Raw genomic sequence first — 90,677 nt, forward strand, 5'->3', positions numbered from 1 at the left:
TGGCTTTACAAGCACCCTGTTGAGTTCTCAAAGAACAACCACACACCGACCAGAAGCCCCACACTCAGTGGAACCCCAACTCGGGGCTTTTCCAGCTCGCGTCCCCGGCGCTTTCAGCGCCAGGCACTTTTACTACGTTACCCGCCGGTTTCCGCCGTGTCAAACCGGTGTTTCGCGGTTCGTCGTGCTTCATTCCGTATTGCGGGCACCATGTCTCGACCGGCTTGCGCCGCTCTCGTCACGGATTCGGCAGGCCGGCCGCTGCGGTTTCCCGCTAGCTCGCCCGGTGCCCTGCCGGTCGTTAACCTTACCCGGTCGGTTTCGCCGCACCAAATCCGCCTCGCGGGGATTTCGGGGCACCACCCGGTCCGGGATCCGGTAGGCATGCCTGCCCGACCCCGAGGCCTTCGCCGCGCTCCGGCCGCTTCAGGCTTTCGCCTGCTTCGTCCGTTCCGCGCTGGCAGAGAGAAAGTTACGCGTCCGGCGGAGTGATCGTCAAATCCGCCGGACGCGTCCCCTGTCACACCGTTGACGAGTGGCTATCCGCCCAGCTCAACGCCCGCAAACGAGCGCTTGCCGCGCCGCAGCACCAGGTATCGCCCGTGCAGTAGGTCGGTCGGCGACACGGCGGCGTCCACCTCGGTCACCCGGTTGTTGTTGACGTAGGCGCCGCCCTCGGCGATCACCCGGCGGGCCTCCTTGTGGCTGGAGACCAGTCCGGATTCCCGCAGCAGACCCGCGACATCCGGCAATTCGCCGGTGAGCTGCACCAGGCCGGCCTCGGTCAGCGCCGCGCGCAGCGTCTCGGGGGCCAGGTCGTCCAGCGATCCCCGGCCGAACAGTGCCTGACTGGCGGCGATGGCCTGCCGGGTCTCCTCGGCGCCGTGCACCAGGGTGGTCAACTCCTCGGCGAGCGCCCGCTGCGCCAGCCGGGCCGCCGGCCGTTCGGCGGTCTCCTTCGCCAACTCCTCCAGCTCGTCGCGGGAACGGAAGCTGAAGTACCGCAGGTAGCGGTCGACTTCCCGGTCCTCGACGTTGAGCCAGAACTGGTAGAACGCGTACGGGCTGGTCATCGTCGGGTCGAGCCAGACCGCGCCACCCTCGCTCTTGCCGAACTTCGTGCCGTCGGACTTGGTGACCAGTGGCGTGGTGAACGCCTGCACCGGCCCGGCACCACGCCGTCGCACATAGTCGACGCCGGCGGTGATGTTGCCCCACTGGTCGGAGCCGCCGAACTGGAGTTGGCAGCCATGCCGGCGGTGCAGTTCGAAGAAGTCGTTGGCCTGCAACAGTTGGTAGCTGAACTCGGTGAAGCTGATGCCGGTCTCCAGTCGGGCCCGCACCACCTCCCGAGCCAGCATCTTGTTCACCGGGAAGTGCTTGCCCACGTCGCGGAGGAACTCGACCACCGACATCTCGCCGGTCCACTCCAGGTTGTTGACCAGTTGCGCCGCGTTCTCCCCGGTGTACGACACGAACGGGGCCAGCTGGTCGTGGATCCGTTCGACCCAGCCGGCGATCACCTCGGGGGGGTTGAGCGTCCGCTCGGCGCTCTCCTTCGGGTCACCGATCTGCCCGGTCGCCCCGCCGACCAGCAGCAACGGGCGGTGGCCGGCGAGTTGCAACCGGCGGGCCATGGAGACCTGCATGAGATTGCCGACGTGCAGGCTCGGCGCGGTCGGGTCGAAGCCCACGTAGTAGGTGGCGCCGCCCCCGCCGTCGAGCAGCTCGCGCAGCTCGTCGAGGCCGGTCGAGTCCTGAATCAGGCCACGCCAGAGCAGGTCGTCGGTCAGGGAGTCCCGCCCGGACGGCGGGGGGCTACTGTCGGTCACGGTCACCGATTCTCCCCCATCGTCGGCACCGACCCGTACCGGGTTTGCCGCAACACGGCCCCCGATAGGCTGCTCCCCGTTGATCGAGGAGGGGTTGCCGTGGAGATGCCGGATCTGACGGGTGGCTTCGTCGCCCTGCTCGGGCTGAAGTTCGAGGAGGCGTCCGCCGACCGGGTGGTCATCAGCTGGCAGGTCCGCCCGGAGCTGCACCAGCCGTTCGGCATCCAGCACGGCGGGGTGTACTGCTCGGTGGTGGAGACCGCGGCCAGCGTGGGCGGCTCGCTCTGGCTGGCTGACCGGGGCACCGTGGTCGGCGTCGCCAACCAGACGGATTTCCTGCGGGCGGTCCGGGAGGGCGAGCTGCGGGCGGTGGGCACTCCGGTGCACCGGGGGCGTAGCCAGCAGCTCTGGCAGGTGGAGATCACCGACGCCGACGAGCGGCTGGTCGCCCGGGGCCAGGTCCGGTTGCAGAACCTCTCCCCCTCCTGATCCTGGGGGCGCGGCCCGCGCAGGATTCAGCCGCGTGCCTCGTCCAGCACCGGCTCGGCTTCGGCTTCGGCTTCGGCTTCGTCGAGCACCTGGCTGAGGCGTACCTCGGTGATGGCCCGGTGGTCGATGCTGGCCACCGTCAGCGTCCAGCCGTCCAACGTGACGTCCTCCCCCGCGATGGTGGGGATGTGCCCGAGGCGGGCCAGCACCAGCCCGGCGACGGTGGTGTAGTCGCCGGGCGGCCGCGACGGCAGCTCGACGCCGACGTCCGGCAGGTCGTGCACCGGGAACGTGCCGGGCAGCACCAGCGTGCCGTCCGCCTCGCGGCGCACCGCGTACCCGTCCCGGTCGGTCTCGTCGTAGATCTCGCCGACGATCTCCTCCAGGATGTCCTCCAGCGTCACGATGCCGTCGACGGCACCGCGCTCGTCCACGACCAGCGCGATGTGCTGGCGTTCGGCCTTGAACTGGCGCAGCGCGTCGACCACCGGCAGTGAGTCGGGCAGCAGCATCGGGGGGCGGGCGATCTCGTCGACCGGCCGGTCGTCGGGCACCCCCACCAGGTCGCGCAGGTGGATCACGCCGACCGTGTCGTCCAGGCCGCCGTGACGCACGACCGGCGCGCGGGAGTGGCCGGTGGCGGCCAGCACGAGCCGCGCGGCCTCCGCGGTGGTCCCGCTGTCGAGCGTGAAGACCCGCAACCGGGGTACGAGGACCGCCCGCAGCCGCCGGTCGGCGATCTCCACAGCGCCGGCGATGATCGTGCGCTGTTCCTTGGTGAAGCCGTGGTTGCCGGCGACGATGTCGCGCAGCTCGTCCGGGCCGATCTCCTCCGGCTCGTGCTTCGGGTTCAACCCGGCGAGACGGACCACCAGGTCACTGGTGGCGCCGAGCGCCCAGACGGCCGGGCGGGTGAGACTGGCGAGCAGGTCGAGCGGGCGGGCCACCAGCAGCGCCCAGCGCTCGGCGGACTGCATGGCGATCCGTTTGGGGGCGAGCTCGCCGAAGACCAGGGTGACGAAGGTGAGCGCGAGGGTGACCACCACGATCGCGACGGTGTCGGCGGCGCCCCCGAAGACCCCGAGCAGCGGTACGAGGGGCTTGGCCAGTGAGACGGCCGCGGCGGCGGAGGCCAGGAACCCGGCCAGCGTGATGCCGATCTGGATGGTGGCCAGGAAGCGGTTCGGATCCTTGGCCAGCCGGGCCAGCACCCGTCCGGCGCGGCTGGTGCGCTCCAGCCGTTGGATCTGGCTGTCCCGTAACGAGACCAGCGCCATCTCGCTGCCGGCGAAGAGGGCGTTGACGATGACCAGGACTCCGACCAGGGCCAGTTGGCTTCCGTAGCTCTGCACGCCTGGTTCGCTCCCTCGTGGGTGGTGGCACCGGCCGGTCCGCGCGGCGCCCGCCGGGCGGACAACCCGCTCGGCGTACGCGTGTCTGTGCCCCCTACGGCGTCGGCCGAACCCTGCCCGGGCGAGGCTACGCCGAGGTGGCGGGCAGATCGAGGACGTACGAGTCGCCCTCCGGGCGGAAGCCGAGCCGGTGGTAGTACGGGGCGACCATGCCGGGTGGGCTGACCACCCGGTTGAAGCCTCGTTCGGTGAACAGGCGGCTGCGCCGGTAGACGAACTCGCCCGGGGTGAAGTCGCGGAACTTCGGTGTCACGTAGTCCAGGTCGATCTGTGCGACGCCGCGCGCCTCGGCGTGCGACAGCACCACCCCGACCACCTCGTCGGCCTTGACCACCAGGAAGGCGGAGCGTCCCGCGGCGTCCGGCTCCCAACGGAAGGCGGGATTGAACCGGGCGATGTCGGTGGCGTGCACCCGCAGCGTGTGCGCCAGGAACTGGTCCTCGACTCCGACCTCCACCACCTGGTAGGTCTGCTCGTCGTGTCGGGTGGCGAGCATTCCCCGCAGGTACCAGATGTTGATCACCGCGAGCACGATGTTGAGCCCGACCATGGGCCAGACCTCGATCGCGGCGTTGAAGCCGATCAGCACGACGCAGCCGATGAGGTTGAGCGCGCGCAGCCGTAGGATGCGCGACTGCAGCAGCGACCAGACCAGCACCGCGGAGCCGGCCCAGCCGACCAGATCCAACCAGTTCACCCCGCGAGACTAGTGCCCGCCCAGGTCAGAGCCATCGGCGGGCAGCTCCAGCAGCCACTCCTCGACCTCGGTGCCGCGGCCGTTGGCGTACCCCGAGTCCTCGCCGACCACCGTGAAGCCGCACTTGCGCAGCACCGCGAGGGAGGCGGCGTTGTCCTTGGCGGCGCGGGCGTGCACCGGCCGGGGCAGCTCGCGCAGCAGGGCGGCGAGGGCGGCGGTGGCGTGGCCCCGACCCCAGCGTGCCGGGTCGATCCAGTAGCTGACCTCGGTCTGGTCATCGACCGGGAAGGCGCTCACGTAGCCGACCACGTCGCCGTCGGCCTCGATGGTGCGGACCATGTTCGCCGGGTTGGTGAGCACCCGCGCCCAGTGCCGGGCGAACTCGCGGTGGTCGGTCGGGTCCTCGGGGCCGAAGGCGGCCATCCGGTTGGCCTCCGGGTCCTGCTGGTGCAGGAAGAACTCCACGAGATCGTCCTCGCGGACCGGGCGCAGCTGTACGTCGGGGGTCATCCGACGAGGGTACGCAGCGCCCCCGACAGTGTGGCGCCCGTTCATGATCGCGCCTCGTGCACAGGCTCGCCGCCCGCCCCGGGCGGGGGCGGGCGGCGAGTGGTGGATCAGGAGTCGGTGCGGCCGAGCAGTTGCTCGAAGCTGGTGGTGAGGGCGAAGGGGTCGACCGGGCCGGCCGCCGCCGGTCGCCGCCGGACCAGCTCGGCGAGTTCGCCGCCGGCCCGCTCGATCCGGGCCCGCAACGCGCCGTCCGCGCTGCCACCGGACCAGTCCTCCGGGGCGGCGAAGACCGCGGTGGGGGCCACCACCGCCCGCAGGTAGCTGAACATCGGCCGTACGGCGTGCTCCAGGGCCAGCGAGTGCCGGGCGGTCCCGCCGGTGGCGCCGATCAGCACCGGCCGGCCGGCCAGCGAGTCGGCTTCCAGCACGTCGAAGAAGGACTTGAACAGCCCGTTGTAGGAGGCGCTGAAGATTGGGGTGACGGCGATGATCCCGTCCGCCCCGGTCACCGCGTCGGTGGCCGCGCGCAGCGCCGTCGGCGCGAACCCGGTGAGCATGTTGTTCACCACGTCGTGGGCGTACTCCCGCAGGTCGACGACGTGCAGTTCCACCTCGTCGCCGCCCCGGACCAGGTCGTCGCGGGTGGCCGCGGCGAGCTGGTCGGCGAGCAGCCTGGTGGCCGAGGGCTGGCTCAGCCCCGCCGAGACCACGGCCAGGGTCCGACGGGTCATCGGGACACCTCCGGCGCCTTGCCCGTGACGTCGTCGACGGCGTGCACGGTGCTGTCCTTGGCGCCACCGGCCGCGGCGACCAGCGAGGCGTGCGTCGGCGCCTCCGGGACGTGCACCGGACGCAGGGCGGCGAACTCCTTGCGCAGCACCGGCACGACCTCCTCGCCGAGCAGGTCGAGCTGCTCCAGCACGGTCTTGAGCGGCAGGCCGGCGTGGTCCATCAGGAACAGCTGTCGCTGGTAGTCACCGACGTAGTCCCGGAAGCCCAGCGTGCGGTCGATCACCTGCTGCGGACTGCCCACGGTCAGCGGGGTCTCCCTGCTGAACTCCTCCAACGACGGCCCGTGCCCGTAGACCGGGGCGTTGTCGAAGTACGGGCGGAACTCCCGGACGGCGTCCTGCGAGTTGCGGCGCATGAACACCTGACCGCCGAGGCCGACGATGGCCTGGTCGGCGGAGCCGTGGCCGTAGTGCGCGTAGCGCTCGCGGTAGAGCCCGACCATCCGCTCGGTGTGCTCCTTGGGCCAGAAGATGTGGTTGGCGAAGAAGCCGTCGCCGTAGTAGGCGGCCTGCTCGGCGATCTCCGGGCTGCGGATCGAGCCGTGCCAGACGAACGGGGGTACGCCGTCGAGCGGGCGCGGCGTCGAGGTGAACGACTGCAGGGGGGTGCGGTAGCGGCCCTTCCAGTCGACCACGTCCTCGCGCCACAGCCGGTGCAGCAGGTCGTAGTTCTCGATGGCGAGCGGGATGCCGGCGCGGATGTCCTTGCCGAACCACGGGTAGACCGGGCCGGTGTTGCCACGGCCCATCATGAGGTCGACCCGGCCGCCGGCCAGGTGCTGCAGCATCGCGTAGTCCTCGGCGATCTTCACCGGGTCGTTGGTGGTGATCAGCGTGGTGGCGGTGGACAGCAGGAGGCGCTCGGTACGCGCCGCGATGTGGCCGAGCATGGTGGTCGGCGACGAGGGCACGAAAGGCGGGTTGTGGTGCTCGCCCATGGCGAAGACGTCCAGGCCGACCTCTTCGGCCTTGAGCGCGATGGCGACCATCGCCTTGATCCGCTCATGCTCGGTCGGCTCCCGACCGGTGGTCGGGTCGACCGTGACGTCGCCGACGGTGAAGACTCCGAACTGCATGACGAGCTCCTCGCGTGTCGAACCGGGTCCCGCCGTGGTACCCGTACGAAGCGCTCAACTTATTTGACGTGTCAAATATTTCGCGGGCGACGGCTTGCCGAGTGGCACCGGTCACTCCGCTGCTCAGCCACCCGCGACCGAGGGCAGCACCTGCACCTCGGCACCGTCGCCAACCGGCGTGGCAAGCCCACCGGAGTGCCGGCAGTCTTCCCCGTCGACGTAGACGTTGACGTAGCGGCGCAGCTCACCACGCTCGTCGCGGATGCGGCGAGCCAGCCGGGGATGATCAGCGGACAGCTCGTCGAGCACCGCCCGCAGCGTCCCGGCGGCGGTGACGCTCAGCTGGCTGGCGCCCCCGGCCTCGCCGCGCAACGGGCCGGGCAGCAGCACGGTCACCACGTCACACCGCCGCGGCCCGGACGCAGAGCACGTCGGGCAGGTGCGCGGCCACCAACGACCAGGAGTCACCCTCGTCGCGGCTGGCGTAGACCTCGCCGGAGCGGGTGCCGAAGTAGACCCCGCCCGGGGTGGCGTCGTCGGCGCACATGGCGTCACGCAGCACCGCCGGGTAGAACGGCCCCTCGGGCAGCCCCACCGACAGCGGCTCCCACTTGCCGCCGGCGTCGGCGGAGCGGAACACCCGACAGCGGTGGTCGGTCGGGAACCGCTCGCTGTCGGCCACCAGCGGGAACGTCCACACCATGCCGGCCCGAGCCGGGTGGGTCACCACCGGGAAGCCGAAGTCGCTGGGCAGCCCGTCGGCGATCGAGGACCAGGTGCGACCGTCGTCGTCGGAGCGGTAGACGCCGTGGTGGTTCTGCGCGTAGAGCCGCTCGGGGTTGCTGGCGTCCCGGGCGACCTTGTGCACGCACTGACCGAACTCCGGCCACTCGTCGGGCAGGAAGTAGGCGCGGATGCCGGTGTTGCCCGGCGACCAGGTGGCCCCGGCGTCCTCCGAGCGGTAGACCCCGCCGGTGGACATGGCGACCAGCAACCGGGACGGATCGCGCGGGTGCGGAAGCACGGTGTGCACGGCCTGGCCACCGAACCCGGCACCCCACTGCGTGCGGTGCGGGTGGTCCCAGAGCGACCGGACCAACTCGAAGCTGTGGCCGCCGTCGGTGGACCGGAACAGCGCCGAGGGCTCGGTGCCGGCCCAGACCACGTCGGGCTCGTCGGGGCCGGCCGGCATCAGCTGCCAGACCCGCCCGAGGGTCGCCCCGGTGTCGGCCGGGAAGGCGACCGGGGCCTGGTCGGGCTCGGTCCAGGACGCGCCGAGGTCGTCGCTGGTGGCGACGCTGGGCCCGAAGTGTGAGCTGGACACGCTGGCCAGCAGCCGGGGGGCGGGGCGGCGGGTGTCGACCGCGACCGCGTAGACGCCGGTCATCGGGAAGTGCGGGCCGGTGATCTCCCAGCTGCGCCGGTCATCGGCGCTGGTGGCGAGGAACAGACCCTTGGCCGTGCCGATCGCGAGCAGCGTTGGCATGACAGTCTCCGAACGTGGACGGACAGGTGCGGTGATTATGGCCACACCCCCCGACAGGTTCGCCAGGCTCCACGCCGGGCCGCCGCCGGGTCAGGGCCGGATGCGGGGCACGTGCCGTCGGTACGCGCTGACCGTCGGGTCGTCGGCGAGCCAGAACCGCCACGGCAGGTCGTGCGCGCCGGTCACACCGACCCGTGGTCCGGCGGCCACCGCCGCCGTCGGCACCGGCCGCACCGGGGGGCGCAACCGGACCGGACCGTCGCCGAGCAGATAGCCGCCGTACGCCGTGCGGTCGATGCCGAGCGCCGAGCAGAGCCGAGCCGGCCCACGGGCCAGGTCCACGTCCCGGCGTACGGCCGGTCGGCGGGCTCGCGCCACAGCCAGCCCGTCGACCACCTCGCCGGCGCGCAGCAGCACCGCCGAGGCCTCGCCCTCGGCACCGGTGACCACGTTCATGCACCAGTGCATTCCGTAGGTGAAGTAGACGTAGGTGTACCCGGCCGGCCCGAACATCACCGCGTTGCGCGGGGTACGCCCCCGGTGCGCGTGCGAGGCCGGATCCCCGGCCATGCCGGCGTACGCCTCGACCTCGGTGATCCGGACGGTGACCCCGCCGGCGTGCAGCGAGCAGCCCAGCAGGCCGCGCGCGGCCGGCAGCAGCGGGCCGCCGAGCAGCTCCGCCAGCTCGGCGACGGCGGCGTGGTCACCCGGCACAAGCCCCATGACCCGACGGTACCCAGCCTTCCGCTCGACCATCCCGCCGACGAATCCCACCGACACCGGGAGGTCCTCCAGGGTTCACCCGTTGGACATTCCCGAAGCGAAACCCGCGCCGTGGCCTACAGGTGTAACCGGTGTCGTCGCACGGCGCGGCGGCACAGTTGAAGAGGAGTCCCTATGACCATACGTAGCATCCGGCGGCCCCTGGCCACCATCGGTCTGATCGCGGCCGGCGCCACGCTCGCCTTCGCCTCGTCCGCCAGCGCCAACGTGCCGCTGCGGGCGGCTGCGCTGACCGACGGCGCCCCGTTGACCGCTGTCACGCTCGGCGGCACCGGCAAGATCGACGCCAGTGGGGCCGCGGTCTTCGTTCCGGTCAGCCTGACCTGCTCACAGCCGACGCAGGTCGACCTGACCGTCAAGGTCGCCCAGGCGATCGGGGACACGATGCGGACCGGCACGACCACCCGGAAGGTGGCCTGCGACGCGACCACTCAGAAGGTGCGGATCGCGGTGACCGCCACCGAGCGTCCGTTCGCGCCAGGCGTGGCGTTCGGCGTGGTGACCGGCAACTCCTGCGACGCGCTGTGCAACTCGATCACCGACGAGCACCGGTTCGAGTTGGCGCTCTGAAGCGTGGCGTGGCGGCACGGCACGACCGTGCCGCCACGCTTCAACAACCTGTTGACAATTTCTCGTTGATGGCGTCTGCTTCAGACATGACGACGGACGATCCATTCACCGCACCCGACCCGGGTCGCGCCCGCGCCCACCGCACCCACGAGGCGCTGCTGCGCATCAGCGAGCGGCACGCCGGCAGCCCCGCGCAGCGCGGACGCTGGGCCCACCCGTACGTGCTGGATCCGTGGGAGGCGGTGGCCCTGGTCACCGCGTTGGCCGCCGGCGGCGCCGAGCGGGAAGCCGGGGAGGAGGCGGTCGACGCCTCCGACCTCACCGCCGCGCTGACCCTGCTGCCGCACGTCCGCGCCGAGCTGGACGCGTTGGAGGCCGGGCTGTTGACGCTGGCCCGCGACCGAGGGCTGACCTGGCAGGCCATCGCGTACGGGCTGGGGCTGGGCAGCGCGCAGGCGGCCCGGCAGCGCTACGAGCGGGTCGCCGCCCGCTCCGCCGACCAGACCGACTGATCCGCCGCCCCGGCGCGCGACCGGCGGATCGGCACACCGCGCGCGGGCCGGGGGACGGACGGGCAGACTGAGCGCACGACGAGGCCGGGAGGCACCCATGGAGCGCGCGGACATGCTGGCGTACTGCCTGGCCAAGCCGGGAGCGTGGCTGGACCGGCCGTGGGAGGGCGACGAGGTGGTCAAGGTCGGCAGCCGGATCTTCGCCTTCCTCGGCGACGGCGAGGGCAAGCCGACGGTCGGCATCAAGTGCGGCCCGACGCGGGAGGTGGCCGACGAGTGGTTGCACCGGTACCCCGACGACGCCCGGGTGATGGCCTACATCGGCCGGTCCGGGTGGAACACGCTGCGCCTGGACGGCGGAATCGACTCCGAGGAGTTGATCGAGGCGGTCGACGGATCGTACGACATGGTGGTGGCCAAGCTCCCGAAGCGGGAGCGCCCGACGGCCTGAACCGGCCGCGGCGCCGGCGGCGAGCGCCGGCGCCACGGCGAGGTCAGCGCGGGACGACCCGCTCGGTGGCCCACTCCCGCCAGCCGGCCAGCCGGTCCGCGGCGGTGGCGAGCTGGTCGGCGACCGGGCCGGGGCCGGTGGAGCCGGGGGTGATCCGGGCCGCGAGGGCCGAACGGACCGAGAGCACGTCGCGCACCGACGGGTCAAGGTGCTCGCTGACCGCGGCCAGGTCGGCGTCGGAGACCTCGTCCAACGCGCAGTCCCGGGCCACGCAGAGCGCCACCAGCCGACCGGTGATCTCGTGCGCGTCGCGGAACGGCACGTTGCGTCGGACCAGCCAGTCGGCCACCTCGGTGGCCAGCGAGAAACCGACCGGCGCGGCGGCGACCAGGCGGTCCACCCGGACGGTCATCGTGGAGATCATCCCGGCCAGGGCCGGTAGCAGCAGCTCCAGCGTGTCGACCGCGTCGAAGGCCGGCTCCTTGTCCTCCTGCATGTCCCGGTCGTACGTCATCGGCAGACCCTTGAGCATGGTCAGCACCGTCATCAGGCCGCCGACCAGTCGGCCGGACTTGCCCCGGGCCAGCTCGGCGATGTCCGCGTTCTTCTTCTGCGGCATGATCGACGAGCCGGTGGCGAAGGAGTCGTCCAGCTCCACCCAGCCGAACTCGTGGGAGGTCCAGAGCACCACCTCCTCGCCGAGGCGGGACAGGTGCACCCCGATCAGGGCGGTGGTGAAGAGGAACTCGGCCACGAAGTCCCGGTCGGCGACGGCGTCCATCGAGTTGGCGAACGACGTGCGGAAACCCAACTCCTTGGCCACGGCCACCGGGTCCAGCGGCAGCCCCGAGCCGGCCAGCGCGCCCGCGCCGAGCGGGCTGATCGCCGCCCGGTGGTCCCAGTCGCGCAGCCGCTCCAGGTCACGCAGCAGCGGCTGCACGTGGGCGAGCAGCCAGTGCCCGAAGGTGACCGGCTGGGCGTGCTGGAGGTGGGTCATGCCCGGCGCGGCGGTGTCCACGTGCCGCTCGGCCTGCTCGACCAGCGCTTCGGCCAGCTCGACCAGACGGCTGGCCACGCCCCGGGCGTGGTCGCGCAGGTAGAGCCGCAGATCCGTGGCGACCTGGTCGTTGCGGGACCGACCGGCGCGCAACTTGCCGCCGAGGCTGCCCAGCCGCTCCAGCAGCCCGCGCTCCAACGCGGTGTGCACGTCCTCGTCGTCGATGGTGGGGCGGAACGACCCGGAGGCGCAGGCGGCCTCCAGGTCGTCCAGGGCGGCCAGGATCCGGCCCAGTTCCTCCGGGTCGAGCAACCCGGCGCCGGCCAGCACCCGGGCGTGCGCCCGGGAACCGGCGATGTCGTACGGGGCCAGACGCCAGTCGAACTGCACACTCACCGACAGACGGGCGAGCGCCTCGGCGGGGCCGCCGGCGAACCGACCACCCCACAGGCTCGTCCGGTTGGTGGCGGCGCTGTTCTCGGTGAGGCTCTTGTCGTCCACCCCGCCCATTGTGGTACCCACTATCGTCAGCCGCCGACCCGGGCGTCCCGCGCCGCGGCCATCCGGCTCGGCAGACCCCAGAGCTGCACGAACCCCTTGGCCAGGGACTGGTCGAAGGTGTCGCCGGTGTCGTAGGTGGCCATCCCGAAGTCGTAGAGGCTCGCCTCGGAACGCCGGCCGGTGACGGTGGCCCGGCCGCCGTGCAGGGTCAGCCGCACCTCACCGCTCACGTGCCGCTGCGCGTCGTCGATGAACGCGTCCAGCGAGTCCTTCAGCGGCGAGAACCACAGGCCGTCGTAGACCAGCTCGCCCCAGCGCTGGTCGACGCCCTTCTTGAACCGGGCCAGGTCCCGCTCCACGGTGACCGCCTCCAGCTCCTGGTGGGCGGTGATCAGCGCGATCGCGCCGGGCGCCTCGTACACCTCGCGGCTCTTGATGCCGACCAGCCGGTCCTCGACCATGTCGAGCCGGCCGATGCCCTGCGCGCCCGCGCGCCGGTTCAGCTCCAGGATCGCCTGGTACGGGGTGACCGTCTCACCGTCGATGGCCACCGGCACGCCGGCGTCGAAGGTGATCACGACCTCGTCGGCGTCGCGGTCCTGCGCCGGGTCCGAGGTGTACGAGTAGAGATCCTCGATCGGGGCGTTCCAGATGTCCTCCAGGAAGCCGGTCTCCACCGCGCGGCCCCACAGGTTCTGGTCGATGGAGTACGGCGACTTGGCCGACACGTCGATCGGCAGGCCCTTCTCCTCGGCGAAGGCGATCGCCTTGTCCCGGGTCCAGGCGAAGTCCCGGGCCGGCGCGATGATCTTCAGGTCGGGGGCGAGCGCGTTCAGGCCAACCTCGAACCGGACCTGGTCGTTGCCCTTGCCGGTGCAGCCGTGCGACACGATCGTGCCGCCGTGCTTGCGTGCCGCGGCCACCAGGTGCTTGACGATCAGCGGCCGGGACAGCGCCGAGACCAGCGGGTAGCGGTCCATGTAGAGGGCGTTGGCCCGGATGGCGGGCAGGCAGTAGTCGGCGGCGAACTCGTCGCGCGCGTCGACCACCTCGGACTCGGCGGCGCCGCAGTCCAGGGCGCGCTGCCGGATGGCGTCGAGATCCTCGCCGCCCTGCCCGACGTCGACCGCGACCGCGATCACCTCGGCGCCGGTCTGCTCGGCCAGATACGGAATGGCGACGGAGGTGTCCAGACCTCCGGAGTACGCCAGAACGACCCGCTCGGTCATGATGCTGTGTTCCCTTCAACGGTGTCTTCCCGGCGGGCCCAGCCGGCGAGCTTGTCGCCGAGTGCGGCCCCGCCGACGGCCTCGCGGGCCACGACGAGGATGGTGTCGTCGCCGGCGATGGTGCCGACGATCTCTGGCAGGCCCGCTCGGTCCAACGCGCTGGCCAGGTATTGGGCTGCGCCCGGCGGGGTACGCAGCACGGCGATGTTGCCGCTGGAGTCGACCCCGTTGAGCAGCTCGCGCAGCAGCCGTACCAGCCGGGCGGGGGCCGACTCGGCGTCGCGCAGCGGCCGGTGGCCGTCCTCCGGGATCAGGTAGACGGCCGGCCCGACGCCGCCGCGGACCTTGACCGCGCCCAGCTCCTCCAGGTCCCGGGAGAGGGTGGCCTGGGTGACCCCGACGCCGTCACCGGCGAGCAGGTCGGCCAGTTCGGTCTGCGAACGGATCGCCTTGTCGCGGATCAGCTCGACGATCCGGGCGTGCCGCGCGGCCCGGGTCAGCGGGGCGGTCATCGTGTCCCCCCGGTCGCCGTCTCGGCGTCGAGCAGGAACGCCAGCAGCGCCTTCTGGGCGTGCAGCCGGTTCTCGGCCTGGTCGAAGACCGCGCTCTGCGGGCCGTCGAGCACCTCGTCGGTGATCTCCTCGCCGCGGTGCGCGGGCAGGCAGTGCAGCACGATCGCGTCCGGGGCGGCCTGACCGAGCAGCTCCTTGTTGACCTGGTAGGGCAGGAACGGGGTGATCCGGTCCAGCCCGTCGGCCTCCTGCCCCATCGAGGTCCAGGTGTCGGTGGCCAGCACGTCGGCGTCGCGTACCGCCTGGACCGGGTCGGTCAGCACCCGTACCGAACCACCGGTGCCGGCCGCGATCTGGGCGGCCCGGGCCACCACGACCGGGTCCGGTGCGAAACCCTCCGGCCCGGCGACCCGCACGTGCATGCCGGCCATCGCCCCGGCCAGCAGGTACGACTGCGCCATGTTGTTCGCGCTGTCCCCCACGTACGCCAGGGTGCGCCCGGTCGTGCCGCCGCACCGCTCGCGGACGGTGAGCAGGTCGGCCAGCAACTGGCAGGGGTGGAAGCCGTCGGTCAGCGCGTTGACCACCGGCACGCTCGCGCCCTGGGCCACCTCGGCGATCCGGTCGTCGCCGTGGGTACGCAGCACGATGGCCACGACGTAACGGGACAGCACCCGCCCGGCGTCGGCCAGCGCCTCGCCCCGACCGAAGTGCGTGACCTGGTTGTCCACGACGAGCGGGTGGCCGCCCAACTCGGCGATCCCGACGTCGAACGAGATCCGGGTCCGCAGGCTCTGCTTGTCGAACAGCACCGCCACCGAACGCGGCCCGGTCAGCGGCCGGTAACCGAACCGGTCCGCCTTCATCCGCGCCGCCAGGTCGAGCACCGTGGACTGCTCGGCCGGCGAGAGGTCGTCGTCGCGCAGGAAGTGCCGGGTCATGGGGTCGTTCCCGTCGTGGTCCGCGCGGAGATCTTGGCGGCTGCCGGCCCCTGGGAGGGCAGTTTCCCTCCAAGATCTGCGGCGGTCGTGACCGCGTCCAGGGCGGCGGGCAGCGCGGCGAGGAAGGCGTCCGCCTGGGCGGCGGTGAGGATCAGCGGCGGCGCGAGCCGGACCACGCCCGGCTGCACCGGGTTGACCAGGAAACCGGCCTCGCGCAGCGAGTCGGCCAGCACCGACGCCACCGGCGCGGCGAGCGTCACGCCGAGCAGCAGCCCAGCGCCGCGCACCCCGTCGACCAGCGGGTGACCCAACGCCTCGATCCCCTGCCGCAGCCGCTCACCGACCCGCTTGACGTGATCGAGCAGCCCCTCGTTGGCGATGGTCGCCACCACGGCGAGCGCGGCGGCGCAGCTGACCGGGTTGCCACCGAACGTGGTGCCGTGCGAACCGGGACCGAGCAGGTCGGCGGCCGGTCCGAAGGCCAGGCAGGCCCCGATGGGCAGCCCGCCGCCGAGGCCCTTGGCCAGGGTCACCACGTCCGGCTCCACGCCCTCGGCCTGGTGGGCGAACCAGTGTCCGGTACGCCCGACGCCGGTCTGCACCTCGTCGAGCACCAGCAGCGCGCCGTGCCGGGAGGTGATCCGCCGGGCCGCGGCGAGATAGCCTGCCGGCGGTACGACCACGCCGTTCTCACCCTGGATCGGTTCCAGGATCACCATCGCGGTGGCGTCGGTGACCGCCGCCTCGAGCGCGGCCACGTCGCCGTAGTCGACGTGCGTCACCTCGCCGGGGAGCGGGCGGAACGGATCGGCCTTGGCCGGCTGACCGGTCAGCGCGAGGGCGCCCATGGTGCGGCCGTGAAAGCCACCCCGGGTGGCGACCACCTGGGTGCGGCCGGTACGCCGGGAGAGTTTGAACGCCGCCTCGTTCGCCTCCGCGCCGGAGTTGGCGAAGAAGACCCGACCGGGCCGGCCGGCGAGCGCCAGCAGCAGCTCGGCCAACGCGACCGGCGGCTCGGCGACGTAGAGGTTGGAGACGTGACCGAGGGTGGCGACCTGCTTCGACACGGCGGCCACCACGGCCGGGTGGGCGTGCCCGAGGGCGTTCACCGCGATCCCGCCGACCAGGTCGAGGTATTCCCGGCCGGCGTCGTCGACCACGACCGCTCCGGCGCCGGAGACCAGCGCCAGCGGCGGTGTGCCGTAGTTGTCCATCATCGACTGCGTCCAGCGCTGCGCCAACGTGCTCATGACTCAACCACCATCGTGCCGAACCCTTCCGAGGTGAACACCTCGAGCAACGTTGAGTGCGCCACCCGACCGTCGACGACGTGCGCGGCGGGCACTCCCCCACGCACCGCCCGCAGGCAGGCCTCCATCTTCGGCACCATCCCCGATTCGAGGGTGGGCAGCAGCTTCGCCAGGTCGTCCGCGACGATCTCGGAGATCAGGCTTCCGGTGTCCGGCCAGTCGGCGTACAGGCCGGGCACGTCGGTGAGCACGACCAGCTTGCGGGCCCCCAGCGCGATCGCCAGCGCCGCGGCGGCGGTGTCCGCGTTGAGGTTGTGCAGCACACCGTCGACGTCCGGCGCGACCGTGGAGATCACCGGGATCCGGCCGGCCGCGATCAGGTCGGTCACCGCCGACACGTCGACCGACTCGACGTCACCGACCTGCCCCACGTCGACCGGCAGCCCGTCCACGTACGCCGGGCGGCGCACCGCGGTGAACAGCCGCGCGTCCTCACCCGAGAGGCCCACGGCGTACGGGCCGTGCGCGTTGATCGACCCGACCAGCTCGCGGCCGACCTGCCCGACGAGCACCATCCGGACCACGTCCATCGCCTCGGCGGTGGTCACCCGCAGGCCGCCCCGGAACTCGCTGGCGATGCCGAGCCGGCCCAGCATGGCGGAGATCTGCGGGCCGCCGCCGTGCACCACCACGGGCTTGAGGCCCGCGTACCGCAGGAAGACCATGTCGGCGGCGAACGCCCGCTGCAACTCGGGGTTGATCATGGCGTTGCCGCCGTACTTGACCACCACGGTGGCGCCGGCGAACCGGGTGAGCCAGGGCAACGCCTCGATCAGCGCCTCCGCCTTGGCCTGGGCGCGGGTGAGGTCGGTGTCGAGGCTCATGTCGAGTACGCCGAGTTCTCGTGCACGTACGCGTGGGACAGGTCGTTGGTCCAGATCGTCGCGGCCGACGTGCCGGCGTGCAGGTCGATCTCGATCGTCACGTCGCGTCCGGTCAGGTCGACCTTCGAGCGGTCCTCGGCGGCGGCGCCGGACCGGCACACCCACACCCCGTTGACCGCCACGTCCACGCCGTCCGGTTCGAAGGCGGCGGCGGTGGTGCCGACGGCGGCGAGGATCCGGCCCCAGTTCGGGTCGTTGCCGAACAGCGCGGTCTTGACCAGGTTGTTGCGGGCCACCGTACGGCCCACCTCGACCGCGTCGTCCTCGTCGGCCGCGCCGACCACGTCGATGGCGATCTGCTTGGTGGCGCCCTCGGCGTCGGCGACCAACTGCTGGGCCAGGTCGTGGCAGGCGGCGGTGACCGCGGCGGTCAACTCGGCCGCGGTCGGCTCGATGCCGCTCGCGCCGCTGGCCAGCAGCAGCACGGTGTCGTTGGTGGACATGCAGCCGTCCGAGTCGACCCGGTCGAAGCTGACCCGGGTGGCGGCGCGCAGCGCCTCGTCCAGCAGCGCCGGCCCGGCCACCGCGTCGGTGGTCAGCACGCAGAGCATGGTGGCCATCCCCGGCGCGAGCATCCCGGCGCCCTTGGCCATACCGCCGACCGTCCAGCCACTGCCCTGGGCGACCGTGGTCTTCGGCCGGGTGTCCGTGGTCATGATCGCCTCGGCGGCGGCCGGGCCGCCGTCGCGGGCCAGCCCCCGGATCGCCGAGCGGACGCCGGGCAGCAGCTTCGCCATCGGCAGCCGCTCACCGATCAGCCCGGTGGAGCAGACCGCCACCTCCCCGGCACCGAGGATCAACCGCGGGCTGACCGAGGTCAACGCGGCGGCGGTGTGCTCGGCGGTGGCGTGGGTGTCCTGGAAGCCGGCCGGGCCGGTGCAGGCGTTGGCGCCACCGGAGTTGAGGACCACCGCGCGGACCACGCCGCCCTGCACGACCTGCTGGGTCCAGATCACCGGCGCGGCCTTGACCCGGTTGGTGGTGAAGACCCCGGCGATGCCGGCGTCCGGGCCGTCGTTGACCACCAGCGCGACATCGGTGCCACTGGTCTTCAGCCCGGCGGCCACGCCGGCCGCCCGGAACCCCCGCGGAGTGGTGACGCTCACGGCGCCACCCCCCACACCGACAGGCCCGTCGTCTCCGGCAGGCCGAGCATCAGATTCGCGTTCTGTACGGCCTGACCGGCCGCGCCCTTGCCCAGGTTGTCCAACGCGCTGAGCACGATCAGTCGACCGGAGTCCACGTCGACGGTGGCCTGCAGGTGGCAGGAGTTCGAGCCCAGCGTGGCGGCGGTGTGTGGCCAGCGACCCTCGGGCAGCACGTGCACGAACGGCGCGTGGGCGTACGCCTGCGCCAGCACCTGCTGCGGGTCGACGCCACGGGCCGGCACCGCGGTCACCGTGGCCAGGATGCCGCGCGGCATCGGGGCGAGGACCGGGGTGAACGACAGGCCGGTCGCCCCGGTGGCCTGCTTGATCTCCGGGACATGCTGGTGGGTGCCGACCCGGTACGGCGACAGGTCGCCCAGCACCTCGCTGGCCAGCAGGTGCGGCTTGGCCGCCCGCCCGGCGCCGGAGGTGCCGGAGGCGGCGACCACCACCACGTCGGCGGGGCTGGCCGCGCCGTCGGCGATCAGCGGCGCGAGCGCCAGGGTGATCGCGGCGGCGTAGCAGCCGGTGTTCGCGACCCGGGTGGAATCGGCGATCAACTCCCGCTGGCCGGGCAGCTCGGGCAGGCCGTAGGTCCACGAGCCGGCGTGCGTGCCGCCGTAGTACTGGGCCCAGGCGTACGGGTCGGCGAGCCGGTGGTCGGCGCCCAGGTCGACGACCCGCACCTCGGCGGGGAGCTGGGCGGCCAGCGCCGCCGACTCACCGTGCGGCAGGGCCAGGAAGACCAGGTCCGCGTCGGCCAGGGTCGCCGGATCGGTCTCGCCGAGCACCAGATCCAGGCCGGTCAGCTGCGGGTGCACCACGTCGACGCGGTGCCCGGCCTGGCGGTGCGCGGTTGCGGCGACCACCTCGAACTCCGGGTGCCCGGCGACCAGGCGCAGCAACTCGCCCCCGGCGTAACCGCTCGCGCCAGCGACCGCGACTCGGATTCCCATGCTAACCCCCGTATGACTATGCAGTGGAAGATTAACAACGAAGGCTGCCGGCTGCAACTTAATACGGTGTGATGCAAGAAACCACGCCACCCTTGTCCGCCCGAGCGCCCGGTGCGGCATTTCCTCCGTGCGGTGCCCGGTGCGCAACGACGGCGGCCCCCGTACCCAACCGGGTACGGGGGCCGCCGTTCGTGGTGCGTCAGGCGCCGCGCAGGGTGGCACCGAAGCGCTGCGCGGCGACGGCGACCGCCGCGTCCCGGGCGGCCACCGCCTCCTCGACGGTCAGCGTCCGGTCCGGCGCGCGGAAGGTGAGCTTGTACGCCAGCGACCGGCGCCCCTCGCCGAGCTGCGCACCGGCGTACACGTCGAACAGCCGCACGTCCTCCAGCAGCTCGCCGGCGCCCGCCTCCAGGGCACGGCGCACCTGCTCCGCCGGCACCGACTCGTCGACCACCAGGGCCACGTCGATCAACGCCGGCGGGAAGCCGGAGACACCCGGGGCCGGCGTCACCGGCGCGGGCGGCAGCGCGTTCAGGTCCAGTTCCATGGCGCTGGTACGCCGGGGCAGCTCCAGCGCGGCCACCACCGCCGGGTGCAGCTCGCCGGCGTGCCCGACGACCGTGCCGTCGACCCGCACCTCGGCGCAGCGGCCGGGGTGCCACGGGGCGTACTGGGCGGCCCGCAGCTCGACCCGCTCGGCGGGAACACCGGCGGCGTCCAGCACGTCCCGGGCCGCCTCGATCGCGTCCGCCCAGCCGGCCGCCCGACCCGGACCCCACCAGCCGGCCGGGTCGATGTCGCCGGTCAGCACCGCCGCGACGTGCACCGGCTGCGCCGGCACCACCGCGTCGGCCGCGGCGAACTCCGCGTCGGTGGGCCGCCGGTCCACGCCCATCGCCGGCGGGCTGCCGGCGTCGACGCGCGGGTGGAAGACCGCCCCGATCTCGTAGAGCGCGAGGTCGCGGTGTCCCCGGCCGAGGTTGCGCTTGAGGATGCCCAGCAGCGGGCCGAGCAGCATGGTGCGCAGCAGCGGCTCCTCCTCGGACAGCGGATTGGCCAGCCGTACCGCCGGGCGACGCGGGTCGTCGGCCGGCAGGCCGAGCAGATCCGCCAGCTCGGGCGACACGAACGGGTGCGCGAGCACCTCCACGTACCCCCGCTCGGCCAGCGACCCGGCGACCGCCCGGCGCCGACGCTGCGACGCGGTCAGACCCCGCCCCGGGGGCGCGGTCGGCAGCACCGACGGCACCCGGTCGTACCCGTCGAGGCGGACCACCTCCTCGACCAGGTCGGCCGGGTCGGTCAGGTCGGGCCGCCAGCTCGGCGGGGTGACGCTGAGCGCGACGCCCGCGCCGCTGGCCACGCCGACCGCGCCCGGCTCCTCGGCCAACCGGTCCGCGCCCTGGGCGACCGTGCAGCCGACCCGCTCCAGCAGGGCGACCACCCGCGCCGGCGGGTAGTCGACCCCGATGCGCCGGGTCGGCAGGTCCGCCGGCAGCGTGATCGGGGTACGCGGACGGACGTGGTCGAGATCCAGGATCTCGGCGCTCGGCGCGCCGCCACCGTGCTCGGTAAGCAGCCGTGCGGCCCGCTCCAACGCGACCAGCGGCAGGGCCGGGTCGACGCCCCGCTCCCAGCGCTTGGCGGCCTCGCTGAACAACTTGTGCCGACGGGCGGTACGCCCGACCATCGCCGCGTCCCAGTGCGCGGCCTCGAAGAGCACGTTGGTGGTGCCGGCGACGACCTCGCTGGTCTCGCCGCCCATCACCGCGGCCAGCGAGATCGGACCGGTCTCGTCGCAGATGACCATGTCGTCGGCCGTGAGCACCCGGTTGATTCCGTCCAGGGTGGTCAGCTTCTCCCCCGCCTCGGCGCGGCGGACCACCAGCGGCCCGGCGATCCGGTCGGCGTCGAAGGCGTGCATCGGCTGGCCCAGTTCGAGCATCACGTAGTTGGTGATGTCGACCGGCAGCGAGATGCTGCGGATGCCGGCGGTGGTGAGCCGCTGCTGCATCCAGGACGGCGACGCCGCGGTCGGGTCGACGCCGCGGACCAGGCGGGCGGCGAACCGGTCGCAGCCGACCGTGTCGCGCACGTCCACCGGGTACGCCGGTTCGGCCGTACCGCCCGGAGCGGGCACCTGGGCCGGGTCGCGGAACGGCAGGTCGAACGCGTGCGACAGCTCCCGGGCCAGGCCGCGCAGGCTCAGCGCGTACCCCCGGTCCGGGGTGATCTCCAGCTCGAGCACCACGTCGTCCAGGCCGACCACGGCCCGCGCGTCGTCGCCCGGCTTGGCCGCCAGGTCGGAGGGCAGCACGATGATGCCGGAGTGGTCGTCGCCCAGGCCCAGCTCCTTGGCCGAGCAGATCATGCCGGCGGAGTTGTGCCCGTACGTCTTGCGGGCGCCGATGGCGAAGCCGCCGGGCAGCACACCGCCGGGCAGGATCACCACCACCCGGTCACCGGGCGCGAAGTTGCGCGCACCGCAGACGATCTCCTGCGGCTCGCCGGTGCCGTTGGCGTCGCCCACGTCGACCCGGCAGAACCGGATCGGCTTCTTGAACCCGGTCAGCTCCTCGATCTCGCGCACCTCGCCGACGACCAACTGGCCGGTGACGGTCTCCCGCAGATCCACCACGGACTCGACCTCGATACCGAGGTCGACCAGGGCCTGCTCCAGGTCACCGGTGGGCAGGTCGGCGGGGAGGTCGACGTACTCGCGTAGCCAACTGACAGAAACTCGCATGACTTCAGACCACCGTTCCCGTGTCTCGTACCCGCATCGCCTACGCCCCGGTCCCGAGCGCGCGGCTGAACCGCACGTCGCCCTCGAAGAGATGGCGGATGTCGCTGACTCCGTGCCGGATCATCAGGGTCCGGTCGATGCCCATGCCGAAGGCGAAGCCGGAGTAGACCTCCGGGTCCACGCCGCAGGCGCGCAGCACCCGCGGGTTGACCATGCCGCAGCCGCCCCACTCGACCCACTGCGGACCGTCGCGGTGCTCCGGGAACCAGACGTCGAACTCCGCCGACGGCTCGGTGAACGGGAAGTAGTGCGGCCGCCACCGGGTCTTCGCCTCCGGGCCGAAGATCGCCCGGGCGAAGTGGTCGAGGGTGCCGCGCAGGTGCGCCATCGTGATGCCCTTGTCCACGACGAGGCCCTCGGCCTGGTGGAAGACCGGACTGTGGGTGGCGTCCACCTCGTCGGTGCGGTAGACCCGGCCCGGGCAGATCACGTAGATCGGCGGCTTGCGGCTGAGCATGGTGCGGGTCTGCACGGTGGACGTGTGCGTCCGCAGCACCAGGCCGGAGCCCTCGGGTGCGATGTGGAAGGTGTCCATCAGCCCGCGCGCCGGGTGGTCGACGGGAATGTTCAGCGCGTCGAAGTTGACCCACTCCAGGTCGACCTCGGGGCCCTCGGCCACCTCGTAGCCCATCCCGATGAACAGGTCGCTGATCGTCTCCATCAGCGTGCTCAGCGGGTGCCGGGCACCGCGCGGACGCCGGTCGTAGGGCAGGGTGACGTCCACCCGCTCCTCGATCAGCACCCGCTCGGCCTGCGCGCGCTCCAGGATCTCGGCGCGGTCGGCGTACGCGGTCTCGATCGCCCGGCGGGCCTCGTTGACCCGCTTGCCGGCATCGGACTTGGCGGCCGGCGGCAGCGCGCCGATCTCCCGGCGGGCCAGCGAGACCGGCGACCGGTCACCGAGGTGCCCGGGGCGCAGCGCGGTCAGCGCGTCCGGGTCGGCGGCGGCGGCGAAGGCCGTCGCGGCGTCGGCGACGGCCTCGGCCAGTGCGGCCGGGTCGAGCAGGGCGACCTGCTTCGGGTCGTACGGATCGTTGCGGTAGCTCATGGCGTACGGGCACTCCCTCACGGCGGCGCCAGCCCTCACCGGGGCGGCTAGGCGAGTCTACGGACGCGCGGCTGTGCCGCAGCCCGCCGGTAGGAGTTGTGCAGGGAGCAGGTCAGGCCCGCCGCCCGCCGACACCGGCGGGCTGGCTAAACGAACGCCGTGGCGCGTTCATGGACGGACGGTCTCCCCTGCTGTCGGTCGCGCCGGGTGCGGACACCGTCAGCGCTGTGCTCTCGCTGAAGCGTACAGGCAGACCGCCGCGGCGGCAGCCAGGTTAAGGCTCTCCGCGCGCCCGTGCAGCGGCACCCGGACCCGGGCGTCGGCGGCGGCGGCCAACTCCTCGGGCAGCCCGTGCGCCTCGGAGCCGAACAGCCAGGCGGTGGGCTCGGCGAGCCGCCCGGCGTCGGCCAGGTCGTCCAGGTCGCTGTCGCCGTAACCGGTGGTGGCGAGCACGGTCAGCCCCGCCGCGCGCAGCGCCTCGACCACCTCGACCGGGTCGGCGGCGCGGACCACGTCGACGTGGAAGAGACTGCCGGCCGAGGCCCGTACGCACTTGCCGTTGTACGGGTCGACGGCGTCGCCGGCGAAGACCACCGCGCCGGCCCCAGCGGCGTCGGCGGTACGCAGCACGGTGCCGGCGTTGCCCGGGTCACGGATCTCGGCGAGCACCGCCACCAGCCGGGGCGCACCGGCGAGGGCCTGCTCCAGCGGGACGTCCAGGTGCCGGCAGACGGCGACCAGCCCCTGCGGGGCGACGGTCTCGGCCAGCGCGGCGAGCCCGTCGTCGGTCACCTCGGAGACCGGCACGTCGGCTCGGGCCGCCGTGGCGGCCAGGTCCGCGTACCGGTCGAGGGCGGTGGGCGTACCGAAAAGCTCGGTGACCACCCCGGGCCGCGTCAGGGCCTCGCGGACCGCCTGCGGGCCCTCGGCCAGGAAACGGCCGGCGGCCTCGCGGTCCCGACGGCGCTGGAGGCGGCGGGCGGCGACCACCCTGGGGGTACGCGGGGTGAAGGCCATGGTGTGTGGTCCTCCGGCACGATCGAGGCGCCCCCCGGACGGCGGTGCCGACACGGGAGACGCCTCGCTCAGGTGCGCGGGGATCAGGCGGCCTGGGCCGCCGCGCCGCCGGTGCCCTCGGCCGCGACCGCGGCCCGGGCCAGCTCGACGATCGCCGCGAAGGCGGCGGCGTCGTTGACGGCCAGGTCGGCGAGGATCTTGCGGTCCACCTCGATGCCGGCCAGACGCAGGCCCTGGATCAGACGGTTGTAGGTCATCCCGTTGGCCCGGGCGCCCGCGTTGATCCGCTGGATCCACAGCTGCCGGAAGTCGCCCTTGCGGTCACGACGGTCCCGGTAGGCGTACTGCATCGAGTGCAGCACCTGCTCCTTGGCCTTGCGGTACAGCCGGGAGCGCTGACCGCGGTAACCGCTCGCGGTCTCCAGCAGGGTACGACGCTTCTTCTGGGCGTTTACAGCCCGCTTGACGCGTGCCATCTCAACTCCTTCTTAGGTAAAGGTGGCGCGCGTCAGCGGCCGAGCAGCTTCTTGATGCGCTTGACGTCGGCCTTGGCCAGCACGACCGTGCCGGTCAGCCGGCGGGTCTGGGTGGAGGGCTTCTTCTCCAGGTTGTGGCGGAGGCCGGCCTGCTGGGCAACGATCTTGCCCTTGCCGGTCACCTTGACCCGCTTACCCATACCCGTGTGGCTCTTCATCTTCGGCATGTGGAACGTCTTCTCCCCTGTTACTCGCCGCTGGTGTCGGCGGCGACGCCGGTCTCACCGGCTACTGCGGTCTCGCCGGCCGCCGCGGTCTCATCGGCTGCCGGGGCGGACTCGTCCCCCCGGTCCCGAGGTGCACCGCGGGACGCCGTAGCGGCGACCGCGGAGGCCTTGACGGCCCGATGCGGAGCGAGAACCATGATCATGTTTCGGCCGTCCTGCTTCGGGGCGGCTTCCACGTATCCCAGGTCCGTGATCTCGGATTCGAGCCGACGCAGGAGCCGGTAGCCCAGCTCCGGGCGGCTCTGTTCGCGACCGCGGAACATGATCGTCACCTTGACCTTGTCGCCCGCCTTGAGGAACCGCACCACGTGACCCTTCTTGGTCTCGTAGTCGTGCGGGTCGATCTTCGGCCGAAGCTTCATTTCCTTGATGACGGTCTGCTGCTGGTTACGCCGCGCTTCGCGCGCCTTGAGTGCGCTCTCGTACTTGAACTTGCCGAAGTCCATGAGCTTGCACACCGGCGGGCGCGCCATCGGCGCAACCTCGACCAGGTCCAGATCGACGTCCGCGGCCAGCTGAAGGGCGCGCTCCAGCGGGACGATGCCCACCTGCTCACCCTCGGGGCCGACCAGTCGGACCTCACGTGCCCGGATCTGCTCGTTCACGCGTGGTTCGACGCTGATGGGGCCTCCTCGAGTCGTTTCTGCTTTCGTGTCGACCCTGCGGCTCCCGGGTGGGAACCGACCTGGAAAGCAGAAGGCCCCGGCGCATGCCAGGGCCCGCTCGACCGGTCGGCACGATCACAGGATCGCGCATCCGGAACCGGGACGTGCCCGGAACCGGGGACCGGACCCGGCCACCGTGGCGGCGACTCGGGTGGGAGCAGGCGCTCCGCTTTCGTGGCTGCCTGCTCGCACGCGGAGACAGCCTGGTCGACTCCACAACCCTACACCCGCACCCCGCGCGCCCCCCAACCGCCCCACCACCCCACTCGCGCCGCGGCGCTCCGCACGCGCGACGCGCGGGGCCAGGGCGGGCCGGCCGGCCTGGCCGCAAGATCCGCACAGTTTCCACGAGAGAGTGGTCTCCGGCGGGCGGGAGGCCACTCTCTCGGCGCTAGGTGGAAGGTCAGTGGCCGGGGGCGCGGGCGGCGAGGGTGTCCAGGTGCGCCTGGTGCAGCCGGCGCAGGGCGCGGACGCCGTCGACGGCCAACTCCTTGTCGGCGGCCTGGAGGGCGACCAGCGGCAGCAGGTCGTCGTCGTACAGCTCCAGGCTGGCCCAGGGCGCGCCCCGGTCGAAGCGGATGCCGCGGACGACCTCCCAGGGCAGGTCGTACGAGCCGATGATGTTGCGCACCCGCACGCCGCGCGCGTCGGCCTCCACCCGGGGACGGGTGAACAGCAGGAAGCCCAGCGCCCCGAAGATGCCGAGGCCGATCATGGCGATCTGGTCGCCGCGTTGGAAGCTGCCGTAGCCGTCGCCGGTCGGGCCGCTCAGCGAGGTGGCCACCAGCCCGAACACCACCACCAGCGCGATCGCGGCGGACCAGCAGACCACCCGGATGCGGCGGGGCTTCAGGCGGATCGGCTCGGTGTCACTCACCCCACCAGTCTGCCACCCGACCCCGGCCGGCGGTCGCGCCACCCGCCGAACGCGAGCGGCGTGGCGCGCCGCCGTCGCGCCGAAGGAGATCAACTCCAGGTCGACACGGTGGGGATGCCCGCAGACGCAAGCGCTCAGAGGCGGCAGGCGTGGATGTTGGTGACCAGGATGGCGCGGGCGCCCAACTCGTACAGCTCGTCCATGATCCGGTGCACGTCGTCGCGGAGCACCATCGCCTGCACCGCCACCCAGCCCTCGCGGTGCAGCGGCGACACCGTCGGCGACTCGATGCCCGGTGTGAGCGAGCTGGCCCGGTCCAGCAGGCCGGCCGGCACGTCGTAGGCGAGCATCACGTAGCGGCGGGCCACCAGCACGCCGTGCAGCCGGCGCAGCAGCTGATCGGCCTGCGGGTGCGCCGGTGCGCCGGCCCGACGGACCAGCACGGCCGACGAGCGCAACAGCGGCTCGCCGAAGACCACCAGGCCGGCCTGGCGCAGGGTCGCCCCGGTCTCCACCACGTCGGCGACCACGTCGGCGACGCCGAGCCGTACGGCGTTCTCCACCGCGCCGTCGAGGCGGATCACGTCGGCCTTGAGACCCAGCTCGCTGAGGTGCCGGTCGACCAGTCCCGGGTACGCGGTGGCGATCCGGTGCCCGCCCAACTCCCGTACCGAGGCGATGTCGTCGGGGCGGGCGGCGAAGCGGAAGGTGGCCTGGCCGAACGCGAGGTCCACCACCTCCTCGGCCGGCGCGGCCGAGTCGATCAGCAGGTCCCGGCCGGTGATCCCGAGGTCGAGGTCACCGGAGCCGACGTAGGTGGCGATGTCCTTGGGGCGCAGGTAGAAGAATTCGACGTCGTTGGAGTCGTCCCGGCAGACGAGGTCCTTGGGGTCGGTGCGCTGGCGGTAGCCCGCCTCGCGCAGCATCTGGGCGGCCGGTTCGGCCAGGGTGCCCTTGTTGGGAATGGCGACACGCAGCATGACGGAGTGCTCCTTCGATCCGGATGGCGATCAACGGGTGGGGGCACTCACAGATGTCGGTAGACGTCCTTGAGCTCGAGACCACTGGCGAGCATCAGCACCTGGACCTGGTAGAGCAGCTGGGAGATCTCCTCGGCGGTACGCTCCGGTCCCTCGTGCTCGGCGGCCATCCACGACTCGGCCGCCTCCTCGACGACCTTCTTGCCGATGAAGTGCACGCCCTTGTCCAGCGCGGCGACGGTGCCCGAGCCCGGGGTGCCGGCGGCGGCCTTGGCCTGCAGCTCGGCGAACAACTCCTCGAACGTCTTCACGACGGACGATTCTTCCAGCCGCCCGGCCGGCACCCCGCCCCCGGGTCCACCGGCATCCAGCCAGCGGACACCGAGCCACAATTCCCTATCAACCCGGTGGGACACTCTCGGATCGACGCCGATGGAGCTCTACGCTGTCCGCCATGGCCAGCCGCTCAGGACTTCTCGCGCTCAGCCTCGCCGGTGCCGTCCTCGCCGCCACCGCCGGATGCGCGCCGCAGGACGAGGAACCGACCCCCTCCGTCACCGCATCGCCGTCCTGCCGCAAGGACAGCCTGCCCACCCGCACGCCGGGCAAGCTCACCATCGCCACCGACCAGCCCGCCTACGAGCCCTGGTTCTCGGACGACAAGCCGGACAGCGGTGAGGGTTTCGAGGCCGCCGTGGCGTACGCGGTGGCCGAGAAGCTCGGCTACTCCCGTGCCGACGTCACCTGGACCCGGGTCAAGTTCGACAGCGCCATCGCGCCCGGCCCCAAGACCTTCGACTTCGACATCAACCAGTTCTCCATCACCGACGAGCGCAAGCAGGCGGTCGACTTCTCCGCGCCGTACTACCTGGTGCGGCAGACCGTCATCGCGCTGAAGTCCTCGAAGATCGCCGGTAAGACCTCGCTGGCCGACCTGCGGGACGCCCGGCTCGGCGCCCAGGTCGGGACCACCAGCTACCAGGCGATCACCGACGTGATCAAGCCGGCCACCAAGCCGCAGGTCTACAACAGCAACGACGACGCCAAGAAGGCCCTGCAGAACGGGCAGCTCGACGGGCTGGTGGTGGACCTGCCGACCGCCTTCTACATCACCGGCGCGGAGATCACCGACGCCACGATCGTCGGGCAGGTGCCGCAGGTCGGTACGCCCGAGGCGTTCGGGCTGCTGCTGGACCGGAACTCCCCACTGACCTCCTGCGTCAGCGGCGCGGTGGGTCAGCTCAGCGAGGCGGGCACGCTGCGGCAGCTGGAACAGAAGTGGCTCGCGCAGGTGGCGGGGGCGGCCGAGCTGCGGTGACCCTGCTGGAGCACCACCCCTCCGAGGCACAGCTGCGGCGGGCCGCGTACCGGCGTCGGCAGACCGTCTACAGCGTGCTGGTCGCGGCCTCCTCCACGGCGGCGCTCGGCACGCTGCTGGTCGTCGCGGTGACCGGCGCGCCGGGCTGGGACCGGGTCCGGCAGTCGTTCCTGGACCCCCAGATCGCCCGGGACGCGCTACCGGCGGTGCTCAGCGGGCTCTGGCTCAACGTCCGGCTGCTGGTCTGCTGTGCGGTCGGCGCGCTGGCGCTCGGGCTGGTGATCGCCGTCCTGCGGACGCTGCGCGGCCCGATCTTCTTCCCGGTCCGGGCGCTGGCCGCCGGCTACACCTACACCTTCCGCGGCCTGCCGCTGATCATCGTGCTGTACCTGCTCACCCTCGGCGTACCCGGGCTGCGTCTGCAGGGGATGCCGCCGGTGCTGGTGCTCGGCGGGCTCGCGCTGGTCCTCACCTACGGCGGCTACCTCGCCGAGGTGTTCCGGGCCGGCATCGAGTCGGTGCACCCCAGCCAACTCGCGGCGGCCCGCTCGCTGGGCCTGACCTACCGGCAGACGATGCGGCACGTGGTCCTGCCACAGGCCGTCCGCCGCGTCGCGCCACCCCTGCTCAACGATGTGGTGGCGCTGCAGAAGGACGTCGGGCTGGTCTCGCTCGCCGGGCCGATCGACGCGGTCCGCGCCGCCCAGATCGCCACCGCACAGTCGTTCAACTACACCCCGTACGTCGTGGCCGGGGTGCTCTTCGTGCTGCTCGCGATCCCGCTGATCGCGGTCACCGACTGGGTGACGCTGCGCTCGGCCCGTCGACAGTCGGGAGGCTGAGGATGGCTCTGCTGCGCTGCCGGGGACTGCGCAAGGAGTTCGCCGGCCACGTCGTGCTCGACCAACTGGACCTGACGGTCTCCGAGCATCGGGTGGTGGCCCTGATCGGCGCCTCGGGCTCGGGCAAGTCGACCCTGCTGCGCTGCGTCAATCTCCTGGACGACCTCGACGACGGCACCATCGAGCTGGACGGCGAGGACATCTCCGACCCTCGGGTGGACCCCGACCAGGTCCGTCGGCGGATCGGCATGGTGTTCCAGGCGTACAACCTGTTTCCGCACCTGAGCGTGCTGGACAACATCACCCTCGCGCCCCGCCGGGTGCACCGGCGGGCCCGGGCCGACGCCGAGGCGCAGGCCCGGGACCTGCTCGACCGGGTGGGGCTGGGGGCCAAGGCGGACGCCTACCCGGACCGGCTCTCCGGCGGGCAGCAGCAGCGGGTGGCGATCGTCCGGGCGCTGGCCAACTCTCCCCGACTGATGCTGCTGGACGAGGTCACCTCGGCGCTGGACCCGGAACTCGTCGGTGAGGTGCTGTCGATGATCCGGGACCTGAAGGCCGACGGGATGACCATGGTGCTGGCCACCCACGAGATGGGCTTCGCCCGGGAGGTCGCCGACGAGGTCTGCTTCCTCGACGCGGGACGGGTCGTCGAGAGCGGCCCGCCCGAGCAGGTGCTCGGCGAGCCGACGCACCCCCGTACCCGCCAGTTCCTGCACCGGATCATCGAGGCCGGTCGCCTCTGACGCCGGCCCCGACGCGGCCGGGTCAGCCGCCGAAGCCGACCCGCTGCCCGTTGCGGGCCAACGCCCGGACGGCCAACGCGGCGTCGAGCGCGGCGACGGTGGCCGACCAGCCCTTGTCCTCAGCCGAGCCGGGCAGCCCGGCCCGGTCCCGGGCCTGCTCGATGGTCTCCACGGTGAGCACCCCGTGCGCGACCGGCTTGCCCTCGTCCAGCGCCACCCGGGTCAGCCCGTCGGTGACCGAACGGCAGACGTAGTCGAAGTGCGCGGTGGCGCCACGGACCACCACGCCGAGCGCGACGACCACGTCGCAGTGGCGGGCGAGGGCCTGGGCGACCACCGGCAGCTCCACCGAGCCGGCCACCCGGGCCACCACGGCCCGCGCCCCGGACGCCTCGGCGGCGGCGACGGCCCGCTCCAACATGTGGTCGGTCAGCTCACCGTGCCACCGGGCGGCCACCACGCCGACCGTCATCCCGGCGGCGTCGACCGCGTCCACGCCCGGTTCCCCGAAACCCGCCATGTCTATGCTCCGATCTCGTCGCTGGCCACCGCACGCCCCGCCGGGGCCTCGGTCACCTCGTCCAACTCGTCCAGCAGGTGACCCATCCGGTCCCGCTTGGTCCGCAGGTATCGCAGGTTCTCCGGGTGCGCGCCGACCGGCAGCCCCTCCCGCCCGGTGATGGTCAGGCCGTACCCCTCCAGCCCGGCCCGCTTGGCCGGGTTGTTGGTCAGCAGCCGCATCGAGCGCACGCCCAGGTCGTAGAGAATCTGCGCGCCGGTGCCGTAGTCCCGGGCGTCGGCCGGCAGGCCCAGGTCGAGGTTGGCGTCGACGGTGTCCCGGCCCAGATCCTGCAACTGGTACGCCTGCAGCTTGTGCAGCAGGCCGATGCCGCGCCCCTCGTGCCCGCGTACGTAGAGCACCACGCCCCGGCCCTCCTGCCCGACCCGGGCCAGCGCGGCGTCCAACTGCGGCCCGCAGTCGCAGCGCAGCGAGCCGAACACGTCCCCGGTCAGGCACTCCGAGTGCACCCGGACCAGCACGTCCTGGCCGTCGCCGAGGTCGCCCAGCACCATCGCGACGTGCTCGGCCGGGTCGTGCGCGGCGCGGTAGCCGAGCGCCCGGAACACCCCGTGCCGGGTCGGCATCCGCGCGTCGGCGACCATCTCGACCTGCTTCTCGGTCCGCCGACGGTAGGCGATCAGGTCGGCGATGGTGATCAGCGTGAGGCCGTGCTCGGCGGAGAACTTCTCCAGGTCCGGCAGCCGCATCATGGTGCCGTCGTCGTTGATCAGCTCACAGAGCACGCCCGCCGGGCGCAGTCCGGCCAGCCGGGTCAGGTCCACCGCGGCCTCGGTGTGCCCCGACCGACGCAGGACCCCGCCCTCGCGGGCCCGCAGCGGCACCACGTGCCCGGGCCGGGCCAGATCGGTCGGGTCGGTGGACGCGTCGGCGAGCAGCCGGATGGTGTGCGCGCGGTCGGCCGCCGAGATGCCGGTGCTGATGCCCTCCCGGGCGTCCACGGTCACCGTGTAGGCCGTGCCGCGCCGGTCCTGGTTGGTGTGGTGCATCGGCGGCAGATCGAGCCGGTCGCACTCGCTCTCGGTGAGCGGCACACAGACGTAGCCGGAGGTGTAGCGCACCATGAACGCCAGCAGCTCCGGCGTGGCCAGCTCGGCCGCGAAGATCAGGTCGCCCTCGTTCTCCCGATCGGCGTCGTCGACCACGACGACCGGCCGACCGGCCGCGATGTCGGCGACCGCCTGCTCGATACTTCCGAAGCTGCTCATGCCAGCACTCCACTGCGCTCGCTCATGCGACGGCCTCCGTGTAGGTGGGCGAGATCGGGGCGGCCGGCCGGGCGACGCGCGAGGTGCGCCACCAGGCGGCGAAGCCCCAGACGCAGAATGCGCCGTAGACCAGGTACATGGCCGCCGACGGGTAGAACCCGCCGCGCAGCAGCAACGGCACGCCGACGGCGTCCACCGCGATCCAGACCAGCCAGAACTCCACCCAGCCGCGGGCCATCCCGTAGGTGGCCAGCAGGCTGCCGATGAGGATCCAGGCGTCCGGCAGCGGGCCCCAGGAGCCCAGCGCGGCGAGCACCGGGTACGCCGCGGCGGTGCCCACGGCGGCGGCCAGCAGCAGGGCCAGCCGCTCCCGCCCGGTGGCCCAGCGCGGAAGCACCGCCGCGTGCCCGCCGTTGGCGCGGCGGTTGCGCTGCCAGCGCCACCAGCCGTAGACGCTGACCGCGAAGAAGAACACCTGCCGGCCGGCCTGCCCGTACAGGTCGTGCGCCTGTGGCGTGGTGAACACCCCGCCCAGGAAGACGGTGAGGAGCAGTACGTTGCCGATCATGCCGACCGGCCAGGCCCAGACCAGCCGGCGTAGCCCGAACAGCGCGGAGACCAGCCCGAACACGTTGCCGACGATCTCCCGGACCAGTACCGGCGAGCCGGCCACCTGCACCTGGGCGTCCAACAGCCAACCGAGCGCGCCCATCAGGCCACCCCGCCCGTGCCGCTGGTGTCGGCCAGCCGGGAGCCCAGCAGCCGCTCGACGTATTTGGCCAGCACGTCGACCTCCAGGTTGACCGGGTCGCCGACGCCCCTCGTGCCGAGCGTGGTCAGCGCGAGGGTGGTCGGGATCAGGCCGACGGCGAACTCGTCCGCGCCGACCTCGGCGACGGTCAACGAGATGCCGTCGATGGTGATCGAGCCCTTCTCCACCACGTACCGGGACAGGGCGGCGGGCAGCCGGAACCGGACCGTCTCCCACTGCTCGGCCGGCTCCCGGGAGATCAGCTCACCGACCCCGTCCACGTGCCCCTGCACCAGATGCCCGCCGAGCCGGCTGCCCAGCGCGGCGGCCCGCTCCAGGTTGACCGGATCGCCGGGGCGCAGCGCGCCCAGCGCGGAGCGGCGCAGCGTCTCGCCCATCACGTCGGCGGTGAAGACACCGTCCGCCACCTCGACCACGGTCAGGCAGACGCCGTTGACCGCGATCGAATCTCCGTGCCGGGCGTCGGAGGTGACCAACGGGCCGCGTACGGCGACCAACGCCGAATCGCCCGCCGTCGGCGCAACCCGGACGACCTCGCCCAATTCCTCGACAATGCCGGTGAACATGTCAGCCCTCCCTCTTACGGGGCAAAGCGGTGATCCGAAGATCCGGACCGATCTGCGTAACGTCGACGAGCTCCAGATCGATGGCCTCGGCGATGGTGCTCACTCCCGCGTCGACCAGGGCGGTCGGTCCGGCGCCGAGCAGCCGGGGCGCGACGTACCCGACGATCTTGTCGACGAGGCCGGCGGCCAGGAACGCGCCGGCCAGCCGAGGGCCGCCCTCCAGCAGCACCGCGCGGATCCCGCGCTGGTGCAGCGCCGCGAGCAGCGCCGACAGGTCGACCCGACCGTCCGGACCCGCGCCCACCTCGGCGGCGGTCGCGATCCACGTCCGTGCGGCGCCGTCGCGGACCTGGGCGTCGGCCGGGGTACGCCCCGAGCTGTCCACCACCACCCGCAGCGGCTGCCGGATGGCCAGGCTGCCGTCGCGCAGGTTGCGTGCGGTGAGTCGGGGATCGTCGGCGAGCACGGTGCCGACCCCCGCCAGCACCGCGTCGACCGTGCCGCGCAACGCGTGCACGTCCATCCGGGCGGCCTCGGAGGTGATCCACATGCTGGTGCCGTCCTGTGCCGCGGACCGGCCGTCGAGCGTGGCGGCGTACTTCCAGATCACGTACGGCCAGCCCCGGCGCATCGAGGTCAACCAGGCGATGTTGCCGGTCTCGGCCTCGTCCCGGCGTACCCCCAGATCCACCCGGACCCCGGCGGAGCGCAGCGTGGCGGCGCCGCCGGTGGCCAGCGGGTTCGGGTCGGGTACGGCGATCACCACGCGGGCCACCCCGGCCTGCACCAGCGCGGTGCTGCAGGGGCCGGTGCGGCCGGTGTGGTCACAGGGCTCCAGGGTGACCACCGCGGTTCCGCCCTTGGCCCGCTGCCCGGCCTGCGCCAGCGCGACGATCTCGGCGTGCGGCCCGCCGGCGTAGGCGTGGAAGCCCTCCCCGACGACCTGGCCGTCCGCGTCGAGCAGCACGCAGCCGACCACCGGATTGGGGCTGGTCGTGCCGAGCCCGCGCGCGGCGATCTCGATCGCTCGACGCATCGCCTCATCGACGGAGACGCTGGCCATCGCCCTGCCCTGCCCTCTCACTCGCCTGTTCGCGCGGGCGGTCAGGGAGGCGGCATCGGACCGCGGGCAGGCGGTGGCGGATTCCGGGTACGGCTACGCCGACCCGGGGGTCGGCACGGCACGCTGAAGCCAGCGGCCGGCTCGGACCCGTCCGTCCCGCGCGCTGTCTCCCATCCGGACTTTCTGGGAGCGGACGAACCGCCCCCAACCGTCGGCCCCGGAATTTCACCAGGTCCACCGGACAGCAGAGCCGTCCGGGTCGCGGGCTGACCACGGTTGGACCGTGGATCACCGCCGGTTCGGAATTTCACCGAGTCCCGCCAGCGCGTGGTGGGTACAACGGCAGTCTTACACGCCGAACGGGGTGCGTCGCCACTCAGGCGAGCTAGTTCACAGCGGGAATCACACGCCTACGTGACACCGCGACGCCGGTCCACCGCCACATACGAGCCCGGCTGGCTCTTGGCCACCGTCTTCATCTCCGAGGCCACCGCGATCGCTTCGAGGGGGTCGGTGAACCGCTTGCCGTCGTCGGAGATGGAGACCCCGATGGAGAGGGTGACCAGGGCCGCACGGCGGATGTTGCCCCGCCGGTCCTTCAGCTCGACGAAGCCGCGCTCACGGTCGGTCGGGTCGTAGAGCGTGTCGGCGGCCTTCTCGAAGTCGACCACCGCCCGGGAGGTCAGCGGGCGGACCTGGTCCGGGGCGCAGACGATGACGAAGTCGTCGCCGCCGACGTGGCCCAGGAAGGCCGGCGGCAGACCCACCGCCACCACCGCCCGGTGCAGGCTGCGGGCCAGCGCCGAGATGAAGTCGTCGCCACGGACGAAGCCGTACCGGTCGTTGACGCTCTTGAACCGGTCGATGTCGATGTAGCCGACCGCGTAGTCCACGCCCTGCCGGACCCGGTCGCTGATCTCCCGACGGATCCGGCTGTTGCCGGGCAGCCCGGTCAGCGGGGAGACCTCGCGGAACTCCTTGTTGCGCCGCAGCGTCGAGCTGACCCGGGCCACCAACTCGGCCGTGTCGAACGGCTTGACAAGGTAGTCGTCGGCGCCGGCGCTGAGGCCGTGCACCTTGTCCACCGTCATCCCCTTGGCGGTCAACATGATCACCGGCAGGGCGGAGGTCAACGGGTTGGCGCGCAGCCGCCGGGTCAGCTCCAAGCCATCGACGCGGGGCATCATGAGGTCGACCACAGCCAGGTCCGGCCGCTGCCGCTCGATGACCTCCAGCGCCTCCTGGCCGTCGCTGGCGTGGATCACGTCGAAGCCGTGCAGCCGCAGGTTGAACTCGACGAAACGGGCGATATCCTCGTCGTCGTCCACGACGAGGATGACGTCCTTGCGGTCCTCGTCGGCGTCCACCTCAGGCCCCGGGAGCCGCGCGCTCCGCCAGCGCCCGCAGGTGCCGGACCGCCTGGGCCGGGTCGGCCGCACCGTAGACGGCGGTCCCGGCCACGAACGCGTCGGCGCCCGCGGCGGACGCCTGCTCGATGGTGTCGGCGGCGATCCCGCCATCCACCTCGATACGCAGCTCCAGGTGGCCGGTGTCGACGTGCCGGCGGGCGGCGCGGACCTTGTCCAGCAGCTGCGGGATGAACCGCTGGCCGCCGAAGCCGGCCTTGATCGTCATGATCAGCAGGGTGTCGAAGCTGGGCAGCAGGTCGAGGTACGGCTCGATCGGGGTGTCCCGGTCGATGGCCAGCCCCGCCTTCGCGCCGGCCGAGCGCAGGTCCTTGGCCAACGCCACCGGGTCATCGCAGGCCTCGGCGTGGAAGGTGACGTTGTACGCCCCGGCGTCGGCGTAGCCGGGGGCCCACCGGCGCGGGTCGTCGATCATCAGATGCACGTCGAACGGCAGCGCGGTGACGGCCCGCAGGCTCTGCACCACGGGCAGCCCGATGGTCAGGTTCGGCACGAAGTGGTTGTCCATCACGTCGACGTGCAACCAGTCCGCGGCGTCCTCGACGACACGGACCTCTTCGGCGAGGCGGGCGAAATCGGCGGCCAGAATGCTCGGCGCGACGATCGGCGGCGGTACGGTCACGGGGCCAGTGTACGAACGCGGCAACCCGCCGCCCGCATCGCGGCACCATCCGGGACGCGCTGTGATCCAGCGGTGACCAGTGGTGCAGAATTAGCCGGTCCGGAGCGCCGAATCCGGACGAACAGACGTCAATGGCTGGCCGAACGATCGAAACGCGACGACACTCCAACCGGGATGGTGCCGAGGCAGCACGCCTGCCGGGGTCTTCGCCGCGGGTCGCGGTGACCGGCCGCCAGCTCCCGGAGAGGGCGGACGATGCGACGGTGGCTCGGAGCGCTGGCGCTGGCCGGCGTGGCGACGGTGCTACTGGCCGGCTGTGGTCCGGCACGCGGCGCGGACGGTGACCTCACCGACGACTGGCCGGCACTGCGGGCCCCGGAGCCGTTCACCCCGGCCACCGACACCTGCCTGCCCCGGATCACCTCGATCGTGCAGGCCAGCACGTACGAGACGGTGGACTGCGCGCGCAGCCACCTGGCCGAGGCGATCCACGTCGGCACCTTCGCCGGCCCCGCCGCGCTGAGCGACGCCCGCCCGGAGCCGGGCTCGTCGGCGCTGCGCGAAGCCCGCGCCGAGTGCGACCAGCGGGCCCGGGAGGTGCTCGGCGGCGACTGGCACACGGCCCGGCTCACCCTGTCCGTCGCGCTGCCCACGGCACCGGCCTGGCGCGGCGGCGCGCGCTGGTTCCGCTGCGACCTCAGCCAGACCGACAGCATCGACAACACCCGGCCGGTCAACCGCACCGGCAGCCTGCGCGGCGCGCTGATCGGCGACACCCCGCTGACCCACCGCTGCTTCGACCCGAAGCTGATCGGCGACAACCTCAACTACATGGCCCCGGTGCTCTGCACCGAGCCGCACCGCGCCGAGTTCGTCGGCGTCTACACCGAACGGGACATGAGCTGGGCGGAGTTCAGCCGCTCCGCCGACCAGGCGCACCGGCGCTGCATGGCCCTGATCGCCGTGTACGCCGCGGTGCCCAACAACAGCGACCTGCCGTACCGGGCCGGGTCCATCTACTACCCACCGTCGCAGCGGGAATGGGAGGAGGGTGACCGCGGGGTGCGCTGTTTCCTGTGGAGCGACGACCGCAAACTCACCCGCTCGATGCGCGGCGCCGGGCCGGAGGGACTACCCGCGATCTGAGCTCCGGTGCCGTATGCTCCTGCGCCGTGGCGCTACCGACGGCTGGGGGCCGGACGGAGACCACCAGCGGCGGGAGGTCGGCGAATGCGACGGTGGTTGGCGGCGGTCGCCGCAGGTGCGACGGTGGCCCTGACGTTGGGCGGGTGCGGCGCACCGGGCGGCGTCGACCGGAACCTGACCGACGACTGGCCCGCGCCCGTCGCGGCGCAGCAGTTCGTGCCCGCCGCCGAGGTCTGCCACCACACCACCCAGCAGGTCGGCTACCTGACCGGCTACAACCCGGTGGCCTGCACCGAGTCGCACCGGGTGGAGACCCTGTTCGTCGGCACCCTCAGCGGCGCCGGCACCGAGCGCAGCACGCCCCCGCCGGCCGGCTCGGCAGGTATGCGGGCCGCACAGGCCGGCTGCGACAAGGAGGTCAGCAAGGCCGTCGGCGCCGACTGGCGCTCCGGGCGCCTCGGCCTGACCGTCGTGCTGCCGTCGCCGCTCGCCTGGGCCGGCGGTGCCCGGTGGTACCGCTGTGACGTCACCGAACTCGCCAGCATCGACGACACCTCCGTGGGCCTGCGCAGCGGCAGCCTCCGGGGTGCGTTGACCGGCCCCGCGCAGTTGGCGTACCGCTGCTTCAACCCGAAGCTGGTCAAGGACGACATCGACGAGATGGTGCCGGCCTCCTGCACCAGCAAGCACCACGCCGAGTTCGTCGGGGTGTGGCAGGCCCCGGACATCAGCTACGACGAGTTCAACCGCGCCACCAAGCGGACCCACCGGGCCTGCCAGACGGTGATCGCCCGCTACGCCAAGGTCCCGGACGACTCCCAGCTCGACTTCCGCGCCGGAACGATCTACTACCAGCCGTACGAGCAGGAGTGGAAGAACGGCAACCGCGGCGTGCAGTGCTTCCTCTGGATCAGCGACCGGAACCTGACCCGCTCGATGAAGAGCGCGGGCACCAAGGGCCTCCCCGTCACCTGAGGTTGAAGGAAGGGCCCCCTGTTAACGCCTAGCGTTGTACAGGGGGCCCTTCCTAACACTCAGCGCCGCGGCACGCGCTAACACTCAACTCCGCGGCACGCGCTAACACTCAACTCCGCGGCACGCGCTAACACTCAAACGCGCGGTACGCGGCATCAGCCCCGGCGCAGCACGGCGAGGAACATCGCGTCGGTGCCGTGCCGGTGCGGCCAGAGCTGCACGGTCGGCCCGTCGCCCAGGCCGGGCATGCCGGCCGGCAGCAGCGGCCGGGCGTCGACGAAGTCCACCGGCACCCCGCTGCGGCGGGCCGCCTCGGTCACCGTCACGTGCGTCTCCACCGTGTGCGGCGAGCAGGTGACGTAGGCGACCAGCCCGCCCGGACGGACCGCCCGCAGCGCCGCGCCGAGCAACTCCCGTTGCAGGCGGGTCAGCGGCGGCAGGTCGGAGGGCTGGCGACGCCAGCGGGACTCGGGCCGGCGGCGCAGCGACCCCAGGCCGGTGCACGGGGCGTCCACCAGCACCCGGTCGAAGTGCTCCTCCGGGAGTTTCGGGTCCGCGCCGACCTCACGCCCATCGGTGGCCAACACGGTCACCGGCAGATCCCGGGTCGCCTGGGAGACCAGCCGGGCTCGGTGCTCGGCCACCTCCACCGCGGTCACCCGGGCGCCGCGCTGCGCGGCCAGCGCGCCGAGCAAGCCCGCCTTGCCGCCCGGCCCGGCGCACAGATCCAGCCAACGCCCGTCCGGACCGTCCAACGGCGCGTTGACGAGCGCGCTCGCCACGAGCTGCGAACCCTCGTCCTGGACGTGGGCCCGGCCGTCGGCCACCGCCGGCAGGTCGCCGGGCGCGCCGCCGGGCAGATAGACGGCGTACGGCGAGAAGGCGCCGGGCGCCCCGCCGGCCTGGTCGGCCAACTCGACCGGGTCGATCAGGCCGGGGCGGGCGCACAGGTGCACCGGCGGACGCTCGTTGTCCTCGATCAGCAGTCGGGCCGTCTCGCCCAGGTCGCCACCGAGCGACTCGGCGAAGGCCCGCACGATCCACTGCGGATGGCTGTACGCCAGCGCCAGATGCCCGACCGGGTCGGTCTCCATCGGCGGGGCCAGCTTCGCCACCCACCCGTCGATGTCACGGGTGGACACCTCACGCAGCACCGCGTTGGCGAACCCGGTGGCACCCGGCCCGACCGAGCGGACCAGGTCCACGGTCGACGACACGGCGGCGTGTGCCGGCACCCGGGTGTGCAGCAGCTGGTACGCCCCGAGTCGCAGCGCGTCGCGTACCGGCGGGTCGATCCGGGCCACGTCGCGCCCGGCCGCGTCGGTCAGGATCGCGTCCAGGGTGCCCAGGTGCCGCAGGGTGCCGTAGGTCAGCTCGGTGGCGAAGGCCGCGTCCCGGCCGAACAGCCCCTCCTCGCGCAGGATGATCGGCAGCACCAGATTGGCGAACGCGTCGTCGCGGTGCACCGCGGCCACCGCCTCGTACGCGGCACGCCGGGGTCGGTCCAGCGGTGGCCGGACCGGCCGACGGTCCCCACCACGGCCGCCTGCCGGGCCGCCGCGCATCGGGCGGGTCCCCTCCGGGGCCGTCACGCGAAGTCCTCGCCGGTGCTGACCCGGACGCCGCGCGCCCAGTCGGTCGCCGGCATGGCCCGCTTGCCCGCGGCCCGCACCTCGCCGAGGCGCACCGGCACGGTGGCCGTGCCGGCCAGCACCCGGGACTTCTCCACCAGCAGCTCCCCCGGCTTCAGCTCCGGGCCGTCGGGGGTCGGTACGACGGGTCCGAGCTTCACCCGCTCACCCCGGAAGGTGGTCCAGGCGCCCGGTGCCGGGGTGCAGGCCCGGATCCGCCGGTCCACCGCGAAGGCGGGGTCGGTCCAGCGCACCTTGGCGTCCTCCACGGTCAATTTGGGTGCCAGCGACACCCCGTCGGCCGGCTGCGGCTCGGCGCGGGCGGTGCCGTCCTCGATCGCGTCGAGCACCGCCACCAGCAGCCCCGCACCGGATTCGGCGAGCCGGTCCAGCAGGTCACCGGAGGTGTCGCCGGGACGGATCTCGTCGGTCAGGGTGCCGAAGACCGGGCCGGTGTCCAGACCCTGCTCCAGCTGGAAGACGCTGGCCCCGGTCAGCTCGTCGCCGTGCAGCACCGCGTGCTGCACGGGCGCGGCGCCGCGCCAGGCGGGCAGCAGCGAGAAGTGCAGGTTGATCCAGCCGTGGCCGGGGATCTCCAGCGCCGCCGGCGGCACCAGCGCGCCGTACGCGACGACCGGCACGCAGTCCGGTGCCAGCTCGCGCAGCCGGTCGAGGAACTCCGGCTCCCGGGGCCGGGCCGGGGTGAGCACCTCGACACTGTGCTCGTCGGCCCAGGTGCCGACCGGGGAGCGGGACAGGCCGCGCCCACGACCGGCGGGCGCGTCGGGCCGGGTGACCACGGCGACCAGCTCGTGCCGGGAGGCGGCCACGGCGGCCAGGGCCGGTACGGCGACAGCCGGCGTGCCGGCGAAGATCACGCGCATCCGGGTCACCGACCCAGACCGAAGGGGTCGGTGATGTGCGGGCTGAGCTTGACCGTCGGCGGGGCTGCCGCGTCGTACCACTCGGCCTGGCGGATCGCCTTCATCGCTTCCTTGCGCCCCTGGAGATCCAGCCGGTCGAGGAAGAGCACCCCGTCGAGGTGGTCGGTCTCGTGCTGCAGGCAGCGCGACATCAGGCCGGTGCCGACGATCTGCATCGGGTCGCCGAACGAGCTGAACCCCTTGGCGATCACGTTCTGCCGACGCTTGGTGTCGAAGTAGAGCCCGGGGATGGACAGGCAGCCCTCGGGGCCGTCCTGCTCCTCCTCGTCGGGGAATTCGAGCACCGGGTTGATCAGGTGCCCGAGCACGTCGTCGACGTCGAAGGTGAACACCCGCAGGCTCACTCCGAGCTGCGGCGCGGCCAGGCCTGCGCCGTTTTGCTCACGCATCGTGTCGGTGAGGTCGGCGACGAGGCGACGCAGCTCGGCGTCGAAGTCGACCACCGGATCGGCCGGCGTGCGCAGCACCGGATCCCCAAACAGACGGATGGGCTGGACGGTCACGCGGGACGGCTCCTTCATGGGTGGGACGAGCGGCGCGTACCAGTCTACGGAGTGCTCAGGTCGGCCCCGGCCGGCGTACCTCGATCGGCCACCGCCGGTGTGCCGAGCGTCACCGGGAGGCTCTCGTACCCGCGCAGGGTCAGCCGGTGCCGGTGCCGGGGTGCTCCGGCCAGGGCCAGCTCCGGCAGCCGACGCAGCAGCATCGGAAAGGCCAGCTGGGCCTCCAGCCGGGCCAGGCCGGCACCCAGGCAGTAGTGCGGGCCGGCGCCGAAGGAGAGCGGGTGCGCCTGGTCGCGCGTCGGGTCGAAGCGCTGCGGGTCGGGGAACCGGCGTGGGTCCCGGTTCGCCGCGCCGAGCAGCAGCAGCGCGGTGCTGCCGGCCGGCAGGTCGAACCCGCCGCAGCGCACCGGCGCGGTGCTGGTCCGGGTGGTCAGCTGCACCGGTGAGTCGAAGCGCAGCAGCTCCTCGACGTACGCCGGAGCGAGCCCCGGGTCGGCGCGTAGCGCGGCGGCGGCCTCGGGGTGCCGCAGCAGCACCACCAGGCCGTTGCCGAGCAGGTTGGTGGTGGTCTCGAACCCGGCGACCAGCAGCACGACCAGGTTGGCCAACAGCTCGGCGCCGGTGAGCCGTTCGCCGTCGGCGTCGTGCACCTGCACCAGCGCCGTGGTCAGGTCGTCGGCCGGTGCCCGCCGCCCGGCGACGACCAGCTCGACGAAGTAGTCGCGCAACTCGGCGGCGCCGGCGTCGGCGGCGGCCAGCTCCTCGGCAGTGATCTCCGGCTCGAGTACGCCTGTGAGGTCACCGGCCCAGCGGCGGAACAGCGGCCGGTCGGCCGGCGGTACGCCGAGCAGCGCGCAGATCACGCCCACCGGAAGCGGGTACGCGAAGTCGGCCAGCACGTCGACCGGCTCGCCGTCCTCGGCCCGGTGCACCATCGAGTCGAGCAGTTCCTCGGCCTGGGCGCGCACCACGTCGCGCATCCCGGCGATCCGGCGCGGACTGAACGCGCCGGAGGCGAGACGACGCATCCGGCTGTGGTCGGGCGGGTTGGTGCGCAGCATGGACCGGGCGATCGACGAGATCGCGGGGCTCTCCCGCCAGTTCGGCCAGACCTGGTCGCGCAGCGTGTCATCGAGCACACCGAGTCGGGAGTCCCGTAGCAGCTCGTCGACCTCCGGGTAGCCGGTCACCACGTACAGGCCGGGCGCGGCCTGCACGATCGGCCCGTGCTCGCGCAGCCGCTCGTACGTCGGGTACGGATCGACCCGCCCGTGCGGCGACATGAGCAGTGCGAGCGCGTCGGCAGCATCCATGGCCGGCCTCCCCCGTCGATGCGTCGGAGGCTCCATCATCGTCGCGCCGCCCGCGTCCGGCATCCCCCCGGGACGAAACGAACCGCCCGGTGGGCTCAGCCGCCGACGCTCGGATCCCCGGCGAGCACCGCGTCGCCGCCGAGCAGCGCGGGTTCCGGCAGCGGCAGCTGGATCTTGTGGGCGGCCTCCCAGTCGTAGACCACACCCGGGCGCACCTGCGCGGCGAAGTAGTCGATCGCGCTCATTCCGCCCACCACCGGCTCGTCGACCTCCGCGACGAGCTGGGCGGGGACCAGGGAGAAGCCGTTCTGCAGGGCGGCGCTGAGGCGGCGGTGGCCGTCGACGACGAAGAAGTACTCGCCGGTGAACCCGATCTTCAGCGGCTCCAGGGCCTCGTCGCCGGATTCGGCCACGTCGTCGACGAACTCGCTGTCCCACAGGCCGCGCAGGGTGGCGATGTCCTCGGTCGGGTAGACCCGGGCCGGGTCCAGCAGCAGCAGCGGCGGGGCGTCGCGCAGCACCTCCGCGCCGAGCGTGCCCTCGTACGCGGCGATGATGTGCTCGATCACCTCGGCGGCGGAGGCCCGGGTGGTGTCACAGATCAGGTCGTAGTTGCGCAGTCGGGCCTTGTCCACCCCGTAACGGACGATGAACCGGCTCCGCTCACTGGCGCTGCGCTCACGCAGCTTGGCCTTGGCCTCCTCCTGCGAGGCGTAGCTCTCGGCCGGCCCGGAGGGGCGGGCCAGCACCCGACGGGCGGCCTCACCCGGCTCGGTGATCATGTGCACCTTGAGCGCGTCGGTGAAGAAGTGCCAGGCCAGCCGGGAGTCCATGACGAGGCGCTCGCCGGAGGCGGCGATGTCCCGCTGGAGCTGGTCGACGTAGCCGTCGACGGCCTGGTCGAGCTCGGCGTGCAGGTTGAGCTGCAGGGCGGTCATCTGGCGCTGCTGCGCCATCTCCCGGTAGAGGTCACCCACGCTGACCCGGCGCATCCCGAGGCGCTTGGCGATCTCCACCGACACGGTGCTCTTGCCGCTGCCGAGGTCGCCGTTGAAGACGATCGATTGTCGAACGGTCACGACTGGTCCACCCCTGATCACCGGCTGTTTGACATCATCGACATAGCGTCCGACCGACGCGTTCGGGCCATCGTCGCGCCATCCTGCGGCTGCTCCAGCTCGGCGCGGCGGCCGTCGGACCTGGAGCTGTCGTACGGCCGGGCATGACGGGCGATGCTACCACCCTGACGTCAGCCCCCTGCCGGACGCGGTGTGCGAAGGCCACCGTCGCGGACCAGGTCCGACGGCCGTTCACCTCGGCCGACACGGCTCAGAACAGGCTCAGCGGATCGACCTGGAGGCGGACCGGATCGACGGCCTTGCGAGCCGCTCGCGCCCCGGCGGCCGAGTGCAGAGCCTCGGCGAGCGCGGCGGCCCGGGCCCGGGGCACCCGTACCAGCATCCGCTCCCGGCCCTCCTCGGCCGGCACCGGCCCGAGCACCTCGGCGTCGTCCGGCAGCCGAGCCGCGGCCAGCAGGTCGGCGACCGCCTCGGCCGGGCCGGTGAGGCTGGCCATCCGTACCGCCGGGGGAAAGCCCAACTCACGGCGCTCGGCCAACTCACGGCCGGCGAACCAGCCGGCGTCCCAGCGCAGCAGCGCCTGCACCGGGGCGAGCGCGCCGTCGGCGACCACCACCACCCGGCCGGTCGGGGCCGGGCGGGCCAGGGCCGCCGCGGCGAGCCAGCGACGCAGCGCCTCCTCGCCGGCACGCAGGTCGGCCCGGGTCAGCAGGGCCCACGAGTCGAGCAGCAAAACCGCGCCGTAGCCGCCCTCGGCGACCGGCTCGGCGCCCGGGGTCGCGACCACCAGGGCCGCGCCGCCGGGCACGTCGGTCAGCACCTCCTCCCGCCCGGAGGTACGCACCGGCACGCCGGGAAACGCCCGGCCCAGCTCCTCGGCGGTACGCCGGGCGCCGGTCACCGCGGCCCGCAGGCGCCGCCCACCGCACTGCGGGCAGGCGTACGCGGCGGCCACCCGACCGCACCAGCGGCAGGCCGGGGTGCCGCCCGCCGACGGCAGAGCGAGCGGCCCGGCGCAGTGCGCGCAACGGGCCGGGGTACGGCAGTCCGCGCAGGAGATCGAGGGCAGGTAACCGCGCCGGGGCACCTGCACCAGCACCGGCAGGTCGGCCCGGACGGCGTCGCGGGCGGCCGTCCAGGCCAGGCTGGGCAGCCGGGCGGTGGCCGCCCCGGGGTCGCGGGCCAGCTGCGGGTCGTCGCCGGTCGGCGCGATGGCCGGGGTACGCGCCCGCACGGTCGCCCGGTCGGCGACCACCTCACGGGCCCAGCCGGTCTCCACCAGCAGCTGCGCCTCGGCGGTCCGGGCGTACCCGCCGACCAGCGCGCCGGCCTCGGCGAGCCGGGCACGGGTGAGCAGCACGTCCCGGGCGTGCGGATAGGGGGCACGCGGCTCGGAGTGCAGGTCGTCGCCGTCGTCCCAGACGGCGACCAGGCCGAGCCGGTCCACCGGGGCGAACATCGCCGCCCGGGTACCGATCACCACCGGCACCTCGCCGCGTCGGGCGGCGAGGAACGCACGGTAGCGCCGGGCCGGCCCGAGCGCGGCGGACAGGGTGGCGTGCCGGCCCGTGCCGAGCACGCCGGTCAGCGCGGCGTCCAGCCGGTCGAGGTCACGGGCGTCGGCCACCACGACGACCGCGCCGCGCCCCCCGGCGACGGTCGCGGCGACCGCGTCGGCGTAGCGGGCCGCCCAGTCCTCGCCGGGCAGCGCCGACCAGACCGCGCGCGGCGGCCGGCCGTCGGTGAGGGCGCGCAGCAGGGCTGGCCCGGTCGGGTAGTCCCGCCACCCGCGCGGTTCGACAAGGAAGGGCTCCTTGTTAACGCCTCCGGTAGGTGAAGGGCCCCCTTCTAACACCGCCTCCGCACCGGCGGGGGTGGGAGCGGTGCGCGGCTCCTTCTCGACCCGGGCGTGCCGGGGTGGCACGGCGAGCCGGAGCACGTCGGCGAGGCTGCCCGCGTACCGGTCGGCGACCGCTCGGGCCAACTGGGCGATCTCGGGCGACAACACCGGCTCCGGCGACACCACCTTCTCCAGGTAGGCGAGGCGGCCGGTGTGCCCGGAGTCGTCCGCGCGGGCCAGCAGCCAGCCGTCGACGAGCTGGCCGGCGAAGCGCACCTTCACCCGGGTGCCGGGTACCGCCACGTCGTCCAGCTCGGCCGGCACCAGATAGTCGAAGGGCCGGTCCAGGTGCGCCAGCGGGACATCCACGCAGACGCGCGCGACCGGCGACCCATCCGCGGGTCGCCGGTCGCTGCGCTTGGTGCCGGTCAGGCTCCCGCGGCCGACTTGAGGTCGGCGGCCTTGTCGGTGCTCTCCCAGGTCAGGTCCGGCAACTCACGGCCGAAGTGGCCGTACGCGGCGGTCTGCTGGTAGATCGGGCGGAGCAGGTTGAGGTCCCGGATGATCGCGGCCGGGCGCAGGTCGAACACCTCGCCCACGGCCTTCTCGATCGAGCTGACCGGCACGGTCTCGGTGCCGAACGTCTCGATGAAGAGGCTCACCGGGTGCGCCTTGCCGATGGCGTACGCGACCTGGGCCTCGCACCGCTCGGCGAGGCCGGCGGCGACCACGTTCTTGGCGACCCAACGCATCGCGTACGCGGCCGACCGGTCCACCTTCGACGGGTCCTTGCCGGAGAACGCGCCGCCACCGTGCCGGGCGTACCCGCCGTAGGTGTCGACGATGATCTTGCGGCCGGTCAGCCCGGCGTCACCCATCGGGCCGCCGATCTCGAACCGCCCGGTCGGGTTGACCAGCAGCCGGTAGCCGTCGGTGTCCAGGCCGAGGCTCTCCAGCTCCGGCGCGATGACGTGGTCGCGCACGTCCGGGGTGAGCAGCGAGTCCAGCGAGATGTCCGCGGCGTGCTGGCTGGACACGACCACGGTGTTCAGCCGGACCGGGCGCAGCCCCTCGTACTCGATGGTGACCTGGGTCTTGCCGTCCGGACGCAGGTACGGGATGGTGCCGTCCTTGCGGACCGCGGCCAGCCGGCGGGCCAGCCGGTGCGCCAGCGCGATGGGCAGCGGCATCAGCTCGGGCGTCTCCGAGCAGGCGAAGCCGAACATCATGCCCTGGTCCCCGGCGCCCTGCGCGTCCAGCGCGCTCTCCGACGCCCCGGTACGCAGCTCGAAGGCGTTGTCCACGCCCTGAGCGATGTCCTCGGACTGGGCACCGATCGAGACGCTGACGCCACAGGAGGCGCCGTCGAAGCCCTTCTTCGACGAGTCGTAGCCGATGTCGAGGATCGTCCGGCGGACGATCGTCGGGATGTCGGCGTACGCCTTGGTGGTGACCTCACCGGCGATGTGCACCTGGCCGGTGGTGATCATGGTCTCCACCGCGACCCGGCTGTGCGGATCCTCGGCGAGCAAGGCGTCGAGGATCCCGTCGCTGATCTGGTCGGCGATCTTGTCCGGGTGGCCTTCCGTGACCGATTCGGACGTGAAGAGGCGGCGTGTCACGGCACTCCTAAGCGTGTGAAGTCGTTCCGCGGCAGTCTAGTCACCACTGCGGCCGATGTCGGGATAGGTCGCGCCGTTCCACCCCTCAGGAGGAGGGACCGACCAACCGGGCCACGACGAGGTCCCAGACGGCGTCGGCCACATCCTCCTTGGCCTGCTCGGGCAACCGGTTGACCGAGCCGTCCGCGCCGATGACCGTCGCCGTGTTGGTGTCGGCGCCGAAGACCTTGTCCGGGCCGACCTCGTTGACCACGATCAGGTCGGCCCGCTTGCGGGCGAGCTTTGCCCTTCCGTTGGCCTCGGCGTCACCGGTCTCGGCGGCGAACACCACCAGCACCTGCTCCGGTCGTTTGCGCTGGCCGAGCTCCGCCGCGATGTCCGGGTTCGTGACGAGCTCGATGGTGGGCGCGACGCCGTCGTCCGACTTCTTGATTTTGCCAGCCGCGTACGTCGCGGGCCGGAAATCGGCCGGAGCCGCCGCCATCACCACCGCGTCGGCCTCGACGGCGGCCTTCAGCGTCGCCTCCCGCAGCTCGCCGGTCGTGCCGACCCGGACCAGGTCGACCCCGGCGGGATCGGCGAGGGAGACGTTGGCCGCGATGAGGGTGACCCGAGCGCCCCGGGCGACCGCCGACCGGGCGAAGGCGTAGCCCTGCTTGCCGGAGGAGCGGTTGCCCAGGAATCGGACCGGGTCCAGCGGCTCGCGGGTGCCACCGGCGGTGACCACCACCCGGCGGCCGGCCAGGTCGGCGGGAGCACGTCCGCCGCGGGCCAGGGCCCGGCGGGCGACCGCGAAGATCTCCGCCGGGTCGGGCAGCCGCCCCTTGCCGGTGTCGACGCCGGTGAGCCGCCCGACGGCGGGCTCGATGACCCGTACGCCCCGGGCGCGCAGCGTGGCGACGTTGGCCACGGTGGCCGGGTGCTCCCACATCTCGGTGTGCATGGCCGGGGCCAGCACCACCGGGCACCGGGCGGTCAGCAGCGTGTTGGTCAGCAGGTCGTCGGCGAGCCCGTGGGCGGCCTTGGCGAGCAGATCGGCCGTGGTCGGCGCGACCACCACCAGGTCGGCCTCCTGGCCGAGCCGGACGTGCGGCACCTCGTGGACGTCGGACCAGACCTCGTCGGCGACCGGCTGGCCGGAGAGGGCCGCCCAGGTCGGCGCCCCGATGAAGCGGAGCGCCGACGCGGTCGGCACGACGCGAACCCGGTGACCTGATTCGGTGAAAAGTCGCAGCAGCTCACAGGCCTTGTAGGCGGCGATGCCGCCGCCGACCCCGAGGACGATCCCGGCGGACATCGACGTGCGGGGGCTTACGGCTGGTCGGTCGGCTCGGCGGTGAGCAGGCCCGCGTTGATCTCGCGCATGGCGATCGAGAGGGGCTTCTCCTGCGGGGTGGTCTCCACGAGCGGGCCGACGTACTCCAGGAGGCCCTCACCGAGCTGGCTGTAGTAGGCGTTGACCTGGCGCGCACGCTTGGCCGCGAAGATGACCAGCGCGTACTTCGACGTCGTCTTCTCGAGGAGCTCGTCGATCGGCGGGTTGGTGATGCCTTCGGGGTTGGCGATGGATCCCACGAATTAACCTCTGCGTCTTTCGAGCCGCGCGGACGCGGTGCTGAGTCTCAACGGCGCCGGCCGTCAGCCGCGCTGACGCGACCAGGCCGGACCCGGATAAGAAGAACCGAGTAAGCCTACCAGCTCGGTAACCACCCGATCGGTGTGGTCGTGGGTCAGCGTGTGCCCGAAGGCCGCCGCCACGGCCGCGTCGGGCCGGTACCCGGGTGGGCTCAGCAGCACCAGCCGGGCGTCGGGCAGCCGCGCGCGGACCAGCACGGCACCGGGCACGTCGAGCGGGAGCAGCACCGGCGCTCCGGCGGCGAGCCGGGCGCGCAGCGGCGGTTCCGGGATGCCCCGACAGTGCGGGCCGAACCGGAACCACTCCAGCATCTCCCCGGCGGCCACCCGGCGGTCGAACTCGGCGGGGGCCAGGAAGACCCGGTCGACCCCGTCGATCTCGCCGTCCCGGCGCGGGCGAGTGGTCGCCGGCACCGGGATCCAGACGGACGGAGAACGCGCCCGGACAAGCTCGACGACACTCTCCCTGCCGGTACCCGAAGGTCCAGCCAGGACAGTGAGCCGAGCCGCCGGGCGCGCCTCGTCATCCGTGCTCACTGCTTGTTTCTACACGCTGCCAGGTTCAGTTGGCGGCGAACTCTCCAAGCAGTGCCTTGCGCTGCTGCTCGCCCAGGCCGCGCAGGCGACGGCTGTCGGCGATCTTGAGCTTCTCCATGATCTGGGTAGCCCGGATCTTGCCGATGCCCGGCATGGCCTGCAGGACGGCCGAAACCTTGAGCTTGCCCACGACGTCGTCGCTCTCGGCCCGCTCGAGGACGGCACCGAGGGTGGTCTTGCCCTGCTTGAGCTGCTCCTTCAGCTCGGCACGGGCCTTGCGGATCTCCGCGGCCTTCTCGAGCGCGGCAGCGCGCTGTTCGGGGGTCAGTGACGGGAGCGGCACCAGTTCTCCTCAGGTCCCTATCGCGACGGGCGGGGCGCACCGCCGCATCTGTGAAACGTGGTGTCGCTGTGAACCAAGGGGTCCGTGGTTCCCAGCGCGGGGAAAACTAGCGGTCAACGGAGCTTTCGGCAACGTGGACGCGCGGCGATGACCGCAAAGTGACCGAGCCGTCAGTCAGTCACCGGGCAGCCAGAACGGCCCGACACTCGTCCAGCACCCGGTCCGCGGCGGCCCGCAGGGAGGCGGCGTCCGGGCCTGCGGACAGCACCTCCCGGGAGTACGACGGGAGCACCGCGGCCAGGCTCGGACCGAAGACGGTACGCAGATCCGACGCACCGGCACCCTGTGCGCCGAGCCCCGGCGCGAGCAGCGGACCCCCCACCCCGGAGAGGTCGTGCCCGGTGTCGCCGATGGTCGCGCCGACCACCAGACCGAAGCTACCGAGCGGGGTCGCACCCGCGTTGAGCTGGGAAATCTCGTCGATCACGGTCTGCGCCACGGTGCGCCCGTCGGCCGTACGGGCGCGCTGCACGGCGGCGCCCTCGGGGTTGGACGTGAGGGCCAGCACGAAAACGCCGCCGCCGTGTTCGGCCGCCAGCTCGAACATCGGCGCCAGCGAACCGACCCCCAGGTAGGGACTCGCGGTCACCGCATCGACATACAGCGGGCTGGATGGATCAAGGTACGCGGAGGCGTACGCGCTGACCGTCGAGCCGATGTCGCCGCGCTTGACGTCCAGCAGAACGAGCGAGCCGGCATCGCGTAACTGTCGGATAGTTGACTCAAGGATCGCGACGCCGCGAGAGCCGAACCGCTCGAAAAAGGCCGACTGGGGCTTGACCACCGCAACCCGGTCACCGAGCGCCTCGACGACCGTCCGGCTGAACCGTTCGAGCCCCGCAAGGTCGTCGGCGAGGCCCCAGCGGGCCAACAGACCGGGATGCGGATCAATGCCCACGCAGAGCGGACCACGCTCGCTGACGGCCCGGTGCAAACGGGTGCCGAAGCTCTCCATCCGGTACTTCCCCTCTCCTCGTCCGGACGGCGATCCGCCCGGGTACCCCTGGACCGGGCTCAGCCGGCCTGCACCGCCGCCGCCACCCCGCCGGCGATCCGGGCCAGGTCGGCGTCGTCGGTGACGTACGGCGGCATCGTGTAGATCAGGTCGCGGAACGGCCGCAGCCACACCCCCCGGTCGGCCGCCGCCGCGGTGGCCGCGCCGAGATCGACCTCGTGGTCGAGCTGCACCACGCCGATCGCGCCGAGCACCCGTACATCGGTCACGCCCGGTTCGTGGCGCAGCGGCTCCAGACCGGCGCGCAGGCCTGCGCCGACCCTGGCCACCTGCGCCGCCCAGTCCCCGGCCCGCAGCAGCCCGATGGAGGCGTTGGCCACCGCGCAGGCCAACGGGTTGCCCATGAAGGTGGGCCCGTGCGCCAGTACGCCGGCGGCGGAGATGCCCCGGGCGATCTCCGCGGTGCAGAGGGTCGCCGCCAGGGTCAGGTAGCCGCCGGTGAGCGCCTTGCCCACGCACATCACGTCCGGGCTCACCCCGGCGTGTTCGGCGGCGAACATGGTGCCGGTACGGCCGAAGCCGGTGGCGATCTCGTCGAAGATCAGCAGCACCCCGTGGGCCCGGGTCACCTCGCGCAGCACCCGCAGGTACCCCGGATGGTGAAAGCGCATCCCACCCGCGCCCTGCACCACCGGCTCGACGATCACCGCGGCCAGTTCGTCGGCGTGCCGCTCGACCGTGTCCACCAACGCGGCCACGTACGCCTCGTCCGGCGGGTCCGCGAATCCGCCCGGCGGGACCGGGGCGAAGACCTGTCGGGGCAGCACGTCGCCCCAGAGGTGGTGCATCCCGCCCTCGGGGTCACAGACGCTCATCGGGTGGAACGTGTCGCCGTGGTAGCCGCCCCGCCAGGTGGCCAGGCGACGCCGCTGCGGCCGGCCGATGGCCCGCTGGTACTGCAGGCACATCTTCACCGCCACCTCGACGCTGACCGAGCCGGAGTCGGCCAGGAAGACGTGTTCCAGTCCCTCCGGGGCCAACTCGACCAGCGTCTCGGCGAGCCGGACCGCGGGCTCGTGGGTGAGCCCACCGAACATCACGTGGCTCATCCGGCCAAGCTGGTCGGTCACCGCCGCGTCCAACGTCGGGTGCCGGTAGCCGTGGATGGCCGCCCACCAGGACGACATCCCGTCCACCAGATCCCGCCCGTCGGCGAGCCGCAGCCGTACGCCCTGCGCACTGCGCACCACAAAGGGCGGTCCCGAGGCCGGCATCGCGGCATACGGATGCCAAACGTGCGCCCGGTCCCGCGCCAATATCTCCTCAGGCGTCACGCCCAAACCCGTCCTCTCCCGATCCGCCCGCTCCCCGCCACACCGCTCCCCGCGACCCCTCTCCCCGCCACATCGAGCGCGGCGACCCCTCTCCCCGTCGATCTAGGGCAAGTTGTCGTCACTCGATCTCCGATCACGACGATTCTCCCTAGATCGACGCGTCGTGGGGCGGCGCGGACGCGTCGTGGGGCGGCGCGGACGCGGCGTGGGGCGGCGCGGACGGCGGCGCGGTGTGGGCTGCGGCGCGGATCAGGGCTGGGCCTCGGTAGATGAAGCCGGTGTAGAGCTGTACCAGGGCGGCGCCGGCGTCGAACATCCGCGCCGCGTCGTCCGGATCCAGTACCCCGCCGACTCCGATGATCGGCAGTCGGCCGCCGGTCTCGCGGTGGACGAAGGCGACCACGTCGCGGGCCCGGCCGGTGAGCGGCCGGCCGGAGAGCCCGCCGGCCTGCGCGCCGCGTTCGGCGTCGACGCTGGCGAGCCCGTCCCGGGCCAGGGTGGTGTTGGTGGCGATCACCCCGGCCGCGCCGCGCGCCAGGCAGACCTCCAGCAGCTCGGCGATCGCCGCCTCGGTCAGATCAGGCGCGATCTTGACCAGCACCGGCTTCTCCCCGACCAGCGCGGCGAGCAGCGCGTCCAGGTGCGCCCGGTCCTGCAAGGACCGCAGACCCGGGGTGTTCGGTGAGGAGACGTTCACCGCGAAGTAGTCGCCGTGCCCGCGCAGCGCCCGGTACGAGGCGAGGTAGTCCTGCACCGCCTCGTCCAGCGGCGTGACCTTGGACTTGCCCAGCGAGATGCCCAACGGCACGCCGATCGGGCGCGGCAACGCCGCCAGCCGGGCGGCCAGTGCGGCGGCGCCGGCGTTGTTGAAGCCCATCCGGTTGACCACCGCCTCGCTGGCCGGCAGCCGGAACAACCGCGGCCGGGGGTTGCCCGGCTGGGCGTGCGCGGTGACCGTACCGACCTCGACGAAGCCGAAGCCGAGCGCCGGCCAGGCCGGCAACGCCGCCCCGTCCTTGTCCATCCCGGCCGCCAACCCGACCGGGTTGGGGAACCGTACGCCGAACACCGTGCGCGGCGCGTGGACCGCGTACCGGGCCCGCAGCGCCGCGAGCGCCGCCGGCCGCCGGGACAGCGCGGTCAACCGCCGCAGCGTCCACTCGTGTGCCGTCTCCGCGTCCCCGCCGCCGATCCGGAACAGCTGCGGCCGTACCACCCGCTCGAACAGGGTCACTGGGCGGCCCGCAGGGTGGCGTGCAGGTCCTGCAGCGGGCGGACCTGCATGTCGCCCCGGATACGCGCCTCGATACCCATCACGGCCGCGGCGGCGCCGGGGACCGTGGTGATGCAGGGGATGTCCCCGGTGACCGCGGCGCTGCGGATCTCGTAGCCGTCCGAACGGGCGCTGGCACCCGAACCCTGCGGCGTGTTGATCACCAGTGCCACGTCGCCGCCGAGGATCAGCGACACCGCGTCGTCCCCCTCGCCCGCCTGGTAGTGCTTGCGGATCTGCTCGCAGGCGATGCCGTGCCGACGCAGCACCTCGGCGGTGCCGGTGGTCGCCACGATCTCGAAGCCCAGGTCGGCCAGCCGCTTGATCGGGAAGATCATGCCGCGCTTGTCCCGGTTGGCCACCGAGACGAAGATCTTCCCGGCGGTCGGCAGCGAGCCGTACGCGGCCGACTGGCTCTTGGCGAAGGCGTGCCCGAAGTTGGTGTCGATGCCCATCACCTCGCCGGTGGACTTCATCTCCGGCCCAAGCAGCGAGTCGATCCCCTTGCCGGAGCGGGTACGGAAGCGCTTGAACGGCAGCACCGCCTCCTTGACCGCGATCGGCGCGTCGGCGGGCATCGTCCCGCCGTCCCCGGTCGCCGGCAGCAGGCCCTCGGCACGCAGCTCGGCGATGCTCGCGCCGAGCGCGATCCGGGCCGCCGCCTTGGCCAGCGGCACCGCGGTCGCCTTGGAGACGAACGGAACGGTCCGCGACGCCCGCGGATTGGCCTCCAGTACGTAGAGCACGTCGTCCTTGAGCGCGTACTGCACGTTGAGCAGACCGCGGACGCCGACGCCCCGGGCGATCGCCTCGGTGTAGCGGCGTACCTCGGCCAGGTGCGAGCCCGCGAGGGTGATCGGCGGCAGGGCGCAGGACGAGTCGCCGGAGTGGATGCCGGCCTCCTCGATGTGCTCCATCACCCCGCCCAGGTAGACCTCGCCGTCGGCGTCGCACAACGCGTCCACGTCGATCTCGATGGCGTCGTCCAGGAACCGGTCCACCAACACCGGGTGGTCCGGGGAGATGTCGGTGGCCCGACCGATGTAGTCCCGCAGCGTCGGGTCGTCGTAGACGATCTCCATGCCGCGCCCGCCCAGCACGTACGACGGCCGGACCAGCACCGGGTAGCCGATCTCGTCGGCGATCGCCTTGGCCTCGTCGTATGACGTCGCCATGCCGTGCGCCGGCGCGCGCAGCCCGGCCCGGGCCAGCACCGAACCGAACGCGCCGCGCTCCTCGGCCAGGTGGATCGACTCCGGCGAGGTGCCGACCACCGGTACGCCAGCGTTCTTGAGCCGCTGCGCCAGCCCCAGCGGGGTCTGCCCGCCGAGCTGCACGACCACCCCGACGACGCCCGGTCCGCCGGCCGCCCGGCCGGAGGTGTCCTCCGCGTGCCAGACCTCCAGCACGTCCTCGAAGGTCAGCGGCTCGAAGTAGAGCCGGTCGGCGGTGTCGTAGTCGGTGGAGACGGTCTCCGGGTTGCAGTTGACCATCACGGTCTCGAAGCCGGCGCCGCGCAGCGCCTGCACCGCGTGCACGCAGGAGTAGTCGAACTCGATGCCCTGCCCGATCCGGTTCGGGCCGGAGCCCAGGATCAGCACCTTCGGCCGGTCCGACGGCACGACCTCGGTCTCCGAGTCGTACGTCGAGTAGTGGTAAGGGGTGGTCGCCTCGAACTCGGCCGCGCAGGTGTCCACGGTCTTGTAGACCGGGCGCACGTCCAGCCGGTGCCGCAGGGTCCGTACGCCGTCCTCGGCGGCCAGCTCCGGACGCAGCGCGGCGAGCTGCCGGTCGGACAGGCCGGCCCGCTTGGCGTGCCGCAGCAGGTCGGCGTCGAGCACCGGGGCGTCCACGATCTCCGCCCGCAGCTCGACCAGCGCGGCGATCTGGTCCACGAACCACGGGTCGATCCCGCCGGACGCCGCGGTGACGTCCGCGATCGACGCGCCGAGGCGCAGCGCCCGCTCGACGGTGTAGAGCCGCCCGTCGTGCGGGATCCGCAGGGCGGCCAGGGTGTTCTCCAGGGTCGCGCCGCGTGGGTCCGGCACGGTCCAGAAGCCGGCCTCTTTGGTTTCCATCGAGCGCATCGCCTTGTTCAGCGCCTCGGCGAAGTTGCGCCCGAGGCTCATCGCCTCGCCCACCGACTTCATCGTGGTGGTCAGTTCCGGGTCCGCGCCGGGGAACTTCTCGAACGCGAACCGGGGGATCTTCACCACCACGTAGTCCAGGCTCGGCTCGAAGGCGGCCGGGGTCTTCAACGTGATGTCGTTGGGGATCTCGTCGAGGGTGTAGCCGATGGCCAGCTTCGCGGCGATCTTGGCAATCGGGAAGCCGGTCGCCTTGGAGGCCAGCGCGGAGGACCGGGACACCCGGGGGTTCATCTCGATCACGACGATGCGCCCGTCGGCCGGGTTGACCGCGAACTGGATGTTGCAGCCGCCGGTGTCCACCCCGACCTCGCGCAGCACCGCGATGCCCAGGTCGCGCAGGCGCTGGTACTCCCGGTCGGTGAGCGTCATGGCCGGGGCCACGGTGACGCTGTCGCCGGTGTGCACGCCCATCGGGTCGACGTTCTCGATCGAGCAGACCACCACCACGTTGTCGTGCCGGTCGCGCATCAGTTCGAGCTCGTACTCCTTCCAGCCGAGCACGCTCTCCTCGATGAGCACCTCGTGCACCGGGCTGGCGGTCAGGCCGTCACCGGCGATGCGGGCCAGGTCCTCCGGGGTGTGCGCCATGCCGGAGCCGAGACCGCCCATGGTGAACGACGGTCGGATCACGACCGGCAGGCCCAGCTCGGCGGCGGTCGCCTCGACCTCGTCCATCGAGTGGCAGACCCGCGAGCGCGGCACCAGGCCGGTCGGGTCCTGGACACCGAGGCGGACGCCGGCCTTGGCCACGATCTCCTTGAACAGCTGGCGGTCCTCGCCCCGGTTGATCGCGTCGATGTTCGCGCCGATCAGCTCCACGCCGTACTTCTCCAGCACGCCGGCCTCGTGCAGGGCGACCGCGGTGTTCAGCGCGGTCTGCCCGCCGAGGGTGGGCAGGATCGCGTCCGGGCGCTCCTTGGCGATGACCAGTTCCACGAACTCGGGCGTGATCGGCTCGACGTAGGTGGCGTCGGCGAACTCCGGGTCCGTCATGATCGTCGCCGGGTTGGAGTTGACCAGGCTGACCCGGATCCCCTCGCTGCGCAGCACCCGGCACGCCTGGGTGCCGGAGTAGTCGAACTCGCAGGCCTGCCCGATGACGATCGGCCCGGAGCCGATCACCAGGATGTGCTTGAGATCATTGCGCTTAGGCATTCTTGCCGCCCTCGATGAGTTCCGCGAAGCGGTCGAAGAGGTAGTCCGCGTCGTGCGGGCCGGCCGCCGCCTCCGGGTGGTACTGGACGGTGAAGGCGGGCACGTCCACGGCCCGCAGCCCCTCGACCACGTTGTCGTTGAGGCAGACGTGCGAGACCTGGACCCCGCCGAAGTCGGTGTCGATCACCTGGTCGGGGACCACCGCGCCGGGCACCTGGCCCGACACGTCGACCGCGAAGCCATGGTTGTGGCTGGTCACCTCGACCTTGCCGGTGGCCCGGTCGAGCACCGGCTGGTTGATCCCCCGGTGGCCGTAGCCGAGCTTGTAGGTGCCGAAGCCGAGCGCACGGCCGAGGATCTGGCTGCCGAAGCAGATGCCGAACAGCGGCACCTGCCGCCGCAGGGCCTCCCGGGCCAGCGCCACCGGCCCGTCGGCGGTCGCCGGGTCGCCCGGGCCGGGCGAGAGGAAGATCGCGTCGGCGCCGGTGGCGAGCAGGTCCTCGATGCTCGACGAGGCCGGCAGCACGTGCGTGGTCACTCCGCGCGCGGCGAGTCGGCGCGGCACGTTGCGCTTGATGCCCAGGTCCAACGCGGCCACGGTGAACCGGTGCTCACCGACGGCCTCGACGACGTACGGCTGCGGGGTGGTCACCTCGGCGGACAGGTCCGCGCCGACCATCTGCGGCGCCTGGCGGACCCGGGCCAGCAGGCCACGCGGGTCGTCGTCGACGCTGGAGATGCCCACCCGCATCGCGCCCCGCTCGCGCAGGTGCCGGGTCAGTGCCCGGGTGTCCACGCCGCTGATGCCGACCACACCCTCGGTGGCGAGCCGGTCTTCGAGACTGCCGGTGGCCCGCCAGTTCGAGCCGATCCGGGCCGGGTCGCGGACCACGTACCCGGCCACCCAGATGCGGCCGGACTCGTCGTCCTCACCGTTGACGCCGGTGTTACCGATGTGCGGGGCGGTCTGCACCACGACCTGTCGGTGGTAGGACGGGTCGGTGAGGGTCTCCTGGTAGCCGGTCATGCCGGTGTTGAAGACCGCCTCGCCGAAGGTCTCCCCGACGCTGCCGTACGCCTCGCCGGGGAACGTGCGCCCGTCCTCGAGGACGAGGATCGCGGGCCTGCGCTTGACCATTAGTTGACAGCCTTTCCGTCCAGGACCGTCGGCTCGCCACGCAGGAAGGTCGCCACGATGCGACCCGGCAGCGTCATGCGGGCGTACGGGGTGTTGCGACTGCGACTGGCCAGCTCGGTCGGCTCGATGGTGCGGCGAGCCGACGGGTCGACCAGGGTCAGGTTGGCCGGCACACCGGGTGCCGGGTCGATGCCGTGCCCGGTCAGTCCGGCGATCCGGGCCGGGGTACGCGACATCCGCTCGGCGATCAGGTCCCACCGGGGGCCGAGCACCTCCAGCGCGATGGACAGGGCCGTCTCCAGGCCGAGCATGCCCGGCCGGGCGTACGCCCACTCGCACTCCTTGTCCTCCACGGCGTGCGGGGCGTGGTCGGTGGCGATCACGTCGAGCACCCCGTCGGCGAGGGCGGCGCGCAGCGCGGCGATGTCCGCGGCCGTACGAAGCGGCGGGTTGACCTTGAAGACCGGGTCGTAGCTCTCCGCCCGCTCGTCGGTGAGCAGCAGGTGGTGCGGGGTGACCTCGGCGGTGACCCGTACGCCCCGCGCCTTGGCCTGGCGCAGCACCTCGACGCTGCCGGCGGTGGAGACGTGGCAGACGTGCAGCCGGCTGCCCACGTGCTCGGCGAGCAGCACGTCCCGGGCGATGATGGCCTCCTCGGCGACCGCCGGCCAGCCGATCAGGCCGAGCCGGGTGGAGACCTCGCCCTCGTGCATCTGCGCGCCCTCGGTGAGCCGGGGCTCCTCGGCGTGCTGGGCGATGATCCCGTCGAACGCCTTGACGTACTCCAGGGCACGGCGCATCAGCTTCGGGTCGGCGACGCAGTGCCCGTCGTCGGAGAAGATCCGCACCCGGGCCGCGGAGTCGGCCATCGCGCCCAGCTCGGCGAGGCGTTCGCCGGCCAGCCCGACGGTGACCGCGCCGATCGGCTGCACGTCGACCAGCCCGGCCTCGCGGCCGAGCCGCCAGACCTGCTCGACGACGCCGGCGGTGTCCGCGACCGGCGAGGTGTTGGCCATCGCGCAGACCGCGGTGTAACCGCCCAGCGCCGCCGCGCGGGAGCCGGACTCGACGGTCTCGGCGTCCTCCCGGCCGGGCTCGCGCAGGTGGGTGTGCAGGTCGACGAGGCCGGGCAGGGCGACCAGCCCGGTGCCGTCGATGACGGTGGCGTCCGGCGCGGACAGCCCCGGGCCGACCTCGGCCACCACGCCGTCGCGGATCAGCAGGTCGGTCGGTGCGGCGCCGACGACGCTCACGCTGGTGATCAGGTACGCGGTCACCGGTTGTTCCCTCCGAGCAGCAGGTAGAGGACGGCCATCCGTACGGAGACCCCGTTGGTGACCTGTTCGACGATGGTGGAGCGGGGTGAGTCGGCCACCTCGGGGGTGATCTCCATCCCCCGGTTCATCGGGCCGGGGTGCATGACGATCGCGTGCTCGGGCAGCCGGCGCATCCGCGGCCCGTCCAGCCCGTAACGGCGGGCGTACTCGCGCGCGGAGGGGAAGTAGGAGTCGTTCATCCGCTCCCGCTGCACCCGCAGCATCATCACCACGTCCGAGCTGGGCAGCACCGAGTCCAGGTCGTAGGAGACGTTGGTGCCCGGCGCCAGCGCGCCCGCGATGTCGACCGGGATCAGCGTGGGTGGGCCGACCAGGGTGACCTTGGCGCCGAGGGTGGAGAGCAGCAGCACGTTCGACCGGGCCACCCGGGAGTGCAGCACGTCCCCGACCACCGCGACCGACAGGCCGGCCAGCCGGCCCAACCGGGCCCGCATGGTGTACGCGTCCAGCAGCGCCTGGGTGGGGTGCTCGTGGGTGCCGTCGCCGGCGTTCACCACCGAGCCGTCCACCCAGTTCGCCAGCCGGTGCGGCGCACCGGAGGCGGGGTGCCGGACGACCACCGCGTCGGCGCCCATGGCCTGCAGGGTCAGCGCGGTGTCCTTCAGGCTCTCGCCCTTGGCGACGCTGGACCCCTTGGCGGAAAAGTTGATCACGTCGGCGCTGAGCCGCTTCGCCGCCGCCTCGAAGGAGATCCGGGTGCGGGTGGAGTCCTCGTAGAAGAGGTTCACCACGGTCCGGCCGCGCAGCGCGGGCAGCTTCTTGATCTCCCGGCCGGCGACGGTGGCCATCTCGCCGGCGGTGTCCAGGATCTCGGTGGCGGTGTCGGCGTCGAGGTCCCCGCCGGAGAGCAGATGCTTGATCATGAAGGGTTCCCCCCGTACAGCTTGACCTCGTCCGTTCCGTCGGTCTCGGCGAGCGTCACCTTCACGCTCTCGGCGAGCGAGGTCGGGATGTTCTTGCCGACGTAGTCGGCTCGGATCGGCAGCTCCCGGTGGCCGCGGTCGACCAGGACCGCGAGCTGCACGGACGCCGGACGGCCCACGTCGTTGAGCGCGTCCAGCGCGGCCCGGACGGTACGGCCGGAGAAGAGCACGTCGTCGACGAGGATGACCCGCTTACCGTCGATGCCCCCGGCCGGCAGTTCGGTAGGGCCGACCGCGCGGGTGGCGTGCCGGCGCAGGTCGTCACGGTAGAGAGTGATGTCCAGCACACCGACCGGGACGGCGACGTCCTCGAAGGTGCTGATCCGGGCGGCGAGCCGCCGCGCGAGGGGGGTGCCCCGGGTGGGAATCCCCAACAGCACGGTGTCGGCGGCGCCCTGGGTCTTCTCCAGGATCTGGTGTGCGATGCGGTCGACCACGCGTTGCACGTCGGCGCTGGCGAGGATCACCTTCACCGAGGGTTGTCGCGGTGGTGACGAGCGGGCAGCCGGTGGGTATGCCACGGCGGACCTCCTTCCCCGCCTCACGGGACGGGTCGTTAAAGGATGTCGGGCACCTCCGGCCGGACCGTGGACGGACTCGGGCCGGGGCTTCACGCCACGTTACCAGTGGTCACCGGGCCGATGACCGGCACCCACTGACCACCGGATCAGGCTCACGAAATGGGGATAACTCCCTCGGTGCTCCTCAACGGTAATGTCACGACCACTTGACCACGTGTCGCATTCCCCGTACCGTCACGCTCCGTAGCGATCGACGGGAGAACCCCGAGCAGCACTGGGAGTGTCCGAATGCCCTCTGAATACGCCAAGTCTCTGGGCGCCCGCCTGCGCTCCATCCGCCAACAGCAGGGTCTCTCCCTGCAGGGTGTGGAGGAGAAGTCGAACGGGCGGTGGAAGGCCGTGGTGGTCGGCTCGTACGAGCGTGGCGACCGCGCCGTGACCGTGTCTCGTCTGGCCGAGCTGGCCGAGTTCTACCGCGTCCCCGTCTCGGAACTGCTGCCCGACGGCAGCGGGGTCCGGCACGAGCCCACCAGCAAGATCGTCCTGGACCTGGAGCGGCTCTACGACGAGGCCTCCGAGGACCTGGCCTACGTCGCCCGCTACGCCCGCGCCATCCAGCAGCAGCGCGGTGACTACAACGGCCGGGTGCTCTCCATCCGCGCCGACGACCTGCGGGCGCTCGCGATCGTCTACGACGCCTCGCCGTCGGGTCTGATCGAGCGGCTCACCGAGCACGGTGTGCTGGTCGCCGACCCGCGGGCGTTCTTCGCCTCCTGAGCAGTCGATCCACCAGAAAGGGCCCGTGCCGGACGGCACGGGCCCTTTCTGTCGTACGGGTGCTGGGCGGGCGCGCTCAGCGGGTGGCGTACTCGGCGATCCGGCCGAGCACCCCGTTGAGGAAGCGCGGCGAGTCGTCGGTCGACATCTGGCGGGCCAGCTCGACGGCCTCGCTGATCGCGACCGCGTCGTCGATCTCGTCGACGTAGAGCAGTTCGTAGACCGCGATCCGGGCCAGGTTGCGGTCGACGACCGGCATCCGCTCCAGCGTCCAGCCCTCGGCGTAGCTGGCGATCAGCTCGTCGATCCGGTCCAGGTGCTCGGCGACCCCCTCGACGAGGCCCACCGCGTACCCGAGGTGTTCCGGCCGGGGCTGCTCGATCCGCTGCAGGTAGCCGGCCAGCACCTCGACCGGGGGGCGGTCCCGCAGGTCGGCCTCGTAGAGGACATCCAGCGCCCGCTTACGCGCCTTGCGGCGCGCCGGCATCTGCTGTTTGGGACCCTCAGCCATCAGGCGCGGCCGAGGTAACGGCCGTCGCGGGTGTCGACCTTGATCTTCTCACCGGTGGTGATGAACAGTGGCACCGGCACGGTGGCGCCGGTCTCCACGGTCGCCGGCTTGTTGCCGCCGGTCGAGCGGTCGCCCTGCAGACCGGGCTCGGTGTAGGTGACCTCCAGCACGACGCTGGTGGGCAGCTCGATGTAGAGCGGAACACCCTCGTGGGTGGCGACGGTCGCCTCGGCCTCGGGCAGCAGGTAGTTGGCTGCCTCGCCGACGGTGCCGCCGGGGACGGTGATCTGGTCGAAGGTCTCCAGATCCATGAAGACGAAGTCCTCGCCGTCGGCGTAGAGGTATTGCATCGTGCGCTTGTCCACGGTCGCGGTCTCGACCTTGGTGCCCGCGTTGAAGGTCTTGTCGACCACCTTCCCGGACAGCACGTTCTTCAGCGTGGTGCGCACGAAGGCACCACCCTTACCGGGCTTGACGTGCTGGAACTCGACGACGGCCCAGAGCTCGCCGTCAAGGTTGAGTACCAGGCCGTTTTTGAGGTCGTTGGTGGAGGCCATTTCCTGCCTTGATCATCAATTGGCGGACAGACCCTACGAGTCTACTAGCTGCGTCGAATCGCCCGGCCCCCCGCTCGGGGCGCTCAACCGTCGGCCGGCGCGAGGCCGGCCAGATGGTGCAGAGCAAGACGATACCCGCCGATGCCGAGCCCGCAGATCACCCCGGTCGCCACCGCGGAGACCACCGAGTGGTGCCGGAACTCCTCGCGGGCGTGGATGTTGGAGATGTGCACCTCCACCAGCGGCCCCCGCAGCATGGCGCAGGCGTCCCGCACCGCGTACGAGTAGTGCGACCAGGCGGCCGGGTTGAGCACCACGGCGGCGCCCTCGTCGGCGGCCCCGTGCAGCCAGCCGAGCAGTTCGTGCTCGGCGTCGGTCTGCCGGACCGTCACGTCGAGCCCCAGCTCCTTGCCGGTGTGCTCGCAGAGGGCCACCAGGTCGGCGTAGGTCGTCGCGCCGTACAGCGTGGGCTCGCGGGTGCCGAGCCGGCCCAGGTTCGGCCCGTTCAGGACGTACACCTTCACGCCGTCGCCACCTCGTCGTAGGCGGCGGCCAGCAACGCGTCGGTCGGGCCCTCCAGCATCGCCGGGCGGGCCAGCCCGTCCAGCACCACGAAGCGCAGCCGGCTGCCCCGGGCCTTCTTGTCCACCCGCATCGCGGCCAGTAGCTGCGGCCAGGCGTCGGCCGGATAGCTCACCGGCAGACCCAGTGCCGCCAGCACGGTGCGGTGCCGCTCGGCGGTCGGGGCGTCCAGCCGGCCGGCGAGCCGGGCGAGCGCGGCCGCGTACACCAGACCGACCGAGACGGCGTGGCCGTGCCGCCAGCGGTAGCCCTCGACCTGCTCGATCGCGTGGGCCAGCGTGTGGCCGTAGTTCAGCACCTCGCGCAGGCCCGACTCGCGCAGGTCGCCGCTGACCACGTCGGACTTGACGCGGATCGCCCGCTCGATCAGCTCCCGGGTCACCGGCCCACGCGGGTCGGTGGCCGCCGCCGGGTCGCGCTCGACGAGGTCCAGGATCGCCGGATCGGCGATGAGGCCACACTTGACCACCTCGGCCAACCCGGCAGCCAGATCGGTGCCGGGCAGGCTGTCCAGGGTGGCCAGGTCGGCCAGCACGCCGGCCGGCGGGTGGAACGCGCCCACCAGGTTCTTGCCGGCCGCCGTGTTGATCCCGGTCTTGCCGCCCACCGCGGCGTCCACCATGCCGAGCAGCGAGGTGGCCACCGGAACCCAGCGCACCCCACGCAGCCAGCAGGCCGCGACGAAACCGGCCAGGTCGGTCACCGCGCCGCCGCCGACCCCGACCACCACGTCGGTACGGGTGAAACCCGCCGAGCCGAGCCGGTCCCAGCAGGCGGCGGCCACGTCGATCTGCTTGCCCGCCTCGGCGTCGGGCACCTCGACCAGCAGCGGCTCGACGCCGGCCGCGCGGAGCCGTTCACCGAGCGCGTCCGCGAGGGCCTTGAGCGGGGGCGCGTGCAGCACCGCCGCCCGGCTCGCGCCGGGCAGCAGGCCGGGCAGCGCGTTCAGCAGGTCGCGTCCGACCAGCACGTCGTACGGCCGCTCGCCGCCGACCGGGATCCGGGTCACCTCGTCCATCGCCGGCAGCCTAGTCCAGCGGACGCCGCGGCCGTGGCGGTTGCCCACCTGCTGGCCGGGTGGCCCAGTCCGCGAGCAGGCGGGCATGCTCGGCCACCGCGGCGCGCAGAGCGTCCGGATGCCGCACGGGCCACTCCTTCAAACCGGGCGAATTCTGTCCGGATTCGGTCGTACGGTCTGTCGGTAACCGAGAGAAGGAGCGACAGGTGGCGACGTTCGTACTGGTTCCGGGTTTCTGGCTGGGTGCGTGGGCGTGGCGGGAGGTGACCGGGGCGCTGCGGGCGCAGGGGCACGAGGTGTACCCGATGACGCTGACCGGGCTGGCCGAGCGGGCTCACCTGGCCGGGCCCGAGGTGACCCTGGAGACCCACACCACCGACATCGTCCGGCTGATCGAGGTCGAGGATCTGCGCAACGTCCTGCTGGTCGGGCACTCCGGCGGCGGGATGCCGGTCGCCCAGGCGGCGGACCGGATCCCGGACCGCATCGCCCGGGTGGTCTACGTGGAGAGTGGGCCGCTGCCCGACGGCACGGCACAGTTCGACACGGTGCCGCCCGAGGAGCAGCAGCGGCTGCGGGCCGCGATCGGCGACGGACACCTGCTGCCGCCACCGGCCTGGGACCCGGCGGCCGACCCGACCAACCTGGCGGGGCTGGACGAGTCGACGTTGGCTCTGCTGCGGGCACGGGCCACCCCGGAGCCGCTGCGGGCGGCGACCGATCCGGTGCGGCGTACCGGCGGCCGTCCGGTGCCGACGGCGCTGGTCGCCAGCACCTTCCCGCTCACCGTGGTCGAGGAGATGATCGCCCAGAAGCATCCGCTTTTCGCCGGGCTGACCGGCGGCCGGTTGTTCGAGGTGCCCACCGGGCACTGGCCGATGCTCAGCGAGCCGAAGGCCCTGGCCGACGTGCTGGACTCGGTCGCCCGAGGCTGAGCCAGCAGCCGCGTCAGCGGGGCAGCAGTGCGGCGATCTCGGCGACGATGTCCCGTGGCGTCCGGCCGTCGGTGGTCACCGTGGTGGTGGCCACCTCGGCGTAGAGCGGCCGGCGCTGGTCCATCAGGTGTTTCAGGGTGGCCCGCGGGTTGATCGCCAGCAGCGGCCGCCCGGCGCCGAGCCCGACCCGCTTGACCGCGTCGGGCAGCTCGACCGAGAGGTGCACCACCCGGTGCCCGACCAGGGCGGCCCGGTTCTCCTCGGCCAGCACCGCGCCGCCGCCGAGGGCGAGCACCCCCGGGCTGGCAGCCAGCGCCGCGGCCACCGCGGCCCGTTCGAGGGTACGGAAGTGCGCCTCGCCCTCGTCGATGAAGATCTCCGGGATGGGCTTTCCGGCCATCTTCTCGATGTCGACGTCGGTGTCGCGGAACTCCACCCCGAGGACGTCGGCGAGCGCCTGCCCCACGGTGGTCTTGCCGCACCCCGGGGCGCCGACCAGTACGACGACCGGAGCCATCAGCGGATCACCAGCGCATCGAGGTAGCCGGCCAGGTTGCGGCGGATCTCGGCGACCGAGTCCCCGCCGAACTTCTCGGTGGCCGCCTCGGCCAGCACCAGTGCGACCATCGCCTCGGCGACCACCGCCGCGGCGGGCACCGCGCAGACGTCCGAGCGCTGGTTGATCGCGGTGGCCGGCTCGCCGGTGGTGACGTCCACGGTGGCCAGCGCGCGGTTCAGCGACGAGATCGGCTTCATCGCGGCGCGGACCCGCAGCGGCTCACCGGTGGTGATGCCGCCCTCCAGCCCACCGGCCCGGTCGGTGACCCGGCGGACGCCGGTGGCCGACGGGATGATCTCGTCGTGCGCCTCGGAGCCCCGGGACCGGGCCTGGTGCCAGCCGTCGCCGATCTCCACTCCCTTGATCGCCTGAATCGACATCAGCGCGGTGGCCAGCCGGGCGTCGAGCTTGCGGTCCCACTGCACGTGACTGCCCAGCCCCGGCGGCACCCCGTACGCCAGCACCTCGACCACACCACCCAGGGTGTCGGCGGCCTTCTTCGCGGCGTCCACCTCGGCGACCATCAGGGCACTGGCCTGCGGGTCCAGGCAGCGCAGCGGGTCGGCGTCGATCCGGGTGGCGTCCTCCGGGCGCGGACGCAGCCCGGCCTTCACGGCCACCGGACCCAGTTCGACGACGTGCGAGACGATCTCGATGCCGAGCGCCTGGCGGACCAGCGCCTTGGCCACCGCGCCGACGGCGACCCGGGCCGCGGTCTCCCGGGCGCTCGCGCGCTCCAGGATCGGTCGGGCGTCGGTGTGGCCGTACTTCTGCATGCCGGCCAGGTCGGCGTGGCCCGGCCGGGGCCGGGTCAGCGGGGCGTTGCGGGCCTGCCGGGCCAGCTCGTCGGGGTCCACCGGGTCGGCGGCCATGACCGTCTGCCACTTGGGCCACTCGGAGTTGCCCACCCGGATCGCCACCGGGCTGCCCAGGGTGCGGCCGTGCCGCAGGCCGCCGATCACCTCGACCTCGTCCCGCTCGAACGACATCCGGGCACCACGGCCATAGCCCAGCCGGCGGCGGGCCAGCTCGTCGGCGATCTCGGTGGTGCTCACCTCGATGCCGGCGGGCACCCCCTCCAACAGCGCGACGAGGGCGGGACCGTGCGATTCACCTGCAGTCAACCAGCGCAACACAGCGGTCAGTCTGTCACGGCGAGCCACCGGCACGTTGCGCTGCCCGCCGCGTCCCGCCCTGCGGACGCGAAACCCATTTCAGGCAAATTCGATCTGCACTTGTTCCGCGTGTCGTACCGAGCCTGGCGGCGAACGTTCGCTCAGTGCTTTCGAATCGCGATGATCGACTTCGTCAGACCCAACAGATGCTCGTTGCGGATGACGGCGTCCGGAAACAGATAACGGAGTTCGGCGCGACCGATGAGTTCGGTCGTCAGGACCTGTTTCATGGCCGCCTCGTACGTTTTTCCCGGGGTATAGGCGAGCGGCCACCGACGCGCCATCAGGACCCGGGCCGACACCGGCAGGAACTGCATTCCGGGCGCCACCCAGTGCGGCTCGACCGGGAAGTACCGGTACGGCGTCTGGACCCAGTACGCGCTCCCCAGCTCGCGGACCGCCTCCGCCATCCGCCGACGGCGCTCGTGGCCACCCACGTGCTCCAGAACGCTGTTGCTGAAGACGAGGTCGTACCGGCGGCTCAGGATGCTCTTCGGCAACTCGCAGGCATCGGCGTGGTCGGCCTCGGCCCAGTCGGGCAACTCGGTGGGCAGCGGCTCCAGGTTGACCACGTGGACGCGCGCCGGTCGGACGGGGACCCGCGCCCAACTCTCCACCCGGCCACCCAGGTCGAGCACGGTCATGTCGGCCAGGTTCGGGAAGGTGTCCGACAGCCAGGCCGCGCGCCGCGCCCGCCGTTTCGCGCCGAGTGAGGTCGGCGAGTCGACGAGACGGAACCTGAGCGAGTGGAGTCCCATGGGTGAGCATCCTTCGATGTGCTGGTGGTGCCCGATAAGGATGGTGTTGCGTCTCCGAGTGGGTCAGATGCCCCGGCCACGCTTGTGCAGCGTGCGCAGCACCGCGTCGGCACGGACCACCCTCCCGGCCACCGCGAGCGCCAGGTAGGCACGGGGCTCGCGCGGGTTGCGCCGCAGGGCGTGCCGGGCCCAGCGCAGCGCCCCCCGACGGTCGCCGGTCGCGGCGCGGGCAAAGGCGATCTGCCCCGAGACCCGCGCCTCGCCGGCCGGCTGGGTGCCGAACTCCGGGTAGCGCTGCAGCAGCCACTGCAATGCCTCGGAGATGGTGTCCCAGCGCTGCGCGAAGTAGGACCGCTTGTGCCAGCGCACCAGCACATACGGCGTACACAGGTTGACCAGTGGCGCGCTGCGCGCGGCGCGCAGCAGGAACTCGTAGTCCTCCGCGTAGCTGCCGGGGATCTCCTCGTCGACCAGCCCGAACCCGGCGCGCAGCGCAACGGCGCGGATCAGGAACGTGGACGGGTGCAGCTCGGTCATCCGGTCGCGCAGCAGATCGGCGAGGGTGACCGAGTCCCGGGCCAGCACCCGGTCGACGGCGTTCCCGTCGTAGCTGACCCGGATGCCGCAGCTGACCAACTCCGCGTCGGGGGCCTCGGCCAGCGCCTCGACCTGGGCCCGTAGCTTGCCGGGCAGCCACTCGTCGTCGTCGTCGCAGAACGCGACGAGTTCCCCGGTCGCGGCGAGGGTCCCGGAGTTGCGCGCGCCCGCCAGACCGGGGGTGCGCTCGTTGCGGATCACCCGGACCTGGCGGTCCAGGCGGGACAGCTCGGTCAGCGAAGGGTCCGGTTCGGACTGGTCGTGGACCACCACCACCTCGACCGGGCCGGGGTAGTCCTGATCGAGGATGGCGCGCACCGCGGCCCGCAGCAGCTCCGGACGGTCCCGGGTGGGCACCACCGCGCTCACGCTCGGGTGGTCGGTCATCGCCGCTCTCCGATCCGGTCCGGCCGTGCCCACGGCCGCCACCGCACCCGCTGCCGCTGCCCGGTCGATGCGGCCACCAGGTCCTCCACGATCCGCCCCACCTGCTCGACCGCCGCCCGGCGGGCCTCGGACGCGTCCGGGTCGGCCGCGACGGCGAACCGGGACGGGTCGGCGAGCCCGGCGGTGAGCGCCTCGAACAGCGCCTCCCGGGTCTCCACCAAAGCCACCAGGCCGGCCGCGCCCAAGCGACGGGCGAACAACTGCTGGTGGTCGTCGACGTGCTCGCCCCCGGCCGGGTCCCGGGGCATGACGATCGGCAGGTGACCCTGCCGGCGGGCCTCCAGGATGGTGGCCGGGCCGCCGTGGCAGAGCACCAGGTCCGCCTCGGCCATCGCGGTCTGAAGCTCGTCGTGGCCGAGGAAGGTCACCGCCCCGGGGACCACCGGCGCCCGGGTGTGGCCGTGCTGCACGGTCATCTCGACGTCCTCGCCGACCGCGCGGTGCCACTCCTCCAGCCAGCGGACCAGGCGGTCGAACGGGTGCTTGTCGGTGCCGACGGCGACCAGCAGGCGTGCCGAGGCGAGGTCGCCGGCGCGGCGTGGTCGGGGTGGCCCGGCTACCGGCGCCGGTCGGGGCCGGCCCGGTGCGACCCGGTGGGCGGGGACGTTTCCGGTGCTCTCGGCGTTCACAGCAGAGTTCCCACGACGGTGGCCTCCGGGTACTGCCGGCGCTGCTCGTCCCACTGCACGAGCATCGCGGAGAGGAACGGTCGACAGAGTCGGGCGGTCAGGGTCGGGGTGTCGATGCGGTCGTACACCTCGATGTAGACGGTGGGAACGCGCTGGAGCCAGGCCAGCACCACGAACGGGACGGCCACCCCGGCACCCGTGGTCACCACCGCGGCGACCCGGCGCGACCGCAGCACCCGCCAGGCCAGGACGGCGTTGCGCAGCAGGTTCGGCAGGTTGCGGGTGGTCGGGTGGTACGCCCGGATCAGGTCCTCGCCCGCCAGCAGCGAGACCGCCTCGGGCGTGTCGAAGGTGATCCAGCACCGTCGCCAGCGTTCGTACCACGGGCGCAGGGCGAGCAGTTGGGCCAGATGGCCGCCACTGGAGCTCACCAGGAGCAGCACGCCGGATTCGTTGGCATCCTCGGTTGTCGTTTCCACGCGACTCCCCACAAGTTCGCTTGGATTTTCGGTGGCCGCCACGCGACAGCAGATCACACGTCCCGAGCCGGTGAAATAGAGCGATCGGGCGACGTGTCGATCTCGACGCGGGCGGGCTGGGCAGCCACCGACGATCTCCTCCATCGACGGTCGTCACGACCTGGAGTTTCTGGTTCACCGTCCGCAGTCGATGGTCGACAACGGGCCCCCCTGATTTCGGCGGATCAGCCGCTATGTCGTTTCTCGATGACGTCCAGCAGGGCGGGATGCAGCGCGGCGTTCCAGCCCGCGTCGGCGTCGGCCAGCCGCCAGGTGCGCAGCCACATCTCCAGCAGGTATGCCTCGGCCACCAGCCCTCGGGCCGCCCGCCCGAGCCCCAGCCCGGCGCCGTACCGGTCCAGGTGGGTGTCGACGGCCCGGGCCGCCGCGGCGGCCGGCTCGCCGCGCAGCACCAGGGCACGCTGGAACGCGTCGTGCGCCAGATCGAAGCCGACCGGTACGTCCGATCCGCTGTGCTCCCAGTCCCAGGCCACCAGGCGGCCGGCGTGCACCCCGAGGTTCCAGGGCACCCAGTCACCGTGCCAGTGCCCGAACTCGACGGCCGTGCCGCCGTGCCGGACGGTCAGCGCCGCCACCGCGGCGACCGCCCGGGCCCCGTCCGGCGTACCGGCGGCAGCTCGCTCGGCCTCGGCGGCGAGCCGGCCCAGGAACGCGGACCCGGCCAGCGGGCGTGCCGGCGTCGGCGGGCCACCCCGTCGGGCCACCGCCAGCAGCGCGGCGACCTGCGGCGGGGCACCGACCGGCATCCCTCGCACGGCCGACGGCAGCGGCTCGACCAGCGCGACCACCTGCCCGTCGGCGGCCGTCTGGGCGAGCAGCCGGGGCGCCGCCGGATGGTCCGGCGCGCCGGTCACCGCGGGCAGGTCGCGCAGGGCCGCCGCCTCGGCGCTCACCAGCGCCCGGGTGGCCGCGTTCCAGCCGATCTTCGCGTAGCCGAGGGCACGACCGTCCGAGGCGAACAGTTGCAGGGTGGGCTTGTGGTTCGGGTCCGGCGGGCGGACCCCGCAGGCCGCGAACACCCCGGGCCCGTCGAGCGTGGCCCCCAGCCGCCCGGCCAGCAGCGCCTCGTCGGCCGCGACCCCGTCGGGCAGCGACACGACGAGCCGGGGAAACGGAGCCAGGTCGATCGCGCCGACCCGGGCGAGCCCACCGAGCACGGCCCGCACGGCCCGCACTCTCGGCGGGCGCAGCGCGTTGTACGCCAGCAGGGAGGCCGCCGTGGCCCGGGGCGCGCCGAGCGGCAGCAGGAACCGGGCCCGGGCGAGCGACGGGACGACCGCGTACCGGGCGACGGCGCGGTGCCCCGGTGGCGGGGGCCCGTCCACGGTCAGGGCGATGCGCTCGTCGCCGAAGACCGCCCGGGTGACCCAGCCCAGCCCGTCGGTCCGCGCCCGAAGGTCGCCGGAGACGGTGGCCCCCGTCGTCACGGCGCCCGGTCCGGCCAGTCGAGGTCCAACCCCAGCCGCTGGCGCAACGCCTCGTTGTGGGGTCGGTAGTACTCGGTCAGCTCCGCCCGTACCTCCGGTGCCAGGGGTGCCGAGCGGCGGTCGTTGTAGACCTTGAAGTCGGGCAGGTCGTGCGGGGGCAACCCGAGGAAGTCGAGCGTCCTGCGGTAGGTGCCGCGGGCGTCGCGGTAGAGGTCCTCGCTGGGAAGAAAGAGGATCCGCTCCCGGTCGAACCGGTCCAGCCACGGCTCCAGGTGCTCCAGGTAGCGCCCCCGGGCACGGTAGGTGTACCAGTCGTACGGCTCGCTGAAGGATTCCGGCTCGGCGATCAGCCGTTCCCGCTCCCCCGCCGTCCGCTCCTGCTCGGCGGCCAGCGCGTCGACGAAGTCCAGCGGCTCGATGCCGTGCGTCCGCCGTTCCTTCCAGTGCGAGTACGCCCGCTCGACCGGATCGCGCAGCAACACGATCAGCCGCACCGACGGCAGCAGCGCGGCGACCCGCTGTGCGGCCAGCGGGTGGAACATGTAGAGCGGAGCGGCCTCACCGACCCGTACCGGCCCGCCGTGCCGGCGCCGCAGTGCGGCCCGCTGCCGCTGGGTGGGAAAGTGCGAGCGGTACCAGGCCTCGCCCCGGTGCCAGTTCTCCTCGAAGTAGTGCGAGGACTTGGTGTTCCAGGCCGGGAAGAGGCGCGGCACCAGCGGGTGCTGGATCAGGTAGTTCCACAGCGAGGTGGTGCCGCCCCGCTTGGTGCCGATGATGAGGAAGTCCGGCAACGGCCGCCGATCGCTGGTGCGCACCGCGTAGTCGACCAGGGAATCCTTGACCCGATCGGTCACCTGGGCCGGCACGAGCTGCTTCACCCGGTCTCGGATGGACGACACGGTGTCCTCACCTGCCCTTCGTCGACGTCGCGGCGGCACCGGCGGCGACCGACGCCGCCCCCTCCCCGCCACGGAGATGTCTCATGGTCACCCGGATACCCCGTCGTACCTGGGGAACCGTCAACAAGCCGACGCAGCCGGTGGCCAGGACGCTCAGCGCCACCACCAGACCGGTGATCCCCCGACCCCCGGCGAGTACGCCGACCAGGGCCGCGATCCCCACCCCGACGATCACCCCGGCCGCCGCGCGCAGCAGTGTCGCGTCGACCAGAGGTTGGCCGATCACCGCCCGGGCGCAGCCGAACGCGATCAGGTTCTCGGTCGCGATACCGGCCGCCCAGGCGAGCGCGGCGCCCGTCACGCCGTGCTCCGGGATCAGCCAGAGCCCGAGGCAGACGGTGACCAGCAACCCGGCGACCGTCGCGACCAGGTGCAGGCCACTGCGCCCGCCCATCAGCAGCAGGCTCTGTACGTTTCCCACCCCGGTGTTGACCAGCATCGCCAGGGCGAGCACGGTCATCGCGGTGGCACCGGCGGTGAACTCGGGCCCGAAGAGCTCAAGGAACGCCAGCCCGAACACCGCGAGCAGCAGGTAGACCGGCCACGAGAGCACCAGCGCCCAGGTGGTCAACTGCCGGTGCACCGCAGCGGCGGCGGCCCGCTCGCCACGCCCGAGCAGCCGGGACAGCTGCGGCGACACCGCCACCCGCAGCCCCTGCATGGCCAGTTGCCCGGCCAGGATGTAGCGGCCGACCGCTCCGAACACGCCTGCGTCGGCCTGCCCGGCGAGCACGGAGGTGAGCAGCACGCCCACCCACACGGCGCTGGCGTCGATGGCGGCGGACGCCGCGCGGGGCAACGCGAAACGCCAGAAGGTCGACCAGTCGGCCCGGTCCGGGCGCAACGTCGCACCCCGGCCGACGCCGAGCGGACCGGCCACCAGCGCCAGGCAGATCAGCACCGCGAACGCCGCCGGAACCAGCCAGCCGGTCATGCCGAGCAGCACGCCACCACTGGCGACGGCCGCCGCGCCGACCAGTACCGGCCGGGCGATCGGCACCAGGACGGACTGCACGCCGACGTACACCCGGATGGGACGGACGCAGCGCAGCACGGCGAGCAGCAGCGTCATCGCGACCACCAGCGGCACCGCGGCGAAGCTGGCCGCGATGAGGGCGGTACCGCTGGCGCCCGGCCCGTCCAGCAGCCGGGGTGCGAGCGTGTCCGCGGCGAACACCCCGACGAGGCCGACCACGACCGCGGCCGCCAGCGGCGGCAGCAGCGCCACCGGGAGCACCCGGGCCGCGTCACCGTCAGCGCCGGCGCGCCGGCGGGGCAGCGTCCAGATCAGTCCGGTCTCCGCGCCCAGGGCGCAGATGGCGGCCGTGACGGTGACGACGCCGATCGCGGCGAAGAACGCGCCCGAGCCGACGGTGCCGTAGCCGCGGGTGATGACGACCGCGAGCAGGAAGCCGAAGAGACCGTTGGTGGCGGCCCCGGCCAGGCCCGCGAGGCCGGTGCGGGCGCTGCGTCGGGCCTCGGTCGTACCGTCGACGGAGGGTTCGCCGGGACCAGAGTCGACGGCCGGGCGCGCGCCCGCGGTCATACGACGACGGCCTTCGGGATGCGGGTGGGGCGGGACCGATCACCACGCCCGGCGCCCGCCTCCCGCTCGACGAGCGCCATCGCGGCGGCGGCGGCGACGTACGCGATGGTGATGGTGGGATCGGCCATGCCGTAGAACGGAATCTGCACCAGGCAGATCACCGGCACCACCGCCAGCCACTGCCCGGGCGCTGAGCGGGCCCGGGCGCTCTTCAGCCCGATGATCACGAACCAGCCCAGGAAGCAGACCAACGCCGGTACGCCGTGACTGAACAGCACCGTCCAGAGTTGCCCCTGGGTGCCGACCGGCACCTCCGCCGTGACCGTGTCCACGCTGACGGGCGCGCCGTACCCGAGCCACGGCGAGTCCACGATGCGACGGATGACCTCCGCGTAGAGGGAGAACCGGTCCGTGTTGGTGTCGCTCGACTCGACCCGACTGTTGATCAGATCGGCGACCGGGATCAGCAGGGTGGTGAGCCCGCCGATGAGCAGCACCCCGACGACGGACGCGCCCACCCGGACGTTTCCGCGCAGCGCCGCCCGCACGCCGAGCACGGCCAGGCCCACGCCGAGGCTCGCGAACATCGTCCGGTTCAGGGTGAGGAAGGCCGGCGCCAGGGACAGCGGCAGCGACACGAGCAGTGCCCAGCGGAGGATCCCCCGACCCCGCAGCATGGTGTACGCCACCACGCAGGGCAGTGCCATCGCGTACGTGCTGCCGTAGTTGTTGGTGTACGGGAACGGCGCCGCCGGACGGTAGATCGGGATGAGTGCCTGTTTGCTGTACTCGGTGGCGCTGATGTGCACCAGGTCCTGCATGTACGGATGGTTGGCGATGCCGCCGGGCAGCAGCACCTCCACCGGGGTGGTCAGCGCGAAGCGCGGTGCCAGCACCCCCAACCAACCCAGTGCCACCAGACCGAACCAGAACAGGCAGACCGGCACCAGCGCCGCCGCCACGTCGCCTCGTTCCCGCGCGTAGACATAGACGTACACGCCGGCCACGAGTGCGGTGACGTAGTAGCCCAGCCGAAGGCCGAAGAAGGGCAGCGAGACCGGCGACGGTAGTTGGGTGGCGCTGAGCAGCACCAGGGCAACGAACAGCAGCCAGATGCCGGTGGCCGGTGGCAGCGGCACCCGCCCCCGGACGATCAGCAACGCCAACAGCACCGCACCGAACAGGGGCCAGATCAGGTAGAACGCGCCGGCCAGCCACCACACCGGGATCAGGCCGAACATGATCAGCAGCGGCCAGCGGGGCAACCGGGGCGGCGGTGGTGGCGGCGGCGGTGGCGGGAGGATGGCCCGCGGCCCGCCCCGCTCCGGTCCTCCGCTCGCCACGGTGACGGTGACCGGCACCCTCAGCCCCGTCCGCTGCGGGTGAGCACGAAACCCAACGGGGTGACGCCGGCCGCGCGCAGCCGCTCGGCGAGCCGACGCAGGTCGCCCTGGCGGGTCCTGTCCTGCTCGACCACCACCACCGCGGTGCCCTGGCGGGCCGCCGCGACGCCGCGCTCGTCGGCCTCCGAGGGCGGCGCGTTGAAGAGCACGACCCCGGTCGCGGCGCGCTGCCGCCACGTGCCGAAACGCACCCCGCCAGCGCCGACGGGCACCTCTTCGGCGTTGTCCAGGACCGTGCTCACACCGCTCGCGGTCGCGCTCAGGCTCGCCCGGGGCAGCATGATGGTGGCGTCCGGGTCCAGCGACGGAAATTTGCCGACCGGGTACGGGGACGGGCGGCGGACGGGGATCTGCTCGGTGACGTCGGTGCCGCTGACCGAATCGGCGACGCGAGGGGCCGGGACGAGCGGACGGGCCGGGTTGGCGGTCGCGGGCAGCCGGTCCCGGTCCGCCAGCACCACCGTACGCAGGTGTTCGAGCCGACCGCTGTCGTCGGCCACGTAGACGTCCCGGCCGGTCGCGGCGAGCGCTACCGCCAGACCCGCGGTGATGACGGTCTGGTCCTCGCGGGTGGTCAGCAACGCCACCCGGGCCGGCTCGCGAACCCGCTCGGCGATCGCCATCGCCACGTAGCGGATGTCGGCGTCCACCGCCTTGCGTCGGCCCCGGAACAGCCGGCCGCGCACGGTGCCGAGCAGCGGCAGACCGGTGACGTCCCATCCGTCGTGGACCGACCGGACCCGGCGGTCGGCGGACTCCCAGGCGTACGCCAGGACCACACCGACCAGTGCCCCGCCGAGCAGCCCGGCCAGCACGTAGAGCAGCGTGTGCGAGTCGGAGGAGACCAGGGAATTCTCGGCACTCTGCGTGATCCAGCCCGGGTTGACATCGACCGCCGCGATCTCGGTCCGGGACGACTTCAACTGGGTCAACTGGTTGTTGGTGCCGCCGAGTTCGGCGATGGCGGCGTCCAGCGCGCCGTTCTTCGCGCCCGCGATCCGCCGCTGCAACGCCTCCCGCTGCTTGTCCACCTCGGCGATGCTCTCGTCGTACCGCCGCAGCATCTCGGCCCGCTGTTTCTCGTACATCGTCCGGCGTACGTCGAGGTAGCTCTGTGCGGCCAGGTTGACGTTGCGGGCCGCCACGTCGGCGGTGCGTCCGGTGTACGAGAAGCGGAGGATCTGCCCGCCGGTCGGCACCTCCACCTCAAGGGCGTCCCGCACGTCACCCTGGTCGTAGCCACCCGACGCCGCGAGCCGTTGCACCACCTCCGTTCCGGTGGCGATGCCGCTCTCCACGTTCATGTTCACCGCGCGGTCGGCGGCGGCGCCGCTCGGGGTGAACGCGTCGGTGACGACCGGGCGGACCGCCACCACCGCGCTCGCGGTGACCGCGCCCGGCATGAGCAGGACGTACCCCAGGGCGGCGAGCAGGCCGAACGCGGCGACCGCCCCCACCAACCGGATCCGATGCAGGGGAACGCGGAGCAGGTCCGTCAGCGTGACCGTCCGCGCCGGCGTGCCCCCACCGCCGAGCGCGTCGGCGGACCAGGAACCGGGAGGTGCATCAGCCATGAACTTCACCGTCTGTTCTGAACTGCCCGGACGGAACGACGCCCGCGGCAGGCGCCGGACATTCCCTTGTGACACATCGGGCCAGCGACGTGTCCGCCGCCGACCCGACGTGGTTCATCGATTCTCCGTGACGAACGGGTGAACCGTCACTGCACGGAGAAGAAAATCCGCGGCGTGGACCAGGTCAGTCCGTCGCCCGCCGGCGCGATCACGGTGCTGGTCGCCCCGTCGACGGCCAGGTCGGCCGTCGGGTCGAACGACACACCGCGCAGCGTGCCGTCGCTGCCGCCGTACACGATCCGATCGGCGACCCAGGCCATACCCCGCACCGACGACCAGCTGACGCCGGTCGTGGGGAGGGTGAACTCGGTGCCGCCCAGATAGTTGCCGTCGATCTCGAAGTAGCGGTAATAGAGCGCGTTGGCGCCGCTGCGGGTGTAGTACAACCGGCCGTTGAGGTAGAACGCGCCGGTCATGCCCGCGGGGTTGAACCAGTCGTTGAAGCCCGACGACTCCCAGGGGACGCCGATGGCGCCACCGTTGAACATGGAGATGTCGAGCCGGCTGCCGGTGGGTGTGCCGGCCAGAGTGTGCGACCAGTAGATGCGATCGCTCACCCGCCAGGTCGCCCCGGCGTTGGTGTAGTTGGGCTGGCTGACCGTGGTCGGCGTGCCGACACTCGCGCCGGTGAACGGCACCTTGGCCAGTTGCCCCTCGCCGGTGCCGAGGTAGAGGTTGCCGGTGGTCGCGGTCGGCGGGTTCTTCGGCGCGAAGGTGCGACCGCCGGCGAGCGGGAACATGCCGAGTCGCCCGTGGTACTCGCTACCCATGCCGTCCGAGTTGTGCCCGAAGTAGAGACCATCGCTGCCCCGCCAGAGCACCGGCACCTGTGAGCCCCAGTTGCTGGTGCCGGCCGGCATGGAGGCGCTGCCGCGGCGGCCGGGGTTCCAGTTGACCGGTAGGCCGGTGGCCGGGGTGACAGCGGCGATACCGAGCCGGTCGATCGCGCCGTTGCCGGCCGCGTCGCTGGCGTTCGGGTTGTTCAGCCAGCGGAAGTGCCCGCCCAGGTAGATGATGTTGTCGGCCACCTCGACGGAGGTGATGGTGTCGTTGCCGGTGTAGTCGACCCAGGTGCCGAGCTGGCCGCTGCCCCGGTTCGCGGTCTCGAACCTGATCAGCGCGTCGCAGTACGCGGTCGGCCAGCCGGCGCCGCCGTTGGTGCCGGCCACGAACCAGCTGCCGTCCGCACTGAACTTCACGTCCTGCACGTAGTGCACGAAGGTCTCCGGCGCCGCGCACGGCGGGACGAACTTCTCGGTGCTCCAGTCCAGCAGCGCTGGCGTACCCGAGAGGTCGATCAACGCCATCTGGTTCCGGGACACGCCGTTCACCAGGGTGAAGTTGCCGGCGGCGACCATCGTCTGCCCGTCCGGGGTGACGTCGATCGACCAGCCGTACGAACCGGTGCCGTGCCGCCCGACGGTGGCGTTGATGTTGAAGGTCGAGTCGATCGCGCCGGTGGTGGCGTTGAGCCGGCCCAGCCCGTTGTGCCCGACGCCGTTCAACCAGTTGAAGGCGCCGGCGACGTAGAGCCAGTTACCGCGCAGCACCATGTCCCGGATCATGCCGCCGTCGGAGCGGCCGACCCAGCTGTCGATGGTCGCCCCGGTCGCCGGGTCCAGCGCCACCAGGTTCTTCCGGGAGACACCGTTGACGGTCTTGAACCCGCCGCCGACGATGAGCGTGCCGTTCGGGCCGGCCAGCAGGGTGTTGACCGCGCCGTCGAGCACCGGCAGGAAGGTGGTCGAGATGGTTCCGCTGGTGCGGTCGTAGGCGAACAGGTAGCTCTGCGTGATCCACGCCGAGCTGGCGTTCTGTCGGATCTGGGTGAAGCTGCCCCCCACGTACACCTGCGAGCCGACCTGCGCGAACGCGCGGGTCTCGCCGTCGCGGCCGTGCGGGGTGTTGTCGGTGGGGTTGGTCGACACCAGGGTCGCCGTCTCGGGAGCCGGCACCACGGCGGCAGAGGTAGCGGAGGGGGCGGTCAACACCGCGGCGACGGTCAGCAGACCGACTGCGGCCGCACGGATACGGGATCCGGTGGATTGCCGAGAGAGCGAAACTTTAGGCACGCTGGCCTCCAAGTTGGACGAGAACCCCGGTAGCGTGCCTCGCCGTTCCTGATCCGCGATATCCACCGATTGGGCTGTCGCCACCTAGCCCCACGCGCCGACGGCCGAGCCCCTGTCGGATGTCGGACTCGCCGCTGGCGGCCCGCCGTCGCGCGGTCGTCCCGGCGTCAGTTTCCCGCCCTCTGCCGGTGCAGACGCGCCTCGCGTCCGGCGGCCTCCGGCTCGGTCGCGTCGAGGTCGCCGGCGGGCTCGGTCACGGACCGGATGGGTGGACGGACCCGACCCACCGCCACGAACACCGTCAGTGCCAGCACCCCCAACAGCATGGGGCCAAAGATCCAGCCACCGATGACGTCCGTGAACCAGTGCTTCTCGGCGTAGATCCGGCTGTAGCCCTCCATGGAGACCAGCAGGGCCACGGCGGTCAACATGGCGATTCGGCCACGTCGCGGGATGTTCCAGGTCAGTCCCGCCAGCACCGCGATGGTGCCGAAGGTGAGCATGATCCGGGCACAGCCACCGGAGGGGTAGGTGCCGACGTCGGTGGGCGGGTGCCCGCGGTCGACGGTCAGCGCCAGGATCTGCTGGGTGTACTGCTCGACGACGAACTGCAACGGCATCACGACCAGCGGAATCCACCAGCGGCGGCGTCGCCAGGCAATGGCGAAGAAGATCGCCGCGACCACGGTGACCCACTTGAGCGGGTATCGGTCGCCCAGCGGGGTGTAGAACGAGTTGATGTCGGCCCACACGTCGACACGGCGGGCGTGCACGTGTTCAAAGATCGGGTGGTCGATGGACCGCTCCAGCCTGGACAACGCCTCGCCGAGCGGCCAGCAGACCGCCACCACCGCCGCGCACCCCGTGAGCAGGACGACGAGTGCGGCCCCGATCCGGCCGAAGGCGTCGGTGAGCCCGGCCACCGCGACGCGCAGTCGGTCCGCCGCCCGGCTCTGCCGCACGGCCGGCACGAAGCGGGTGGCCAGCACGGGGATCAGGACGATCGGCACCAGCACCGACAACGCACCCAGCACGTAGATCAGAGCCACGGCCGGACACCCCCGTCCAGTGCACCGACGGACGACCCCGCCTTGTCCATGGCACGCAGCCACCTACTGTCCGCCGACGTCATCGGTCCTCCTCTACCCGGCCGCCGAGCAACTCCCAGTTCAGAGACCAGCGGACAGCTTCCTGGACAGGATCAACCACGCCGGCACCACCACGTGGCAATCGATGGGTGACACGGTAAGGGAACCGGGACACTCTGCGATAGCCGCCGCACTGTCCGCTCTTCGTTCACAAACCGAAGGTCGTAAAGTCGACAATCGCGGGTTGCCGTGCCATCGGCTGAACTTCGCCGTCACCGGCGAGTCGCCAACACGACAGGACCGTCAGCGGCTCCCCCCGGTGGGCTGCCGCAGGTACGTGTCCTTTCCGGCCTGCGTGAAGCCGGCGACCGACGAGGCGTCGTGGTTCATCGTCATGTCGCAGGTCGCCGTGCGGTTGGTCATCCCGGGCGAGTTGAAGTAGATCGCGGCCTTGATCTTCGGGTGGGCCTTGAGCGCTGCCGGGAAGTCCTGGAACCACCGCTGCTTGGCACCGGGGTCCGCCGAGTTGAAGTTGGTGCCGAACTCGGCGAGCATCCGCGGCTTGCCGGCCCCGATGCCGTTGGCGTCCAGCCAGTCGTAGAAGCCGGCGACCGTGGTGTTCGGGCTCTTCCACACCGTGCTGCCGTTGCAGACGTGGAAGTTGTACGGGTCGTACGCCACCCAGTCGACGTAACGGTCGCCGGGGTAGAGGCCGGCGTACCGGGAGTAGTGGCCGGACCAGCCCATCATCGTCCAGACCCAGACGGCGTTGGTCGTGCCGGCCTTGGCGAACCGCTCGTACACGTACCGCCAGGCCCGGACGAAGTCCGCGTCGCTGCCCTTGTTCGGCTCGTCCTCCGGTTCGTGGTCGAAGCCCAGGAAGACCGGCACGCCGGCGGCGCGGATCCGACCGGCGACCGCGTCGATGGTCGCGTCGTGTCGGCCACTGTAGACGTCGGCCCACTTGAAAGTGGTGCCGGCGGAGAAGTTGCGGGTCTCCCAGGCGAAGAACAGCAGCCGGCCCTCGCGCATCTGCTGCTGCTCGTACGCGTCGGGGAAGGCGCCGTTCCCGCCGGCGTTGGAGAAGTCGTGGTAGCGGTGCACGATGTCGAACTTGCGGCCGACCTGCGCCTCCACATTGGTGATCGCCTTGCCGTAGTCCCAGCCGCCGGCCGCACCGGCAGGTGAGTACATGCCCCACCAGGCACCGCAGGAGGGTACGAGCTTGTCCGACACCGCTCCACACTTGCCGGGCGGGAGCGCCGGGCCAGTCGGGGTGGAGGTCCGGGTGGGTGCGATCGTGGGCGACGGCTTCGGCGCGGCGGTGGTCGGCGGAGCGCTCGGCGACGGCGGCGGCGCCGAGCGGGTGGTCGGCACCGGCGCCGGCCGGGCACCGATGTCGTAGCTGATCACCAGGCCCGGCCGCAGCTCCGGGTCCCGGTTCTCGGCGGACGCCCAGTAGATCCGGGTCTCCAGCCCGGTCTGTGCCAGCGACACCGTCCAGGTGCCGTTGCCGGTGACCAGAGCGGAGACGTCCCACTCGTTGAAGCCCTTGGACACCCCGGCCACCGTGTCCAGCGCCGCGCTGGTCGGCGCCGGGGCCGGACGCGCCTCGCGGGCGCTCAGCGGTGAGGCGTGCGCCGTCACGGTGGCGGCGAACTGTTGCCAGGCATGCACCCGCAGGGTCGCCCGGACGTTGACCGCGGCGGCCGGCACGGTGGTCACCGCGAACTCGATCACAGCCTCCCGGCCACCGCGCGGGTTGCCGTCGCAGCGCGTCGCGCAGGTCGCGAGGGTCGGCTTGGCGGCATTGTCGCCGTCCTGGATCACCGCGGTGGCCGTCGTGTCCGCCGCCGCCCGGATCGACAGGTCGTCGCTCGCCAACAACGGCATCATGGTCGCCACGATGCCGGCCACCACCGAGCCGCCGACCACGCCGAGGGCGATCGCCTTGCGTCGGGGGCCATTGCGGAACCGGGTAATGCGGTGCAGTCCGTGCCTGGTCAAGGAGAACTCCCTGTGTCTGCTGCGGTAACTCTCGGCAGCGTATCGACGGCACCAGCAGGTCGCGTGGAGGACAGTTTCCCGTAAGCGCGTCTTAACCGTCAGCTAAGACAAGCGCCCGTCATCCCCGCGGGACGACGGGAATAGCAGCTCAGGCGTTGTCGTCGGAGGTAGGGAAGGGCAGGGCCGCACGCATCGCCTCGACCGGGGCGGCCACGCCGGTGAACTGCTCGAACTGGCCGACGGCCTGGGCCAGCAGCAGGTCCAGTCCGGACACCACCCGCAGGCCGGCCGCCACGGCGGAGGCGGCCAGCGGCGTCGGCCACGGATCGTAGAGCGCGTCGAAGAAGACCGCGCCCGGTCGCCCGGTCACCGCGCCGGCCAGCGGATCGGCGACGCCCTTCGGCACGGTGGAGACGACCACGTCGGCGGAGAGGTGCCGGGGCGCGTCCGCCCAGTCGCCGGCCGTCAGCACGACACCCAACGTGTCGGCCACCGGCCGCAGCTCGTCGATCGCCTCCGACCGGCGGGCCACCACGGTGACCGAGGAGCAGGACAAGCGCGCGGCGGCGGCCAGCGCGGCGCGGGCGGTGCCGCCCGCACCGAGCACCGTCATCGTCGCGCCGGTCACCACCCCGGCAGCGGTGAGCACGTCGACCATGCCGGCGACGTCGGTGTTGTCCGCGTACCAGGAGCCGTCCGGACGTCGTACCAACGTGTTGGCGGCGCCCACGGCGGCGGCGACCGGCGCGGCGGCGTCGGCCACCGCGAGCGCCGCCTCCTTGCCCGGCATGGTCACCGACAACCCGGCCCACTCCGGGCCCAGGCCGGCGACCAGGTCCGGCAGCTCCGCGGCCGCGCACTCGATCCGGGTGTACGACCAGCCGGTCAGCCCGGCGGCAACGTAACCGGCGTTGTGGATCACCGGGGAGAGCGAGTGCGCGATCGGCTTACCGAGCACCGCCGCCCGCCGTCGGAGCGCCATCAGATGATCCCGGCCTCCCTGGCCCTGGCCTCGTTGCGCTGGTGCTGCTCGTAGGTGTCGGCGAAGGCGGAGTGGCCCTGCTTGTCGATCGCCACGAAATAGAGCCACTTGCCTGGCGGCGGAGCCATCGCGCCTGCCAGGGCCTGCTTGCCGGGATTGTCGATCGGGGTCGGAACCAGGCCGCGAAGCTTGCGGTTGTACGGGTTCTTCGGGTCGTCCAGCTCCGACTGCGTCATCTGCGCGGAGGTCTTGGTCGGTTTGCCGATCGACTCCAGGTAGTAGTTGACCGTGACGTCCATCTCCAGGCAGTTGCAGTTGAACTCGCCGTACACCCGGTTGTAGGCCACCCGGGCGACCTTGCCCAGGTCGTCCTTGTTGCCCGCCTCGGCCTGAGCCAGCGATGCCACGATCAGCGCCTCGTACGGGCTGACGCCGCCCCGCTCCCGCTGCACCCGGTCGGCGAAGTTCATCTCCTCGGTCACCGAGAGGAACCTGGTCACCATCAGCTTCAGGATGCTCTCGGCGGTGGCCTTGGGCGGGATCTCGTAGGTGTCCGGGAAGAGGAAGCCCTCGATGGACCTGGCCACCTTCTTCTTGTCCCCGCGGGTGAACCACCAGTCCGGGACGCCGAGCCCCTCCGGGTCCTTCGCCGCGGCCTCGAAGTCCTTGACCGGGATCTTGGTCTTCTCCGAGAGCAGCTTGTAGATGTTCTTGCTGGTACGCCCCTCGGGAATGGTCAACCCGTTGACGATCTTGTTCTTCAGGTCGAGCATCGCGGTGACCGCGTTGGCCCCGCTCATCTGCTTGCGCAGCTTGTACGTGCCCGGCTGGATGTTCTTGCTGCGCGAGTTGGCGTCGGCGGCCTCGATGAACGCCTTGTGGCTCTTGACCACGTCGGCGGCGACCAGCGCGTCGGCCATGTCGGCCAGCAGAGCGCCATTCTTGATCTCGACGGTGACGTCACCGGTGCCCGCACCGTCGTAGTCCGGGGTGACGAAGTAGTTCTGGATCCGGTCGAAGCCGTAGTAGGCCCCGCCGCCGATGCCGCCGAGCAGGAGCAACGCGAGCAGCAGTGCCAGGTATGTCTTGCCCCGGCCGCCGGACCCGCCCTTGCGTTTACGGACGGCGCCGTGCCGGTGGCGACCCTTCTCCCCCCGCTCCGGCTCGTCGAACCCCAGGTCCAGATCGTCGATCATTACGTCCGCCTCCGCTGCGCGTCCAGCCAGCTCTGCAGAATCTCCACCGCGGCCGCCTGGTCGACAACCGCACGTTGACGTTTGCCCCGGACGCCACGCTCAGCAAGCCTACGAGAAGCCACCACCGTCGACATCCTCTCGTCGGTGAGCGTTACCGGGACGGGCGCTATCACATCGACCAGTCGGTCAGCGTACGCCTTCACATGGATGGCAGCGGGGCCGAGCTTCCCGGCGAGATTGACCGGAAGGCCGACGACAACCTCCACGGCCTCGTGCTCGGCGATGAGCGCGGCCAGCTCGGCGATGTCGCTCGGCACCGCGTCCGGCGCCGCCGTGAGGTCACGGGCCAGGGTGACCAGCGGAGTGGCCAGCACGCCGTGCGGATCCGAACGGGACACCCCGACCCGAACCTGACCGACATCCACCCCGAGCCGGACCCCACGCGAAAACTCAGTCACCGGCGGTCACCCCCCGGCACTGGACAAACCAGGGCGGGCCGACCGGCCCGCCCTGGTTCACGATCGTCGTCCATCACGCCTCGGTGATCGCCTTCTCGACGGTGAGCAGCAGCTTTGGCGCCTCGGCGGCGGGCAGGCCGCCACCCTGGGCCAGGTCGGGGCTGCCGCCGCCGCGCCCGGAGAACGCCGCCTTCACCAGGGCCGAGGCGGCCAGGCCCCGACCACGGGCGGCCGCGTTGACCGCGACCACCAGGGAGGCCTTCCCGTTGGACCGGGCCGCCACCGCGACCACCGCCGGCCGCGCCGGGTCGATCGCGTCGATCTTGCCCCGGATCTCCTGGGCCAGCGTCCGCACGTCGTTGCCGGCCGCGCCCTCCGGCGCCTCGGTGCCGACGTACGCCACTCCGTGCACGTCCTTGGCCTGCGCGGCGAGCGCCGCCGCCCCGCCGAGCACCAGCTGGGCGCGCAGCTTCTCCAGCTCCTTTTCCGCGTCCCGGAGCTGGGTGACGGTCTGCTCCACCCGGTCGGCGACCTGCTCGCTGGGCACCCGGTACAGCTCGGCCAACCGGGAGACCAGCAGGTGTTCACGGGCCAGGAAGCCGAAGGCGTCCATGCCGACCAGCGCCTCGACCCGGCGGACGCCGGAACCGATCGACGACTCGGAGAGGATCTTCACCAGGCCGAGCTGGGCCGAGCGGGCCACGTGCGTACCGCCGCACAGCTCCCGCGCGTAGTCACCCACCTCGACGACCCGGACCTCCTCGCCGTACTTCTCGCCGAAGAGCGCCATCGCACCGATCCGCCGCGCCTCGTCCAGCGAGGTGATGAAGGCGTGCACCTCCAGGTCGGCCAGGAGCACCTCGTTGACCTGCTGCTCCACGTCGCGCAGGACGGTCGGCGACACCCCGGTGGGGGTGTTGAAGTCGAACCGCAGCCGGCCGGGCGCGTTCAACGAACCCGCCTGGGTCGCCGACTCGCCGAGGAAGTTCCGCATCGTCTGGTGCACCAGGTGGGTCGCGGTGTGCGACCGGGAGATCGCCCGACGCCGGGTGGTGTCGATCTCGGCGTAGCCGGTCTCACCGGCGCGCACCTCGCCCCGGATCACCCGGGCCCGGTGCACGATCAGGCCCGGCAGCGGCTGCTGCACGTCGAGCACCTCGACCTGACCGCCACCCACGGTGATCATGCCCTGGTCGGGCTGCTGGCCACCGCCCTCGGCATAGAACGGGGTCGTGTCGAGCACCAGTTCGATGGTGTCGCCCTCGGTCGCCGCCGAGCGCGGGCCCTCGACGCCGAGCAGCGCCCGCACCGTCGACTCCCGGGCCACCTCGCTGTACCCGGTGAACGTCACCGGGCCACCCTTGTCGAGCACCGACCGGTACGCCGACAGGTCGGTGTGCCCGGTCTTGCGGGCCTGCGCGTCCGCCTTCGCCCGAGTCCGCTGGTCGGCCATCAGCCGGCGGAAGCCCTCGTCGTCGACCTTGAGGCCCTGCTCGGCGGCGATCTCGAGGGTCAGGTCGATCGGGAAGCCGTAGGTGTCGTGCAGTTGGAACGCCTTCGCCCCGGACAGCGACGTGCCACCCGAGGTGCGGGTCTCCGCGATCGCGGTGTCCAGGATCGTGGTGCCGGCACGCAGCGTGGAGAGGAAGGCCTCCTCCTCGGCGTACGCGTACTGCGCGATCCGGTCGAAGTCGGTCGCCAGCTCCGGGTACGACGGGGCCATGCAGTCCCGGGCCACCGGCAGCAGCTCGGGCAGCGCCCGATCCTGCCAGCCGAGCAGCCGGATCGACCGGATCGCCCGGCGCATGATCCGGCGCAGCACGTAGCCGCGGCCCTCGTTGCTCGGGGTCACCCCGTCGCCGATCAGCATCAGCGCGGTCCGCACGTGGTCGGCGATCACCCGCAGCCGTACGTCGTCCGGGTGCGACTCGCTGGCCACGTGCCCGGAGTGCGCGCCGTACCGCTTGCCGGTCAGCTCGGCCGCCCGGGCCAGGATCGGCCGAACCTCGTCGATCTCGTACAGGTTGTCGACGCCCTGCAGGATCGAGGCCATCCGCTCCAGGCCCATGCCGGTGTCGATGTTCTTCGCCGGCAGCTCACCCAGGATCGGGTAGTCGTCCTTGGTGGTGCCCGGGCCCCGCTCGAACTGCATGAAGACGAGGTTCCAGAACTCCATGTAGCGGTCCTCGTCGACCGCCGGGCCGCCCTCGCGCCCGTACTCCGGGCCCCGGTCGTAGAACAGCTCGGAGCACGGACCGCACGGCCCGGGGATGCCCATCGACCAGAAGTTGTCGGCCTTGCCCCGGCGCACGATCCGCTCGGCCGGCACACCCACCGAACGCCAGATCTCGTACGCCTCGTCGTCGTCGAGGTAGACGGTCGGCCAGACGCGCTCCGCGTCGAGGCCGAACCCGCCGTCGGCCTGCGACTTGGTGACCAGGTCCCACGCCAGCGGAATCGCACCGGACTTGAAGTAGTCGCCGAAGGAGAAATTGCCGTTCATCTGGAAGAACGTGCCGTGCCGGCTGGTCTTGCCGACCTCGTCGATGTCCGGGGTGCGGATGCACTTCTGCACGCTGACCGCCCGCTGGTACGGCGGGGTCTGCTGGCCCAGGAAGTACGGGACGAACTGCACCATGCCGGCGTTCACGAACAGCAGGTTCGGGTCGCTGATGGCGGGCAGCGGAGCGGACGGCACCACGGCATGGCCGTTCGCCTCGAAGTGCGCGAGGTACCGCCGCTTGATCTCCGCCGTCTTCATCGCTGGTGTTCCTCCGGAAAGATTTCTCGATCGCCGATCCGCGGGTCTTCCCGCAGCTCGGCGAACTGGTCGTCGAACGCCTCGCCCTGGGCGAACGCCTGGTGGATCTCCTGCTCGCGCTCGGCCATCCCGACCCGGACGTCCTCCACGAAGCTACGCAGCGAATCGACCAGCCCGCCAGCGGATTCCGACAACGTGCTGGCGATGCCGGCCGGGGTGTACGCCTGCGCGGTCCGGGTCGCCTTACGGACCACCACCACGCCGACGGCCAGCCCGATACCCAGCCAGAACAAGCGCCTCATGTCTCGCTACCTCCTGGTGCGCCGGCCGGTCAGCGGTTGCCGCGCCGGGCGGCCCGGCGCTGCTGCTTGATGGTGTCGCGTACCTCGCGCTCGGTCTCGGCGTGCCGGCGGTTGGCGGCGGCCCGGCGCACGCTGTAGCCGAACGCGGCGACCTTGACCAGCGGGTTCGCGGCGGCGGCGGAGACCACGGTGGCCAGGTTCGCGATGTTGGCGGTGACGCTCTGCGCGTGGCTGGTCATGGTGTCGACCTTCGCCAGCTGGAGGTTGACGCCGTCGAGCGAGGTCTGCACCTGCTCCAGGGCGGTGTTGACGTTCTTCACGGTGGTGTTCACGTCACCGAGCAGCGGTGCGGTCCGATCGTTGAGGTCGTTGATCATTCGGGTGGTGGCGTCCACCGTGTGCCGCAGCCGCAGGATGGGCAGCGTCAGGATGAGCACCAGCACCGCGAACGCGCACGCCGCGATCAGCGCCGCGACCTCTCCAATGTCGCCCACGCCTGTCCTCCTCAAGCAGAGTTCCGGGGACCCGACGTCCCCGGAACGCACAACCGTGGTACCCGTACCAGGCTCGCCGACCCGCATTCGGTCAACGGCAGCGGGCGCGCCCGCCAGCCCCAGACCCTACCGTCCGTGATGGAAAGCGGCTCACGACGGTGAGGGTGTCGGCTCAATCAACGGGTCGCCGCTGACTGTCGGGTACGGATCCTCTCCGGTCAGTGACGGATTGGTCGTCGGCTGTGGCCTGGTCCGCTCGTCGTCGATCGCGTTGCGCACCTTCAACGACACCAACGAGCCGGTGCACTCCCCCGCAGCGGCCGACGGGTCGGGAGACGGCACGATCGCCGGCTCACCGTCGACCGGTGGCGGTACGCAGGTCGGTTCCCGTACCCACAGGTCGAGGGTCAACTCGTCGCGACGCCAGCAGTTGTAGGTGCCCTTGGTCTGCTGCTCCGGGCAGCGGGTCACCTTCCACGGTCGCCAACCGTCCGCGCGCAGCGCGCTCTCGTACGCCTTCGCGGTCTCCTCCGGCGGCTTCTCCGAGGTGACCGTGCGCTCACGCAGCCGGCAGTCGAGCAGGCACCAGCGGCTGCCGCTGACGTCGTCGACCGTCTTCGCCGCGGCCCAGCCGGGCACGTTCAGCTGATCCAGGTTGTCGAAGACCGGGTCCCGGCTGAGCGTACGGATGCCGAAGAAGAGCGGCACCGCACCGAGCAGTACGACGCTGACCAGCGCCAGGACCGCGGCGCGCAGCCGGCGTCGCTCGCGCGACTGCCGACGCGACTCGGATCGGGTGCCGTCGTCGTCCGGTGTGTCGTGGTCGGACGGGCGCAGCACCGGCTCGCCGGCGGGATCGTCGACCGGGCCGCCCAGCGGGCCGGCTCGCCGTGGGCACCACGGCGGCCGCTCGGGCCACACCGACCGGCTCGCCCGGACGACCGGGCGGCGGTACGGGGGCGACGCCGGTGGGTTCGGGGCGACCGGCGTCCCGGTGCGGCGGCAGGGCACGGCCGGGGCCATGGTCCGCCGGTGCGGGTCGGACGACCGGCGCACCGGCGCGGGCCACCACCGGTGCTCCGGGACCGGCCTCACCCCCCGCGGTCGGGCCAGACCGGTCGTCGCCGATGGGCGGGTGCGCGGCACCGGCGGGCCGGACGGCGGCACGAGCCGGACCATCCGGACGTGGCCGGGCCGGACCATCCGGGCCACCGCCCGGGGGGACCGCGGCGCGGGCCGGACCGTCGGGGCCGCGACGGCCGGCGCCCGAGACCGGCGCGTCGCCCGGTGCGGGCCGAGCCCGACCGGGCGGGGCGGAACGGGCGGCACCCCGGACCGGTGCACCCGGACCAGCGGGGCCGCCACCAGGCGCGGGTCGTCCCGCGGGACCGGCGTACGGGTCGTCGCCGCGCTCGTGCGCCGCTCCGGGTCGGCCCGGGCCGGCGGGGCCGTCCAGGCCCGGCTCCGCCGTGGGCCGGCGGCGTCGAGCGCTCGGGTCGGCGCTGGGCACCGGACCGCCTCGACGCCCGGCGGGCCGGTCCCCGCCGGCCGGCGGGTACGTGCCACCGCTCGGCTGCTCTCCGGTGGGATCCGGGGCACCGGGGCGGGCGGCACGGCGGCCGGTGGGGGGCGGTGCGCCCGGGTCCGGCGGCGGGCCGGCCGGCCGACGGTTGGCGGTGACCTCCGCGGCCGGGTCGGGCACGGCGAGTCGGCCGGACGAGCCGTCGTTGAGATCGCTCGCGGGCGGCACCGGACGCCGCCCCGCCGGCGAGTTGCCGCCTCGACGGTTGACCACTGGCAGGCCGGGATCGGTGTGCGGTAGGCGACCGGCCTGGCGCAGCCAGTCGGCCGGCCGCTCCGGACGATCCGCGCGGGGCTCGCCGCCGGCCGGCGCGGGTCGTTCCTGCTCGTCCGGGACGGCCCGACGGCGGCCGGTGCCCTCGGACGGCCCGACGGTCGGCGTGGCACCACTGTGACCGGTGAACGCGTCGGGCACCGACGGCGCGTTGCCCGAGCGGGGCACCGCCGGGTCGTCGGATTCGGCGGCGCGGCGGCGTCCACCGGCGGCCGGGCGGGCACGGTCTCCCGGACGCCGGCCGACCGGCTCCGGCGCCCCGGGGTCGACCGGACCCGGGCGACGTCGGGCGATACGCGGGTCGCGGTCGACGGCGGGGTCGGGTCGTGGGCCTTCGGCGATCGGCGGTACGGCAACGGCCGGCGGGACGTCGAACCGGGCCGGGCCGGGTGCGGCGGCCCGCGCCGGGTCGGTCGCCGGGCCGGTGGCGCGCCGACCGGCGGGCCCGTTGTCGGTGGGCAGCGGCCGGCCGGGCTCGGTGGGCTCCGGGCCGGGTCGGCGGGTCGGCGGCACGGCGTCCGGCCGGCGCAACGGCGGCATCGCGTCCGCCCGACCGGCGCCCCCCGGGCGGCGGCCCGCCGGGACCCCCGCGGGCGGTGGGCCGGCGG

88 protein-coding genes, 1 pseudogene and 1 riboswitch are annotated in these 90,677 nt (G+C 72.4%); of the genes and pseudogenes, 12 read left to right on the forward strand and 77 right to left on the reverse strand.

What is annotated here, in order from left to right; all coding sequences use genetic code 11:
* Window positions 1–539: 539 nt before the first annotated feature.
* Window positions 540–1,832, reverse strand: coding sequence for a tyrosine--tRNA ligase (gene tyrS / locus ACFQGL_RS25415; RefSeq protein ID WP_377514957.1), 1,293 nt, complete (start codon window positions 1,830–1,832; stop codon window positions 540–542).
* A gap of 105 nt (window positions 1,833–1,937) precedes the next feature.
* On the opposite strand from tyrS, the gene ACFQGL_RS25420 reads away from it, so the two are divergent.
* On the forward strand, window positions 1,938–2,321 hold the full coding sequence (locus tag ACFQGL_RS25420; RefSeq protein ID WP_377515044.1) for a PaaI family thioesterase: 384 nt from the start codon (window positions 1,938–1,940) through the stop codon (window positions 2,319–2,321).
* Window positions 2,322–2,347: 26 nt separating this feature from the next.
* Here the strand turns inward: ACFQGL_RS25420 and ACFQGL_RS25425 are convergent, their stop codons facing one another.
* The 8 genes from ACFQGL_RS25425 to ACFQGL_RS25460 all read right to left on the reverse strand — a co-directional run bounded on the left by ACFQGL_RS25425 (window position 2,348) and on the right by ACFQGL_RS25460 (window position 9,016).
* Entirely contained in the window at window positions 2,348–3,673 is a 1,326-nt protein-coding gene (locus ACFQGL_RS25425) for a hemolysin family protein (RefSeq protein WP_377514958.1), read from the reverse strand.
* 127 nt (window positions 3,674–3,800) lie between these two features.
* Window positions 3,801–4,430 (reverse strand): hypothetical protein, encoded by a 630-nt coding sequence (locus tag ACFQGL_RS25430; RefSeq protein ID WP_377514959.1) that lies wholly within the window; start codon window positions 4,428–4,430, stop codon window positions 3,801–3,803.
* A gap of 9 nt (window positions 4,431–4,439) precedes the next feature.
* The gene (locus tag ACFQGL_RS25435) at window positions 4,440–4,940 is read right to left on the reverse strand and encodes a GNAT family N-acetyltransferase (RefSeq protein WP_377514960.1); all 501 of its coding nucleotides are present in this window, start codon (window positions 4,938–4,940) and stop codon (window positions 4,440–4,442) included.
* Window positions 4,941–5,047: 107 nt separating this feature from the next.
* Complete coding sequence (locus ACFQGL_RS25440) at window positions 5,048–5,671, reverse strand: FMN reductase (protein WP_377514961.1); 624 nt, start codon at window positions 5,669–5,671, stop codon at window positions 5,048–5,050.
* Window positions 5,668–6,807, reverse strand: coding sequence for an LLM class flavin-dependent oxidoreductase (locus ACFQGL_RS25445; protein ID WP_377514963.1), 1,140 nt, complete (start codon window positions 6,805–6,807; stop codon window positions 5,668–5,670). The genes ACFQGL_RS25440 and ACFQGL_RS25445 overlap by 4 nt, the downstream gene beginning before the upstream one ends.
* 123 nt (window positions 6,808–6,930) lie before the next feature.
* The gene (locus ACFQGL_RS25450; RefSeq protein ID WP_377514964.1) at window positions 6,931–7,203 is read right to left on the reverse strand and encodes a ubiquitin-like small modifier protein 1; all 273 of its coding nucleotides are present in this window, start codon (window positions 7,201–7,203) and stop codon (window positions 6,931–6,933) included.
* 4 nt (window positions 7,204–7,207) lie between these two features.
* Window positions 7,208–8,293: a WD40/YVTN/BNR-like repeat-containing protein gene (locus ACFQGL_RS25455; RefSeq protein ID WP_377514965.1), complete on the reverse strand. Its 1,086-nt coding sequence runs from the start codon at window positions 8,291–8,293 to the stop codon at window positions 7,208–7,210.
* A gap of 90 nt (window positions 8,294–8,383) precedes the next feature.
* Window positions 8,384–9,016, reverse strand: a complete 633-nt coding sequence (locus ACFQGL_RS25460; protein WP_377514966.1) for a DNA-3-methyladenine glycosylase — start codon at window positions 9,014–9,016, stop codon at window positions 8,384–8,386.
* Window positions 9,017–9,190: 174 nt separating this feature from the next.
* Here ACFQGL_RS25460 and ACFQGL_RS25465 point away from each other — a divergent pair, with 174 nt between their 5' ends.
* The 3 genes from ACFQGL_RS25465 (at window position 9,191) to ACFQGL_RS25475 (ending at window position 10,609) form a co-directional block, all read left to right on the forward strand.
* Window positions 9,191–9,646: a hypothetical protein gene (locus ACFQGL_RS25465; RefSeq protein WP_377514968.1), complete on the forward strand. Its 456-nt coding sequence runs from the start codon at window positions 9,191–9,193 to the stop codon at window positions 9,644–9,646.
* 86 nt (window positions 9,647–9,732) lie between these two features.
* A complete protein-coding gene (locus ACFQGL_RS25470; protein ID WP_377514969.1) occupies window positions 9,733–10,158 on the forward strand; it encodes a DNA-binding protein in 426 nt (141 codons plus the stop codon).
* A 97-nt stretch (window positions 10,159–10,255) separates the two neighbouring features.
* Window positions 10,256–10,609, forward strand: a complete 354-nt coding sequence (locus ACFQGL_RS25475; RefSeq protein WP_377514970.1) for an MmcQ/YjbR family DNA-binding protein — start codon at window positions 10,256–10,258, stop codon at window positions 10,607–10,609.
* 43 nt (window positions 10,610–10,652) lie between these two features.
* Here ACFQGL_RS25475 and argH read toward each other — a convergent pair whose 3' ends face one another.
* The 17 genes from argH to ACFQGL_RS25560 all read right to left on the reverse strand — a co-directional run bounded on the left by argH (window position 10,653) and on the right by ACFQGL_RS25560 (window position 27,554).
* Window positions 10,653–12,116: an argininosuccinate lyase gene (gene argH, locus ACFQGL_RS25480; protein WP_377515045.1), complete on the reverse strand. Its 1,464-nt coding sequence runs from the start codon at window positions 12,114–12,116 to the stop codon at window positions 10,653–10,655.
* Window positions 12,117–12,133: 17 nt separating this feature from the next.
* The gene (locus ACFQGL_RS25485; RefSeq protein ID WP_377514971.1) at window positions 12,134–13,336 is read right to left on the reverse strand and encodes an argininosuccinate synthase; all 1,203 of its coding nucleotides are present in this window, start codon (window positions 13,334–13,336) and stop codon (window positions 12,134–12,136) included.
* Complete coding sequence (locus ACFQGL_RS25490; RefSeq protein ID WP_377514972.1) at window positions 13,333–13,848, reverse strand: arginine repressor; 516 nt, start codon at window positions 13,846–13,848, stop codon at window positions 13,333–13,335. Before ACFQGL_RS25490 ends, ACFQGL_RS25485 begins: the two co-directional genes overlap by 4 nt.
* Window positions 13,845–14,789 carry an ornithine carbamoyltransferase gene (gene argF, locus ACFQGL_RS25495; RefSeq protein WP_377514973.1) on the reverse strand — a complete coding sequence of 315 codons (945 nt, stop codon included), beginning with the start codon at window positions 14,787–14,789 and terminating at the stop codon, window positions 13,845–13,847. The genes ACFQGL_RS25490 and argF overlap by 4 nt, the downstream gene beginning before the upstream one ends.
* The gene (locus tag ACFQGL_RS25500; protein WP_377514974.1) at window positions 14,786–16,039 is read right to left on the reverse strand and encodes an acetylornithine transaminase; all 1,254 of its coding nucleotides are present in this window, start codon (window positions 16,037–16,039) and stop codon (window positions 14,786–14,788) included. The genes argF and ACFQGL_RS25500 overlap by 4 nt, the downstream gene beginning before the upstream one ends.
* Window positions 16,036–16,923, reverse strand: a complete 888-nt coding sequence (gene argB / locus ACFQGL_RS25505) for an acetylglutamate kinase (protein ID WP_377514975.1) — start codon at window positions 16,921–16,923, stop codon at window positions 16,036–16,038. Before argB ends, ACFQGL_RS25500 begins: the two co-directional genes overlap by 4 nt.
* Window positions 16,920–18,089 (reverse strand): bifunctional glutamate N-acetyltransferase/amino-acid acetyltransferase ArgJ, encoded by a 1,170-nt coding sequence (gene argJ / locus ACFQGL_RS25510; RefSeq protein WP_377514976.1) that lies wholly within the window; start codon window positions 18,087–18,089, stop codon window positions 16,920–16,922. Before argJ ends, argB begins: the two co-directional genes overlap by 4 nt.
* Window positions 18,086–19,087, reverse strand: coding sequence for an N-acetyl-gamma-glutamyl-phosphate reductase (argC, locus tag ACFQGL_RS25515; RefSeq protein WP_377514977.1), 1,002 nt, complete (start codon window positions 19,085–19,087; stop codon window positions 18,086–18,088). Before argC ends, argJ begins: the two co-directional genes overlap by 4 nt.
* Window positions 19,088–19,286: 199 nt before the next feature.
* Complete coding sequence (gene pheT, locus ACFQGL_RS25520; RefSeq protein ID WP_377514979.1) at window positions 19,287–21,833, reverse strand: phenylalanine--tRNA ligase subunit beta; 2,547 nt, start codon at window positions 21,831–21,833, stop codon at window positions 19,287–19,289.
* A 40-nt stretch (window positions 21,834–21,873) separates the two neighbouring features.
* Window positions 21,874–22,941, reverse strand: coding sequence for a phenylalanine--tRNA ligase subunit alpha (pheS, locus tag ACFQGL_RS25525; protein WP_377514980.1), 1,068 nt, complete (start codon window positions 22,939–22,941; stop codon window positions 21,874–21,876).
* 219 nt (window positions 22,942–23,160) lie between these two features.
* A complete protein-coding gene (locus ACFQGL_RS25530) occupies window positions 23,161–23,958 on the reverse strand; it encodes a TrmH family RNA methyltransferase (RefSeq protein WP_377514981.1) in 798 nt (265 codons plus the stop codon).
* Window positions 23,959–24,041: 83 nt separating this feature from the next.
* The gene (gene rplT / locus ACFQGL_RS25535) at window positions 24,042–24,434 is read right to left on the reverse strand and encodes a 50S ribosomal protein L20 (RefSeq protein WP_030335718.1); all 393 of its coding nucleotides are present in this window, start codon (window positions 24,432–24,434) and stop codon (window positions 24,042–24,044) included.
* 32 nt (window positions 24,435–24,466) lie between these two features.
* On the reverse strand, window positions 24,467–24,661 hold the full coding sequence (gene rpmI / locus ACFQGL_RS25540; RefSeq protein ID WP_007458415.1) for a 50S ribosomal protein L35: 195 nt from the start codon (window positions 24,659–24,661) through the stop codon (window positions 24,467–24,469).
* Window positions 24,662–24,681: 20 nt separating this feature from the next.
* A complete protein-coding gene (infC, locus tag ACFQGL_RS25545) occupies window positions 24,682–25,326 on the reverse strand; it encodes a translation initiation factor IF-3 (protein ID WP_377514982.1) in 645 nt (214 codons plus the stop codon).
* Window positions 25,327–25,789: 463 nt separating this feature from the next.
* Window positions 25,790–26,263: a PH domain-containing protein gene (locus tag ACFQGL_RS25550; protein WP_377514983.1), complete on the reverse strand. Its 474-nt coding sequence runs from the start codon at window positions 26,261–26,263 to the stop codon at window positions 25,790–25,792.
* A 134-nt stretch (window positions 26,264–26,397) separates the two neighbouring features.
* Window positions 26,398–27,243, reverse strand: coding sequence for an ATP phosphoribosyltransferase (hisG, locus tag ACFQGL_RS25555; RefSeq protein WP_377514984.1), 846 nt, complete (start codon window positions 27,241–27,243; stop codon window positions 26,398–26,400).
* Between the two features lie 47 nt (window positions 27,244–27,290).
* A complete protein-coding gene (locus tag ACFQGL_RS25560; RefSeq protein WP_030335709.1) occupies window positions 27,291–27,554 on the reverse strand; it encodes a phosphoribosyl-ATP diphosphatase in 264 nt (87 codons plus the stop codon).
* Window positions 27,555–27,697: 143 nt separating this feature from the next.
* Between ACFQGL_RS25560 and ACFQGL_RS25565 the strand changes: the two genes are divergently transcribed.
* The 3 genes from ACFQGL_RS25565 to ACFQGL_RS25575 are packed head-to-tail and all read left to right on the forward strand — an operon-like array spanning window position 27,698 to window position 30,149.
* Complete coding sequence (locus tag ACFQGL_RS25565; RefSeq protein WP_377514985.1) at window positions 27,698–28,561, forward strand: ABC transporter substrate-binding protein; 864 nt, start codon at window positions 27,698–27,700, stop codon at window positions 28,559–28,561.
* A complete protein-coding gene (locus ACFQGL_RS25570) occupies window positions 28,558–29,403 on the forward strand; it encodes an amino acid ABC transporter permease (RefSeq protein ID WP_377514986.1) in 846 nt (281 codons plus the stop codon). Before ACFQGL_RS25565 ends, ACFQGL_RS25570 begins: the two co-directional genes overlap by 4 nt.
* A 2-nt stretch (window positions 29,404–29,405) precedes the next feature.
* Window positions 29,406–30,149 (forward strand): amino acid ABC transporter ATP-binding protein, encoded by a 744-nt coding sequence (locus tag ACFQGL_RS25575; protein WP_377514987.1) that lies wholly within the window; start codon window positions 29,406–29,408, stop codon window positions 30,147–30,149.
* A gap of 22 nt (window positions 30,150–30,171) precedes the next feature.
* Here the strand turns inward: ACFQGL_RS25575 and ribH are convergent, their stop codons facing one another.
* From ribH to rpe, 7 genes are all read right to left on the reverse strand, one after another.
* The gene (gene ribH / locus ACFQGL_RS25580) at window positions 30,172–30,669 is read right to left on the reverse strand and encodes a 6,7-dimethyl-8-ribityllumazine synthase (protein WP_377514988.1); all 498 of its coding nucleotides are present in this window, start codon (window positions 30,667–30,669) and stop codon (window positions 30,172–30,174) included.
* Window positions 30,670–30,671: 2 nt separating this feature from the next.
* On the reverse strand, window positions 30,672–31,937 hold the full coding sequence (locus ACFQGL_RS25585) for a bifunctional 3,4-dihydroxy-2-butanone-4-phosphate synthase/GTP cyclohydrolase II (protein ID WP_377514990.1): 1,266 nt from the start codon (window positions 31,935–31,937) through the stop codon (window positions 30,672–30,674).
* A 22-nt stretch (window positions 31,938–31,959) separates the two neighbouring features.
* On the reverse strand, window positions 31,960–32,649 hold the full coding sequence (pnuC, locus tag ACFQGL_RS25590) for a nicotinamide riboside transporter PnuC (protein WP_377514991.1): 690 nt from the start codon (window positions 32,647–32,649) through the stop codon (window positions 31,960–31,962).
* The gene (locus ACFQGL_RS25595; protein WP_377514992.1) at window positions 32,649–33,275 is read right to left on the reverse strand and encodes a riboflavin synthase; all 627 of its coding nucleotides are present in this window, start codon (window positions 33,273–33,275) and stop codon (window positions 32,649–32,651) included. The genes pnuC and ACFQGL_RS25595 overlap by 1 nt, the downstream gene beginning before the upstream one ends.
* 1 nt (window position 33,276) lies before the next feature.
* Window positions 33,277–34,338 (reverse strand): bifunctional diaminohydroxyphosphoribosylaminopyrimidine deaminase/5-amino-6-(5-phosphoribosylamino)uracil reductase RibD, encoded by a 1,062-nt coding sequence (gene ribD / locus ACFQGL_RS25600; RefSeq protein WP_377514993.1) that lies wholly within the window; start codon window positions 34,336–34,338, stop codon window positions 33,277–33,279.
* A gap of 158 nt (window positions 34,339–34,496) precedes the next feature.
* Window positions 34,497–34,667: riboswitch (FMN riboswitch) on the reverse strand.
* 81 nt (window positions 34,668–34,748) lie between these two features.
* Window positions 34,749–35,777, reverse strand: a complete 1,029-nt coding sequence (locus ACFQGL_RS25605) for a response regulator (protein WP_377514995.1) — start codon at window positions 35,775–35,777, stop codon at window positions 34,749–34,751.
* The gene (rpe, locus tag ACFQGL_RS25610) at window positions 35,707–36,387 is read right to left on the reverse strand and encodes a ribulose-phosphate 3-epimerase (RefSeq protein WP_377514996.1); all 681 of its coding nucleotides are present in this window, start codon (window positions 36,385–36,387) and stop codon (window positions 35,707–35,709) included. Before rpe ends, ACFQGL_RS25605 begins: the two co-directional genes overlap by 71 nt.
* 255 nt (window positions 36,388–36,642) lie before the next feature.
* Here rpe and ACFQGL_RS25615 point away from each other — a divergent pair, with 255 nt between their 5' ends.
* Together ACFQGL_RS25615 and ACFQGL_RS25620 are read left to right on the forward strand one after the other, a co-directional pair.
* Window positions 36,643–37,533, forward strand: a complete 891-nt coding sequence (locus tag ACFQGL_RS25615; protein ID WP_377514997.1) for a septum formation family protein — start codon at window positions 36,643–36,645, stop codon at window positions 37,531–37,533.
* Between the two features lie 84 nt (window positions 37,534–37,617).
* On the forward strand, window positions 37,618–38,508 hold the full coding sequence (locus tag ACFQGL_RS25620) for a septum formation family protein (RefSeq protein WP_377514998.1): 891 nt from the start codon (window positions 37,618–37,620) through the stop codon (window positions 38,506–38,508).
* Window positions 38,509–38,663: 155 nt separating this feature from the next.
* Here ACFQGL_RS25620 and ACFQGL_RS25625 read toward each other — a convergent pair whose 3' ends face one another.
* The 19 genes from ACFQGL_RS25625 to pyrR form a co-directional block, all read right to left on the reverse strand.
* On the reverse strand, window positions 38,664–40,142 hold the full coding sequence (locus ACFQGL_RS25625) for an RsmB/NOP family class I SAM-dependent RNA methyltransferase (protein WP_417566376.1): 1,479 nt from the start codon (window positions 40,140–40,142) through the stop codon (window positions 38,664–38,666).
* Window positions 40,097–41,023 carry a methionyl-tRNA formyltransferase gene (gene fmt / locus ACFQGL_RS25630; protein WP_377515000.1) on the reverse strand — a complete coding sequence of 309 codons (927 nt, stop codon included), beginning with the start codon at window positions 41,021–41,023 and terminating at the stop codon, window positions 40,097–40,099. The genes ACFQGL_RS25625 and fmt overlap by 46 nt, the downstream gene beginning before the upstream one ends.
* A gap of 5 nt (window positions 41,024–41,028) precedes the next feature.
* Complete coding sequence (gene def, locus ACFQGL_RS25635; protein WP_377515001.1) at window positions 41,029–41,586, reverse strand: peptide deformylase; 558 nt, start codon at window positions 41,584–41,586, stop codon at window positions 41,029–41,031.
* A gap of 44 nt (window positions 41,587–41,630) precedes the next feature.
* Window positions 41,631–42,899: a cytochrome P450 gene (locus ACFQGL_RS25640; protein ID WP_377515002.1), complete on the reverse strand. Its 1,269-nt coding sequence runs from the start codon at window positions 42,897–42,899 to the stop codon at window positions 41,631–41,633.
* Between the two features lie 95 nt (window positions 42,900–42,994).
* Window positions 42,995–43,978 carry an AAA family ATPase gene (locus ACFQGL_RS25645; RefSeq protein ID WP_377515004.1) on the reverse strand — a complete coding sequence of 328 codons (984 nt, stop codon included), beginning with the start codon at window positions 43,976–43,978 and terminating at the stop codon, window positions 42,995–42,997.
* A 250-nt stretch (window positions 43,979–44,228) separates the two neighbouring features.
* Window positions 44,229–46,187 carry a primosomal protein N' gene (locus ACFQGL_RS25650; RefSeq protein ID WP_377515005.1) on the reverse strand — a complete coding sequence of 653 codons (1,959 nt, stop codon included), beginning with the start codon at window positions 46,185–46,187 and terminating at the stop codon, window positions 44,229–44,231.
* A gap of 59 nt (window positions 46,188–46,246) precedes the next feature.
* Window positions 46,247–47,440 carry a methionine adenosyltransferase gene (metK, locus tag ACFQGL_RS25655; protein ID WP_377515006.1) on the reverse strand — a complete coding sequence of 398 codons (1,194 nt, stop codon included), beginning with the start codon at window positions 47,438–47,440 and terminating at the stop codon, window positions 46,247–46,249.
* 85 nt (window positions 47,441–47,525) lie between these two features.
* Window positions 47,526–48,737 (reverse strand): bifunctional phosphopantothenoylcysteine decarboxylase/phosphopantothenate--cysteine ligase CoaBC, encoded by a 1,212-nt coding sequence (coaBC, locus tag ACFQGL_RS25660; RefSeq protein WP_377515007.1) that lies wholly within the window; start codon window positions 48,735–48,737, stop codon window positions 47,526–47,528.
* A 14-nt stretch (window positions 48,738–48,751) separates the two neighbouring features.
* Complete coding sequence (gene rpoZ / locus ACFQGL_RS25665; protein ID WP_007075826.1) at window positions 48,752–49,015, reverse strand: DNA-directed RNA polymerase subunit omega; 264 nt, start codon at window positions 49,013–49,015, stop codon at window positions 48,752–48,754.
* 63 nt (window positions 49,016–49,078) lie between these two features.
* A complete protein-coding gene (locus tag ACFQGL_RS25670; protein WP_377515008.1) occupies window positions 49,079–49,612 on the reverse strand; it encodes a nucleoside/nucleotide kinase family protein in 534 nt (177 codons plus the stop codon).
* 25 nt (window positions 49,613–49,637) lie between these two features.
* Entirely contained in the window at window positions 49,638–49,955 is a 318-nt protein-coding gene (mihF, locus tag ACFQGL_RS25675; protein ID WP_007458370.1) for an integration host factor, actinobacterial type, read from the reverse strand.
* Window positions 49,956–50,133: 178 nt separating this feature from the next.
* Window positions 50,134–50,970 (reverse strand): orotidine-5'-phosphate decarboxylase, encoded by an 837-nt coding sequence (gene pyrF / locus ACFQGL_RS25680; protein ID WP_377515009.1) that lies wholly within the window; start codon window positions 50,968–50,970, stop codon window positions 50,134–50,136.
* Window positions 50,971–51,029: 59 nt separating this feature from the next.
* Window positions 51,030–52,304, reverse strand: a complete 1,275-nt coding sequence (locus ACFQGL_RS25685; RefSeq protein ID WP_377515011.1) for an adenosylmethionine--8-amino-7-oxononanoate transaminase — start codon at window positions 52,302–52,304, stop codon at window positions 51,030–51,032.
* Between the two features lie 148 nt (window positions 52,305–52,452).
* On the reverse strand, window positions 52,453–53,538 hold the full coding sequence (locus ACFQGL_RS25690; RefSeq protein WP_377515012.1) for a quinone-dependent dihydroorotate dehydrogenase: 1,086 nt from the start codon (window positions 53,536–53,538) through the stop codon (window positions 52,453–52,455).
* Window positions 53,535–56,882 (reverse strand): carbamoyl-phosphate synthase large subunit, encoded by a 3,348-nt coding sequence (gene carB / locus ACFQGL_RS25695; protein WP_377515013.1) that lies wholly within the window; start codon window positions 56,880–56,882, stop codon window positions 53,535–53,537. The genes ACFQGL_RS25690 and carB overlap by 4 nt, the downstream gene beginning before the upstream one ends.
* Window positions 56,875–58,020, reverse strand: a complete 1,146-nt coding sequence (gene carA / locus ACFQGL_RS25700) for a glutamine-hydrolyzing carbamoyl-phosphate synthase small subunit (RefSeq protein WP_377515014.1) — start codon at window positions 58,018–58,020, stop codon at window positions 56,875–56,877. The genes carB and carA overlap by 8 nt, the downstream gene beginning before the upstream one ends.
* Window positions 58,020–59,297 carry a dihydroorotase gene (locus ACFQGL_RS25705; RefSeq protein WP_377515015.1) on the reverse strand — a complete coding sequence of 426 codons (1,278 nt, stop codon included), beginning with the start codon at window positions 59,295–59,297 and terminating at the stop codon, window positions 58,020–58,022. Before ACFQGL_RS25705 ends, carA begins: the two co-directional genes overlap by 1 nt.
* Window positions 59,294–60,220 (reverse strand): aspartate carbamoyltransferase catalytic subunit, encoded by a 927-nt coding sequence (locus ACFQGL_RS25710; protein ID WP_377515016.1) that lies wholly within the window; start codon window positions 60,218–60,220, stop codon window positions 59,294–59,296. Before ACFQGL_RS25710 ends, ACFQGL_RS25705 begins: the two co-directional genes overlap by 4 nt.
* Window positions 60,217–60,801, reverse strand: coding sequence for a bifunctional pyr operon transcriptional regulator/uracil phosphoribosyltransferase PyrR (pyrR, locus tag ACFQGL_RS25715; RefSeq protein ID WP_377515017.1), 585 nt, complete (start codon window positions 60,799–60,801; stop codon window positions 60,217–60,219). Before pyrR ends, ACFQGL_RS25710 begins: the two co-directional genes overlap by 4 nt.
* A gap of 288 nt (window positions 60,802–61,089) precedes the next feature.
* On the opposite strand from pyrR, the gene bldD reads away from it, so the two are divergent.
* Complete coding sequence (bldD, locus tag ACFQGL_RS25720; RefSeq protein ID WP_007458348.1) at window positions 61,090–61,578, forward strand: transcriptional regulator BldD; 489 nt, start codon at window positions 61,090–61,092, stop codon at window positions 61,576–61,578.
* A gap of 76 nt (window positions 61,579–61,654) precedes the next feature.
* Here bldD and nusB read toward each other — a convergent pair whose 3' ends face one another.
* The 4 genes from nusB to aroB all read right to left on the reverse strand — a co-directional run bounded on the left by nusB (window position 61,655) and on the right by aroB (window position 64,246).
* The gene (nusB, locus tag ACFQGL_RS25725) at window positions 61,655–62,065 is read right to left on the reverse strand and encodes a transcription antitermination factor NusB (protein ID WP_377515046.1); all 411 of its coding nucleotides are present in this window, start codon (window positions 62,063–62,065) and stop codon (window positions 61,655–61,657) included.
* A 23-nt stretch (window positions 62,066–62,088) separates the two neighbouring features.
* Window positions 62,089–62,646: an elongation factor P gene (efp, locus tag ACFQGL_RS25730; RefSeq protein ID WP_377515019.1), complete on the reverse strand. Its 558-nt coding sequence runs from the start codon at window positions 62,644–62,646 to the stop codon at window positions 62,089–62,091.
* Window positions 62,647–62,729: 83 nt separating this feature from the next.
* A complete protein-coding gene (gene aroQ, locus ACFQGL_RS25735; protein ID WP_377515020.1) occupies window positions 62,730–63,170 on the reverse strand; it encodes a type II 3-dehydroquinate dehydratase in 441 nt (146 codons plus the stop codon).
* Entirely contained in the window at window positions 63,167–64,246 is a 1,080-nt protein-coding gene (aroB, locus tag ACFQGL_RS25740) for a 3-dehydroquinate synthase (RefSeq protein ID WP_377515022.1), read from the reverse strand. Before aroB ends, aroQ begins: the two co-directional genes overlap by 4 nt.
* Window positions 64,247–64,452: 206 nt before the next feature.
* Between aroB and ACFQGL_RS25745 the strand changes: the two genes are divergently transcribed.
* Window positions 64,453–65,181 (forward strand): alpha/beta fold hydrolase, encoded by a 729-nt coding sequence (locus ACFQGL_RS25745; RefSeq protein WP_377515024.1) that lies wholly within the window; start codon window positions 64,453–64,455, stop codon window positions 65,179–65,181.
* A 13-nt stretch (window positions 65,182–65,194) separates the two neighbouring features.
* Here the strand turns inward: ACFQGL_RS25745 and ACFQGL_RS25750 are convergent, their stop codons facing one another.
* The 21 genes from ACFQGL_RS25750 to ACFQGL_RS25850 all read right to left on the reverse strand — a co-directional run bounded on the left by ACFQGL_RS25750 (window position 65,195) and on the right by ACFQGL_RS25850 (window position 89,051).
* Entirely contained in the window at window positions 65,195–65,698 is a 504-nt protein-coding gene (locus ACFQGL_RS25750) for a shikimate kinase (protein WP_377515026.1), read from the reverse strand.
* A complete protein-coding gene (gene aroC, locus ACFQGL_RS25755; RefSeq protein WP_377515027.1) occupies window positions 65,698–66,876 on the reverse strand; it encodes a chorismate synthase in 1,179 nt (392 codons plus the stop codon). Before aroC ends, ACFQGL_RS25750 begins: the two co-directional genes overlap by 1 nt.
* Before the next feature lie 140 nt (window positions 66,877–67,016).
* Window positions 67,017–67,673 (reverse strand): class I SAM-dependent methyltransferase, encoded by a 657-nt coding sequence (locus tag ACFQGL_RS25760; RefSeq protein WP_377515028.1) that lies wholly within the window; start codon window positions 67,671–67,673, stop codon window positions 67,017–67,019.
* A gap of 63 nt (window positions 67,674–67,736) precedes the next feature.
* The gene (locus tag ACFQGL_RS25765; protein WP_377515029.1) at window positions 67,737–68,657 is read right to left on the reverse strand and encodes a glycosyltransferase; all 921 of its coding nucleotides are present in this window, start codon (window positions 68,655–68,657) and stop codon (window positions 67,737–67,739) included.
* Window positions 68,654–69,226 carry a glycosyltransferase gene (locus ACFQGL_RS25770; RefSeq protein ID WP_377515047.1) on the reverse strand — a complete coding sequence of 191 codons (573 nt, stop codon included), beginning with the start codon at window positions 69,224–69,226 and terminating at the stop codon, window positions 68,654–68,656. The genes ACFQGL_RS25765 and ACFQGL_RS25770 overlap by 4 nt, the downstream gene beginning before the upstream one ends.
* Before the next feature lie 116 nt (window positions 69,227–69,342).
* On the reverse strand, window positions 69,343–69,825 hold the full coding sequence (locus tag ACFQGL_RS25775; RefSeq protein ID WP_377515030.1) for a UDP-N-acetylglucosamine--LPS N-acetylglucosamine transferase: 483 nt from the start codon (window positions 69,823–69,825) through the stop codon (window positions 69,343–69,345).
* A 224-nt stretch (window positions 69,826–70,049) separates the two neighbouring features.
* Window positions 70,050–71,312, reverse strand: a complete 1,263-nt coding sequence (locus ACFQGL_RS25780) for a hypothetical protein (protein WP_377515031.1) — start codon at window positions 71,310–71,312, stop codon at window positions 70,050–70,052.
* Window positions 71,309–72,211, reverse strand: a complete 903-nt coding sequence (locus tag ACFQGL_RS25785; protein WP_377515032.1) for a sulfotransferase domain-containing protein — start codon at window positions 72,209–72,211, stop codon at window positions 71,309–71,311. Before ACFQGL_RS25785 ends, ACFQGL_RS25780 begins: the two co-directional genes overlap by 4 nt.
* 7 nt (window positions 72,212–72,218) lie before the next feature.
* Window positions 72,219–73,817: a lipopolysaccharide biosynthesis protein gene (locus tag ACFQGL_RS25790; protein ID WP_377515033.1), complete on the reverse strand. Its 1,599-nt coding sequence runs from the start codon at window positions 73,815–73,817 to the stop codon at window positions 72,219–72,221.
* Entirely contained in the window at window positions 73,814–75,160 is a 1,347-nt protein-coding gene (locus tag ACFQGL_RS25795; RefSeq protein WP_377515048.1) for an O-antigen ligase family protein, read from the reverse strand. Before ACFQGL_RS25795 ends, ACFQGL_RS25790 begins: the two co-directional genes overlap by 4 nt.
* Window positions 75,161–75,180: 20 nt before the next feature.
* Complete coding sequence (locus tag ACFQGL_RS25800) at window positions 75,181–76,794, reverse strand: lipopolysaccharide biosynthesis protein (protein WP_377515034.1); 1,614 nt, start codon at window positions 76,792–76,794, stop codon at window positions 75,181–75,183.
* A gap of 146 nt (window positions 76,795–76,940) precedes the next feature.
* Window positions 76,941–78,884 (reverse strand): hypothetical protein, encoded by a 1,944-nt coding sequence (locus tag ACFQGL_RS25805; RefSeq protein ID WP_377515049.1) that lies wholly within the window; start codon window positions 78,882–78,884, stop codon window positions 76,941–76,943.
* A gap of 209 nt (window positions 78,885–79,093) precedes the next feature.
* Window positions 79,094–79,975, reverse strand: coding sequence for a phosphatase PAP2 family protein (locus ACFQGL_RS25810; RefSeq protein ID WP_377515035.1), 882 nt, complete (start codon window positions 79,973–79,975; stop codon window positions 79,094–79,096).
* 342 nt (window positions 79,976–80,317) lie between these two features.
* The gene (locus ACFQGL_RS25815) at window positions 80,318–82,021 is read right to left on the reverse strand and encodes a glycosyl hydrolase (RefSeq protein ID WP_377515036.1); all 1,704 of its coding nucleotides are present in this window, start codon (window positions 82,019–82,021) and stop codon (window positions 80,318–80,320) included.
* Between the two features lie 148 nt (window positions 82,022–82,169).
* Entirely contained in the window at window positions 82,170–83,003 is an 834-nt protein-coding gene (locus ACFQGL_RS25820) for a shikimate dehydrogenase (protein ID WP_377515038.1), read from the reverse strand.
* Entirely contained in the window at window positions 83,003–84,199 is a 1,197-nt protein-coding gene (gene mltG, locus ACFQGL_RS25825) for an endolytic transglycosylase MltG (protein WP_377515039.1), read from the reverse strand. The genes ACFQGL_RS25820 and mltG overlap by 1 nt, the downstream gene beginning before the upstream one ends.
* On the reverse strand, window positions 84,199–84,657 hold the full coding sequence (gene ruvX, locus ACFQGL_RS25830) for a Holliday junction resolvase RuvX (RefSeq protein ID WP_377515040.1): 459 nt from the start codon (window positions 84,655–84,657) through the stop codon (window positions 84,199–84,201). The genes mltG and ruvX overlap by 1 nt, the downstream gene beginning before the upstream one ends.
* Window positions 84,658–84,730: 73 nt before the next feature.
* Complete coding sequence (alaS, locus tag ACFQGL_RS25835; protein ID WP_377515041.1) at window positions 84,731–87,418, reverse strand: alanine--tRNA ligase; 2,688 nt, start codon at window positions 87,416–87,418, stop codon at window positions 84,731–84,733.
* Window positions 87,415–87,720: a hypothetical protein gene (locus tag ACFQGL_RS25840; protein WP_377515042.1), complete on the reverse strand. Its 306-nt coding sequence runs from the start codon at window positions 87,718–87,720 to the stop codon at window positions 87,415–87,417. Before ACFQGL_RS25840 ends, alaS begins: the two co-directional genes overlap by 4 nt.
* A 29-nt stretch (window positions 87,721–87,749) precedes the next feature.
* Window positions 87,750–88,214: a DUF948 domain-containing protein gene (locus tag ACFQGL_RS25845; RefSeq protein ID WP_377515043.1), complete on the reverse strand. Its 465-nt coding sequence runs from the start codon at window positions 88,212–88,214 to the stop codon at window positions 87,750–87,752.
* A gap of 150 nt (window positions 88,215–88,364) precedes the next feature.
* Entirely contained in the window at window positions 88,365–89,051 is a 687-nt protein-coding gene (locus ACFQGL_RS25850) for a hypothetical protein (protein ID WP_377515050.1), read from the reverse strand.
* A gap of 1,135 nt (window positions 89,052–90,186) precedes the next feature.
* On the opposite strand from ACFQGL_RS25850, the pseudogene ACFQGL_RS25855 reads away from it, so the two are divergent.
* A pseudogene (locus ACFQGL_RS25855) lies at window positions 90,187–90,677 on the forward strand (hypothetical protein); the annotation flags it as partial.

The organism is Micromonospora vulcania, assembly GCF_042658605.1.
Taxonomy (GTDB): domain Bacteria; phylum Actinomycetota; class Actinomycetes; order Mycobacteriales; family Micromonosporaceae; genus Micromonospora; species Micromonospora vulcania.

Coding starts and splice junctions, on each gene's coding strand:
- ACFQGL_RS25420 (WP_377515044.1), top strand. CDS start 1,938: ATGCCGGATCTGACGGGTGGCTTCGTCGCCCTGCTCGGGCTGAAGTTC.
- ACFQGL_RS25435 (WP_377514960.1), bottom strand. CDS start 4,940: ATGACCCCCGACGTACAGCTGCGCCCGGTCCGCGAGGACGATCTCGTG.
- ACFQGL_RS25440 (WP_377514961.1), bottom strand. CDS start 5,671: ATGACCCGTCGGACCCTGGCCGTGGTCTCGGCGGGGCTGAGCCAGCCC.
- ACFQGL_RS25445 (WP_377514963.1), bottom strand. CDS start 6,807: ATGCAGTTCGGAGTCTTCACCGTCGGCGACGTCACGGTCGACCCGACC.
- ACFQGL_RS25455 (WP_377514965.1), bottom strand. CDS start 8,293: ATGCCAACGCTGCTCGCGATCGGCACGGCCAAGGGTCTGTTCCTCGCC.
- ACFQGL_RS25460 (WP_377514966.1), bottom strand. CDS start 9,016: ATGGGGCTTGTGCCGGGTGACCACGCCGCCGTCGCCGAGCTGGCGGAG.
- ACFQGL_RS25465 (WP_377514968.1), top strand. CDS start 9,191: ATGACCATACGTAGCATCCGGCGGCCCCTGGCCACCATCGGTCTGATC.
- ACFQGL_RS25470 (WP_377514969.1), top strand. CDS start 9,733: ATGACGACGGACGATCCATTCACCGCACCCGACCCGGGTCGCGCCCGC.
- ACFQGL_RS25475 (WP_377514970.1), top strand. CDS start 10,256: ATGGAGCGCGCGGACATGCTGGCGTACTGCCTGGCCAAGCCGGGAGCG.
- argH (WP_377515045.1), bottom strand. CDS start 12,116: ATGGGCGGGGTGGACGACAAGAGCCTCACCGAGAACAGCGCCGCCACC.
- ACFQGL_RS25485 (WP_377514971.1), bottom strand. CDS start 13,336: ATGACCGAGCGGGTCGTTCTGGCGTACTCCGGAGGTCTGGACACCTCC.
- ACFQGL_RS25490 (WP_377514972.1), bottom strand. CDS start 13,848: ATGACCGCCCCGCTGACCCGGGCCGCGCGGCACGCCCGGATCGTCGAG.
- argF (WP_377514973.1), bottom strand. CDS start 14,789: ATGACCCGGCACTTCCTGCGCGACGACGACCTCTCGCCGGCCGAGCAG.
- ACFQGL_RS25500 (WP_377514974.1), bottom strand. CDS start 16,039: ATGAGCACGTTGGCGCAGCGCTGGACGCAGTCGATGATGGACAACTAC.
- argB (WP_377514975.1), bottom strand. CDS start 16,923: ATGAGCCTCGACACCGACCTCACCCGCGCCCAGGCCAAGGCGGAGGCG.
- argC (WP_377514977.1), bottom strand. CDS start 19,087: ATGGGAATCCGAGTCGCGGTCGCTGGCGCGAGCGGTTACGCCGGGGGC.
- pheT (WP_377514979.1), bottom strand. CDS start 21,833: ATGCGAGTTTCTGTCAGTTGGCTACGCGAGTACGTCGACCTCCCCGCC.
- pheS (WP_377514980.1), bottom strand. CDS start 22,941: ATGAGCTACCGCAACGATCCGTACGACCCGAAGCAGGTCGCCCTGCTC.
- ACFQGL_RS25530 (WP_377514981.1), bottom strand. CDS start 23,958: ATGGCCTTCACCCCGCGTACCCCCAGGGTGGTCGCCGCCCGCCGCCTC.
- rplT (WP_030335718.1), bottom strand. CDS start 24,434: ATGGCACGCGTCAAGCGGGCTGTAAACGCCCAGAAGAAGCGTCGTACC.
- rpmI (WP_007458415.1), bottom strand. CDS start 24,661: ATGCCGAAGATGAAGAGCCACACGGGTATGGGTAAGCGGGTCAAGGTG.
- hisG (WP_377514984.1), bottom strand. CDS start 27,243: ATGCTGCGTGTCGCCATTCCCAACAAGGGCACCCTGGCCGAACCGGCC.
- ACFQGL_RS25565 (WP_377514985.1), top strand. CDS start 27,698: ATGGCCAGCCGCTCAGGACTTCTCGCGCTCAGCCTCGCCGGTGCCGTC.
- ACFQGL_RS25575 (WP_377514987.1), top strand. CDS start 29,406: ATGGCTCTGCTGCGCTGCCGGGGACTGCGCAAGGAGTTCGCCGGCCAC.
- ribH (WP_377514988.1), bottom strand. CDS start 30,669: ATGGCGGGTTTCGGGGAACCGGGCGTGGACGCGGTCGACGCCGCCGGG.
- ACFQGL_RS25585 (WP_377514990.1), bottom strand. CDS start 31,937: ATGAGCAGCTTCGGAAGTATCGAGCAGGCGGTCGCCGACATCGCGGCC.
- pnuC (WP_377514991.1), bottom strand. CDS start 32,649: ATGGGCGCGCTCGGTTGGCTGTTGGACGCCCAGGTGCAGGTGGCCGGC.
- ACFQGL_RS25595 (WP_377514992.1), bottom strand. CDS start 33,275: ATGTTCACCGGCATTGTCGAGGAATTGGGCGAGGTCGTCCGGGTTGCG.
- ribD (WP_377514993.1), bottom strand. CDS start 34,338: ATGGCCAGCGTCTCCGTCGATGAGGCGATGCGTCGAGCGATCGAGATC.
- ACFQGL_RS25615 (WP_377514997.1), top strand. CDS start 36,643: ATGCGACGGTGGCTCGGAGCGCTGGCGCTGGCCGGCGTGGCGACGGTG.
- ACFQGL_RS25620 (WP_377514998.1), top strand. CDS start 37,618: ATGCGACGGTGGTTGGCGGCGGTCGCCGCAGGTGCGACGGTGGCCCTG.
- fmt (WP_377515000.1), bottom strand. CDS start 41,023: ATGCGCGTGATCTTCGCCGGCACGCCGGCTGTCGCCGTACCGGCCCTG.
- ACFQGL_RS25640 (WP_377515002.1), bottom strand. CDS start 42,899: ATGGATGCTGCCGACGCGCTCGCACTGCTCATGTCGCCGCACGGGCGG.
- coaBC (WP_377515007.1), bottom strand. CDS start 48,737: ATGTCCGCCGGGATCGTCCTCGGGGTCGGCGGCGGCATCGCCGCCTAC.
- pyrF (WP_377515009.1), bottom strand. CDS start 50,970: ATGGAGAGCTTCGGCACCCGTTTGCACCGGGCCGTCAGCGAGCGTGGT.
- carB (WP_377515013.1), bottom strand. CDS start 56,882: ATGCCTAAGCGCAATGATCTCAAGCACATCCTGGTGATCGGCTCCGGG.
- carA (WP_377515014.1), bottom strand. CDS start 58,020: ATGGTCAAGCGCAGGCCCGCGATCCTCGTCCTCGAGGACGGGCGCACG.
- ACFQGL_RS25710 (WP_377515016.1), bottom strand. CDS start 60,220: ATGATCAAGCATCTGCTCTCCGGCGGGGACCTCGACGCCGACACCGCC.
- bldD (WP_007458348.1), top strand. CDS start 61,090: ATGCCCTCTGAATACGCCAAGTCTCTGGGCGCCCGCCTGCGCTCCATC.
- nusB (WP_377515046.1), bottom strand. CDS start 62,065: ATGCCGGCGCGCCGCAAGGCGCGTAAGCGGGCGCTGGATGTCCTCTAC.
- efp (WP_377515019.1), bottom strand. CDS start 62,646: ATGGCCTCCACCAACGACCTCAAAAACGGCCTGGTACTCAACCTTGAC.
- aroB (WP_377515022.1), bottom strand. CDS start 64,246: ATGGACGAGGTGACCCGGATCCCGGTCGGCGGCGAGCGGCCGTACGAC.
- ACFQGL_RS25750 (WP_377515026.1), bottom strand. CDS start 65,698: ATGGCTCCGGTCGTCGTACTGGTCGGCGCCCCGGGGTGCGGCAAGACC.
- ACFQGL_RS25760 (WP_377515028.1), bottom strand. CDS start 67,673: ATGGGACTCCACTCGCTCAGGTTCCGTCTCGTCGACTCGCCGACCTCA.
- ACFQGL_RS25765 (WP_377515029.1), bottom strand. CDS start 68,657: ATGACCGACCACCCGAGCGTGAGCGCGGTGGTGCCCACCCGGGACCGT.
- ACFQGL_RS25790 (WP_377515033.1), bottom strand. CDS start 73,817: ATGACCGCGGGCGCGCGCCCGGCCGTCGACTCTGGTCCCGGCGAACCC.
- ACFQGL_RS25800 (WP_377515034.1), bottom strand. CDS start 76,794: ATGGCTGATGCACCTCCCGGTTCCTGGTCCGCCGACGCGCTCGGCGGT.
- ACFQGL_RS25820 (WP_377515038.1), bottom strand. CDS start 83,003: ATGGCGCTCCGACGGCGGGCGGCGGTGCTCGGTAAGCCGATCGCGCAC.
- mltG (WP_377515039.1), bottom strand. CDS start 84,199: ATGATCGACGATCTGGACCTGGGGTTCGACGAGCCGGAGCGGGGGGAG.
- alaS (WP_377515041.1), bottom strand. CDS start 87,418: ATGAAGACGGCGGAGATCAAGCGGCGGTACCTCGCGCACTTCGAGGCG.
- ACFQGL_RS25840 (WP_377515042.1), bottom strand. CDS start 87,720: ATGAGGCGCTTGTTCTGGCTGGGTATCGGGCTGGCCGTCGGCGTGGTG.